General features: G+C 64.4%; 114 protein-coding genes and 1 pseudogene (1 of these 115 only partly in view). 67 read left to right on the top strand and 48 right to left on the bottom strand.

Going from position 1 to position 111510, the window contains the following annotated elements; genetic code table 11:
- Positions 1-963: the 5' portion of a N,N-dimethylformamidase beta subunit family domain-containing protein gene (locus JQ639_RS04525; RefSeq protein WP_249123542.1), read on the bottom strand. The gene continues 681 nt to the left of window position 1, outside the view; 963 of the gene's 1644 nt are visible here — the first part of the coding sequence; its start codon is at positions 961-963; its stop codon lies off the left edge, out of view.
- 77 nt (positions 964-1040) lie between these two features.
- On the bottom strand, positions 1041-1757 hold the full coding sequence (locus JQ639_RS04520) for a GntR family transcriptional regulator (RefSeq protein ID WP_211969210.1): 717 nt from the start codon (positions 1755-1757) through the stop codon (positions 1041-1043).
- Between the two features lie 268 nt (positions 1758-2025).
- Here JQ639_RS04520 and JQ639_RS04515 point away from each other — a divergent pair, with 268 nt between their 5' ends.
- The 8 genes from JQ639_RS04515 (at position 2026) to JQ639_RS04480 (ending at position 10661) form a co-directional block, all read left to right on the top strand.
- Positions 2026-3570, top strand: a complete 1545-nt coding sequence (locus JQ639_RS04515; RefSeq protein WP_211969211.1) for an ABC transporter substrate-binding protein — start codon at positions 2026-2028, stop codon at positions 3568-3570.
- A 75-nt stretch (positions 3571-3645) separates the two neighbouring features.
- A complete protein-coding gene (locus tag JQ639_RS04510) occupies positions 3646-4590 on the top strand; it encodes an ABC transporter permease (protein ID WP_211969212.1) in 945 nt (314 codons plus the stop codon).
- Positions 4583-5473 carry an ABC transporter permease gene (locus JQ639_RS04505; RefSeq protein ID WP_211969213.1) on the top strand — a complete coding sequence of 297 codons (891 nt, stop codon included), beginning with the start codon at positions 4583-4585 and terminating at the stop codon, positions 5471-5473. Before JQ639_RS04510 ends, JQ639_RS04505 begins: the two co-directional genes overlap by 8 nt.
- Before the next feature lie 7 nt (positions 5474-5480).
- On the top strand, positions 5481-6464 hold the full coding sequence (locus JQ639_RS04500; RefSeq protein ID WP_371745173.1) for an ABC transporter ATP-binding protein: 984 nt from the start codon (positions 5481-5483) through the stop codon (positions 6462-6464).
- Complete coding sequence (locus tag JQ639_RS04495; RefSeq protein ID WP_211969215.1) at positions 6461-7417, top strand: ABC transporter ATP-binding protein; 957 nt, start codon at positions 6461-6463, stop codon at positions 7415-7417. The genes JQ639_RS04500 and JQ639_RS04495 overlap by 4 nt, the downstream gene beginning before the upstream one ends.
- A 45-nt stretch (positions 7418-7462) precedes the next feature.
- Complete coding sequence (locus JQ639_RS04490; protein WP_211969216.1) at positions 7463-8806, top strand: aspartate aminotransferase family protein; 1344 nt, start codon at positions 7463-7465, stop codon at positions 8804-8806.
- A gap of 10 nt (positions 8807-8816) precedes the next feature.
- Positions 8817-9656 (top strand): transketolase, encoded by an 840-nt coding sequence (locus tag JQ639_RS04485; protein ID WP_211969217.1) that lies wholly within the window; start codon positions 8817-8819, stop codon positions 9654-9656.
- 3 nt (positions 9657-9659) lie between these two features.
- Positions 9660-10661 carry a transketolase family protein gene (locus JQ639_RS04480; protein WP_349644800.1) on the top strand — a complete coding sequence of 334 codons (1002 nt, stop codon included), beginning with the start codon at positions 9660-9662 and terminating at the stop codon, positions 10659-10661.
- A 133-nt stretch (positions 10662-10794) separates the two neighbouring features.
- Here the strand turns inward: JQ639_RS04480 and JQ639_RS04475 are convergent, their stop codons facing one another.
- Positions 10795-12243, bottom strand: coding sequence for a right-handed parallel beta-helix repeat-containing protein (locus JQ639_RS04475; RefSeq protein ID WP_211969219.1), 1449 nt, complete (start codon positions 12241-12243; stop codon positions 10795-10797).
- A gap of 257 nt (positions 12244-12500) precedes the next feature.
- Between JQ639_RS04475 and JQ639_RS04470 the strand changes: the two genes are divergently transcribed.
- Positions 12501-13283, top strand: coding sequence for a helix-turn-helix transcriptional regulator (locus tag JQ639_RS04470; protein ID WP_249123506.1), 783 nt, complete (start codon positions 12501-12503; stop codon positions 13281-13283).
- 243 nt (positions 13284-13526) lie between these two features.
- The gene (locus JQ639_RS04465) at positions 13527-14267 is read left to right on the top strand and encodes a sterol desaturase family protein (RefSeq protein ID WP_211969220.1); all 741 of its coding nucleotides are present in this window, start codon (positions 13527-13529) and stop codon (positions 14265-14267) included.
- Positions 14268-14345: 78 nt separating this feature from the next.
- On the opposite strand, the gene JQ639_RS04460 is transcribed toward JQ639_RS04465, so the two are convergent.
- Entirely contained in the window at positions 14346-15416 is a 1071-nt protein-coding gene (locus JQ639_RS04460; protein ID WP_211969508.1) for an LLM class flavin-dependent oxidoreductase, read from the bottom strand.
- Positions 15417-15558: 142 nt separating this feature from the next.
- Between JQ639_RS04460 and JQ639_RS04455 the strand changes: the two genes are divergently transcribed.
- Complete coding sequence (locus JQ639_RS04455; protein WP_211969539.1) at positions 15559-15696, top strand: hypothetical protein; 138 nt, start codon at positions 15559-15561, stop codon at positions 15694-15696.
- Here JQ639_RS04455 and JQ639_RS04450 read toward each other — a convergent pair.
- Complete coding sequence (locus JQ639_RS04450) at positions 15672-15839, bottom strand: hypothetical protein (RefSeq protein WP_211969221.1); 168 nt, start codon at positions 15837-15839, stop codon at positions 15672-15674. The genes JQ639_RS04455 and JQ639_RS04450 overlap by 25 nt on opposite strands.
- Positions 15840-15878: 39 nt before the next feature.
- On the opposite strand from JQ639_RS04450, the gene JQ639_RS04445 reads away from it, so the two are divergent.
- A complete protein-coding gene (locus tag JQ639_RS04445; protein ID WP_211969222.1) occupies positions 15879-16685 on the top strand; it encodes an NAD-dependent protein deacetylase in 807 nt (268 codons plus the stop codon).
- 144 nt (positions 16686-16829) lie between these two features.
- Here the strand turns inward: JQ639_RS04445 and greA are convergent, their stop codons facing one another.
- Positions 16830-17309: a transcription elongation factor GreA gene (greA, locus tag JQ639_RS04440; protein WP_211969223.1), complete on the bottom strand. Its 480-nt coding sequence runs from the start codon at positions 17307-17309 to the stop codon at positions 16830-16832.
- 314 nt (positions 17310-17623) lie between these two features.
- Here greA and JQ639_RS04435 point away from each other — a divergent pair, with 314 nt between their 5' ends.
- The gene (locus JQ639_RS04435) at positions 17624-18568 is read left to right on the top strand and encodes a sensor domain-containing diguanylate cyclase (RefSeq protein ID WP_211969224.1); all 945 of its coding nucleotides are present in this window, start codon (positions 17624-17626) and stop codon (positions 18566-18568) included.
- Positions 18569-18689: 121 nt separating this feature from the next.
- Here the strand turns inward: JQ639_RS04435 and JQ639_RS04430 are convergent, their stop codons facing one another.
- Positions 18690-18842: a hypothetical protein gene (locus tag JQ639_RS04430; RefSeq protein WP_211969225.1), complete on the bottom strand. Its 153-nt coding sequence runs from the start codon at positions 18840-18842 to the stop codon at positions 18690-18692.
- Between the two features lie 252 nt (positions 18843-19094).
- Here JQ639_RS04430 and JQ639_RS04425 point away from each other — a divergent pair, with 252 nt between their 5' ends.
- The 9 genes from JQ639_RS04425 to JQ639_RS04385 all read left to right on the top strand — a co-directional run bounded on the left by JQ639_RS04425 (position 19095) and on the right by JQ639_RS04385 (position 28182).
- Positions 19095-19562 (top strand): MarR family winged helix-turn-helix transcriptional regulator, encoded by a 468-nt coding sequence (locus JQ639_RS04425; protein WP_249123507.1) that lies wholly within the window; start codon positions 19095-19097, stop codon positions 19560-19562.
- Between the two features lie 227 nt (positions 19563-19789).
- A complete protein-coding gene (locus JQ639_RS04420) occupies positions 19790-20683 on the top strand; it encodes a helix-turn-helix domain-containing protein (protein WP_211969226.1) in 894 nt (297 codons plus the stop codon).
- A gap of 141 nt (positions 20684-20824) precedes the next feature.
- The gene (locus JQ639_RS04415; RefSeq protein WP_249123508.1) at positions 20825-22078 is read left to right on the top strand and encodes an ABC transporter substrate-binding protein; all 1254 of its coding nucleotides are present in this window, start codon (positions 20825-20827) and stop codon (positions 22076-22078) included.
- On the top strand, positions 22053-22841 hold the full coding sequence (locus JQ639_RS04410; protein WP_211969228.1) for an ABC transporter ATP-binding protein: 789 nt from the start codon (positions 22053-22055) through the stop codon (positions 22839-22841). The genes JQ639_RS04415 and JQ639_RS04410 overlap by 26 nt, the downstream gene beginning before the upstream one ends.
- Entirely contained in the window at positions 22838-23581 is a 744-nt protein-coding gene (locus tag JQ639_RS04405) for an ABC transporter ATP-binding protein (protein ID WP_249123509.1), read from the top strand. The genes JQ639_RS04410 and JQ639_RS04405 overlap by 4 nt, the downstream gene beginning before the upstream one ends.
- Entirely contained in the window at positions 23568-24434 is an 867-nt protein-coding gene (locus JQ639_RS04400) for a branched-chain amino acid ABC transporter permease (protein WP_211969229.1), read from the top strand. Before JQ639_RS04405 ends, JQ639_RS04400 begins: the two co-directional genes overlap by 14 nt.
- Positions 24431-25447 carry a branched-chain amino acid ABC transporter permease gene (locus tag JQ639_RS04395; protein WP_211969230.1) on the top strand — a complete coding sequence of 339 codons (1017 nt, stop codon included), beginning with the start codon at positions 24431-24433 and terminating at the stop codon, positions 25445-25447. The genes JQ639_RS04400 and JQ639_RS04395 overlap by 4 nt, the downstream gene beginning before the upstream one ends.
- A gap of 67 nt (positions 25448-25514) precedes the next feature.
- Complete coding sequence (locus JQ639_RS04390) at positions 25515-26975, top strand: aldehyde dehydrogenase family protein (protein ID WP_249123510.1); 1461 nt, start codon at positions 25515-25517, stop codon at positions 26973-26975.
- A gap of 64 nt (positions 26976-27039) precedes the next feature.
- Positions 27040-28182, top strand: a complete 1143-nt coding sequence (locus JQ639_RS04385) for an NAD(P)-dependent alcohol dehydrogenase (RefSeq protein ID WP_211969231.1) — start codon at positions 27040-27042, stop codon at positions 28180-28182.
- 214 nt (positions 28183-28396) lie between these two features.
- On the opposite strand, the gene JQ639_RS04380 is transcribed toward JQ639_RS04385, so the two are convergent.
- From JQ639_RS04380 to groES, 3 genes are all read right to left on the bottom strand, one after another.
- A complete protein-coding gene (locus JQ639_RS04380) occupies positions 28397-29203 on the bottom strand; it encodes a MetQ/NlpA family ABC transporter substrate-binding protein (protein WP_249123511.1) in 807 nt (268 codons plus the stop codon).
- A 119-nt stretch (positions 29204-29322) separates the two neighbouring features.
- Positions 29323-30948: a chaperonin GroEL gene (gene groL, locus JQ639_RS04375; RefSeq protein ID WP_211969233.1), complete on the bottom strand. Its 1626-nt coding sequence runs from the start codon at positions 30946-30948 to the stop codon at positions 29323-29325.
- Positions 30949-31041: 93 nt separating this feature from the next.
- Positions 31042-31329: a co-chaperone GroES gene (gene groES, locus JQ639_RS04370; protein WP_211969512.1), complete on the bottom strand. Its 288-nt coding sequence runs from the start codon at positions 31327-31329 to the stop codon at positions 31042-31044.
- 674 nt (positions 31330-32003) lie between these two features.
- On the opposite strand from groES, the gene JQ639_RS04365 reads away from it, so the two are divergent.
- The 3 genes from JQ639_RS04365 to JQ639_RS04355 all read left to right on the top strand — a co-directional run bounded on the left by JQ639_RS04365 (position 32004) and on the right by JQ639_RS04355 (position 34081).
- Positions 32004-32606 (top strand): helix-turn-helix domain-containing protein, encoded by a 603-nt coding sequence (locus tag JQ639_RS04365; RefSeq protein WP_211969513.1) that lies wholly within the window; start codon positions 32004-32006, stop codon positions 32604-32606.
- Positions 32606-33037: a hypothetical protein gene (locus tag JQ639_RS04360; protein ID WP_249123512.1), complete on the top strand. Its 432-nt coding sequence runs from the start codon at positions 32606-32608 to the stop codon at positions 33035-33037. The genes JQ639_RS04365 and JQ639_RS04360 overlap by 1 nt, the downstream gene beginning before the upstream one ends.
- 183 nt (positions 33038-33220) lie before the next feature.
- A complete protein-coding gene (locus tag JQ639_RS04355; protein ID WP_211969515.1) occupies positions 33221-34081 on the top strand; it encodes an NADPH-dependent oxidoreductase in 861 nt (286 codons plus the stop codon).
- Between the two features lie 45 nt (positions 34082-34126).
- Here JQ639_RS04355 and JQ639_RS04350 read toward each other — a convergent pair whose 3' ends face one another.
- Positions 34127-35329: a LysR family transcriptional regulator gene (locus JQ639_RS04350; RefSeq protein WP_211969234.1), complete on the bottom strand. Its 1203-nt coding sequence runs from the start codon at positions 35327-35329 to the stop codon at positions 34127-34129.
- Positions 35330-35481: 152 nt separating this feature from the next.
- On the opposite strand from JQ639_RS04350, the gene JQ639_RS04345 reads away from it, so the two are divergent.
- The 4 genes from JQ639_RS04345 to JQ639_RS04330 are packed head-to-tail and all read left to right on the top strand — an operon-like array spanning position 35482 to position 38449.
- The gene (locus JQ639_RS04345) at positions 35482-36324 is read left to right on the top strand and encodes a transporter substrate-binding domain-containing protein (RefSeq protein WP_211969235.1); all 843 of its coding nucleotides are present in this window, start codon (positions 35482-35484) and stop codon (positions 36322-36324) included.
- A complete protein-coding gene (locus JQ639_RS04340) occupies positions 36321-37088 on the top strand; it encodes an amino acid ABC transporter ATP-binding protein (RefSeq protein WP_283811643.1) in 768 nt (255 codons plus the stop codon). The genes JQ639_RS04345 and JQ639_RS04340 overlap by 4 nt, the downstream gene beginning before the upstream one ends.
- An 18-nt stretch (positions 37089-37106) precedes the next feature.
- Complete coding sequence (locus JQ639_RS04335; RefSeq protein ID WP_211969236.1) at positions 37107-37790, top strand: amino acid ABC transporter permease; 684 nt, start codon at positions 37107-37109, stop codon at positions 37788-37790.
- Positions 37790-38449 carry an amino acid ABC transporter permease gene (locus tag JQ639_RS04330; RefSeq protein ID WP_211969237.1) on the top strand — a complete coding sequence of 220 codons (660 nt, stop codon included), beginning with the start codon at positions 37790-37792 and terminating at the stop codon, positions 38447-38449. The genes JQ639_RS04335 and JQ639_RS04330 overlap by 1 nt, the downstream gene beginning before the upstream one ends.
- On the opposite strand, the gene JQ639_RS04325 is transcribed toward JQ639_RS04330, so the two are convergent.
- Positions 38446-38841: a hypothetical protein gene (locus JQ639_RS04325; RefSeq protein WP_211969238.1), complete on the bottom strand. Its 396-nt coding sequence runs from the start codon at positions 38839-38841 to the stop codon at positions 38446-38448. The two genes, JQ639_RS04330 and JQ639_RS04325, sit on opposite strands and share 4 nt — an antisense overlap.
- Before the next feature lie 322 nt (positions 38842-39163).
- Here JQ639_RS04325 and JQ639_RS04320 point away from each other — a divergent pair, with 322 nt between their 5' ends.
- Entirely contained in the window at positions 39164-40639 is a 1476-nt protein-coding gene (locus JQ639_RS04320; protein WP_211969239.1) for an MFS transporter, read from the top strand.
- 101 nt (positions 40640-40740) lie between these two features.
- On the opposite strand, the gene JQ639_RS04315 is transcribed toward JQ639_RS04320, so the two are convergent.
- From JQ639_RS04315 to JQ639_RS04305, 3 genes are all read right to left on the bottom strand, one after another.
- Positions 40741-41634 (bottom strand): alpha/beta fold hydrolase, encoded by an 894-nt coding sequence (locus tag JQ639_RS04315; RefSeq protein ID WP_211969240.1) that lies wholly within the window; start codon positions 41632-41634, stop codon positions 40741-40743.
- Between the two features lie 30 nt (positions 41635-41664).
- Positions 41665-42777: an alanine racemase gene (locus JQ639_RS04310; RefSeq protein ID WP_211969241.1), complete on the bottom strand. Its 1113-nt coding sequence runs from the start codon at positions 42775-42777 to the stop codon at positions 41665-41667.
- An 84-nt stretch (positions 42778-42861) separates the two neighbouring features.
- Positions 42862-43659: a GntR family transcriptional regulator gene (locus JQ639_RS04305; RefSeq protein WP_211969242.1), complete on the bottom strand. Its 798-nt coding sequence runs from the start codon at positions 43657-43659 to the stop codon at positions 42862-42864.
- A 199-nt stretch (positions 43660-43858) separates the two neighbouring features.
- Here JQ639_RS04305 and JQ639_RS04300 point away from each other — a divergent pair, with 199 nt between their 5' ends.
- Genes JQ639_RS04300 through JQ639_RS04255 form a run of 10 tightly spaced genes read left to right on the top strand, consistent with a single transcriptional unit; the run spans position 43859 to position 52643 of the window.
- Positions 43859-45109: an ABC transporter substrate-binding protein gene (locus JQ639_RS04300; RefSeq protein WP_211969243.1), complete on the top strand. Its 1251-nt coding sequence runs from the start codon at positions 43859-43861 to the stop codon at positions 45107-45109.
- 10 nt (positions 45110-45119) lie between these two features.
- On the top strand, positions 45120-45998 hold the full coding sequence (locus JQ639_RS04295) for a branched-chain amino acid ABC transporter permease (RefSeq protein WP_211969244.1): 879 nt from the start codon (positions 45120-45122) through the stop codon (positions 45996-45998).
- Complete coding sequence (locus JQ639_RS04290; RefSeq protein ID WP_211969245.1) at positions 45998-47020, top strand: branched-chain amino acid ABC transporter permease; 1023 nt, start codon at positions 45998-46000, stop codon at positions 47018-47020. Before JQ639_RS04295 ends, JQ639_RS04290 begins: the two co-directional genes overlap by 1 nt.
- Positions 47017-47763, top strand: a complete 747-nt coding sequence (locus JQ639_RS04285; RefSeq protein WP_249123513.1) for an ABC transporter ATP-binding protein — start codon at positions 47017-47019, stop codon at positions 47761-47763. Before JQ639_RS04290 ends, JQ639_RS04285 begins: the two co-directional genes overlap by 4 nt.
- Entirely contained in the window at positions 47753-48520 is a 768-nt protein-coding gene (locus JQ639_RS04280) for an ABC transporter ATP-binding protein (protein ID WP_211969246.1), read from the top strand. The genes JQ639_RS04285 and JQ639_RS04280 overlap by 11 nt, the downstream gene beginning before the upstream one ends.
- A 34-nt stretch (positions 48521-48554) precedes the next feature.
- Complete coding sequence (locus JQ639_RS04275) at positions 48555-49364, top strand: putative hydro-lyase (protein WP_211969247.1); 810 nt, start codon at positions 48555-48557, stop codon at positions 49362-49364.
- A gap of 10 nt (positions 49365-49374) precedes the next feature.
- Entirely contained in the window at positions 49375-49875 is a 501-nt protein-coding gene (locus JQ639_RS04270) for a RidA family protein (protein WP_211969248.1), read from the top strand.
- 44 nt (positions 49876-49919) lie between these two features.
- Entirely contained in the window at positions 49920-50888 is a 969-nt protein-coding gene (locus JQ639_RS04265) for a glutamate cyclase domain-containing protein (protein ID WP_211969249.1), read from the top strand.
- Positions 50888-51829: a dihydrodipicolinate synthase family protein gene (locus tag JQ639_RS04260; protein WP_211969250.1), complete on the top strand. Its 942-nt coding sequence runs from the start codon at positions 50888-50890 to the stop codon at positions 51827-51829. Before JQ639_RS04265 ends, JQ639_RS04260 begins: the two co-directional genes overlap by 1 nt.
- 28 nt (positions 51830-51857) lie before the next feature.
- Positions 51858-52643, top strand: a complete 786-nt coding sequence (locus JQ639_RS04255; protein WP_211969251.1) for an SDR family oxidoreductase — start codon at positions 51858-51860, stop codon at positions 52641-52643.
- 61 nt (positions 52644-52704) lie between these two features.
- Here the strand turns inward: JQ639_RS04255 and JQ639_RS04250 are convergent, their stop codons facing one another.
- The 10 genes from JQ639_RS04250 to JQ639_RS04205 form a co-directional block, all read right to left on the bottom strand.
- Positions 52705-53796 carry an LLM class flavin-dependent oxidoreductase gene (locus JQ639_RS04250; RefSeq protein ID WP_211969252.1) on the bottom strand — a complete coding sequence of 364 codons (1092 nt, stop codon included), beginning with the start codon at positions 53794-53796 and terminating at the stop codon, positions 52705-52707.
- A complete protein-coding gene (locus JQ639_RS04245; protein WP_211969253.1) occupies positions 53793-55520 on the bottom strand; it encodes a dipeptide ABC transporter ATP-binding protein in 1728 nt (575 codons plus the stop codon). The genes JQ639_RS04250 and JQ639_RS04245 overlap by 4 nt, the downstream gene beginning before the upstream one ends.
- Complete coding sequence (locus JQ639_RS04240; protein WP_211969254.1) at positions 55499-56347, bottom strand: ABC transporter permease; 849 nt, start codon at positions 56345-56347, stop codon at positions 55499-55501. The genes JQ639_RS04245 and JQ639_RS04240 overlap by 22 nt, the downstream gene beginning before the upstream one ends.
- On the bottom strand, positions 56344-57357 hold the full coding sequence (locus tag JQ639_RS04235) for an ABC transporter permease (RefSeq protein WP_211969255.1): 1014 nt from the start codon (positions 57355-57357) through the stop codon (positions 56344-56346). Before JQ639_RS04235 ends, JQ639_RS04240 begins: the two co-directional genes overlap by 4 nt.
- A 41-nt stretch (positions 57358-57398) precedes the next feature.
- Positions 57399-59045, bottom strand: coding sequence for an ABC transporter substrate-binding protein (locus JQ639_RS04230; protein WP_211969256.1), 1647 nt, complete (start codon positions 59043-59045; stop codon positions 57399-57401).
- On the bottom strand, positions 59042-60325 hold the full coding sequence (locus tag JQ639_RS04225) for an acyl-CoA dehydrogenase family protein (protein WP_211969257.1): 1284 nt from the start codon (positions 60323-60325) through the stop codon (positions 59042-59044). The genes JQ639_RS04230 and JQ639_RS04225 overlap by 4 nt, the downstream gene beginning before the upstream one ends.
- Positions 60318-61418 carry an LLM class flavin-dependent oxidoreductase gene (locus JQ639_RS04220; RefSeq protein WP_211969258.1) on the bottom strand — a complete coding sequence of 367 codons (1101 nt, stop codon included), beginning with the start codon at positions 61416-61418 and terminating at the stop codon, positions 60318-60320. Before JQ639_RS04220 ends, JQ639_RS04225 begins: the two co-directional genes overlap by 8 nt.
- Before the next feature lie 162 nt (positions 61419-61580).
- On the bottom strand, positions 61581-63176 hold the full coding sequence (gene pdxR / locus JQ639_RS04215) for a MocR-like pyridoxine biosynthesis transcription factor PdxR (RefSeq protein WP_211969259.1): 1596 nt from the start codon (positions 63174-63176) through the stop codon (positions 61581-61583).
- Between the two features lie 154 nt (positions 63177-63330).
- Positions 63331-64590 (bottom strand): MFS transporter, encoded by a 1260-nt coding sequence (locus JQ639_RS04210; RefSeq protein WP_211969260.1) that lies wholly within the window; start codon positions 64588-64590, stop codon positions 63331-63333.
- A 15-nt stretch (positions 64591-64605) separates the two neighbouring features.
- Positions 64606-65331 carry a hypothetical protein gene (locus JQ639_RS04205; protein ID WP_211969261.1) on the bottom strand — a complete coding sequence of 242 codons (726 nt, stop codon included), beginning with the start codon at positions 65329-65331 and terminating at the stop codon, positions 64606-64608.
- A 569-nt stretch (positions 65332-65900) separates the two neighbouring features.
- Between JQ639_RS04205 and JQ639_RS04200 the strand changes: the two genes are divergently transcribed.
- From JQ639_RS04200 to JQ639_RS04165, 8 genes are all read left to right on the top strand, one after another.
- Positions 65901-66701, top strand: coding sequence for an MOSC domain-containing protein (locus JQ639_RS04200; RefSeq protein ID WP_211969262.1), 801 nt, complete (start codon positions 65901-65903; stop codon positions 66699-66701).
- A 262-nt stretch (positions 66702-66963) separates the two neighbouring features.
- A complete protein-coding gene (locus JQ639_RS04195; protein ID WP_211969263.1) occupies positions 66964-67707 on the top strand; it encodes a YqcI/YcgG family protein in 744 nt (247 codons plus the stop codon).
- A 352-nt stretch (positions 67708-68059) separates the two neighbouring features.
- Complete coding sequence (locus JQ639_RS04190; protein ID WP_211969264.1) at positions 68060-69211, top strand: ABC transporter ATP-binding protein; 1152 nt, start codon at positions 68060-68062, stop codon at positions 69209-69211.
- The gene (locus JQ639_RS04185; protein WP_211969265.1) at positions 69208-70098 is read left to right on the top strand and encodes an ABC transporter permease; all 891 of its coding nucleotides are present in this window, start codon (positions 69208-69210) and stop codon (positions 70096-70098) included. Before JQ639_RS04190 ends, JQ639_RS04185 begins: the two co-directional genes overlap by 4 nt.
- The gene (locus JQ639_RS04180; protein WP_211969266.1) at positions 70095-70925 is read left to right on the top strand and encodes an ABC transporter permease; all 831 of its coding nucleotides are present in this window, start codon (positions 70095-70097) and stop codon (positions 70923-70925) included. Before JQ639_RS04185 ends, JQ639_RS04180 begins: the two co-directional genes overlap by 4 nt.
- A gap of 15 nt (positions 70926-70940) precedes the next feature.
- Complete coding sequence (locus JQ639_RS04175; protein WP_211969267.1) at positions 70941-72068, top strand: ABC transporter substrate-binding protein; 1128 nt, start codon at positions 70941-70943, stop codon at positions 72066-72068.
- Positions 72065-73006: an arginase family protein gene (locus JQ639_RS04170; protein WP_211969268.1), complete on the top strand. Its 942-nt coding sequence runs from the start codon at positions 72065-72067 to the stop codon at positions 73004-73006. The genes JQ639_RS04175 and JQ639_RS04170 overlap by 4 nt, the downstream gene beginning before the upstream one ends.
- Before the next feature lie 5 nt (positions 73007-73011).
- Complete coding sequence (locus JQ639_RS04165) at positions 73012-74241, top strand: SfnB family sulfur acquisition oxidoreductase (protein ID WP_211969269.1); 1230 nt, start codon at positions 73012-73014, stop codon at positions 74239-74241.
- 306 nt (positions 74242-74547) lie between these two features.
- Here the strand turns inward: JQ639_RS04165 and rpsU are convergent, their stop codons facing one another.
- Together rpsU and JQ639_RS04155 are read right to left on the bottom strand one after the other, a co-directional pair.
- Complete coding sequence (rpsU, locus tag JQ639_RS04160) at positions 74548-74829, bottom strand: 30S ribosomal protein S21 (protein WP_211969518.1); 282 nt, start codon at positions 74827-74829, stop codon at positions 74548-74550.
- Positions 74830-75030: 201 nt separating this feature from the next.
- Positions 75031-75306, bottom strand: a complete 276-nt coding sequence (locus tag JQ639_RS04155; protein ID WP_211969270.1) for a hypothetical protein — start codon at positions 75304-75306, stop codon at positions 75031-75033.
- Between JQ639_RS04155 and JQ639_RS04150 the strand changes: the two genes are divergently transcribed.
- The 3 genes from JQ639_RS04150 to JQ639_RS35785 all read left to right on the top strand — a co-directional run bounded on the left by JQ639_RS04150 (position 75293) and on the right by JQ639_RS35785 (position 76723).
- On the top strand, positions 75293-75502 hold the full coding sequence (locus JQ639_RS04150) for a cold-shock protein (RefSeq protein WP_211969271.1): 210 nt from the start codon (positions 75293-75295) through the stop codon (positions 75500-75502). The two genes, JQ639_RS04155 and JQ639_RS04150, sit on opposite strands and share 14 nt — an antisense overlap.
- A 281-nt stretch (positions 75503-75783) precedes the next feature.
- A complete protein-coding gene (locus JQ639_RS35205; protein ID WP_249123514.1) occupies positions 75784-76155 on the top strand; it encodes a hypothetical protein in 372 nt (123 codons plus the stop codon).
- Positions 76156-76540: 385 nt separating this feature from the next.
- Positions 76541-76723: a hypothetical protein gene (locus JQ639_RS35785; RefSeq protein WP_249123515.1), complete on the top strand. Its 183-nt coding sequence runs from the start codon at positions 76541-76543 to the stop codon at positions 76721-76723.
- 86 nt (positions 76724-76809) lie between these two features.
- On the opposite strand, the gene JQ639_RS04140 is transcribed toward JQ639_RS35785, so the two are convergent.
- Positions 76810-77601 carry a Crp/Fnr family transcriptional regulator gene (locus JQ639_RS04140; protein ID WP_211969272.1) on the bottom strand — a complete coding sequence of 264 codons (792 nt, stop codon included), beginning with the start codon at positions 77599-77601 and terminating at the stop codon, positions 76810-76812.
- A gap of 206 nt (positions 77602-77807) precedes the next feature.
- On the opposite strand from JQ639_RS04140, the gene JQ639_RS04135 reads away from it, so the two are divergent.
- The 5 genes from JQ639_RS04135 to JQ639_RS04115 all read left to right on the top strand — a co-directional run bounded on the left by JQ639_RS04135 (position 77808) and on the right by JQ639_RS04115 (position 81413).
- Complete coding sequence (locus tag JQ639_RS04135) at positions 77808-78161, top strand: response regulator (RefSeq protein ID WP_349644736.1); 354 nt, start codon at positions 77808-77810, stop codon at positions 78159-78161.
- Positions 78162-78722: 561 nt separating this feature from the next.
- Positions 78723-79112 (top strand): PRC-barrel domain-containing protein, encoded by a 390-nt coding sequence (locus JQ639_RS04130; protein WP_211969274.1) that lies wholly within the window; start codon positions 78723-78725, stop codon positions 79110-79112.
- A 740-nt stretch (positions 79113-79852) separates the two neighbouring features.
- On the top strand, positions 79853-80302 hold the full coding sequence (locus JQ639_RS04125; protein WP_211969275.1) for an Hsp20 family protein: 450 nt from the start codon (positions 79853-79855) through the stop codon (positions 80300-80302).
- A 172-nt stretch (positions 80303-80474) separates the two neighbouring features.
- Positions 80475-81056, top strand: coding sequence for a hypothetical protein (locus JQ639_RS04120; protein WP_211969276.1), 582 nt, complete (start codon positions 80475-80477; stop codon positions 81054-81056).
- Positions 81057-81185: 129 nt separating this feature from the next.
- Entirely contained in the window at positions 81186-81413 is a 228-nt protein-coding gene (locus tag JQ639_RS04115; protein ID WP_211969277.1) for a hypothetical protein, read from the top strand.
- 627 nt (positions 81414-82040) lie between these two features.
- On the opposite strand, the gene JQ639_RS04110 is transcribed toward JQ639_RS04115, so the two are convergent.
- From JQ639_RS04110 to JQ639_RS35775, 9 genes are all read right to left on the bottom strand, one after another.
- Positions 82041-82466 carry a hypothetical protein gene (locus tag JQ639_RS04110; RefSeq protein WP_211969278.1) on the bottom strand — a complete coding sequence of 142 codons (426 nt, stop codon included), beginning with the start codon at positions 82464-82466 and terminating at the stop codon, positions 82041-82043.
- A 231-nt stretch (positions 82467-82697) separates the two neighbouring features.
- A complete protein-coding gene (locus JQ639_RS04105; RefSeq protein ID WP_349644744.1) occupies positions 82698-83699 on the bottom strand; it encodes an ABC transporter ATP-binding protein in 1002 nt (333 codons plus the stop codon).
- Positions 83696-84700 carry an ABC transporter ATP-binding protein gene (locus JQ639_RS35195; RefSeq protein WP_249123516.1) on the bottom strand — a complete coding sequence of 335 codons (1005 nt, stop codon included), beginning with the start codon at positions 84698-84700 and terminating at the stop codon, positions 83696-83698. Before JQ639_RS35195 ends, JQ639_RS04105 begins: the two co-directional genes overlap by 4 nt.
- A complete protein-coding gene (locus JQ639_RS04100) occupies positions 84697-85584 on the bottom strand; it encodes an ABC transporter permease (protein WP_211969280.1) in 888 nt (295 codons plus the stop codon). Before JQ639_RS04100 ends, JQ639_RS35195 begins: the two co-directional genes overlap by 4 nt.
- Positions 85581-86522, bottom strand: coding sequence for an ABC transporter permease (locus JQ639_RS04095; RefSeq protein ID WP_211969281.1), 942 nt, complete (start codon positions 86520-86522; stop codon positions 85581-85583). Before JQ639_RS04095 ends, JQ639_RS04100 begins: the two co-directional genes overlap by 4 nt.
- A gap of 34 nt (positions 86523-86556) precedes the next feature.
- A complete protein-coding gene (locus JQ639_RS04090) occupies positions 86557-87987 on the bottom strand; it encodes an ABC transporter substrate-binding protein (RefSeq protein ID WP_211969282.1) in 1431 nt (476 codons plus the stop codon).
- 467 nt (positions 87988-88454) lie between these two features.
- Positions 88455-88910: a hypothetical protein gene (locus tag JQ639_RS04085; RefSeq protein WP_211969540.1), complete on the bottom strand. Its 456-nt coding sequence runs from the start codon at positions 88908-88910 to the stop codon at positions 88455-88457.
- Positions 88819-89736, bottom strand: a complete 918-nt coding sequence (locus tag JQ639_RS35780; RefSeq protein ID WP_211969283.1) for an acyltransferase domain-containing protein — start codon at positions 89734-89736, stop codon at positions 88819-88821. Before JQ639_RS35780 ends, JQ639_RS04085 begins: the two co-directional genes overlap by 92 nt.
- A gap of 165 nt (positions 89737-89901) precedes the next feature.
- Entirely contained in the window at positions 89902-90270 is a 369-nt protein-coding gene (locus JQ639_RS35775) for a helix-turn-helix domain-containing protein (protein ID WP_211969284.1), read from the bottom strand.
- A 588-nt stretch (positions 90271-90858) separates the two neighbouring features.
- On the opposite strand from JQ639_RS35775, the gene JQ639_RS04070 reads away from it, so the two are divergent.
- Genes JQ639_RS04070 through JQ639_RS35605 form a run of 4 tightly spaced genes read left to right on the top strand, consistent with a single transcriptional unit; the run spans position 90859 to position 93575 of the window.
- Entirely contained in the window at positions 90859-91839 is a 981-nt protein-coding gene (locus JQ639_RS04070; protein WP_211969285.1) for an oxidoreductase, read from the top strand.
- 52 nt (positions 91840-91891) lie between these two features.
- A complete protein-coding gene (locus tag JQ639_RS04065) occupies positions 91892-92458 on the top strand; it encodes a TetR/AcrR family transcriptional regulator (RefSeq protein WP_211969286.1) in 567 nt (188 codons plus the stop codon).
- A 45-nt stretch (positions 92459-92503) separates the two neighbouring features.
- Positions 92504-93472 (top strand): quinone oxidoreductase family protein, encoded by a 969-nt coding sequence (locus JQ639_RS04060; RefSeq protein ID WP_211969287.1) that lies wholly within the window; start codon positions 92504-92506, stop codon positions 93470-93472.
- Positions 93405-93575 carry a WGR domain-containing protein gene (locus JQ639_RS35605; protein WP_349644798.1) on the top strand — a complete coding sequence of 57 codons (171 nt, stop codon included), beginning with the start codon at positions 93405-93407 and terminating at the stop codon, positions 93573-93575. The genes JQ639_RS04060 and JQ639_RS35605 overlap by 68 nt, the downstream gene beginning before the upstream one ends.
- Before the next feature lie 309 nt (positions 93576-93884).
- On the opposite strand, the gene JQ639_RS04045 is transcribed toward JQ639_RS35605, so the two are convergent.
- The 4 genes from JQ639_RS04045 to JQ639_RS04030 are packed head-to-tail and all read right to left on the bottom strand — an operon-like array spanning position 93885 to position 98577.
- Positions 93885-94997, bottom strand: a complete 1113-nt coding sequence (locus tag JQ639_RS04045; protein WP_211969290.1) for an alkene reductase — start codon at positions 94995-94997, stop codon at positions 93885-93887.
- A gap of 42 nt (positions 94998-95039) precedes the next feature.
- Positions 95040-96188, bottom strand: coding sequence for an FAD binding domain-containing protein (locus tag JQ639_RS04040; RefSeq protein WP_211969291.1), 1149 nt, complete (start codon positions 96186-96188; stop codon positions 95040-95042).
- 41 nt (positions 96189-96229) lie between these two features.
- On the bottom strand, positions 96230-97339 hold the full coding sequence (locus JQ639_RS04035; RefSeq protein WP_249123519.1) for an FAD binding domain-containing protein: 1110 nt from the start codon (positions 97337-97339) through the stop codon (positions 96230-96232).
- A 29-nt stretch (positions 97340-97368) separates the two neighbouring features.
- Positions 97369-98577 (bottom strand): MFS transporter, encoded by a 1209-nt coding sequence (locus JQ639_RS04030; RefSeq protein ID WP_211969292.1) that lies wholly within the window; start codon positions 98575-98577, stop codon positions 97369-97371.
- Positions 98578-98914: 337 nt separating this feature from the next.
- On the opposite strand from JQ639_RS04030, the gene JQ639_RS04025 reads away from it, so the two are divergent.
- The 3 genes from JQ639_RS04025 to JQ639_RS04015 are packed head-to-tail and all read left to right on the top strand — an operon-like array spanning position 98915 to position 102970.
- Positions 98915-100216, top strand: coding sequence for a cytochrome c (locus JQ639_RS04025; protein ID WP_211969293.1), 1302 nt, complete (start codon positions 98915-98917; stop codon positions 100214-100216).
- 40 nt (positions 100217-100256) lie between these two features.
- Complete coding sequence (locus tag JQ639_RS04020; protein ID WP_211969521.1) at positions 100257-100745, top strand: (2Fe-2S)-binding protein; 489 nt, start codon at positions 100257-100259, stop codon at positions 100743-100745.
- Positions 100742-102970 carry a xanthine dehydrogenase family protein molybdopterin-binding subunit gene (locus JQ639_RS04015; RefSeq protein WP_211969294.1) on the top strand — a complete coding sequence of 743 codons (2229 nt, stop codon included), beginning with the start codon at positions 100742-100744 and terminating at the stop codon, positions 102968-102970. Before JQ639_RS04020 ends, JQ639_RS04015 begins: the two co-directional genes overlap by 4 nt.
- Before the next feature lie 48 nt (positions 102971-103018).
- On the opposite strand, the gene JQ639_RS04010 is transcribed toward JQ639_RS04015, so the two are convergent.
- The gene (locus tag JQ639_RS04010; protein ID WP_211969295.1) at positions 103019-103660 is read right to left on the bottom strand and encodes a TetR/AcrR family transcriptional regulator; all 642 of its coding nucleotides are present in this window, start codon (positions 103658-103660) and stop codon (positions 103019-103021) included.
- A gap of 226 nt (positions 103661-103886) precedes the next feature.
- Between JQ639_RS04010 and JQ639_RS04005 the strand changes: the two genes are divergently transcribed.
- Genes JQ639_RS04005 through JQ639_RS03990 form a run of 4 tightly spaced genes read left to right on the top strand, consistent with a single transcriptional unit; the run spans position 103887 to position 107599 of the window.
- Complete coding sequence (locus tag JQ639_RS04005) at positions 103887-105137, top strand: FAD binding domain-containing protein (protein ID WP_211969296.1); 1251 nt, start codon at positions 103887-103889, stop codon at positions 105135-105137.
- A gap of 41 nt (positions 105138-105178) precedes the next feature.
- Entirely contained in the window at positions 105179-105478 is a 300-nt protein-coding gene (locus JQ639_RS04000; RefSeq protein WP_211969297.1) for a DUF485 domain-containing protein, read from the top strand.
- Positions 105475-107133 carry a cation/acetate symporter ActP gene (gene actP, locus JQ639_RS03995; protein ID WP_211969298.1) on the top strand — a complete coding sequence of 553 codons (1659 nt, stop codon included), beginning with the start codon at positions 105475-105477 and terminating at the stop codon, positions 107131-107133. The genes JQ639_RS04000 and actP overlap by 4 nt, the downstream gene beginning before the upstream one ends.
- A gap of 43 nt (positions 107134-107176) precedes the next feature.
- The gene (locus JQ639_RS03990) at positions 107177-107599 is read left to right on the top strand and encodes a cupin domain-containing protein (RefSeq protein WP_211969299.1); all 423 of its coding nucleotides are present in this window, start codon (positions 107177-107179) and stop codon (positions 107597-107599) included.
- A gap of 245 nt (positions 107600-107844) precedes the next feature.
- On the opposite strand, the gene JQ639_RS03985 is transcribed toward JQ639_RS03990, so the two are convergent.
- The 6 genes and pseudogenes from JQ639_RS03985 to JQ639_RS03965 all read right to left on the bottom strand — a co-directional run bounded on the left by JQ639_RS03985 (position 107845) and on the right by JQ639_RS03965 (position 111438).
- Positions 107845-108282: a winged helix-turn-helix transcriptional regulator gene (locus tag JQ639_RS03985; RefSeq protein WP_349644737.1), complete on the bottom strand. Its 438-nt coding sequence runs from the start codon at positions 108280-108282 to the stop codon at positions 107845-107847.
- Positions 108279-109553, bottom strand: coding sequence for an NAD(P)/FAD-dependent oxidoreductase (locus JQ639_RS03980; protein WP_211969300.1), 1275 nt, complete (start codon positions 109551-109553; stop codon positions 108279-108281). Before JQ639_RS03980 ends, JQ639_RS03985 begins: the two co-directional genes overlap by 4 nt.
- A 25-nt stretch (positions 109554-109578) precedes the next feature.
- The gene (locus JQ639_RS03975) at positions 109579-109881 is read right to left on the bottom strand and encodes a Rossmann-fold NAD(P)-binding domain-containing protein (protein ID WP_211969301.1); all 303 of its coding nucleotides are present in this window, start codon (positions 109879-109881) and stop codon (positions 109579-109581) included.
- Between the two features lie 3 nt (positions 109882-109884).
- Positions 109885-110022 (bottom strand): annotated as a pseudogene (locus JQ639_RS35770) (hypothetical protein); the annotation flags it as partial.
- Between the two features lie 14 nt (positions 110023-110036).
- On the bottom strand, positions 110037-110714 hold the full coding sequence (locus tag JQ639_RS03970; protein ID WP_211969302.1) for an FAD binding domain-containing protein: 678 nt from the start codon (positions 110712-110714) through the stop codon (positions 110037-110039).
- Entirely contained in the window at positions 110701-111438 is a 738-nt protein-coding gene (locus JQ639_RS03965; protein ID WP_211969303.1) for a DsbA family oxidoreductase, read from the bottom strand. Before JQ639_RS03965 ends, JQ639_RS03970 begins: the two co-directional genes overlap by 14 nt.
- Between the last annotated feature and the right edge of the window lie 72 nt (positions 111439-111510).

Genomic DNA, 111510 nt, shown 5'->3' with positions numbered 1-111510 from the left:
GTTCTCGAAGCGCACTTGCCAGAGGAAGTTGCCGGCAAAGCGCGCCATCTTGCCGCCGGCCTCGACGAAGGCGTCGACGGTGTCACGCATCTCGCGGGTCCAGTATTCGTCATGGCCGACGATGACGCCGGTACTGTAACGCTTGAGGATCTCCGGCTGGTGGTGCAGGTCGGTCTGGGTGATGATGTCGAAGGCATAACCTTCGCGCTCGGCCCAGACCACGAAGTGGCGGTCGAACTGCGCCCAGCCGGCGGACGCGTAGTATTGCGCGAAGCCGTTGGTGAACGCCCATTCCTTGGTCGGGTAGCGCGGCGCTTCCAGCGGCCGGCGCTTCGGGGTGTCGCACAGGCGCGGCGCGCCGGGCGGCAGCCAGACGAGGCCGCGTGTCCAGGGGCGCTGGACGCTGAGGATCGGGGAGAACTGCTTGCCGTTCGCGCCGTCGATGCCGTCATAGTAGTTGGCGCCGCCCCAGTCGTTGTAGGCGATCCACGTCGAGGTCGGCAGGATCAGCAGGAAACGGTCCTTGGCAGGTTGGTGGTCGGCCGGCGTCACCACGAAGAAGTGGTGCTGCACGAACTGCGAGCCATTGCCGAGATCGCAGATCGAGGCCACGCGGTAAAAGCCGGAGGCAAGGTTGGCGGGCAATGTCCAGCGATGGCTGACCGGCCAGCTGCAGCCGTCGCGGTAGGCGGCTTTCGGCGTCGGATGGAATTCGCCAGCAAGGTCTTTCGCCTCATGGACGAGCGCCGGCTTGTGGCCGTCGCGCCAGACCTGCAGCGTCCAGCGCGGTGCCGTGCTGCTGCTGTGGAAGCTCACTTCACTGCCGGGCGCGTAGGAGATCGCGTCGGTGTAGGTGTAGATCTCGGGGATTGCAGGATCTTCGCGCGGCGTCTCGTACCAGTGCGACAGATGCCAGGCGTTGTCCGGATGGATCACGCTGGTGCGCCGATCGTGGATGTTCATCGGCTGAAATTCGGGACGCGCGGCGTCGTTGTCCTTGGGCACGGCGGGGTTCCTCTAGCTTCTCTTGTTGTCGTTGATCAGGCGGGGCGTTCGGCGGCCTCGAGCAAGTCGGGCGCGGTGACGCGGCCTTCCTCGATCGCCTTGAGCAGGTCCATCAGCGCCGCACCGCCTTCTTCGAGGTCGGCGCGGATGGCGTTTCCGGCCGCGGCGGCATCGCGCTCTCTCAGGCTGCGGATCAGGCGCACATGCTGGTGCTCGCCGGCATAGTGCGGAAGCGCATGTGGGTAGAGCAGGTTTAGCGTCGGGCCGCTTTGCAGCCACAGGCTTTCCAGGATCGTGGTCAGGCTTGGCATTTCGGCGGCATGGCAGACGCCGAGATGGAAGACGTAGTTCTGGTACACCGCGTCGCGCCAGTCGCCGCGCGCTTCCGCCGCTACCAGCGCGGAATGGGCCTGCTCCAGCACGGCGACGGCGTCGGGCGCGATCAGCGCCGCGGCCTTCTCGGCCGCCAGCGGCTCCAGCCGCAGGCGGATTTCGCGGATCTCTGCATAGCGGCGGAATGACGCTTTCGGCACCTGGAAGCTCTGCGAACTCGTGAACTCCAGCGCCTGCTCACGCAGCAGCTGCATCACCGCTTCGCGGATCGGGGTGTCGCTGACGCCGAGCATCACCGCGAGCTCGTTGATCTTCAGGCGCTGGCCCGGCTTGAGCTGGCCCTGCATCAGCGCCTCGCGCAGCTGGCCGTAGGCGCGGGTCGCGAGGTTTTCGCGGGCGACTTTCTTCAAAGGCAGCATGACGGGTGTCCATGACGGGAAGGAAGGAACGGCTGGTGTGTCGTGGCGGGCAGAGGATTCGGCATGGCGGAAGGAGCGCGTTCTCGGCCGTCGTCGGCGTGCTGGCAACCGTTCGTCCGCTGCGCCGGGGCCCACGATGTCGCAGGGCGGCGCGTCGGATTTGACAAGCTTAGGGGACCCTGTTTAGCTTGTCTATAGGATATATCCTATCGGCTATCGCGAAATAGCGAAGCCAGAGAGCACAGCGCCGACGATGGGGAGGGGAAGAATGATCAAGTATTTGCAGGGAGTTGCCGCTGCCGCACTCATCCTGGGCGTGGCGCTGGCGGGATCTCCGGCTCTGGCACAGAACAAGGCGACGACGCTGGTCTACGGCAACACAGCCGGGCCGGAGACCCTCGACCCTTATGTCGGCAGCAGCACCGTCGACCTCGAGGTCGTGCACCACATCTTCGAGGGGCTGGTGGGGATGGATGGCAGCTACGCCGCCAAGCCGATGCTGGCGTCGAAGGTCGATGTCGCAGATGACGGCAAGCTCTTCACCTTCGCGCTGCGCCACGGCGTCAAATTCCACAACGGCCAGGAAATGACCTCCGCCGACGTCAAGGCGTCGTTCGAACGCTACCGCCGGATCAGTCCCAATGCGGCGGTGCTCGCCGATGTCGAGAGCTTCGATGCGCCCGATGCCACCACCTTTGTCATCCGTCTGAAGAAGACCAATGCCGTCTTCCTCGATGTGCTGAAATCGCCGGTCTATCCCTTCGTCATTCTGCCCGCCGAGCAGAAGGACAAGGCAGCGCGGGAGGTCGAGATCATCGGCACTGGTCCGTTCAAGCTCGCCGAGTGGCGCAAGGACAGCCACCTGACGCTCGAGAAGTTCGACGGCTATGTGCCGGACGATAGCGGCAAGCCCGCTGATGGCCTGGTCGGCAAGAAGACCGTCAACGTCGCCGCCGTGCGCTATCGTTTCATGCCGGAAGCCAACGCCCGGATCGCGGCGCTGCAGACCGGCGAAGCGGACATCATCTCCAACGTGCCGCGCGATCTCGTCGGCCGCATCGAGGGGCGGGGAGACCTGCAGGTCAACCGCATCCTGGCTTGCCAGCAGTATTTCATCGTCAACACCCAGCAGCCGCCGACCGACAAGGTGCAGATGCGCCAGGCGGTTCGCGCCGCCGTCGGCGTCGACGACATGATCGGGGCGATCAGCCGGCCGGCCAAACGCAGCCATGCGATGACCATTCCCGGCGGCGAATATTATGGCGGCGACATCAACAGCGAATTCTACGACCAGAAGAACCCAAAGCTCGCAGCCGAACTTGCAAAACAGGCCGGGTATCAGCCGGGTCAGAAGCTGAACTTGATGACCACGGCCACCTATCCGGAATTCCGCGATGCCATCCTGGTGCTGTCGGAGCAGCTCAAGGAAGCCGGCATCGCCTCCGAGGTGCAGATGGTGGATTGGGCGACCAACGCTGCCAACATGCAGAGCGGCAACGGCAACTGGAACATCTCTTCCACGTCATTCTGCTCGAACCCCAACCTCGGCCCGCAGCAATGGAAGTTCATGGTCTACAACTTCCCACATGTGAAGGGCGATGCCGAACTCGATGCCGCCTACGACAAGTTCTACACCTCGCTCGCGCTGGACGATCGCAAGGCGGCCTGGCGGGCGATCGAGAAACGGGTGCTGGAGCAGGCCTACATGATCAAGATCGCCGACATCGGCGTCATCCAGGCGCTCAATCGCAAGCGGCTCCCTGACTTCAGGGATTACTACATCAACCGGTTCTGGAATGTCTCGTTGAAGTAACGACGCCGTCGACTGCGGCAACGCCGCAGTCGACCAGTCCCGCGTGATCCGACCGTTTCGAGAAACATCGCACCCATGCTTCGTCTCGTCGCCATCCGCCTGACCCACGCGATCCCGATCCTCCTGATCATCGCGGTGCTGGCGTTCCTCCTGATGCAGTTGCTGCCGGGCGATCCCGCGGTGCTGATGGCCGGCGACGGCGCCAGCGCCGAAGCCATCCAGCAGATCCGCGAGCGCCTGCAGCTCGATCGCCCGCTATGGCAGCAGCTCCTGTCGTGGATGGGACATCTGCTGTCGGGCGACCTCGGCTCGTCGCTGACACTGAATCAGACAGTGGTATCGGCGGTGGCCGAGCGGTTGCCGGTCAGCCTGTCGCTGGCGGTGGTGTCGATGATCATCACGGTTCCGGTCGGCATCCTGCTCGGCGTCGTCGCGGCCGCGACCCGCGACAGCTGGATCGACGCCGCGGTGATGGCGCTGGCGTTGCTCGGCGTCTCGGTGCCGAGCTTCTGGATCGCGATCCTGTCCGTCATCCTGTTTTCGGTCACGCTGGGATGGCTGCCGTCCGCCGGCTATGTGCCGCTCAGCGACGGCGTCGTGCCCTGGCTGCTCGCGCTGCTGCAGCCGGCGATCGTGCTGGCGCTATTCCAGGTCGGCTTCCTCGCGCGCATGACGCGCTCGGCGATGCTGGACGTGCTCGACCAGGACTTCGTCCGCACCGCCCGCGCCAAGGGCGTGCCGCCGCTGCGCGTGCTGTGGAAGCACGGCTTCCGCAACACGCTGATCGCCGTGCTGACGGTGATCGGCTACATCTTCAGCCTTTTGATCGGCGGTTCGGTGATCGTCGAGCAGGTGTTCGCGTTGCCGGGCGTCGGCCGCCTGGTGGTGCAGGCGGTGCTGGCCCGCGACTATCCGCTCGTTCAGGGCACGCTGCTGCTGTTCGGCTTCATCTTCGTGCTGATCAACATCGCCACCGATATTCTCTACATCGTGGTCGATCCGCGGGTGCGCTATGACTGATGCGGTCACCCTCGATCTCGCCGCGGATGTTCCGTCGCCGCTTCAGCGCGGGGCTGCGCTGGCGCGGCGTCTGTTCCGGCACCTGTCGTTCCGCATCGGATTCGTCGTCGTGCTCCTGCTGGTGCTGGTGGCACTGGCAGGACCTCTGTTCCACACCGCCGATCCCACTGCCATGCAGATGCGCTTCCGCTTCCGTCCGCCCTCGGAGCGGTTCTGGATGGGGACGGATGCATTCGGCCGCGACATCTTCGCCCGCTTCATCCACGGGGCACGGCTGTCGCTGCTGATCGGGCTGTGGGTCGCGATCCTGTCCGGCATCGTGGGCACGATCTTCGGCGTGCTGGCGGGCTATGTCCGGGCCATCGATTCCCTGGTGATGCGCATCATGGATGCACTGCTGGCGTTTCCGCCGATCCTGCTCGCTATCGGCATCAATGCGGCGCTTGGGCCGCAAGTGCACAGCGTCATCATCGCCCTGTCGGTGTCCTACATTCCGCGCACCGCGCGCATCGTGCGGGCCTCGGCCCTGGTGGTGCGCGAGCTCGACTACGTGCAGGCGGCGCGGATCAGCGGCGCCAGCGGCCTGCGCATTGTGCTGCGGCATATCCTGCCGAACAGCGTCGGGCCGCTGCTGGTGCAACTGACCTTCGTGTTCGCCTACGCCATTCTCGCCGAGGCCGCGCTCAGCTTCCTCGGTATCGGTCCGCCGCCGCCGACGCCAAGCTGGGGCAACATCATCGCCGAAGGGCGCGATTATGCGGTGGAGGCCTGGTGGATCATGCTGTTCCCGGGGCTTGGCATCAGCCTCGCGGCGCTCGGCATGAACCTGCTGGGTGACGGCCTGCGCGACGTGCTCGATCCGCGCCTGAAGATCGAGGGCTGAGATGACGATGTGCGGCAAGCTCCTCTCGATCGAGAATCTCACGGTCCAGTTCCGCAGCGGCGGGCGCTGGATCACGGCGATCGAGGACGTCAATCTCGGCCTCGCCGAGCGTGAGTGCCTCGGGATCGTCGGCGAATCCGGCAGCGGCAAGAGCGTGACCGCGCTCACTGTGCTCGGCCTGCACGCGCCGAAGTCGACCCGGATCGCATCGGGCCGCATCGTTTATCAGGATCGCGATCTGCTGGCGGTGCCGGCGCGCGCCCTTGAGCGCATCCGCGGCGCGGAGATCGCCATGATCTTCCAGGATCCGATGTCCTCGCTCAATCCGGTGCTGACAATCGGCGACCAGATCGGCGAGACGCTTCGCATCCACCAGGGCCTCAGCGCGGCGGACGCCCTTAGGCGGTCCGTCGAGCTGCTCGATATGGTGCGCATTCCCGACGCGCGCCGCCGTGTCACCGAGTATCCGCACCGGCTGTCCGGCGGCATGCGCCAGCGCGTCATGATCGCGATGGCGATCGCTTGTCGGCCCAAGATCCTGATCGCGGACGAGCCGACCACGGCGCTCGATGTCACCGTGCAGGCGCAGATCCTCAACCTGCTGCGCGATCTGCGGGCCGAACTCGGCATGTCGGTGATCCTGATCTCCCACGACATGGGCGTGATCTCGGAATTCACCGATCGCATCGCGGTGATGTATGCGGGCCAGGTGGTGGAGCAGGCGGCGGGAAGCGGCCTGTTCGAACGGCCGATGCATCCCTACACCGACGGCCTGCTGCGGGCGATCCCGGACATCGATGCCGATGTGGCGCGGCTCGCCACCATCTCCGGCTCGATCCCAGATCCCGCCTATCCACCCGCCGGCTGCCGCTTCCATCCCCGCTGTCCGGAGGCGATCGCGGCTTGCACTCAACAGATGCCCGCCATGATCGATCTGTCGGCGCAGCATCAGACGCGCTGTCCGCCACGTGCCGCAGGGAGGATGGCATGAGTACGCCGATCGTCGAGCTGACTGATGTCTGCAAGACCTTTCCGTTGTCGCGGGGCCGGAGGGCGCAGCAGCTGCACGCCGTCAACAAGGTCAGTTTCTCCATCGCGGCGGAAGAGACGCTTGGCCTTGTCGGCGAATCCGGCTCGGGCAAGTCCACGGTGGGGCGGATGCTGGTCGGCGTCTATCCGGCCTCGAGCGGGCGCATTCGCCTGTTCGGGCGCGATATCAGCGGCGACGACGCCAAGGCCAATCTCAAGGCCGTGCGTCGCAGGCTGCAGTTCGTGTTCCAGGATCCCCAGGCTGCCCTCAATCCGCGCATGCAGGTCGGCGACGCCATCGCCGAGCCCCTGGACATCGCCGGCGGCTTTGATCGTCACCGCAGGCAGGCGCGCATCGGCGAGCTGCTCGACATGGTGGGCCTGCCGCGCAGCGCCGCCCGCCGCTACCCGCACGAATTCTCCGGTGGCCAGCGCCAGCGGATCGTGATCGCGCGGGCGCTGGCACTGCAGCCGGAGTTCATCGTCTGTGACGAGGCCGTGTCCGCTCTCGACGTCTCCATGCAGGCGCAGGTCGTCAACCTGCTGATGGATCTGCAGGCCCAGTTCGGGCTGAGCTATCTGTTCATCGCCCACGATCTCGCGGTGGTCCGGAGCGTCTCGACGCGGGTGGCGGTCATGTACGCCGGGAGCATCGTCGAGGTCGCGCCCAAGCGCGCGCTCTATGAGACGCCGCGCCATCCCTACACGCGCGCGCTGCTCGATGCGGTTCCGCGTGTCCATGGCGCCGCGAAGTCCCGGCAGATGCTGCAGGGCGAGCCACCGAGCCTGATCGATCCGCCGGCCGGTTGCCGCTTCGCCAGCCGTTGCCCGGTGGCCGAGACGCGTTGCCGTGTCGAAGCCCCGCCGGTCCGCACCGTCGGCTCGGGCCACCAGGCCAGTTGCCATCTGATCTGAATTTTTTCTCCCGACGTCTTCGTAACCAAGGACCCCGTCACGCCCATGACCCCGAGTGCAGCCGAATCCCGTGCATCTGCTTCTGCGGATCGCTCGCGCCCTTACCGTGATGCCGAAGCCGCCCATCTGTGGTCGCTCGCGCCCGGCCATGATTCCATCGTCTGGGAGAGCGCCAGCGGCGTTCGCATCCGTGATGTCGAGGGGCGCGAGTTCATCGATTTCACCTCCGGCGTGCTGGTGGCGAACACCGGCCACTGCCATCCGAAAGTGGTCAAGGCCATCCAGGAGCAGGCAGCAAAGCTGTTGAATTGTTACGACGCACCGCATCCGCTGCGCGCTGAGGTCGGCAAGCGACTGCTGGGTTATGCCGGGGGCCGTTTCGACGCGGTGGCGCTGTTCTCCACCGGCGCGGAGGCGATCGACAGCGCGGTGAAGATCGCCAAGGCCGCGACCGGGCGTTTCGAAGTCGTGTCCTTTGCCGAGGCTTTCCACGGCAAGTCGATCAGCACCTCGGCGCTATCCGGCATGCCGGGCACACGCCGCATTGTCGGCCCCACTGTGCCCGGCTCGATCGTGGTGCCGTTCCCCAACAGCTACCGCCGTCCCCCGCAGTTCGATCCGTCTGGATGGGCGGAGCTGTGCATGGACATGGCCGAGGAGGTGGTGCGCATCAACTCCATCGGCCAGGTCGCCGCGATCATCGTCGAGCCCTTTCTCGGCGCTGGCGGCGCCCATGTCGCGCCGCCGGCGTTCTGGCGGCGGCTGCGCGGCTTTGCCGACAAGCTCGGCGCGCTGCTGATCATGGACGAGGTCCAGTCGGCGTTCGGCCGGACCGGCAATTGGTTCGCCTTCCAGGAGCACGGCGTCGAGCCTGATCTGCTCGCGGTGGCCAAGGGCATCGCCAGCGGCCTGCCGATGAGTGCCGTGATCGGTCGCCACGACCTGTTCGATGCGCTGCCTGCGGGCGTGCTGAGTTCGACCTATGGCGGCAATCCGCTGGCCTGCGCGTCGTGCCTTGCGACCCTCGATGTCATCGAGAGCGAAGGGCTGGTCGCGCGCGCCCGGCATCTTTCCGGTATCTTCCATCAGCGCTTTGCCCGCTGGGTGAAGGACATTCCCGGCGTTGGCGATGGCCGTGGCATGGGCCTGTCCATGGGCATCGAGCTGGTCGACAACGCCATCGACAAGACGCCGGACCCCGATCGCGCGCTGAAGGTGGTGGCTGCCGCCGCGGCGCGTGGCGTCATCGTGCTGCCACCGTCGGGTTCGCAGTCCAACGTGGTGCGGCTGGCGCCGCCGCTGGTCATGACCGACGACGAGGCGGAGGAAGGCCTGCAGCGGCTGGAAGCCGCGTTGCGCGAGACAGTCTCCAACAATGTGCAGCAGTAGGGAGGGGCGTATGACCAACTGGACACCACCGCGCGGCCTCGCGTTGCCTGCCGCCGAGATCGAGGCCAAAGCCAGGCGCCTGCGCAGCCATGTGGTGCGGATGGTCGCGCCGCTGGGCGAAGGATATGCCGGGCAGGGGCTCGGCTCAGCCGATATTCTCGCGGCTCTGTATTTTCACGAAATGGCTTACCGGCCCGACGATCTCGCCTGGCCGGACCGCGACCAGTTCCTGCTGTCGCCGGCGCATTACGGTGTCGGGCTGTTCGCCGCACTTGCAGAGAGCGGCTGCATGGCGATGGAGCTGATGGACGACTATGGCCGTGACGGCAGCCCGATGGAGATCATCGCGTCCGAGCGACTGCCCGGCGTGGAGGCGACCTGCGGTTCGCTCGGCATGGGCCTGTCGGTCGCGCTCGGCAAGGCGCTGACACTGCGCCGGCGTGGCCAGCCGTCCCGCGTCTATGTCGTGATCGGCGATGGCGAGTTGCAGGAAGGGCAGACCTGGGAAGCGGCGATGGCTGCCGCGAGCTTCGGCCTGTCCAACGTCTGCGCGATCGTCGATGTCAACAACATGCAGGTGGATGGTCGCACCGACCGCGTCATTGACATGGGCGACATCGCGGCGAAGTGGGCGGCGTTCGGGTGGCATGTGGTCAGCATCGACGGCAACGCGGTGCCACAGGTGCTGGACGCGCTCGATACTGCCAGGCAGGTGAAGGATCGGCCGACGGCGATCATCGCAACCACCGTGCCGGGCCATGGCGTGTCCTTCCTCGCCGGCACCTACAGTCATTTCCTTAAATTGCCGCCGGAGGTCGCCGCGCGCGCCCTGGCCGAGCTGGAGGCCTGATCGATGTCCACTGCCGCTCTGCGATCCGCGCCGGGAATCACCATTGCCAAGTCGGCGCCGATCTGGCGCAAGGATACGCCGCTGAAAATGAAGGCCTATGGCCAGGCGCTGGTGGCGCTGGCGCAGCGGGATCCGAATGTGGTGTGCCTCGGCGCCGACCTCACCGGGCCGACCGAGACCGATCTGTTTCGAGACCAGATTCCGGATCGTTTCTTCAATTTCGGCGTCGCGGAGGCCAATTTGATGTGCGTCGCCTCCGGCATGGCGCGTGAAGGGGATGTGCCGTTCGTCAACACCTTCTCGGTGTTCGCCACCCGCCGTGCGCTCGATCAGGTGGTGCTGCAGATCGCCTATCCAAATGCGAACGTAAAGCTCGTTGGCTTCATGCCGGGGCTCACCTCGCCGGGTGGCCCCACCCATCAGGCCATTGACGACGTCGCCATCATGCGGGCGGTACCGAACATGATGGTGGTGGAGCCTGCCGACGGCGATCAGGTAGCCGACATGGTCGAGGCGATCGCCGCCCATCGCGGTCCGGTGTATATGCGCATCAAGCGCGGAGAGATGCCCCTGATAATCCCGGCCGACGCCCCCAAGCTCGCGCTCGGGAAGCTGCAGCCTGTCCGCTCCGGCCGTGACGGCACGATCCTGGCGTCCGGCGTCATGGTCGCGCTCGCGCTGGAAGCGGCGGACGATCTTCTCGCGCGTGGCATCGATGTCGCGGTGGTCAACGCCCATACGCTCAAGCCGTTCGATCGCGAGGGGGTCCTCGACCTGGCGCGAACCGGAAAGCCGCTGCTCACGGCCGAAAACCACAGCGTTGTCGGTGGGCTTGGTTCGGCTGTCGCGGAAATCCTCAGTGAGGCAGGCATGGCTGTGCCATTTGCCCGTGTCGGCATTCCCGATGTCTTTGCCGATGGCGGCACGGCGAGCTTCCTGTTTGAACGCTATGGTCTCTCCGCGGCCGCGATCGCACGCGCTTTCATCGCGATCGTCGACCGATAGGGGGATCTTGCGGGGGCGACGTGGCGGCCTTTCGCCGAGGCCGCAGCGGCCGGTCTGTGCCGGTGCTGCGCGCCTCGCGCCGGATTGGACGCCATGGCCGCCCGTTCCAGATGTCCGGCACGTGGTCCGCCGCTCAGCAGAGTTGAGCGGTGACGAAGTGGATCGCCGTACTGCTCGTGTTCTGGATGCGGAGTGAATAGCTCGACGCATCGGCGGCGATCCCGGTCCAGCTCAGTTGCAGCGTACCGGAGCCGAACGCGATATAGCCGGCGCTGCCGATTGTTCCGAAAGCGGCTGACGGCATGACGGTGGGCGTGCCGCTCTCGTGCTGGATCAGGTAGTTGAATTCGGTGACATACATCACGCCGGTGCTCTGATTGCGCGCGGTCACGCGCAACTTGTGCGAGACGCCGCTGTAGGCCGGCACGGGATCGTGGACGAATACCATTGTGCCGCTAGTATTTGCCGACAGGTTCAGGCTTTGAAGATCCTGGCACGGAAATCCGCTGCGCACGATCGGTCGGCCGATCGATCGCTCGTCCATCAGCAGGCCGACATTGCTCGAGAGCGTATAGTCCGTCGGCAGATTTCCAGCCCAGAAGCCGGCCAGGGTCATCGGCGCGGGCGCGGTGGTCCCCGACAGATCATTGCCGACGAAGCTGATATTGTCGCTGGTGCCGCTCTCGCGAACCCAGATCGCGGGAGAGTCGTTGCCGGTGCCGTCGTCGTCCTTGCCATGGCGGGAGGTGCAGCCGGTGACCGTGATGGCCCCCGCGGAATTGAGATGAATATGGCAGGAATTGCCGTCGAGGTTGCGGCCGTTCCGCTTGAAATAGCAGCCTGTGATCGATGCCATATAGGTGCCGTTGAGGTACAGACCTGACACGAAGTTGCGGTCGAACGTCGTACTCGAAACGATGATGTCGGAGGCGTTGTCGATCTCGATGCCATTGGCGGTGTTCCACTCGACCCGGCAGCCGACCATGGTGATCGAGCCGGACTGCCCGGTAAAGACTGCGCCGCTCGTGCAGTAGCTCATGTAGCAGTTGGTCAACCAGGCGTCGACGAGGTCGCCGACACCGGTGACGCATCCGAAAAATTGACAGTTGCTGAGATAGCAGCCGCTCCCGGTCGACCTGTTCGTGCCGCTGGAGACGGCGCCGCCAAGGCCGTAGCGCCCCATCCGCACGGTGACGTCCCGCATGTTCAGCACGCTGGAGCCGGCGGAGATGCCGTCGCAGGTTGCGTTCTGCACATTGTTGAGGGCGTAGTCGCAATCGATCTGGAAGCCGGCCAGAACGACGTTCGATGCGCCGTCGACGTTGAGTACGCGCGTGGTCGTGCTGTTGAGCGCCACCAGGGTCGTCGGGGTGCTGACGCCGAACGAGTTGCCGTACCCGAATGCGGAGTAGCCGATCAGGGAGGCTCCGCTCGGGACGACCAGATTGCCGATCTTGTACGTGCCCGGCGGAACGATGGCGACGGAGGGGCCGGCGAGTGCGGCCGCGAAGGCGGCAGTGCTGTCCGTGGTGTTGGTCGGGTCGGCCCAGAACGCGGGATCGGTCACGATGTTGATACGCATTTTTCGTGTCCCACTCCATTGGCGTCGCGTCCGTCGGGGACACGCTGCATGTCGATGCGACGAAATCTAGGCCTGCTGGCGATTGACGCCCCAGTGCCGAGAGCGTGGTTTATGGGGGAAGACCTTCAGAGAGATGGATCGATAACGGAAACGTTGCGATCGATGGGCCCTTGAGTAACCATCGCCTCCGGACGCGGCAGCCGGCGAATGGCGATGGCCTGCAATGTCGGCTGGTCGGACGAACGTGAGTAGGGGGCATGAGCGGATCGGGGCGAGGGCGGCGCAGTGTGACAAAACGCGGTCGCCGGCCGGAGCGGGAGGCGAGCCAGTCGGGGACGAATCTGGCCGCCTGGATCGACGCGCTGACCGCCGTTCCGATGGGCGAGGTCACGGAGGACCAAATCCTGCAATGGGTCGAGGGACCGTTGCGGCGTTTCCTGCCTTTCGAGCGCTTTCTCGGCGGTTACGGTCGCTTGTCCGGTGGCCGTATCCGCATGCGCAGCCTGGTGACCTCGGGTCATCATCCCGATTTTGTCGCAGGTCTCGAAGATGCGTTCGATCTGGCGTTGCGGGGCTGCTTTGCCTGGTGGGTGCAGAACCGCGCGGCTTTCATTCTCGATCCTGCCGACCCGCCGGATTTCGCCACCGCTCGCGAACTCGAGGAGATCAAGCGGTTTTCGCTCGGCGCCGTCGCCGCCCACGGCGTCGTCGATCCCTTTGCCAGCGCCGGAACCTATATCAGTTTTTCCGGCGTCGCAGTCGGGGATCCGATCCAAACGCGGGCGTCGCTCAATCTTGTCGCGCCGGTTCTCCATACGCTATTTCTGGCGACGGAGCAGGTCGCGCGGTCTCCCATCGATCTTGCGCGACTGACCAATCGTCAGAGACAACTGGTCGATCTGGCGCTGATGGGCCTTCCGGACAAGACCATTGCGTCGCGTCTTGGGATCTCCGAGCACACCGTCGGAAATCACTTCCGTGGCATTTATGAGCGGCTCGGCATCACCAGACGCAGCCAACTGATCGCGGCCCTGAAATAGCCGGGAGGTGGTCGATCGGGCTGAATGGAAGCTCCAGGCGTCCGGCGCGGTCTCTTTGGATGGAATCGCAAACGCGCTCGGGATTCTTGTCTCGACGCGTTTTGTTCACGCGGACCGGTACCCACTTCGCTCGAAAAGGCTCTAGCACGTGCGTGTCATCGACGGAGGGAGGCTGAACTGTTGTCCTCATGACGGTCCCAAGAGACCCGGCATCGCCGGGATCTTCACACAAGGTGATCCGTCATGACGACCCTCGTCCTCACCTCATTGCTCATCGTGCTGTCTGCCGTCGCTTTCATGATCCTGGAGCGGGTTCGGCCTGGCCGGGAATTGCCCAACGCGCCGGGTTGGTATGGCCGTGCCCTGCTGATCACGCTGTTTCAGGTCGGGCTTACGCTGGCGACGAGCAGGCTCTGGATGCACCTGTTCGGAGGCGCATCGCTGTTCGACTTCAGGGCATTGCGGCCCCCTCTGGTCGAGGGATTTGCCGCCTGGCTGATCGGAACGTTCTTTTGCTACTGGTGGCACCGGATTCGCCACATGAACGGATGGTGGGTGTTGTTCCATCAGGTGCATCATTCCCCGGTCCGGATCGAGACGATCACGTCGTTCTACAAGCATCCTGTCGAGATTTTGGCTGATGGTGCGCTCGCCGCGGTCATCCTCTTTCCCCTGCTGGGGTGCTCGATCGAGGGCGCGATGTGGTTCAACGTGTTCGCGGCGACGGGCGAGTTCTTCTACCACTCCAACTACAAGTCTCCTCGCTGGCTGAAGTACTTCATTCAGACGCCCGAGCTGCACTCGTTGCATCACGAGCTTGACGTCCATGCCGGCAACTACGGCGACCTGCCGATCTGGGACAGGCTGTTCGGTACTTACCGGGACGCGGATGCGTTCGCTGCGCAATGCGGCTTCCCGCACAACAACGAGCGTCATCTGGCGCGGATGCTGCTGTTCCGGGACGTCTATGATCGGCGATCGTGATTGCGGCGACATCACAAACGTCGCCTCGGCGCCGGGACGAAAAGCGGCGGCGCCGGGGCGCAACTTCGGTGGGCGCGCTCAATCCCTGAGCAGGGGCAGCAGCGATGCGCCCTGGCGCTTGATCTCCTGCAAATAAGGCGTGTCCGACAGCACGAAGTGGGTGATGCCGAGCGCCTGGTACTTGCGGAGCGAGCGGGCGACCTCGTCGGCCGAGCCGACCAGCCAGGTCGTTCCGGCGCCGCCGCCGCCGAATTTCCCGGGCGCGGTGTAGAGATTGTCGTCGATGACGTCGCCCCGGGTGTGGAGATCCAGCAGCCGTCGTTGTCCCACGGCCACGGCCTCCCTGTGGTCCTGCCAGCCCGCGCCATTCGTTTTCGCCATCTCGGCCACCCTGGCTTCGGCGTCGGCCCAGGCTTGCTGCGAGGTTTCGCGAACGACGGTGGTGATGCGCAGGCCGAATGCGAGGGGAGGGAGGTCGCGATCGAGCTGGGCGCTCAACGCTCTCAGGCGATCGATCCGCTCCCTGACCCCGTCGAGCGGCTCGCCCCAGAACAATTGGACGTCGGCCTCCGCTGCCGCGACGCGCTCGGCCGCCTCCGAGGCTCCGCCGAAATACAGCGGCGGATGGCGACGGTCATGCCGGGGCGTGATGCGCGGCGCGGCCGTCGAGCCGGTCACCTGGAAATGATCGCCTGTGAAGTTGACGTTCTCCTCGGTCCACAGCCGGCGGACCAGTCGCATGAATTCCCTGGTGCGGGCGTAGCGATGCTCCTGGCCACCGTCGCTGTCGCCGTAGGCGGCAAGGTTGTCCTTGCCGGACACGATATTGATCCGCACACGTCCGCCCGATAATTGGTCGAGCGTCGCGGCTGCGGACGCGAAATGGGCTGGCTGCCAGTAGCCCGGGCGGATCGCGATGAGCGGTTCGAAGGTGGTCGTGCGCGCGCTGAGTGCAGTCGCCACCGTGAACGTGTCCGGTCGTCCCCAACCGGTGCCGATCAAGGCGCCCTTCCAGCCATTGTCTTCGAGGGCGCGGGCCTGGCCGGTCAAAGTCTCGAGGCTGTTGTGGTCAGCGGCAACGGCATCGCCGCGGTGGCCGGCCTTGACGTCGTTGGGGATGTACCAGAGAAATTCGGAAGGATTGCTCATGACGGGCGCTACGGATCCGGAGGCGTGTCGGCGCCGGTCTGGATATCGCCCCAGCCGGATCTGCGACACTGGTCAGTCACATGGACCCGCGTGGATACGCCCTGAATCGACCCTTGAAAAGCCGATCGTTGGAGACGCGATATTGGCCGGTTCCCGCTCGGCCGATCACGAGGCGTTCGAGCAGCCCTCAATCCGTGCGGGCAAGCCGGTCCCGGAGATCAGCAAGCCGTATCGCGGGCACGGAGTGAACAATTTCTACTTCGGTGACCGCGAAAAATAGGATGACTTGCCTGTTGTCCAGATTTCACCCCAGAGCCGCCCGCCGCCGTCGACGGTGAGCGTTTTGCCGGTGACGAACCCGCCGGAAGGGGCAGCAAGATAGGCGCAGGCTCCGGCGATGGCCCGGGACGAGCCGGCGCGCATCACTGGTATTCCGGCTGGAAGCGCCTAGATATCGGGCGCATGGGAAACTCTTCACTTACGGCCTTCATCGAAGGGCACCAGCGGCTGTTTGTCCTGACCGGGGCGGGCTGCAGCACCAGTTCGGGCATCCCGGACTATCGCGACGGCAACGGGGAGTGGAAGCGCGCGCCGCCGGTCCGTTTTCAGGCGTTCGTGGCCGAGGACCTGACACGCCGCCGCTATTGGGCGCGCAGCATGATTGGCTGGCCGCGGTTCGGGCAGGCGACGCCCAACGATGCGCACCGCGCCCTGGCGCGCCTCGAGGCCGCCGGCCGTTGCCAGCTTCTGTTGACGCAAAACGTCGACCGGCTGCATCAGGCCGCCGGCAGCACGGCAGTGATCGATCTGCACGGGCGTCTCGATCTCGTCCGATGTCTGGCGTGTTCGGCCACGATCAGCCGCGCGAAGGTCCAGGACGAACTGGTGCGTCTCAACGCCGATTGGGTCGACCTCGATGCGGCCACCTTGCCGGATGGCGATGCCGATCTCGATCTCGTCGACTTCTCCGGCTTTGCCGTGCCGCCCTGCGCAGCGTGTGGCGGCATGCTCAAGCCGGATGTCGTTTTCTTTGGCGAGAACGTCCCGGCAGAGCAGGTCACTGCCGCCCGGCAGGCCATGGAGCAGGCCGATGCCATGCTCATCGTCGGTTCTTCGCTGATGGTCTATTCCGGGTTTCGGTTCGCGCAGATGGCGGCGCGCCGCGGTATTCCGATTGCCGCGATCAATCTGGGCCGGACACGCGCCGATGACCTTCTGGCATTGAAGGTCGAGGAACGGTGTGAGACCGCGCTGTCGTTTCTGCTGTAGACCGGCGAGATCCCGCCTCGGACGCTCAGCTCGAAATGAAAGCGTGTTGTCGCCTTCGGGGTGTGGCGACGGCAGGCGACCTGCCAGCAGGGCTGGCGCGACAGGCGGGATGCCTCGTTGGCGAGCGCGGAACGGCGACGCGGTTCAGGAGATCGCGAGGATCTCGATTTCCTGGCCGGCCATTTCGGCGATGTCGCCGACGGCCTTTCCGGCCAGCAGCCGCGCCATCGGCGAGACGAAGGAGATCGTCCCCTGCTTTGGATCGGCCTCGTCCTCTCCCACGATGCGATAGGTCTGCATGCGTCCGGCCCGGCTGAACGTGACCGTGCTGCCGAACGCGACGGCATCGGTCGAAGCCGCGGCGGGAACGAGTTGCGCTGTCCGAAGACGGGCTGCGAAATACCGCGCGTCGCGCAGCGGGATTGCGGCCTGGCGTCGCCGTTCGTTGATGTCGTCGATCTTCTGAGCGGCATCGTAAGCCGCCTGCGCATCCTTGAGTTGAGCTTCGAGCGCCTGCAACCCCGTCGCGGTGACGAGATTGGGGTGAGGGGAAACCGGCCGATCCGGAAGAACGGTTTCCGACGCCGTTTCAGCACTCTCCTCCTTGGTGAAGGCAACGCTCAAGTCGATCACTCCTCATGTCACCGGGCGATCATGGGGGCCCGCCCCGTGTTCATGGGTGAAACAGATAGCGCGAAGGTTGCAGTCTGGTCCAGCAATCGCGTCTCGGGGATGGACGTGCGGCAGATCGCCGTATCGGCGGGCTCTGCGACGCGGCAACGGCGTCAACGGCAGTGCGGTACGATGCGGGTTCCAGTGGTGCGGTCGAGTTCCTCGGTCGACAATCACGGCTGGCTCGTCCTCGGTCATGACAGGCCAACATAGAGGGATCATTAACGCAGCAGCAGGCAATATCCCCGGATACCGCTGGATCGCCGATGAGAGACGAAGCAGACCATCCCGCCGCGCCGCCGCTGCCCGAGGTTCGCTTGCGTCTTGATCGTGCCCTGAGCCTTGCCGGGATCGGTGCATGGGAATGCGAGCTCGCGGCGGAGCGGCTGACCTGGACGTCAGGTGTCTACGACATCTTTGGTTATCCCGCCGGCAATCCGCTGCGGCGGGCGGATATTGTCGCGCTCTATGTCGACGAATCCCGGCGCAACATGGAACTCGCCCGTGCCGAAGTCATTCGAACGGGCCGTGCGATCGCGCTCGATGCCGAGATCAGGACCTGGCGTGGCGAAACGCGCTGGATGCGTCTCACGATCAACAGTGATGGCGGGGTCGGACAGCCGGCGCGGATCTTTGGCTCCAAGCAGGACGTCACGTCCGACCGTCAAGCCATGGATAGCCTGCGCCGGCAGGCCGAGACCGATCCGCTGACCGGCCTTGCCAATCGTGCGGTTTTCCAGACGCGTTATCGCGAAATCACCGGCGACAACCTCAATCATGGCTTTGCGACGGCGCTGGCCCTGGTCGATCTCGATCGCTTCAAGGAGCTCAATGACACGTTCGGCCACCCGGCCGGAGACGCCTGCCTGTGTGAGATCGCGCAGCGCCTGCGGCAGGCGTTCTGCGGTGTGGGTCTGGTCTCTCGGCTCGGTGGCGACGAATTCGCGCTGATCCTGCGCGCGCCGGTCAATCCGGCCCGGATCGCGCGCGTGCTGCAGGAAGCCGTCGTCATGCTGAGCCGGCCGTTTTTCTGGAATGGCATGCGCCTCGAAGTCGGCGCGTCGATCGGCGTCGCGCTGGTCGGCCGTCCTCACCGTCGGCGGATCACCGAACTGTTCGCAGAAGCCGACATGGCGCTCTACGACGCCAAGGCCGCTGGATGCAACAAGGTCTATCTGTTCGGAGATGAGGGGCAGAGCCGCGCGGCCTAGCAGGACCATGCGGGCGTCCGCGAACTCACCGACCACGGCAAAAGTCTGGTGTGGCAGGCCGAGCGGATTCTCAGCGATCTCGACCAGGCAGAAGCGGACTTCATGGCGCTGTCGCGTGGCGTCACCCCAGACGCTGCACGTCGGCCTGTTGTGCAGATTTTCGCCGCAGGTGCTGGGAAGCGCTGTTGCATCGTTTCATGTTGCGATGGCGATTTCGCGCGGCATCGCGATCATGCCAGGCGGCCATGGCCGGCTGGATGAAGGCCGTCAACAAGTCGTATGTCCGGTTGAAACTGACAACGCCGCTGCCGAAATGGCCGGTCCGTGTCGCTCAGCGGCGGGGGCGGCGCAGAACCATAGCCAAGGACGAGTTCCAGCGTTGTCGCCAGGCAGCCATCGGGGCCCCGCCCATAGTCGTCGGAGGCGCCGTCCGTACCCGGTCGGTTGTCTGGTCGCAATTTGCGTAGTATACGACGTTTTACCATCGGTCCATCGAAGCGGCCGGCTATTTGCGAAGGCGTTGAGGATGCTGCCAATCTACGGGATGCCGGGCCATCTTGTTCGCCGGCTCCATCAGATTTCGACCGGGGTGTTCTCGGAGACCATGGCGCGGCATGGCGAGGATATCACGCCCGTTCAATACGGTGCGCTCTGTGCAATCCGGGAGTATCCCGAGCTCGATCAGGTGACGCTCGCGGGCCTGATTGCTTACGACAGGGTCACGATCGGCGGTGTCGTCGATCGGCTCGAGAGCAAGGGCCTCGTCAAGCGCAATGTCAATCGGCAGGACCGGCGATCGCGGTCGCTGGCCTTGACGGTGGCGGGGGCGAAGCTCCTCAAACGGCTCGATCCGATCGTCGCGGACTTGCAGGGAGATATCCTTGTCGGTCTGTCGGAAGCAGAGCGGGTGCAATTGATCCGCCTGATGACCAAAACGGTCGCAGGCGGCAACGATCTTAGCCGGGCTCCGCTCGCGGCCGGCGAAGGCGGGTAGGCAGATCGAGACATGCGACCAGCCGGCTATTGCGGCGCTCGACCCGATGCCGGCAGGCGATCTTGACGTGACGCGGACGATCGGGGGGCTCCGATTTGAATGCGGCATTCACGCAGGCGGCGGAGGAGCGGCGAAGAAACAAGACCGCGCCAGCCTGCAAGCAAGAACAGGGGGAGGATGGTTTGTTAACGCAATTCGATTCGGCGCATCTTGCGCTTCGTCATCGCATGGATTCGTGGCGTGCGGCGGTGTCCGAGCGTCTTGTCGATGTCGCATGTCGGCTGCCGGTCGCTGCGGAGTTTGACGGCTCCTTTTCTGTATTCGCGTCCGGTGGCAGCGGCCTCGCCGTTTTACGTGCCTCCCGCCATAGCGCGAGCCGGTCGCGCGCCTGCATCGACCAGACCGGAGACGATTTCGTCATGTTGTTCCTGCAGCGCGAGGGCCTGATGAGGGTCGAGGTCGAGCAGCAGCAGTTCGAGGTCCGGCCCGGCGAATTTTTCTTCTACGACGCCCGGATGCCGCATCGCCTGGATTTCGACGGGCCTTTCGATCATATCGCCCTGCGCATGCCGAGCCGGGCGGTCGAACAGCGATGGCGTTCGCTGCGCTCGCGCGGCTGCTTTCAGGTGTGCCCGCAGGAGCCGCTCAGCCGGATCGCAGCCGCGACGCTCCGCGCCGCTGCGGCCAACATCGAGGTGATGGGCCCAGACGACCTCGCCGTCGTGGTCGACAATGTCCTTGATCTGTTTTCCGCGGGCGCCTCGAAAGCCCGGCCCGACGAGGCCGTCATCGAGGGCGACCTCGTGCCGTTCGCCAGGGCGCGGGCAGTTATCCAGGCCGGCTTGACGGACGAGACGCTGTCACCCGACAAGATCGCGCGCGCGCTGCGCATCTCCAAGCGCTCCCTCGGCAAACTGTTCGAGCGCCAGGGGATCAGTGTGATGGAGTATGTCGTGCTCGAGCGGCTGGAGCAGGCGGCGCGCGATCTGTCGAGCCCGGTGCGGCGGTCCGCCAGCGTGTCCGAGATTGCCTATCGCTGGGGTTTCAAGAACAACTCGCATTTCTGCAGGCGCTTCCGCCAGCGTTTCGGAAAAGCGCCGAGCGAGATGCGCGAAGGCTGAGACCCTGGCCCCGACGAGAACATCAATTGGGCTTCTCCGGCAAAGCGTGCCGAACCGCGCCAGCTATTCTCTCCGCAACGATCACGCGGGGGGAATGCAATGGACCGGTTGGCACGGACGGGGATATCGCGTCGCACATTGATGGCATCCGGCGCATCTGCCGGTCTCGTGGCGCTGTCGGGGAGAATATCATCGCCGGCGGTCGCTCAGGCCCGCACCATTCGCATCGGCCATGTCAGTCCGCAATCCGGCGCGCTGGCGCTGTTCGGCGAATCCGATCAGTTCGTGCTCGCCGGCATTCGCGACGCGTTCAAGAACGGCATCACGGTCGCAGGGCGAACTTATCCGCTCGAGATCATCAGCAAGGATACCCAGTCCAGCCCCAATCGCGCCGCCGAGGTCGCCAACGAGCTGATCTCCGGCGATAAGGTCGACATCGTGGTCGTGGCCTCTGGTCCGGAAACGGTCAATCCAGTGTCCGATCAGTGCGAGCTCAACGGCGTGCCCTGCATTTCCTCGATCTGTCCGTGGCAGCCCTGGATGTTCGCGCGCGGGGGGGCGCCGGAGAAGGGGTTCGATTCGACCTTTCATTTCTTCTGGGGCTTCGAGGACATCATGGCGGTGTTCTCGGACATGTGGGACCTGATCCCCACCAACAGGAAGGTCGGGGGGATCTTTCCCAACGACGAGGACGGACGGGCCTGGGGCGATCCGGTGACGGGGGCTCCGGCGAGACTCAAGGCGCGTGAGTACGCGGTCACGTCGTCGGGCTTCTACAAGGGGCTCAGCGACGATTTCACCGCGATCATTTCGAATTTCAAGCGGGCCGATTGCCAGATCATTACCGGCGCGCCGATCCCGCCGGATTTCACCACCTTCTGGACCCAGGCGCGCCAGCAGGGTTTTCGACCCAAAGTCGCTTCGGTCGCGAAAGCCATTCTGTTTCCGGCCGCCGTCGAGGCGCTCGGCGACGCGGCGCATAACCTCTCCAGCGAAGTGTGGTGGTCGCCGCACCACCCGTTCCGCTCGTCCGTGAGTGGCTTCTCGGCCGACAAGCTCGCCGCCGCCTACACGTCTGCGACCGGCAAGCAGTGGACGCAGCCGATCGGGTTCATTCACGCGATGTTCGAGACCGCAACCGATGTCATCAAGCGCACCGCCGACATCGGTGATCGCAAGGCCGTGATCGCAGCCATTCGCGAGACATCGCTGGATACGGTCGTCGGCAAGGTCGACTGGAAGAATACCTCGATCAGGAATGTCGCCAAGACCCCGCTTGTCGGTGGCCAGTGGCGCCTCACCAAGGGTGGCAAATACAAGTATGATCTGGTCATTACCTCGAACGCGACGGCCCTCAACATCAAGGCCAATGGCGAGATGCAGCCGCTCGCCTGAGCGCTGCGATAGTACTGCGGCTGCGACGGTGCTGTCGCTGCGCTCGGTCTCGCGCGCTTTTGGTGCGGTGGCCGTCGCCGAGGACATTTCGTTCGATGTCGCGGTGGGGGATGCCGTCGGCATCATCGGTCCCAATGGCGCCGGCAAGACGTCGCTGTTCAATCTGATCAGCGGCGATCTCGCTCCGGGGAGTGGCTTGATTTTGATGTCAGGGTGCGATGTCACGGCGCTCGGTGCCCGCCGGCGCAGCCGTCTCGGAGTTGCGCGGACCTATCAAGTCCCGCTGCCCTTCGTCGGCCTGTCGGTGTTCGAGAACGTTCTGGTCGGCGCGGTCTTCGCAGCGCGGGATCAACAGGCGGCTCCTCCCGAGGCGCGGGCGCTCGATGTGCTCAAGCGCACGGGGTTGCTGCGGCTGGCGGATATGCAGGCGGGGGCGTTGACGCTGCTTGACCGCAAGCGGCTCGAACTCGCTCGCGCGCTGGCGACCCAGCCAGAGCTCCTGCTGCTCGATGAGATCGCGGGTGGTCTCACCGAGGCAGAATGCCTTGAGCTTGTCGAGCTGATCAAGGCCATTCATCTCGGCGGAACGACGGTGATCTGGATCGAACACATCGTGCACGCACTGCTCAGTGTGGTGCAGCGCCTCATTGTGCTCGATCGTGGCCGGATCGTCGCGCAGGGCGAACCGCATGGCGTGATGCGCTCGTCGCAGGTGCGGGAGATCTATCTCGGCATGGAACCTGATACGGACGTCCTGCAATGACCGATCCTGCAATGCGGACTGCCTTGCTCTCGGTTGCCGCGCTCGATGCCTTCTATGGCGAATTTCAGGCGCTGTTCGGCATGAGCCTGCATGTCGATGCCGGCGAATGCGTCGCGCTGGTCGGCTCGAACGGCGCCGGCAAGTCGACCCTGCTCAAGTCGATCGCGGGCCTGCTGCCGGCGCGGGCGGACACCATTCGCCTCGCGGGCGCACCGATCGGGCACTGGCTGGCGGAGGCGATTGTCAGGAATGGCATCGCCCTGGTGCCGGAGGGGCGCAGGTTATTCTCCTCCCTCAGCGTCGAGGAGAATCTGTTGATGGGGGCGCACGCGGGCCGCGCCGGCGCCTGGACGCTCGATCGCGTCTACGCCCTGTTCCCGAACATCGCCGAGCGCAGAAGCAGTGCCGGCACCGCCTTGTCCGGCGGCCAGCAGCAGATGGTGGCGATCGGCCGTGCGCTGATGGCCAATCCCCGGTTGCTGCTGTGTGACGAGGCCTCGCTCGGCCTCGCGCCGGTGGTGGTGCGCGAACTCTACGCACGGCTGGCGTCGATCCGGGCTGAAGGCATGGCGATGATCATCGTCGAGCAGGACATTTCGCAGGCGATGGTCGCTGCCGACCGTCTCTATTGCCTGCGCTCCGGCCGAGTCGCGCTGGAGGGCTCGCCGCGGGCCTTGTCGCGCCAGGCGATCACGGAAGCCTACTTCGGTCTGGAGGGCGTGGCGCATGCTGGTTCTTGAGATTTTGGTGCAGGCGCTGATGCTCGGCGGCCTCTACGCGCTGTTCGCGGCAGGGCTGGCGCTGGTCTTCGGCGTCATGCGCACCGTCAACCTGGCGCATGGCGACTTTATCGTGCTCGCCGGCTTCGCATCGCTGGTGGTGACCTGGACAGTCCCGGTCCATCCTTTTCTGTCGCTGCTGGTGGTCGTTCCCGCGATGTCGTCGTTCGGCTATCTGCTGCAGCGCGGCTTGCTCAATCGTGTGGTCGGCAGGGATCCGATGGCGGCGCTGCTCGTGACCTTCGGGATGTCGATCATTCTTCAGAACGCGCTATTGCAGGTCTTCTCCGGCGATACCCGCAAGCTGCAGGCTGGCGCAATCGAGACCGCGAGCCTTTCGGTCGGCGGCACGGCGATCGGGATCTATCCGATCATCGTGGCCGTGACGGCCCTCGCGGTGATCGGCCTGTTGCAGCTCGTCTTCTATCGCCTCGCGATTGGCCGCGTGCTGCGCGCGACCTCGGACGATCCGGAAACCGTGCGGTTGATGGGGGTCAATCACAACAATGTCTATGCGCTGGCGTCGGCGATCGCGTTCGCGGTCATCGCCATCGCCGGGGTGCTGATGGCGGTGCGGACCAACTTCGATCCGACGCTCGGCCCCGCGCGGCTGTTGACCGCCTTCGAGGTTGTCATCATCGGCGGCCTCGGAAGCTTCTGGGGGGCGCTGGCTGGCGGGCTGGTGCTGGGGCTCGCGCAGGCGCTGGGCGCCCGGATCGATCCTGGCGTGCAGATGCTCGCCGGCCATGTGGTTTTCCTGGCGGTCTTGCTGCTGCGGCCCAACGGGTTGTTTCCGAAGGTGCTGCAGGCATGACGGACGGATTGCTTCACGGCATGGTCAGGGGCGGGAGGGGGCAGGCGGCCGCCATCGTGCCGATGCTCGGTATCGCGGTCGCCGCTGCCGGCTGCCTTGTGATGTCGCAGGTCCTGGGTCCTGCTTCACTACGCCTTCTCAGCGAGATCCTGATCTATCTTACGCTGGCGCAGCTGTGGAATCTGCTGGCCGGTTACGCTGGTCTCGTTTCGGTCGGGCAGCAGGCCTATGTCGGGCTCGGCGGCTATGCCTTCTTCTCTGCGGCGACCGGCCTCGGGCTTCCGCCGCTACCGGCCTTGCTGGTCGGCGGCGTCGCCGGGCTCGTTGCCGCCGCGGTCGCGTCGGTCTTCATCTTTCGGCTGAAGGGCGCGCACTTTGCCATCGGCACCTGGGTTGTCGCCGAGATCTGCCTGCTGACGGTAGCGATCACGCCGGGCCTCGGCAGCGGATCGGGGCTGAGCCTGCCCGCCGCGGTCGTGCGCACGCTGGGGGCGAGCCCGGAGGCGCGGGCGACGGTGTTCCTGGCGTTGGCGCTGGCGCTCGCCACCGTGACGATTGTCGCGATCTATCTGTTGATGCGCTCGCGCATCGGTCTTGCGCTGGTCGCGATCCGGGATTCAGAACGCGCTGCGGAGGCACTCGGCGTCGATGCCATGCGCATCAAGCGGATGGTCTATATCGCCGTGGGGTTCGCAACCGGCGTGGCCGGAGGTCTCATCTTTCTGATGAAGCTGCGGATGACGCCGGATTCCGCCTTCAGCCTGCTCGACTGGACCGCCTATGTCCTGTTCATCGTGATCATCGGCGGCACCGGACGCATCGAAGGGCCGTTCATCGGCACCCTCATTTTCTTTGTGCTTCGGACGCTGTTTGCCGGCTACGGCCCGATTTACCTCGTCGTGCTGGGCGCGGTCGCCGTCGCGGCCATGCTGTTCGCGCCGGGCGGCGCCTGGGGACTGATCGCGCGCTGGACCAATGTCGAGCTGTTTCCGATCCGGCGCCGGCCGTCATGACACGCGCAGCGACACTCCACGACTCCAGCCATCAACAGTGAGGATACCAATGACCCATGAGCCCAGCATGATGGGAACTGTCGTCTCTCCGGCAATGTCAGGCACGATCTATCTCGGCAGGTTTGGCGAGGCGGCCGGGGCCAGCGTGCCCGTCACCGACAAGGCGTCCGGCGAGACCCTGTTTCACGGTGTCGCGGGCACCGCGGCTGATGTCGCGGCGGCCGCGCAGGCGGCCAGGGCCGCGCAGCCGGCATGGGCCGCGCGCCTTCCGACCGAGCGCGGCGATGTCCTGCGCAGGTTTGCGGCGCTGTGCGAAGCCCATGCTGAGGAGATCGGGCGCTGGATCGTGCGCGAGACAGGCTCCATCCCGCCCAAGGCGCCGTTCGAGATCATGACCTCCGCGCGCGAGGCGATCGAGATCGCGGCGCTCACCGGTCAGCCGGTGGGGCACATCCTGTCGAGCTCGCTGGCGCGCGCCAGCTATGCGCGGCGTGTGCCGCTCGGGGTTGTCGGCGTCATCACGCCCTGGAATTCGCCGTTTATCCTTGCGGCACGCGTCGTGTTGCCCGCGCTGGCCATGGGCAATGCGGTGGTGCTGAAGCCCGACATCCAGACCCCCGTCTGCGGCGGTTATGCCCTGGCCAGGCTGTTCGAGATGGCCGGGCTGCCTGCAGGTGTTTTCTGTGTCGTGCCCGGAGGCCCGGAGGCCGGAGAAGCCCTGACGCACGATCCCGATGTCGACATGATCTCCTTCACCGGATCCACTGCCGCTGGCCGCAAGGTCGCCGAGAATGCCGGCAAGACGCTGAAGAAGGTTGCGCTCGAGCTTGGCGGCAATAACGCCGCCATCGTGTTCGAGGATTCCGATCTCGACGCGGTCACCTCGGCGACGGCATTCGGCTCCTTCTTTCACCAGGGGCAGATCTGCTTCACCATCGGCCGCCATCTGGTGCAGGAATCCGTGGCCGCGGCCTATGTTGAAAAGCTCGCCGCGCGGGCGCGCAATCTTCATGCCGGCGATCCCAACACGACGCAGGTTCATCTCGGGCCGATGATCAACATGCGGCAGGCGGCGCGTGCCGTGGATCTGCTCAATGCCAGCGTCGCGGCCGGGGCACAGGTTGTCGCGGGCGGGCGATGTGATGGTCTCTATTTTCAGCCGACGGTTGTCGCCGGTGTCGTGGCGGAGATGCCCGTCTACAAGGACGAGATCTTCGCACCGATCGCTCCGATCGTAACTTTCCGGACCGAACAGGAGGCCATCGCGCTGGCCAACGGCAGCGCCTACGGCCTCGTCGCCTCGGTGTTCACGGCCGATCAGGCGCGCGCGATGCGGGTGGCAGCCCAGTTGAAAACCGGCATCGTTCACATCAACGATCAGACCGTCAATCATGAGGTCTTCGGTCCGATCGGCGGCATGGGAGCGTCGGGCAACGGCGCACGGTCGGGTGGCCCATCGGTCATGGACGAGTACAGCCAATGGCAATGGGTCACGGTGAGCGACACCGTGCCGGCCTATCCGTTCTGACCAAGTCATGGCGAGCCAGCGTGTCAGTTGGCTCGCCGCTCATCTGTGACGAGAACAACATCCCATGCAAATCAATGCTGCGGTCGTCCGCGACAAGGGCGGTCCCTTCCTGATCGAAGCGCTGGAGCTCGACGATCCGGTCAACGACGAGATCCGGGTCAGAATGGTCGCTTCCGGCATCTGCCACACCGACCTAATGATCAGCAACCAGGCTTATCCCATGCCGCTGCCGGCAGTGCTGGGCCACGAAGGGGCGGGGGTCGTCGAAGCGGTCGGCCCTGCTGTGACGACGATCCGACCCGGTGACCACGTCCTGCTGTCGTTCGCCGCATGCGGCGCCTGTCCGAGTTGTGCCGCCGGCCAGGCGTCCTATTGCTGGCATCACATGGAGATGAATTTTTCCGGGCGGCGCTACTCCGGCAGCAACTGGGACGTGCCGTCGCCCATTCGTCAGCCGTCGTCGCTCCCGGCGGGCGGGTTCGCCTGCGAGCCGATCAGCGGCGCGTTCTTTCACCAGTCCTCGTTCGCGAGCCAAGCCATCGCGACCGAGGCCAATGCGGTGGTGGTCGACCGCGATCTGCCGCTGGATATCTTGGCGCCGCTGGGCTGCGGGCTTCAGACCGGCGCAGGCGCGGTGCTGAACACCTTGCGGCCGGAGCCGGGCTCGTCGATCGCGGTGACCGGGGCCGGTGCGGTCGGCCTGGCGGCGATCATGGCGGCGGCCGTCGCCGGATGCGCGGTGATCGTCGCTGTTGATATCAATCGCGAGCGTCTGGCTCTGGCGCGGGAGGTCGGCGCCACCCACACGCTCGATCCTCGCGACGGCGATCTGGTCGCGCGGGTGCGCGGCCTTGTTGACGGCGGCGTGCGCTATACGCTGGAGACGACCGCCAATCCAGCCATCTTCCGGGCCGCGGTCGACATGCTGCAGGTCCGCGGCGTGTGCGGCCTGATCGGCGGTGCGAAGCTCGGCATCGAGGTCGCCTTCGACATGACCCACATTCTGTTCGGCCGAACCATTCGCGGCATCCTGCAGGGCGACAGCGTGCCGAAGCAGTTCATTCCCGAGCTGATCGCCCTGTATCGCGGAGGCCGTTTTCCCATCGACCGCCTGATCCGTCACTATCCTCTGAGCCGGATCAACGAGGCAGTGGCCGATATGAAGAGCGGTATGACGATCAAGCCCGTTCTGCTGATGGAGCCATAGACGGATCGAGAATGGTGCGATCCTCCAGGACGGTCCTGTCTGTGTGATCGCGCCGACGAGATCGAGATCGTCGGCTGCGTCGTCTGGCGCGGCTCGCTTCTTTGAGGCCATCGGATCTTGCGATCCAGGCCGAGGTTTGTCAGGCAAGCCGCCGACGGCCGTGACCGCTGCTTGCGAGGACAGGGCGGTCGCGGCTGCCAGCCCCTTTTCGGGGTCAGGCCGGAAACGACACCAGGGAGCCGTACAGCTCACGCAACCTGGCCTTCACGGCATCGGAGTTCCTGTAGATCGCAATGAAACGGAGCAGGCGCGGATCGGTCACGCTATCGGGGCGTGTCACGAAGCGGAAGGCGTAAATCGAATCGTTCTCGAAGATCAGTCCAGCGGCTGGATCGAGACCGGCGAGCTTGGCGAAAGTCGGGTAGGTCGCGGCGGCGTCGACATCGTCGAGCGAGCGCGCGATCTGCGGACCGTCGAGCTGCACGATGCGCACGGGCTTGCGATAAGCTGCGACGTCTTCGATCCTGGCGCGATGGTCGGCGCCGGCCTTCAACTCGATCAACCTGGCGCGCTGCAGCAGAAGCAGGCCGCGGCCGGTGTTGACGGGATCGCTCGATAGCGCGATCCGTGCGTTGTCTGGAAGGGCATCCAGAGCGGCAACCTTTTTCGAGTACAATGCAAATGGCGTGCTGAAGGCGATGGCGACCGGGACGAGGCCGAAGCCGGTCTGGGCGTTGGTGAATTCGAGAAACGGCACGTGCTGGAACAGGTTGGCGTCCGCCTCGCGATCGGCCACGGCCCGGTTCGGGGTATTCCAGTCGTTGAACTCGATCAGGTCGACCGCCAGTCCTTGCGCCTTGGCTTCCTTGGCGGCGATTTCGGCGGCCTGGTTCGAAATGCTGGTCGCCAGCGCGATGCGCAGCGGCCTGTCCTGGGCAGATGCGCGGCCTGCCGCGGCGCCGGCAATGGCGAAGCCAGCGCCGATCTTGAGAACGGCGCGCCGGGTCGATGGTGTCGTCATTGCTGTCATTCTCGTGTTCGATGGAAGGAAGGGCACTTTCCCTGGATGGCTGCGAGGCGAGCCGGACAGAATGCCATGGCAGATGTCTGTCCGGCGCGGGCTTGCGCCGACGTTGCGCGTCAGAAATCGACGCCGGGCGCTGGAGGCGCTGCTGCGGTCTTGTCCTTCGGCAACTCAGCGACGAGAGCCTCCGTCGTCACGATCAGCGACGCGACCGAAGCCGCATCCTGCAGCGCGGTGCGAACGACCTTGGCCGGGTCGACGATGCCAGCCTCGATCAGGTCGACATAGGCTTCGGCCTGGGCGTCGAAGCCGAAGGTCTGCGAGCGGTTCTCGAGGATCTTGCCGACGATGATCGAGCCCTCCACACCGGCGTTGGTCGCGATCTGGCGGATCGGGGCTTCCAGCGCCTTCAGCACGATGTGAATGCCGGCCTGCACATCCGGATTGTCATGGGTGAGCTTGCCGACCGCAGTCTTGGCGCGCAGCAGCGCGACCCCGCCGCCCGGCACGATACCTTCGGCGATCGCGGCGCGGGTGGCGTTGAGGGCGTCGTCGACCCGGTCCTTGCGCTCCTTGACCTCGATTTCCGTCGCGCCGCCGACACGGATCACGGCGACGCCGCCCGCGATCTTGGCGAGGCGCTCCTGCAGCTTTTCGCGATCGTAGTCAGAGGTCGTTTCTTCGATCTGAGCCTTGATCTGGGCCGCGCGCGACTCGATGTCCTTCTTCTTGCCGGCGCCTGCGACGATGGTGGTGTTCTCCTTGTCGATGCGGATGCGCTTCGCGCGCCCAAGCTGGTTGAGTGTCACGTTCTCGAGCTTGATGCCGAGATCCTCAGAGATCGTCTGCCCTCCGGTTAGAATGGCGATGTCCTCGAGCAGGGCCTTGCGGCGATCGCCGAAGCCCGGCGCCTTGACGGCGGCGATCTTGAGGCCGCCACGCAGCTTGTTGACCACCAGCGTCGCCAGCGCCTCACCCTCGACGTCTTCGGCGATGATCAGCAGGGGCTTGCCGGATTGCACCGCGGCTTCGAGGATCGGCAGCAGGGGCTGCAGCGTCGTCAGCTTTTTCTCGTGGATCAGGATGTAGGGATCCTCAAGTTCGACCGTGAGTTTTTCGGCATTGGTGACGAAATAGGGGGAGAGATAGCCGCGATCGAACTGGAGCCCCTCGACGACATCGAGTTCGGTATCCAGGCTCTTGGCTTCCTCGACCGTGATGACGCCATCGTTGCCGACGCGCCGGACGGCCGATGAAATGATCTTGCCGACGGACGCGTCGCCATTGGCCGAGATCGTGCCGACCTGAGCGATCTCTTCGGGCGACTGGACCTTTCTGGCGCGCTTCTCGATGTCCTTGATGGCCTCGGCGACGGCGAGGTCGATGCCGCGCTTGAGATCAAGCGGATTGAGGCTGGCTGCGACGGCCTTGGCGCCTTCGCGGACGATCGCTTGCGCCAGCACGGTCGCGGTTGTGGTGCCGTCGCCGGCGAGGTCGTTGGTCTTTGATGCAACCTCGCGAAGAAGCTGCGCGCCGAGGTTTTCGTACTTGTCCTCGAGTTCGATCTCCTTGGCGACGGTGACGCCGTCCTTGGTGATGCGCGGAGCGCCGAACGATTTTTCAATGACGACATTGCGGCCTTTCGGCCCAAGCGTAACCTTCACGGCGTTGGCGAGAGTGTCGACACCGCGCAGCAGGCGCTCGCGTGCATCGGCGGAAAACTTGACGTCCTTGGCTGGCATGAATGTCTCCTGAAGGGGCGGCGGAGGCGCCGCGATGAAGTTAGGCAGGTGAAATGGAGAGAGAACTTGTGGTCGGGCGGCGTGGAGCGCGCGTCAGCCGATGATGCCGAGGATATCGGCCTCCTTCGCGATCAGCAGATCCTCGCCGTTGATCTTCACTTCCGCGCCGGACCACTTGCCGAACAGAACGCGATCGCCCTTCTTGACGTCGAGCGGCACGAGCTTGCCGTTTTCGTCGCGCGCACCGGAGCCGACCGCGACGATTTCGCCTTCCTGGGGTTTTTCCTTCGCGGTATCGGGAATGATGATCCCGCCCTTGGTTTTTGAGCTTTCTTCAATGCGACGGATCACGACGCGGTCGTGCAGGGGACGGAAACTCATGAGCCTCTCTTCGGTCTGGTGATGCTTGGAGGCGATGTCGGCGGGACGTCGATGCTGAAGTCGACCGGACGATCCCGCGCATCGCGGTGGACCTTCAAAGTTAGGCGCGGGAGATCTTCTGTCCATTTTAAAGTTCACAGCCGATATGGACGATTGTGATCGATGGCTGAGAGTCGCGTGAGATTTTGTACTTCCATCTGTTGTCCAATGTGGCGGCGCTGGTGCGCCGTCGACGACGGAAATCCGCCGCGGATGCTGCGTGCAAAACGACGAGGTTGTGCGTGGCTTTCGACTGTTGCGGGGACGATTTCGGAAATAACATCCTGAAAAACGGCGCGAGAATGTCGCTCGCGTCGTTTTGTTGTCCGGCACATTGATCGGCGGGCGCTGTTGCGCCAGCATCTCAGGGGCGCATTCCGGTGAAATGCGCTGTCAGGTAAGAGGGCGGCTGTGACCGGTCGAACGGCGGAAGTATTCGATTTGCAGTTGTATCGGGCCCGACGGGCGGGCGAGCGTGCGCCGCAAGGCGTCACGGCCGCCGCGCCAATGTCCTTTGGATTTGTCGTCAGCTACTTCTGGGTCTGGCCCGCGTACGTGTTCGTACCGCAACTGCCGACGATCCCGTGAGTGAGACAGACGTTGGGCAAGACGTCGCGCGTGCGGCGCCGCGCGCGGTGGACGATGACCGCTCGCAGCCTTTCGATCCCGTGATCGATCTGCCGTTGATCGTCGGGCGCAACCTGCGCCGGCTGCGCGTCCGGCAGGGATATTCGCTGGAGCGTCTTGCCAAGCACTCGGGCGTGAGCCGCGCCATGCTCGGACAGATCGAGGCGGGCAAGAGCGTTCCGACCATCGGGCTTCTGTGGAAGGTGGCGACCGCGTTGGGGGTGCCGTTCGCCAGCCTGATCGCGGTGGAGGATGATCGCGGAACGCAGGTGTTTCGGCGGGCGGACGCCAAGCTGCTGTCGTCGAACCAGGGCCGGTTCACCTCCCGTGCACTGTTTCCATTCGACAGCGAGCGCAAGGTTGAATTCTACGAGCTTCGGCTGGCGCCGTTGCATCGCGAGGAAGCCGACGCCCATGCGGTGGGAACCCGCGAGAATGTCGTTGTTGCCAGGGGGGCTGTTGAAATCTCGTCGGCGGCCGGACGTCCCCAGGTCCTGAACGAAGGGGATGCTATTCTTTTCGACGCGGACGTTCCGCACACTTACCGCAATCTCGGGGCGGAAGAGGCGATCCTCTATCTGGTCATGACCTATGTCGAGACCGTCGGTTGATGCGGAAACACCGAAAGCCGGAGGTTCGCCGGCCTTCGGTCAGTTCACGCCGGGAAGGCGCTCATTTCATCGGCATCATGCACATCATCATCATGCCGCCGCAGTTCATCATCATCGGCATGCCGGTGCCCATCATGCTCATCATGTTCTGGCAGCACTGCATGAACATGTCCTTCATGGCCGGATCCATCGGCGCCATGTCGCAGGTCATGCCGTTGGCGGTCATCGTGCAGGTGACTTTGCACATCATCATCGGCATTGCCATGGCGGTCATGCCCGGCATGCCTCCCATCATCGGCATCATGCCATTCATCATCGGGGACATGCCGCCCATCATCGGCATCATGGTCTGCATTGCGGGATTCATCGGGATCTCCATGCGCGGGGACGAAATCACTCCGTCCGTCGTCGTCAGGGGTATGGTCTTCTGAATCTGATCTCAATTCGAGAATGAATGTGTTGGAGATTTTCCTCCAACAAGTCGCCAGAGCCGCCAATACAGCGGAGGTCCCGATATTATTGCGGAGGCTCCGCGAATATATTGGCGATCGGAGTGCGCTCAGACTGCGACGGACGCATGCAATGCGGTGCCGCTGCCGGATAGAGAGACAGCAATGAGGGTCCTGAACGACACGCTGGAATCGGATACGAGCAGCAGGTCTGCGGCGGACGTGGCGCTGCAGCGGCGATATGGTCCTCACGTGCCCGATACGCGGGGGCTCTGGAATGATGTCCTTGCCGGCCTCATCGGCCACAGGTCCGTGCGAAGTTATCTGCCCAAGGCGCTGCCACCGGGGACGATAGAGATCGCGATTGCGGCCGCGCAATCAGCAGCCTCGTCGTCGAACCTGCAGGCCTGGAGTGTCGTCGTGGTCGAGGATGACGAGCGCAAGTCGCGACTGGCCGATCTCGCCGGCGCTCAGGCTCACATTCGGCAGGCGCCGCTGTTTCTGGTCTGGCTCGCGGATCTGTCGCGCGCCGAACGGCTGTTTCAGCACAGCGGTCGCGCCGGCGAGGCTTTGCCGTACCTCGAGACGTTTCTGGTCGCGGTCATCGATGCCGCGCTGGCGGCACAGAACGCTGTCGTCGCGCTCGAATCGCTGGGGCTTGGAGCGGTCTATATCGGGGCGATCCGCAACAGGCCGCAGGCGGTTGCCGCCGAGCTCGGCCTGCCGGCGCATGTCGCGCCTGTGTTCGGCCTGTGCGTCGGCTATCCGGATCCCGCAACGCCTGCGCAGGTCAAGCCGCGGCTGGGGCAGGGCGTGGTGGTCCATCGCGAACGCTACAGCGCGGACGGCGAAAAAGAGGGGATTGCTGTTTACGATGCGACCTTGCGCCGATTCCAGGAGGACCAGAGCCTTCCGGCGACGGGCTGGATCCAGGCGGTCGTCAATCGTCTCGGCTCGATTGCCGCGCTCAAGGGGCGGGATAAACTGGTCGAGGTGCTGCGCGCCCTCGGCCACGAACTGCGATAGCTGTCGGCGAGTCCCTCGTATCGATATCGATGCCGCGGCACGATGTCATCGTCCGGCGCGGGGCGCCGGTTGGAAATCGCGCAGCATGTTTAGGATCTGCCGTGCCGCGCGGTGCGCCGCATCGGTTCTACTCCAGATCAATGACAGCGTGAGTTCGACGGCCGGCTCCAGGCGGCGGGTGGCGAGGGCGGTGTCGAGCGCGGACAGCGCGCTTTCCGGCAGGATCGACAGGAAGCCAAAGTCGATCATGAGATTGGCAATGACCGGAATGGAATCCATTTCGACCAGTGTCAGGGCGTCGATATCATCCGGCCCGAGCAGTTGCGCCAGCAGGCGATGAGCTGCCTGGCCGAGGCCGGTGCGACGGCTCGGCAGGGCGAGCGGGTGGTCGCGAACGAGGTCGATCGTCGCCGTCGGGCGGGCCAGCAGATCGCGGGCGCCGACCAGCGCGAGGCGGGATGTGAACAGCGGCCTCGCAGCAAAGTCTTCCGGGATCGTCTCGCTGTCGACGAGGGCGAGGTCGAAGCGCTTGTCCTTGAGGCCGGCGAACAGCTCCTCGGCGGTGCCGCTCGTCAGGAACAGCGGCTGTTTGCGGCGCTGGCTCTGCCAGTTGGCGGCGAGGAAGGCCATCAGGCGTGCGATGTTGCTGTCATGGCCGAGCGGGATTGCGGTTGCGAGCCGGACGGTGGTGCTGCTCGAGCGAAAGCGCTCGTCGGCCTTTCTGGACACACGGCGCAGCCTGTCCTCGATCTCCGGCAGCAGGGCGACAATGGTACGTCCGGCGGCGGTGAGCGTGACACCGCTCGGCGACCTGCGTAACAATGTCGCGCCGATGGCGCTCTCCATCCGCGCGATCTGCTGCGTGAGCTGAGGTTGACCGAGCTCGATCGCGCGCGCCGCACGCCGGACGCTCCCGACCTCGGCCACCGTCAGGAAACGCCGCAACGCGGTCATGCTGATCATCGCCTGCGCGCAGAAGCGTTCCGCCGCGGGGGCGGCCAACTTGGGCGAAATCATTCTCATGGCGAGGCCTGCGGCAGTTGCAACTTCCTTCTCGACACGGCGGGCTTCGAGGGTGAGGAGGCTGGAGGACCCGGCGCGCTGCAGCAGCGGCACGGCCACGATGCGTTCGAAACGCTTGACCGCGGCCGAAATCGTCGCCGGCGGCCGCTGCAGGCGCCGCGCCGCCTCGCGAATACTCGAGCAGTCCAGAACCACATGCGTCATCACCAGCGTGGCGATATCCATGGCAGTGCGCCCAATTTTTGATCCGTGCTGACGCGACCATATCGCGTGTCCAATAAATGGGATATCCTGCCTCTCGGCTTTTCCGTCTAGCCTGTCACAGGAATTCGACAGGTCCGGCAGCTGCGCCGGACAGCCATCGGGAAGGCTTGCCCATGAGACTGACACTTGCTGCGATCTGGTTCGCCGTGGCCTGCGCCGTGACGGCGCCTGCGTCGGCCCAGCAGCCCGCGCCGCTGCGTTCGGCGATCGACGCGACCTTCGCGCCCCATGCGATGCCGAAACTGTCCGGCGGGCTGGAGGGCTTCAATATCGATGTCGTGGACGAGATCTCGCGGCGGATCGGCCGCCCCATCCAGGTCGACGGAGCGCAGTTCTCGGGCCTCATTCCGGCGCTGCAGGCTGGCACCTATGATTTTCTCGCGGCGGTGGTGACCGTGACGCCGGAGCGTGCCCAGCAGTTGCTGTTTATGGAAGGCTTCGTCGACGCCGACTATCGCTTCATGACGCTCAAGACGGCCCCCGAGATCACCCGACTCGAGGACCTGTCCGGCAAGACCATCGCCGTGCAGAAGGGCTCGGTCTACGAGAAGTTCGTGGCGGACAATGCCGCCAGGTACGGTTGGAAGTTCGAATCGTTCGCGACCAGCACCGACGCCGCCCAGGCGGTGATCGCGGGCCGTGCCGATGCCAACGTGTCGGCGGTGACGGTGGTCGCCTGGGTCGTGAAGAACAACCCGCGGCTGAAGAATTCGCTGCTGTACAAGACCGGCCTGGTCTGGAGCATGCCGCTGCGCAATGACAACACCGCGTTGCGCAAGACCCTCGAGGATGCGCTGGTGTGCATGAAGAAGGACGGCACGCTGCGCAAGCTCTACGTCAAGTGGTTCGAAATCGAGCCGGAGCCGGGGTCGGCGACGACGACGGTTTATCCCGGATACGGCCAGCCGGGCTTCCCGGGGTATGATCCGACGCCGCAGTCCCCCGATTGCAAATGAGCGGTGCGGATCCGACGCCGGCGGACGGGCGCCAGTTCCTGCTTGAGGCCCGGGGCCTGCGCAAGCGTTTCGGCGCTGTCGAGGTCCTGCGGGGCGTCGATCTCCTGGTCGAGCGCGGCCGCCTGGTGTTTCTGATCGGGCCGTCGGGATCGGGCAAGAGCACGCTGTTGCGTTGCTGCAACCGGCTGGAGGAGCCGGACGCAGGCGCGATCATCTTCGATGGCGTCGACCTGCTGTCGCGGCGCACGGATATCAATGCGGCGCGCCGCCAGATCGGCATGGTGTTCCAGCATTTCAATCTCTATCCGCATCTGACGGTGCTCGGAAACGTCACGCTGGCCTTGCGCAAGGTGGTGGGCTTGCGCCGACAGGAGGCAGAGGTGCGGGCCATGGCCGCGCTCGAACTGGTCGGTCTGGCCGAGAAAGCGCCCGTTTACCCGGCGCAGCTGTCGGGCGGGCAGCAGCAGCGCATCGCCATCGCCCGCACCCTTGCGCTCGATCCCAAGATCATCCTGATGGATGAGCCGACATCGGCGCTCGATCCGGAACTCGTCGGCAGCGTTCTGGCGGTGATCAAGGATCTGCGGGCGCGAGGGATCACCATGGTGATCGCCAGCCACGAGATGAGCTTCGCGCGCAGCGCCGCCGATCGGGTGCTGTTCGTCGACGGCGGGGTCGTGGTCGAGGAGGGCGATGCCGAGGAGATCTTCGCGCGGCCGCGCCATGAGCGCACCCGTCGCTTTCTGACCCAGATCAGGCACTAGCGGATGTCGACGGCGGCGATGTCGCAATGGGACCGGTTTCTGTTCACGTTCTTCAATGCGGACGTCATCGCCCGGTATGGATGGGACATCGTCGGCGGCGTCTGGCTGACCGTTGCGGCAGGGCTCGCCGTGGTGGTCACGGGCGTCGGCTGTGGTCTCGCCCTGGCGTTCCTGCGTGCGCTGCGCATCAAGCCGCTCAACGTCCTGATCATCCTGTTCGCCGACCTGTTCCGCTCGCTGCCGCCGCTGGCCATCATCCTGGTGCTGTTTTTCGGCGCGCCGGCGGTCGGCGTGGTCATGCCGAGTTTCGTCGTGCTGTGGCTGTCGCTCGCCGCGGTGCTCGCGGCGTTCGCGGAGGAGATCTTCTGGGCCGGCATCACGTCGGTGCAGCAGGGGCAATGGCTCGCGGCGCGGTCGACCGGATTGACCGCGGCACAGACGCTGAGATGGGTGATCCTGCCGCAGGCGGTCCGCATCGCGATCCCGCCGCTCACCAGTCGGGTGATCTCGATCACCAAGAATCTCGCGCTCGGCAGCGCCATCGGCATGAACGAAATCCTCGGGCGCGCCGGTTCGGCGCTGTCGATGTCCTCCAACGCCACCCCGCTGACATTGGCGGCGCTGCTCTATGTGATCATGTTCGCACCGCTGGTGATCGCGTCGCGGCGCCTCGAACGGCGCTTTCGCTGGGGTGGCCGCTGATGAACGAATTCATCCACGAGTTCGTCAATGTCGAGGTCATGGCGAAGGTCACGCCTTTCCTGCTGCGCGGTTTGCTGCAGACCCTGCTGCTGTGTGCTGTGCTGATACCGATCGGCCTTTGCAGCGGTCTTCTGACCATGCTGTTGACGACGTCGTCCCGCCGTACCGTGCGCTGGCCGGCGCTTGCGGTCGTCGATGTCCTGCGCTCGTTCCCGCCGCTGGTGCTGCTGATCTTCGTCTATTCCGGGCTGCCGTTCATCGGCCTTCGCGTGCCGCCGCTGGTCGCGGTCGCAGTGGCCTTCCTGCTGAACTCGGCGAGCTACTACAGCGAGATCTATCGCGCGGGCGTGGCGAGCGTGCCGCAAAGCCAGTGGGAAGCCGCGCGGTCGACCGGGCTGTCGGCGCGGCAATGTTTCGTCTACGTCGTGCTGCCGCAGGCCGTTCGCAACGTGCTGCCGGACCTGCTGTCGAACACGATCGAGCTGATCAAGCTGACGACGCTGGCCAGCGTCATTTCCGTGCCGGAGTTGCTGCAGTCGGCCAATCTCGCGCGTTCGCTGACTTACAACTCGTCGCCGCTGATCCTGGCGTCGGCGATGTATCTCGTGCTGCTGCTGCCGCTCGTGCGCCTCGCGGCGCGGCTGGAACACCGCCTCTAGCGCAGCCCATCGGACACCACGTCGATGCGCTGGGCCTGCTCGATGCGGGCGTATTCCCGCTGGACCAGGGCCGAGATACGGACCCCCGGCGACAGGTCGGATACATGACCGCGGGCGAGGTGAGGAAGCAGATGGAGTGTCGCCGGATCGGGATCGGCGGTCCGCTCCGGCGTCGCCGGCAGCAGCTTGGCGATCTCGGTGCCGGGGGCAACACGCACCATGATGCTGGCGCCGTCCGGTGCGCGGATCGTGACCGTGTTGCCACGAAGCCGTTCGATGACGCCTGTGACTCGCTGGGGAGCGCTCGACCTCGCCGAGATGAGTGGTGAGGCGGCCGTCGCGATTGCGAGCAGGCCAACAACGATCAGCGGGGTGTGGGGGCTGGGAGACATCGCGCTTACCAGGGGAACAACACGCGCGATCGACATCGGATGTGAGGCGATGCCCGTTCGCGCTCATGTTGTCTAGCCCGGGCGGAGATTTGCTGGGAATTCCAAATTTCACCGGTTTTGGGGCGGATCCGTTCTCCGGCCCCCGGGCCGTGCCGGGGCGCTACCGTGGTGCGCCTCTGTCTGAACGTGATCGGCTGCTCAGCCCCTTCGGGCTGGTATCGCTGACGCGCGGAGAAGGCGCCGCCGGGCGCGACGTCTTCGCAATTCGGCTATGAGAAAATGGCGCTTTCGGGGGCCGGGGAGAGGGCCCATAAGGCCCCGGATGCCGCTTGAATCTCCGATCCCGCCCGCTCCGGATGAGACGGCGGCCCGTTCGCTGGGCCGGTCGCGCACGATCGCCCTGATCATCGCCAGCGCGATGTTCATGGAGCAACTCGACGGCACGGTGCTCGCGACGGCCCTGCCGGCGATGTCGAGTTCGTTTCAAGTCGAACCGACGTACATGAGCATCGCCCTGACGGCGTATCTGCTCAGCCTGACCATCCTGATTCCCGCCAGCGGCCGGGTCGCGGACCGGTTTGGATCGCGCACCGTGTTTCGGGCGGCGATCGCCATTTTCACGGTCGGCTCCCTGCTATGCGGCCTCGCGACATCGCTTTCGTTCCTCGTCGCCGCGCGCATCATCCAGGGCATCGGCGGCGCCCTGATGATGCCTGTCGGACGTCTTGTGCTGCTGCGCGCGGTTCCCAAAAAGGATCTGGTCGCGGCCATGGCATGGGTGCTCGTGCCGGCGACGCTCGGCCCGATTCTGGGACCGCCGATCGGCGGTCTGATCATCACGCTGTCGAGCTGGCGCTGGATCTTCTACATCAACATTCCGATCGGTCTGCTCGGGATCGTTCTCGCCAGCAAGTACATCGAGGAGTTTCGCGAGCCGGCGCGCCTTCCCTTCGATATCAAGGGCATCGTTCTGTCGGCGGTCGCGCTGGTCTGCCTCATGAGCGGCTTCGAGATGATCGGGCGCGGCATGGGATCGCTGGTCGCGGTGGGGGGCGTGATCGCCGTCGGCGTCGCCGCGGGCGTGGCCTACTGGTTTCACGCCAGGGGTTTCGATGCGCCGATTCTCGATTTCGGGTTGATGCGGATCGCGACGTTCCGGACCTCGGTGGTCAGTGGGGCGTTGTCGCGTATCTCGGTCGGGGCCATGCCCTTCCTGCTGCCAATGATGCTGCAACTCGGCTTCGGGCTGTCGGCGGCCCAGAGCGGCTTGATCACCTTCGTGAGCGCGGCCGGCTCGCTGTTCATGCGCGCCATGGCGCCGCGCTTCCTGCGAAGGATCGGTTTCAAGAACGTGCTGGTGTGGGTCGGTCTCGGCGCCACGGTGCTGCTGGGGACGTGCGCCGCGTTCCGCCCGGCGTGGCCGCTCGCCGCCATCTATGCGGTGCTGTTCGTCCAGGGCTTTTTCCAGTCGTTGCAGTTCATCTCCTACAACACCATCGCCTATGCGGACGTGGAGAGTGAGGCGATGAGTGCAGCGACCAGCTTCTACACCACCTTCCAGCAGCTCTCCCTGGCTCTTGGTGTCGCGTTCTCCGCGACCGTCCTCGCCGTGTCGAGCCGGTTCTGGGGCCACGAACAGCTGCAGCTGGCGGATTTCTCGGTCGCGTTCGTCGCGGTCGCGCTGGTGTCGTTGATGGCGCCGGTGCTCAGCGGTGCGATGGATCCAGCGGCGGGCGCCGAGGTCAGCGGTCATCGCAGGCGACCGGTCTCGCCGGTCAATGTCGCGCCTGCCGAGTAGCCACCCACGCGGCAGGACAATGCTGCAGCCGCTGCGCTCCATGGCCGCTGCCGGCACGCGCCGGCGATGTCGCCGGCGCGGTCTGCTCCGTTGCGCCGTAGTCAGCGATCGGCGTCGAAGAACGCGAGCATGCGGTTGGCGATGATCGCGGGCTGCTCCTCGGGCATGTAGTGTCCGCAGTCGGAGATCACGCCGCCCTCGAGATGCTCGGCGAGCGGTTTCATTGCCTCGAAGATATTTGGAGACATCCCGACATCGCCGCCTAGGGCCAGGATCGGTGTCTTGAGCCTGACATTGGCGAGCTGCCGGTTCTGTTCGATGTCCTCGAACACGGCACGGTAATATCCGAGGGCGCCTCGCAGATTGCCGGCCATGCGGTAGACGCGCTCATACTCGTCGAGATCCTGCGGCGAGAACGTGGCCGCCGGATTGGCCGATTTACGCTGGAAAAACCACTCGATGTAGATGCGTTCGCGCCCGGTCAGCAGAGCCTCGGGCAGATCGGGCACGGGATGGAAGAAGAAGTGCCAGCTCTTCCAGTTGTCGGGGCCGACATCCACGGTTGGGCGCAGCGTCACGCCGGGGATATTGGCATCGAGCAGAACGAGACGGCGCACTTCGTCGGGGTGGGCTGCGGCGTAGGGATAGGCGACCCAGGCGCCGATGTCGTGGGCGCCGATAAAGTAACGGCGATGGCCGAGCGCCTGCATCAGGGCGTGAATTCGCGCGCCGGTGGTGCGCGTGTCATAGCCGTCGACCGGCTTGTCGGAATCGCCCTGGCCGGGCAGGTCGATGGCGATGACCGTGTAGCGTTCGGCGAGGCGCGGCATCACGCGTCGCCACGCGTACCAGCTTTGCGGGAAACCCGCGAGCAACAGCAGTGGATCGCCGCTGCCGCCCTCGACGGTATGGAAGCGCAGGCCTGCGGCGCTCACCATGCGGTGGCGAAACGGCCGGCCGCCGAGTTCGATGTGGGTGAGGGAGAGTTCGCTCATGTCGATGTCCCGTGGAGGAAGCAAGGTAGTCTAGCGCGATGCGCCGAGCTGCGGGCGGTATTCCCAGCTGCCGTCGCGCAGGCGCACCAATGCGCGATCATAGAGATATGCCGCGGTGCAGCCATGGCGGGGAATGAGGGCGACCTGCTGGCCGACCGTGACGCGATCCGTTGCCACCACGACGTGCTCCTCCTTCATGAGGCGGATCGGACCGGGCCCGCGGAAACGGTCGGCGAGCGGAATATCCGGTGAGATCGCCTTGGAGCCGGCATCGAGGGTTGCGGTGCCTTCCCTTACGGAGAGGACGGTTGCGAGCACATATCCACCGATGCGCCAGCCGATGTCTGCGAGTTCGACGTCGTGCTGGGCGCTCGAATAGGTCCAGCTGCCGGGAGATACCCAGCGTGCGATGTCGGCCGGCCACAGGTCGAACGAATAGCTGCCGGCCGCGATCAGGTCGCCATCGAGGCCCTGGTCGCGGCCGCCAGCCACGAAGTCGCGCAGGCGCTCGGCGAGCTCGGTCACCCGCGCGCTCCGCAGCGCCCGGTCCGGATTCTGGATGTGGCCGTCATAGGCGTGCCAGCCGTCGAACAGCCTGGCATCGTTGATCCTCTTCGCCAGCTCCCATGCGCGCGGGCCGATCGCAACGCCCGTTCGGCCGAGGCCCGGATCGAGATCGAGGCGCAGGCGCAGGTTCGGTGCGGCATCCCCGGCAAGCTCGTCCTGCCAGGCGCGCAATCCCTGCTGCGAGTCCACCATGGCGGCGATCCGCACATGCGGATGGCTGCGCGCGGCGCGCGCGACGCGAGCGATCGCCAGCGAATTGACCGTCGGGTAGGCCCACACCACGTAAGGGGCACCGGCCGCTGCGGCGATCTCGACCTCAGCTGCCGTCGCCGCCTTGAAGGCGCGCACGCCTTCCGCAAGCATCGTTTCGATCAGCCATGATGCGCGGTGGGTCTTGATGTGCGGCATCAACCGCGCGATGCCGCCCGCGCCATGCGCCGTCTGCCGCAGATTGTGCAGGACGGCATCTTCCAGAATGACGAAGCAGGGCGTCTCGACCGCAAACGGCGGCAGCGTGAGCGTGCCGGGATCGGTGCCCGTGCTGGTGGAGGTTTCGGCAGGAACGGGATCGGCCAAGGTCTGGGTCTCCTCTATAAATATATCTTACGTATATTTTAAATTCGGGCGACGCAAGGCTGCTGCGTGGCGCGTGCCCGCAGTTCAGGCCGATCGTGGCAGGCCGAGCGAGCGCAGGTCGAGCGACAGCGGTTCGATGGTCTTGCCGCTGAGCAGGCGCAGCAGGCGTTGCTGGGCCTGTCGGGCGTGCGCGGGCAGCAGTTCCTTGAGGCGTTCGCGGTCGTGCGCGCGGATCGCCGTGATGATCTGATGGTGCTCGTCGAGATTCATCTCGAACTGGCTGTCGAGTACGTTCTGCTCCGCTTCCTCCATCTTGTAGATCAGCACCAGCAGCCGGCGCACATGGCGGTGCGTCGACTGCGCGAACTCGAAAAAGAACGAGTTGCCGATCGAGCGATGCATGCGGAGGTGAAACTCCTCGTTGATCGAGGTGATGCCGAGGTAGTTGCGCTGCTCGACCTCAGCGACATAGCGCTGCTGGATGGCGTCGAGGTCGTTCGCGAGTGTGGGATCCTCGAAGCGGCAAAGCTGCGACAGGATCGATTCCGCCAGTTGCTGGGCCGCCACGACGTCGCCGATCTCGCGAAAATCGAGGCTACGCACATAGGTGCCGCCGCGGTTCGGCATGATGTTGACCAGCCCCTCGGCGACCAGGCGATTGATCGCCTCGCGCGCAGGCGTGCGTCCGAGCTTGAAGCGTTTGATCAGCAGCGGTTCGTCGATGCGGCTGCCCGGTTCGAGTGTCAGGTCGATGATCCGGGAGCGGATCAGGTCGAGGGCGCCGTCGGTCTGCGACGGTTTGATGCGCCGCGGTTCGCGTGGCGCCTTCGCCGTCTTGTCGCGGGCGGCCTCGGATGCTGTGACTTTGGTCGATTTGCCCATGATGTTCTCGTCGGATGCGTACGGCGGCGGCACGGCGCCATTTTTGATGTCAAAGGGAACGGTCGCGTACTTGCTATAGCGCAAATGTTGGGCACGCGGAAGATTCTGCTTGTTATAAATATACGTGACGTATATTTAATTCTCATGAAGCGAGCCGGCGGAAAATGCTGGCCGTGAGACACGGAGGGGGACCGGAGCCATGCGCATCGATCGACGCGAGTTGTTGTGGGGTGGCGCTGCCGCGATGGCGGCGTCATGGGGGGCGAGGCCGGCCGTTGCCGGGGATGACGTGCGGATCGGGGTGATCTTTCCGCTGTCCGGCGCCAGCGCCCAGGTCGGGGTGGATGCGCGCCACGCGCTGGAGACCGCGGCGGAGGTCGTCAACAGCAGTTTCCCCCTCGATCTGCCGGCGGCGCGCACCGCCGGGATCGCGGCGCTTGGCGGCGCGCCGGTGCGCCTGATCTTCGCCGACCACCAGGGCGATCCGCAGAAGGGGCGATCCGAAGCGGAGCGGCTGATTACCCAGGACAAGGTTTGCGCCATCATCGGCGCATTCCAGTCGTCGGTTTCGGCAACGGCGAGCGTCACCGCCGAGCGCTACGGCATTCCCTATCTTGCCGCCGACTCGTCGTCGCCGAGCCTCAGCCGTCGCAACCTCAAGTACTTCTTTCGAGCGACCGCCCATGACGAGATGTTCTCGGCGGCGATGTTCGATTTCCTCGATGCGCAGCGCAAGCGCGGCCAAGCGGTGAAGTCCGTCGGGCTGTTCTACGAGGACACGATCTTCGGCACCGACTCGTCGAACACCCAGCGCAGGCTCGCGGCCGAGCGCGGCTATGTGGTCGCGGCCGACATCAAGTACCGCGCCAATTCGCCGTCGCTGACCGCCGAGGTGCAGCAGCTCAAGAGCGCCGCGCCGGATGTGTTGTTGCCGACCAGCTACACCACTGATGCCATCCTCCTGGTCAAGACCATGGATGAACTCGGCTACAGGCCCGCGAACATCGTGGCGCAAGCGGCCGGGTTCTCCGAGAAGCCGCTGTTCGATGCGGTCGGCGGGCGTCTCAACGGCCTGATCTCCCGTGCGAGTTTTTCGCTCGACATGGCAACCAAGCGACCGGCGATCGCCGTCGTCAACGACATGTATCGCAAGCGTGCCGGTCGCGACCTCAACGACAACACGTCTCGCCAGTTCATGGCGTTGCTGATCCTGGCGGACGCCATCGAGCGCGCCGGCTCCGTCGAGGGGGCGCGCATTCGCGATGCGCTCGCGGCCACCGACATTCCCGGCGAGCGCACCATCATGCCCTGGAAGCGCGTCCGCTTCGATGCCAGCGGGCAGAACAACGACGCTGACCCGGTGCTGATCCAGTATGTCGGCGGCTGGTGGAGCACCATCTTTCCGGCTTCGGTCGCGGTGGCAGAGCCGCGCTGGCCGATGAATTCCTGAGGAGCGCGCCATGACCATGCAGGCATTGGTGCAGGTGCTCGTGAGCGGCCTTCTGATGGGGTTGCTCTACGCCCTCATCGCGGTCGGGCTCTCCCTGATTTTCGGCTTGATGGACGTCGTCAACTTCGCTCACGGCGATTTCCTCATGGTGGCGATGTATGTCGTCTTCGGCGCCTGGGTGCTGACGGGGCTCGACCCGGTGTTGCTCGCGCCCGTGGCGGTTGCGATCCTTTTCGTGGTCGGAGCGGTCACTTATCTCGGCGCCGTGCGACGGGCCATCAGCGTGTCCAGCAACGCCGGGATGGTGCAGATCTTCGTCACCTTCGGTCTGGCGACGCTGCTCCAGGGGCTCGCACAGTTCCTGTTTTCGCCCGACTATCGCAGCATTACGCCGTCATGGCTTGCGAGCCGGACCATTGAGGTCGGCCATGTTTTCCTGCCGCTGCCGCAGCTGTTTGGCGGGCTGGTGTCGCTCGCGGCGTTCGGCGGGCTATTCCTGCTGATGAGCTTCACCGATTTCGGCCGGGCGCTGGAGGCGACGCGGGAGGACAAGGGAGCCGTCGCGCTCGTCGGTATCGACAGCAACCGTGTGTTCGCGCTCGGTTGGGGCCTCGGTGCGGGACTGGTCGGCCTCGCCGGCGCAATTCTCGCCATCTTCTACTACATCCATCCGCAGGTCGGCGCCTCGTTCGGGTTGATCGCCTATGTGGTCGTCGCCCTCGGCGGTTTTGGCAGCGTGTTCGGCGCGCTGGCCGCCGGCCTGATCGTTGGTCTTGCCGAGGCGGTGGCCGCCTTGCTGATGCCGCCGGCACTCAAATCCATCGGCATCTTTTCGTTGTATCTCGCGGTCGTGTTCATCCGGCCGAGCGGCTTGTTCGGGAGGTTGTGATGACGCAAGTGTCTGTTGTCGGCTCCGTGGTGCCAAAAGGGATTACGAAGATTGCCGGCGGTCGATGGCCGGACCTCGTGCGCGCCGCGATCGTCTTCGCCGTCATTGCGGTGCTGCCATTGCTGGTGCGGGACGTCTATCTGCAGAACGTGCTGATCCTGACGCTGCTGTACGCCGCGGTGTCGCAAAGCTGGAACATTCTTGGCGGCTATTGTGGCCAGATCTCGCTCGGGCATGGTCTGTACTTCGGCATCGGCGCCTATGCCACCACGGCGCTGTATGTGCTGTTCGGCATCTCGCCATGGCTGGGCCTCGTTGCCGGCGGAGGCCTTGCTGCGTTGCTGGCGGTCGGGCTCGGCTATCCCTGTTTCCGCCTCAAGGGGCACTATTATTCCATCGCGACCATCGTGATCGCGGAGATCGGCCTCGTCCTGGTGCACAACTGGGATTTCGTCGGCGGCGCCATGGGACTGCAGTGGCCGGTCGATCGCGATGGCTGGGCGACGTTGCAGTTCGGGCGGGACAAGGTGCCGTCGATCTACCTGGCGCTTGCGCTGTTCGTCATGGTCTGGGTCGTCACCTTCGCCATCGAGCGCTCGCGCTGGGGCTACTGGTGGCGCGCCGTCAAGGACAACGCGGAGGCTGCGCGCAGCCTGGGCGTAGACGTGTTCCGCTCGAAGATTGCGGCAGCGGCGGTGTCGGCGGGGTTCACGGCGGTGGGAGGCGGCTTCTATGCGGCTTTCGTCGGCTACATCGATCCCGACAGCGTCATGAGTTTCCGCTTTTCACTGCTGTTCGCTCTGCCGGCGGTGCTTGGCGGCATCGGCACGCTGTGGGGGCCGGCGCTCGGCGCGGCCATCCTCATCCCGCTGACGGAGATCCTGCGCAGCTACGCTGGCGGTTCTGGCAGCGGGCTCGACCTGATTGTCTACGGCGGCCTCGTCACGGTGGTGGCACTGGCACGGCCGGATGGACTGTTGAGCCTGATCGAGCGGGCTCCGGCGGGGAGGAGGGCGGCATGACATCCCGCATGGCTGCTGATGTGATCCTGGAAACCCGACACCTGACGCGCCGGTTCGGCGGCCTCGCGGCCAACAACGACGTATCGATTCACGTCCGCCGCGGCGAAATTCTCGGCCTGATCGGGCCGAATGGCGCCGGCAAGTCGACCTTGTTCAACCTGATCGCCGGGGCCTTTCCGCCGACATCCGGAGAGATCCTGTTCGATGGTACGGATATTACCGCGCTCGCCGACACCCATCGTTGTGCGCGCGGGATCGCCCGCACCTTCCAGGTGCCGCGCAGCTTCGAGTCGATGAGTGTGCTGGACAATGTCGTCGTCGGTGCGCTCGTGCGGCACGCCGGTCCGTCGCGAGCCCGCCTGGCGGCGCTGGAAACGCTGGACGTTGTCGGCCTCGCGGCGCGGGCGGCGGTCTCCGCGTCGGAGCTGACGCCGCCGGAGAAGCGCCGTCTCGAACTCGCTCGGGCGCTCGCTACCGAGCCGAAGTTGCTGTTGCTCGACGAGGTAATGACCGGGCTGACGCCAGCCGAGGCGCTGCAGGGTGTCGAGCTGATCCAGCAGATCCGTGCGCGCGGCGTCACCGTGGTGATGGTCGAGCATGTCATGGAGATCGTCATGCCGCTGGTCGACCGCGCGATCGTGCTGAACCTCGGCGAAGTGCTGGCCGAAGGGCCTCCGCGCGATGTGGTTCGTGATCCGCGCGTCGTCGAGGCCTATCTGGGGAGGCGCCATCATGCAGCTTGATCACGTGACGGGGGACAGCGCCGTGATCGCCGCCAGCGCCGCGCCAGCGCCGCTCCTGGCGGTCGATGCGGTGACCACCGCGTATCGCGGGCTGATCGCGTTGTCGGACGCCTCGATCGAGGTCGCCGAAGGCGAGATCGTCGCCGTGGTCGGCTCCAACGGTGCGGGCAAGTCGACCCTGCTGAAGACCATCGCGGGTCTTGAGCGTGCGCGCTCCGGCTATATCGTGCTCGATGGCGATCGCATCGACCGTGTCAGCGCGCACCACATCACGGCGCGCGGCCTGGCCTATGTGCCGGAGAATCGCCGGCTGTTTCCGCGCCTGTCGGTCGCGGACAATCTGCGGCTCGGGTCGTATCTGTACCGTGATCAGGCGGATCGCGAGAGGCCGCTGGAGCAGGTGTTCGCGCTGTTCCCACGGCTGAAGGAGCGCCTTGCCCAGCGGGCCGAGACCCTGTCGGGCGGCGAGCAGCAGATGCTCGCGATCGGCCGGGCGCTGATGACCCGGCCGCGGCTCCTGATGCTCGACGAACCGTCCCAGGGCATCATGCCCAAGCTGGTCGACGAGATCTTTCAGGCGGTGCTGGCGATCCGCGCCACCGGTGTGACCGTGCTGCTCGTCGAGCAGCGGCTGGCTGAAACGCTGGAGATCGCCGAGCGCGCCTATGTGCTGCAGACCGGTCGCGTGGTGCTGTCCGGCAGTGCGGCCGACATCCGCAGCAATCCGGATGTCCGCAAGGCCTATCTCGGCATGTAACCGTCCGATCCGTCATACCCCAGGGAAATCCACCATGACTGACCACGGCGCTTCCGGCGCATCCCGTTCCGCAGCCCGCGATATTCGCCGTCGCATCCGCACCGGCGAACACCTCGGTCCGACCGGCACGTCGGCGCGCGGCTTCGTGCAGGCCAATATCGTGATCATGCCCGAACGTTACGCGGCAGATTTCGTGACGTTCTGCCAGCGCAATCCAAAACCTTGCCCGTTGCTGGCGGTCGGCCGGCCCGGCGATCCGTCGTTGCCGAGCCTTGGCGAGGACATCGACATTCGCACCGACGTGCCGGCGTATCGGGTCGTCGAGCAGGGGCGCGACGCGGTCGTAGTGCACGATATCCGCGAGCTGTGGCGCGATGATCTCGTGACCTTCGCGCTTGGCTGTTCGTTTTCGTTCGAGGAGGCGATCGAGGAGGCCGGGCTCGGCATTCGCCACAACGAACTCGGCCTGGTCAACCCGATGTACACCACCAACATCGCCACGGTGCCGTCCGGTCCGTTCCGGGGCCCCTATGTGGTGACCATGCGCCCGTTCAAGCCGGCGCAGGCGATCCGCGCCATCCAGATCACCAGCCGCTTTCCGCAAGTGCACGGCGCACCGATCCATTTCGGTGATCCCGCGGCGATCGGCATCGCCGATCTCCAGACGGCCGAATATGGCGGCGATGCCGTGCCGATCCATCCCGGTGAGGTGCCGTTGTTCTGGGCCTGTGGCGTCACCTCGCAGTTGGCCGTCGAGCAGGCGGGGCTGCCGCTGTGCATTTTCCACAAGCCGGCCTGCATGCTGGTGACCGACCGGCGCAATGCCGAGATGTCGGTGTTTTGAGAGAGCAATGATGACATCGTCGGAATCCGTCTTCGCGCGGTTGCGCGCGCTGAACATCCCGCTGCCGCCCACGATTCGCTCTCAGGGAGCCTATGATCTCGTGGTGGTGCATGGCGGCCTCGCCAGCGTGAGCGGCCAGCTCCCGCGCCTCGACGATGACGGCCGCCTGATATCCGGGCGACTGGCCGCCGATGCGGATCTGGCGCTGGCGCGTGACGCCGCGCGGCTGTGCTTTGCCCGTGCGCTGCTCGCGCTGCATGTCACGCTCGGCGATCTGGCGCGGGTCGAGCGTCTCGTCAGCATCCGCGGCTTCATCAATGCGGTGCCGGAATTCCAGCGCCATGGCGGGGTCATGGACGCCGCCTCCGAACTGGCGCTCGACCTGTTTGGTGACGCTGGCCGTCACGTGCGGTCGGCGCTCGGGGCGGGCGGCCTGCCGGCCGGCGCGCTGGTCGAGGTCGAGGTGGTCGCGGCGCTGGCGGTGACTGAACCTCGCCCGCAGCAAGCCTAGCGAATGTCCATCTCGTTCAGCCTTTCCACGGAGTACCAACTGACATGACAACGGACCACCGCATTGAACGCATCGAAACCACGATCGGCCGCCATGTCCGCCGTGACATCTCGCGTCTGGTGAGTTTCGCGAGGGGGCAGCTCGGCCGGGCCGCGGCAGCGGTCGCGACCACCGATGCGCCCCACATCGGCATCGTGGTCGGCTTCTTCATTCGCCATGCCAATCCGCCGTCCCCGGAAACCGATGGCTTGAATGGCATGGCGCACCTTGCCGTGGGCTTTTCCGCCGCGGGCTTCCGCGTCACGGTGATCACCGACACGCCCTGCGCCAAGGCGGTGTGGGCGGTCGTCGATGCCTTGCCGTTCCGCGTGGATCTGGAGGTGGTGGACGTCTCGGAGACGGCGGTGCGCCGGCTGCGCGGCTATCTCGAGCGGGCGGAGAAGCCGCTGACCCATCTGATCGCGATCGAACGGGTGGCGCCCGGCTCGGACGGCAAGCCTCATCGCGAGCACGGCTGGGACATGTCGCGGGAGACCGCGCCGCTGCACCTGCTGTTCGACGAGCCGGGCTGGCGGCGTCCCTGGGCGACGATCGGCATTGGCGATGGCGGCAACGAGATCGGCATGGGCGTATTGCCGGTCGAGATCGTTCGCGAGGACATCCCGAACGGCCCGCTGATCGCGGCGCAGACCGCGACCGACCATCTGATCGTCGCCGGCGTATCCAATTGGGGGGCGTATGGCCTGCTGGCCTCGGTGGCGGTGCTGCGGCCGGACCTCGCGCCGAAGCTGCTGACGCATTTCGATCGCGAATCCGAGCGGGCCTATCTCGCGGCGGCGGTCGACGTCGGACAGGCGATCGACGACAGCCGCGTCGACCAGCCCGGCCGGTTGCAGATGAGCGTCGATCGTATCCCGGTCGAGGAGCATGGCGATCTCATCGAAACCATTCGCGAACTGACATCCACGACACCCGCGGCAGGTTCGGCCGCTCTCCATCCGGAAAGGATCTGATGACCATGCTCACCGCCCACACCAATGGCGTCTACCCGATCGCGCCGACCCCGTTTCGCGAGGACGGCCGGATCGACGAAGGCTCGATCGATCGCCTTGCCGAGGCCTATCACGCGGCCGGTGCCACCGGAGCGACCGTGCTCGGCGTGCTTGGCGAGGCGCCCAAGCTCGAGCCGGAGGAATCGCTGGCCGTCGCCACGCGTTTCATCAAGAGCCTTGGCAAACTGCCAGTGATCGTTGGCGTGTCGGCGCCGGGCTTTGCCGCCATGCGTGCGCTTGCCTCGGCGGTGCGCGAACGTGGCGCGGCCGGAGTGATGATCGCGCCGCCGCCGTCGCTGCGCACCGACGAACAGATCGTCGGCTACTATCGCCAGGCGATCGAGGCCATCGGTCCGGAGATCCCGTTCGTCATTCAGGACTATCCGCTGACCTTCACCGTGCAGATGACGCCGAAGGTGATCCGCCAGATCGTGCAGGAAAACCCGTCCTGCGTGATGCTCAAGCACGAGGACTGGCCGGGCCTCGAGAAGATCTCGGCGCTGCGCGGGTTCGAGGCGGATGGCTCGATGCGCCGGGTGTCGATCCTGACCGGAAATGGCGGGTTGTTCCTCGACTTCGAGATGGAGCGGGGGGCCGATGGGGCCATGACCGGTTACGCCTTCCCGGAGATGCTGGTCGACGTCGTGCGATTGCAGCAGGCGGGGCGTCGCGACGACGCCCATGCGCTGTTCGATGCCCATCTGCCGCTGCTGCGCTACGAACAGCAGCCGGGGGTGGGTCTCGCCGTCCGCAAATATGTCCTCATGAAGCGTGGGCTGCTGGCATCGGACACGCAGCGCAAGCCTGGCACGGTGCTGTCGGGCAAGGCGCGTGAAGAGGTCGACTACCTGCTGGCCCGGCTCGGGCGCACGGACCGCCGTGCGTTGCCCCACGCGGCGTGAGCCGACGCTTCAACTCGGGAGAACGGGAATGGATCTGGGAATCACGGGCCGCACGGCGCTGGTGCTTGGCGCCGGCGGCGGCCTCGGCCGTGCCATCGCGCTGGCTCTGGCCCGCGAGGGTGTACGGGTCGCCCTCGGCGACATCAACGATGCCGCGCTGGCGGAAACTGCCGCCGCCATCGCGGCGGAAGGCGGTCAGGCGAAGGCGCTGACATGGAATTTGGCCGATCTCGACGCGATCGATGGCCATGTCCGGGCCATCGAGGCCGACCTCGGGCCGGTCGATATCCTGATCAACAACACCGGTGGACCGCCGCCGACGCCGGCAGCCGGTCAGGATGCCGCACTGTGGCGCAAGCACTTCGACGCCATGGTGCTGTCGGTGATCGCGATCACCGACCGCGTGCTGCCTGGCATGCGACAGCGCGGCTTCGGACGCATTATTACCAGCACCTCGTCGGGGGTCGTGGCGCCGATCGCCAATCTCGGCCTATCCAATGCGTTGCGGCTGACGCTGGTCGGCTGGTCCAAGACGCTGGCCCGCGAGGTGGGGCGAGACGGCGTGACCACGAACATCGTTCTTCCGGGCCGGGTCGCGACCGACCGGATTCAATTTCTCGATCGTGCACGGGCGGAACGGGAAGGGCGCAGTCTCGAGGCCGTCGCGGCCGAGAGCACGGGGTCCATCCCGCTCGGCCGGTATGGACGCCCGGAAGAGTATGCCGATGTGGTCACGTTCCTGGCGAGCGTGCGGGCATCCTACATCACGGGCAGCGTCGTGCGCGTCGATGGCGGTCTCATCGCCAGCATTTGAGAACGCCGCGCCAGGTCCGCGCCGCTGTCGAAAGCCCGCCGCGCACCGGACCTGACATTGGTCACCAGGATGGCTCCCAGCCGAGGTTGGGAGCCACCCTTTCGACGAAGTCGGTCAACAGGCGGATGTTCTCGGACAGGCTGAAGGCGGGAGGCAGGAACAGAACGATCTCGTCCGCGGCGGCGAGGCCGGGATCGCCGAGGATGGCCTGGGTCACCTGGTCGGGCGTACCCTGGAAGACCGGAGAAATGCGACTGCCAGGCGGCTGGTTGGTCGGTGCGACCGGTTCAAGGGCCCCTTTGGGGCGTGACGCGGCGACGCCCTGGGTCCGGCGCTCGAGGTCGTACGCGGCGTATTTTTCCCGAAGCTCGGTCGTCGTGCCGGTCAGGATCGAGGCGGCGACAGCGACCGGTGGCAGCGCCAGACCTTGTCTCTCGTGCCAGGTGGCGCGGAAGGCATCGATGCTGCGGGCCTGATACGCCCCGAAGGTCTCGTCCTCGGCGTGATCGTGCTGCACGGTGCCGGCGATCAGCCCGATCCCGAGCTCGGCGGCCTGGACCGCGGATCCCAGACTGGATGATCCCTGCCGGATTCGCGCACGCAGGGTCGGGCTGTGCGGCGTCACGCGCAACTCGGTGCCCACCGGGGCGCCTTGCCCCGGTCCGGTGACGGTGTGCAGCACCTCGCCGCGGATTGCGGCGAGGAAGCGTGCCTGGCGGCGTCGTGCTTCCGTGCGTGCATCGGTCCCGACGGTGCCGAACACCGCGTCGAACATGGCGTTCGCCCCCGTCGCGATCGCCAGCTCCAGCCGTCCGTCGATCAGCAGGTCAGTGGTGCCGGCCGCCTCGGCGAGCAGGATCGGGTCCTGGTAGCGCATCGGGATGACGGCCGATCCCAGCGTGATGCGGGTGGTGTGCTGGCCGGCGGCGGCGAAGAACGGCAGCGGCGACGACAGATAGTGATCGAAGTGGCGCTGGTAGGCCCAGCCCGACTGGTAGCCCAGCCGCTCGGCGGCCTTGAACAGCGCGATGCCGTCGCGAAGTCCCCGCGCCGGTCCGACGTCGTCATGGAACGACACGCGGGTGTTGAAGCCGATCCGCCGCTTGACGCGGAACGGAGCCGCTGAGGTACCAGCTGGTGCGAGGATGGTCACGCGTGTTCCGCCTGTTTGACGATGGATCGGGGACGCAGGCGCGGCACGTCGCGGTTCGCGACAGCCGCGGACGGGATCGCGGCCAGCAGCGATGCGGTGTAAGGATGCTGCGGGTTGCTGAAAATTTCGGCGACTGTCCCATGCTCGACGATGCGCCCGCGGTGCATCACCGAGACGGTGTGGGCGAGCTGGCGCACGAGGGCGAGGTCGTGGGACACGAAAACATATGTCAGGCCGAGATCGACCTGCAGCGACAGCAGCACCCGGACGATATCGGCCTGGACACTGACGTCGAGCGCCGATGTCGGTTCGTCGAGCACGATGACATCCGGCTTGAGAACGAGTGACCGGGCGATGGCCACGCGCTGGCGTTGTCCGCCCGAGAGGGCTTGCGGCTTGCGCGCGAGCAGATGTTCGTCGAGCCCGACATTGGCAAGAGCCTCGCGCACGCGTGCGGTCCGCTCCGCGCGGGTCCCGATCCTGAACCGGTCGAGTGGCTCGCGCACCAGTTGCTCGACCTTCCAGGTCGGGTCGAGGGAGGTGAACGGATTCTGGTAGACGAATTGAAGATGACGTCGCGCTGCGCGCAGTGCGTCCTGCGAGCGACCGCTGATGGGCTCGCCGGCGACCGAGATGTCGCCAGAATCGGGGTCTTCGAGCCCGAGCAGCATGCGGATGGTCGTCGTCTTGCCCGAACCCGACTCGCCGACCAGCGCGTGGGTGGTGCCGGCTGGGACGGCGAACGACACATCGTCGACGGCCGTCAGTGGCTCGCCGTCGACCGTGAAGGTCTTGGTGACGGCACTGACCTCGATCTTCGGCGCTGTGCCGGGATTGCTGCGGCGAAAGCCGGCGTCGCGCAGTTCGGCGTAACGATCCGGATTGAGTGCGGGAACGTCGGCGTGCAGCTTTCTGGCGTAGGCAGAGGCCGGTGACGAGAAGACAGAAGCCGTGCGGCCGGCCTCCTGGATGACGCCATTCCTCAGCACCACGAGTTCGTCCGCGCGCTCGGCCGCAATCGCCAGATCGTGTGTGACGAGCAGCAAGCTGATGTCGAGCTCTTGCTGCAGCCGTGACAGCAGGTCGAGTATCCGCTTCTGGATCGTGACGTCGAGCGCGGAGGTCGGCTCGTCGGCGACCAGCAGCGCCGGCCGGGGCAGGACGGCGAGGCCGATCAACACCCGCTGCAACATGCCGCCGGACAACTGGTGAGGATAGGAGTCATAGACACGGCGTGGGTTGTCGAGCCCGACCTGCGCGAACATGTCGAGGACGAGTTCGGTGCGGATGGCCTTGTCGGGTTCACCGAGGAGGGCGGCCGCCTCCTCCGCCTGGACACCGATCGTCCGCACCGGGTTGAGCGCGTTGCCGGGATCCTGTGGGACGAAGCCGATGGCGCGTCCCCGCAGCGGCCGGAATTGTCGCTCGGACAGTCCCAGCACGTCCCGGCCATCGAAGGCGATGCGGCCGGTGGCGCGTCCTTCGCTGGGCAACAGTCGCAGCACCGCCCGGGCGATGGTGGATTTGCCCGAGCCGGACTCGCCGATGAGGGCGAGGCTGTCGCCGCGGCCGAGCGAGAAGCCGACGTCGGTGACGACGGTGTTCGGCCCGTAGGCCACCGACAGGCGCTCGACCTGCAGCAGGGCGGTTGCCTTCTGTGCCGTCGGCCGTGGAGCGCTGCCCGTGCGGATGAGAGAGGCGGTCAATCTGTCTTGCGGAGCCATCGGCTGATCCTGTTCACGGAAAGCACAGTCGCGATTGTCACGAAGGCGGGCGCATACACCAGCCATGGCCATTTGAGGTAATCCTTGCCGATCGAGATCAGCAGGCCCCAATCCGAGGCGGGCGGCGGGTCGCCATAGCCGAGGAAGGCAAGGCTGGCGATGACCAGGATCGACAGGCCGAATTGCAGCACCGCGAGCGAGAGCACGGAGCGCGATGCATTCGGCAGCACGTGGTGCAGCAGGATGTACCAGCGCGAGCCGCCCTGCAGGAAGGAGGCCTCGACGAAAGTGGCCTTCCGGATCTTGATGACTTCCGAACGCATCACACGGGCGAAGACGGCGATTGCGGATACGCCGGTCGCGATGGCGGTGTTGGTGGTGTCGAAACCCAGCGCCGTGACAATGATGACGGCGAGCAGGAAACTCGGAATCGCCAGCAGGATGTCGACGAGGCGCGCGAGCACGATGTCGACCCAGCCGCCAAGGAAGCCTGCCAGCAGCCCGATGAAGCCGCCGGCGACAACGCCGATGACCACGGCGATGAGCGCGCTCGTCACCGAAGAAGCCGTGCCATGCACGACGCGGGCGTAGAGATCGCGGCCGAGGTGGTCGGTGCCGAACCAGTGGGCGGTATTGGGGGCCAGCAGCTTTTCAGCGGGAATGCCGTTGATCGGATCATGGCTGGTGAACAGGCCGGGGGTGAGCGACCAGGCGATTACCAGTGCGATCATCAAAAACGATAATACGACGGTTGGCGGCATCCGCAGGGCGGCGAGCCGGCTGGTCACCGTGGCGCGCGGCGTGGAGGAGAGGGAGGTCATGGTCATGGCGTCACCGCTCCGGGCGTGCCGGCGGTGGGTGTTGTGTCGGCTGCCGCTGGCAGGCGCCGGGCATCCCCCAACAGCTTCACGCGTGGGTCGAGCAGCGGGTAGGCGAGATCGGCGAGCAGGTTGACGAGCACGAAGACCACGGCAGCGAGCGATACGACCGCCTGCAGCACGGGCAGGTCCTGCGTGGCAGCCGAGCGCTGCACCAGGCTGCCGATGCCGGTGCGTCCGAAGACGGTCTCGGTGATCAGCGAACCACCGAGCAGTTCGCCGATGGTCAGCGCAATGACGCTGACGACCGGGAGCGACGACGGCTTGAGAAGGTGTCTGATGAAGAGACGTGTCTGTCCGAGGCCGCGGCTGCGGGCGACGGCGATATATTCCTGTCGCGACTCGTGGTCGAGATTGGCGATCAGGACCTCGGCGATCTGGGCGGAGATGGGAATGCCGAGCGCGATCGCCGCGAAGAACGTCGCCCAGGCGCTGTCGGGCTCGATCACGCGGAACAGGCCGAGCTGGAATCCGAAGGCGTGGATCAGCACCAGTCCGATCACGAAATTTGGCACTGACAGGAACAGCGACGGGAAGGCCCGCAGTATGCCCTGTCCCAGCCGCCGGGGCAGGAATTGCGTGCCGTAGGCGATCGCAACAGCGAGCAGCAGCGCCACGGCGAGGCCCGCAGACGCCAGGATCAAGGTCGAGGGCAGCACCTCGGCGATCAGCGTCGATACCGGCCGGGTCGATCGCATCGACAAGCCGAGGTCGCCGGTCACGAAGTGGGAGATGGAAGTCCCCAACTGGACCAGAAGTGGCTTGTCCAGGCCCTGGGCGGCAATGATGGCCCTGATCTGGTCTTCGGTGAAGCCGTTCTGCGGATCGCGCAGGATATTGGTGATCGGGTCGCCCGGCAGAATGCTGACGACGACGAACGTAAAGACGTACGTCAGAACAATGACGGCGATGGCCTGGGCGAAACGTTTGGCGGCATCCGCCAGATAGGCATTCTTCATGCGCGGGGCCTCCTCACGCCGCCTTGGCAGGCCACGGGCTATCAGGTCTTCGTGGCCGTGTAGTAGCTGGCATAGGCGATGCCGTTGTAGGTCTCGCCCTTGAGCTTCGGCGACTGCACGTAAATGCGCTGGACGATCTGCGTTCGCGGGACGAAGTAGCCCTGCGCGAGGACGTAGGTCTGCAATTCGTCGAGAAGCGGGGTGCGGATCTCGATCGAGCCGGCACCGGCGATCCGGTCGCGCAGATCGTTGAGCGTCTTGTCGCTTTCACCGAGGGCGAACCAGTTCTCGCCATTGTTGGCGTCGGTCAGGATGCTGGCCACGGTTCCGGCGTCGATGAAGCTGCGGGTCACCTCGTAGGCCGGCACGGCCGGACCACCCACGAGAACCTTCTGGCCGAACGTGACGACGTCATAAGCACGGATGTCGACTTTCCAGCCGATCCGGCCGAGCTGCTGGGCGATGAGTTCGTCGACCGCCTTGGCGGTCGCGAGATAGGGGTTGGAGTAGAGCGTCAGCGACAGCGGCTTTCCGTCCCTGGTGCGGATGCCGCGGGGACCTTTGGTCCAGCCGGCCTCATCGAGAAGCTTTTCGGCCTTGCCGGGGTTATAGGCGAGCAGGTCGCTGTGGTCGGTTGCGCCGGGCACGTTGCTCTGAATGAAGGAGGTCGCGAGCTTCCAGTCCGGCGTATAGACGGTATCGATGATCTCCTGACGATTGATCGCGGCCTGGAGCGCCTGGCGCACCCGGACGTCGTCGTATGGCGCGAGCTTGGTGTTGATCGCCCAGCCGTTGACGAAGCCGAGGTAGCGCGGCGTCGCGACGGTGAAGCCGAGCTCCTTGAGAGACTTCAACTCCTGCGGCGACGGGCTGTAGGCGACGTCCGCCTGGCCGGATTGTACGGCCGAGACCCGCAGCGAAGGCTCGGACACCACCTTGTAGGTGATGGAATCGAGATGGGCCGGGCCGGTGTGGCCGACTGCGGCCGGACCCCAGTTGTAATCCCTGCGCTTCACCAGCTTGACGAAGTCGCCTTCCTTCCACGACGCGACGAGGTAGGGGCCGCTGCCCGAGACCTTGGCGAGGTCCGCCTGCTGCGGGGCAGGCAGGGCGATGGTTTTCGGCGAGATCAGGATCGAGCCGTGGTAGCCGAGCGTCGGGATGAAGCCCAGCGTCGGCGCCTTGAAGAACACCTTCACCGTGGCCGCGTCGGTCGCTTCGGCGCGGGCGTAGGTCTTGGGAAAGAGGCCGATCGGATTGATGCCTTCTTTCACGCGGCCGGCGTACCAGATGTCGAGGTTGGCGACGACCGCGGCCGCATCGAGCGGAGTGCCGTCGGAGAACGTCACGCCGCTCTTGAGATGCAGGGTGAACTCGGTCGCATCGGCGTTCTGCTCCCATTTTTCAGCGAGCCAGGGGCTGACCTTGCCGTCGGCGTCGACATAGACGAGCTTGTCGGTGACATGGCCCCAGATATGGCCCTGGAAACTTGAAATTGCGCTGTTGTTGGGAATCCAGGTCGGCCCGAGCGAGTCGATGAGGAAGACAACGTCACCGCCAGTCGGCCCGGAGAGCGGCTCGTTCGCCGTCAGGCCCGGTCGTGGCAGCGCGCTCGCCGCGGCCAGCGTGGCGGTCGCGGCCAGCAGGCGGCGGCGCGACAGCGATAGCGAAGAAAAGCGGTCGGTCATGAAGAGATCCTGAGGGTTCGGGGCGCGCCCTGCCGTTGCAGGGCGGATTGAGGGGGAGGGGCGAGGTCGCTTCCGTTCGGAACGGTCGCGAGGTGTGGGCTGTCGCGCCGACCGGTCGCTGCGGCAGCGTCGCCAGGGCGCGCAAGCGCCGCCCGGCCGAGAATGGCAATCACGATGTCCTCCTGCGGCGCATGCACGAGCACCGACTGGATGTCGCGGAAGTGGCGTTCGAGGCTGCCGCCGCCGCTCAGGCCGGGATTGCCGAGCGCGCCGACGGCGATCTGGACCGCCTGCCGCAACTGCCGACCGGCGAGCACCCGGGCGCGCAGCAGCTTCTCGGGCTCGCCCTCGGCATGATCGACGGCGTCGAAGATCAGCTGACGTGCGCCGCCGACCAGGAGATCGATTTCGCCGGCGAGTGTGATGAAGCGTTCGGTGCGCGCGACGGGATAGCCGAGATTGGCGGGGACGCGATCCTCCGCGAAAGCGCGGAAGGCGTCCTGCGCCGCCTCGGCGACGCCGAGATAGATCGCCGTGAGGACCAGCGTGGCGGCTGCGTGGGCGCGATTGTCCTGCTGTGCTACGTCCGCAGCCGTCAGGCCGATCACATCATCGCGGCCGACCTCCACCTCGTTGAATTCGACGTCGTGGGAGCCGGTGGCCCGCATGCCGAGGCTTTTCCAGTTCCTGACGATGCGGATGCCGGCGGCGGCGGCCGGCACCACGAAGGTGCCGACACGCGGCGGGCTCTCGTCAGTGCTGGCCCAGACAAGAAAGTACGACAGACCCTCGCATCCGGTAACGAAACGCTTGGTGCCGCTGATCGACCAGCCGCGGGTGGTGCGTCGGGCGACAGTCTGCGGCAGACCGCCACGCGCCGGCGAGCCGAGTTCCGGTTCTCCCCGCGCCGCATTGAGGAGCACGGGTCCTTGCCTTCCTTCCGCGAGCACCCGGCGATAGAGCGCCTCGGGCCATTCGCCGCGCTGCGTCTGGTGGCGATGGCTGAAAAGCGTCATCAGGCTGATGAGTGCGACGGAGGGATCGCCGCGCCCGAGTGCGGCGGTGAGCCGGGCGAGATCTCCGAGCGGGATGTTCCGTCCGCCGTATCGTTCAGCGACCGTCAACTCGAGCAGTCCGGCCTGGTGGACGGCTTCGATGCCCTCACGCGGGAAGGCCGCGGTGGCATCCGCGGCCGGCGCCGCGGCGCCAAGCCTGGCCACGACGCTGGCCAGTTCGATCCCCGCGACGACGGGTCCGTCCTGACGATGGTGGTCAGGCATGGACGGGCTCTTGGACGTTGCGGCGTTCGAGTTCGGCACGGACGAGGGGCAGGACGTAGCGTCCGTAATCGATGGCGTCGTTGAGATTGTCGTAGCCGCGAATGGAAATCAGGTCCGCGCCGAGGTCGATATAGTCGAGGATGGAATCGGCGATGGTCTGCGGTGAGCCGACCAGAGCGGTCGACGCGCCGCGCGCGTTGGTCGCCGTGACTGTCGGGTACCACAATGCCCGGTCATGCACCTCGCCGCGTGCTGCGATCTGCAGAAGTCGCTGGGATCCGACATTTTGTGGCGGGCCATTGGAGAGAGGGCGTGTCGGAGGCCCTTTTGCGGCATTCGCCTTGAGCGTCTCGAGCACCCGGTGCGCTTTCGCCCAGGCGAGCTCGTCGGTCTCGGCGACGATGGGGCGAAACGTCACCCAGATGCGCGGACGATCCTTGCGGCCGGCCTTCGCGGCCTCGTCATAGATGCGATCGATCTGCTCCCGGGTTTCCTTGAGAGGTTCGCCCCACAAGCCGAAGATATCGGCGAGCGAGCCACCCACCCGGTAAGCGTCGTCGGATGAGCCGCCTACTGACACGGGGATGGTTCCGTTCACCGGCAGGACAGCGTTACTAAAACCCTTGAACTGATAATATTTGCCGTCGAAGTCGAACGGTTTGGACGATTGCCAGGCCCGCCGCAGGATGCGGATGTATTCCTCCGTTCGCTCGTAGCGCTGCTCCTTGGTCAGAAAGTCGCCCTCGCGCGCCTGCTCGACGGCATCGCCGCCGGCGATGAAGTGGACGACGACGCGACCGCCGCTCAATTGATCCAGTGTCGCCAGCGCTCTTGCGGCGACAGTCGGATACACCGTGTTGGGGCGGAGGGCGATGATCGGCCGTACATGCCTGGTGTGGGCGATCACCGTCGCGCCGAGCACGAAGGGATCGAAGGACGATGAGTGATACGGCAGCAGCGTGTAGTTGAAGCCCGCCTCGTCCAGTGTCCGGGCGTAGCGCGCGAAATAGATGGGGTCGAGCGGGGCGCCGGGGCGAGGATCGAGATCGCTCGAGCTGTTCGCGTAGCTTGCGCTGATGAATTCCACGGTCATGGGGACGATGCTGCTTCGATGAAAGCGAAATCATATCGCCAACCGTCACCGGCCGCACCGTTGCACTGTGCTGCGTTTTTAACATTTTTTATCTATTATATAGATTATTATTCCACTGTTGCGTCCAGAGATTGCGGCTGTCAGGTCTGTGCCGGCGGAAGGTCACTGCGACGCTGCGTCGGGTTTCGGCGAGACGATTCTGAATTTTCTCTCGCTCGTCTTCGGCCGGCGGTTGTGATCGTCGAGGCATTCCGCGAGCATATCGATGGACCGCGCCAGCTGGATCTCGCTCACGAAGTTTGCGTAGCCCAGAAGCAGGCCCTGCTTGGGCTGCGCGCTGATATATCTCGAAGACAGATCGGAGACCGCGAGGCCTTTGCGGCTCGCGGCGTTGCGGATCGCGCTGTCGCTCCCTGCAGTATGCGTTGTTGCGAACAGATGCAGGCCGCAACTTTTGGGGCACACCGACAGCTGCAAGCCGAGGCGCGCGGTCAGGGCGTCGATCACCATCTTTCGCCGGGCGGTGCAAATGATGCGCGATTTCTTTAGATGAAGTGCGAAATGTCCTTCGGACATGAAGCTCGCGAGCACTTTCTGCTGCAAGATGGAAATTCCGTCGAGCATGGTGTCGGTGGCTTCCCGAAGGGGGGCGACCGCCGTATCCGGAGAGACGATGTAGGCGATCCGCAGGTTCGGATGCAGGGTCTTGCTGAAAGTACCGAGGTAGAAGGTGCGACCGTAGGCGTCGAGGTTGTGTAGTGTCGGCAGATGCTTGCCCTCGAAACAGAATTCGTTGTCGTAATCGTCTTCCACGATCCATGCGCCGGCCTCGGCAGCCCACTCGATCAGCGCGGTTCTGCGCCGCAATGACATACTGACGCCAAGCGGGCTCTGTTTGGTCGGCGTGGTAATCGCTATGCCGCCCTGCGCGCCGTATCGCCTGCCATGGTCGACGTCGATGCCCTCGGAGTCCACGGGGACAGGCAGGGCATGCACCCCCAGTCGCTTGAGAACAGCTGAAGTCGGTGGATACCCCGGATCCTCGATCCAGGCCGATCGCTCCCGTGGCAGCAGCGCGTGCAGGAGCAGGCCCAGCGACTGGCGATAGCCTCCGGTCACGAACACCTGCTCAGGGCTGCACCGAATCCCCCGGGCCACACCGAGATATCCGCATATTGCTTTCCGCAGCCCGTAATACCCCTGAACGTCATCAACCAGTTCGCTCATTTCCACACGGTCTCGCAGAATGCGCTGATTGATCTTGAGCCAGGCTGCCCGCGGAAAGATGTCGATCGCAGGAACGGACGTCTGGAACGGGCGCATCCCACCGTGTTGTGCCGACGGCCCGAGATCATGGTCGGTGGTTTGATCCGGCGATGCATCCCGGAGAGATCCGGCTGTTGCGAGCGTAGGGGCGGCAGGAAGGAGATTCTGTACGAGCGGCTTGCGGGGGGCGACATAGGACACCGTCGTGCCAGACTGCCCATGGCTGACAAGAAGCCCTTCTCCGACAAGGAGGTCGTAAGCCCGCTCGATTGTCGCGCGCGCGAGGCCGAGCTCGGAAGCGAGGGTCCTGATCGACGGAACACGGGCGCCGTAGGGATAAACGCCCTGCAGGATCGCGTCCTTCAGGCGCTGATAGACCTCGCGATAGCGGGCCTGATGAGTTGTGACCTGAAATGGAGCTTCGAGGGCCGGCCGGGACATTCTTTGCACGGGAGCTCCTTCCAACTGGTAGTGGCTGGTAATCAAAGGCATCGTGCGTGTCGGGGATGACGACGATGCCGCCGGCGTCAGTCGTGCGCAGCGCGACCGGCCCGCACGGCGTGAGGCTCAGGTCAAAGGAATGGTGGTCCGCCATGCCCCCAACCAGGCGGTGATGTCCTGCGCCTCGCTCTTCCCCGGCGTCGGACTAGATTTTCCGTCGCATCAGCAGCACACCGACAATTCCGGAAAGAGAGATGCATGCCAGAATTCCCATCAGCAAGTTGTAGCCGGCGTGGGAATAGACATGGACGCCACCGCGCGTGAGGCCGCCCCAGGTCTGGCTGAGTGCAAATCCGAGAATGGGCTGGAGCCCGGCGGTCAGCAGTCCTGCCGACGTCGTATTGATCGCCGCGCCGGTACCGAGGCGCGCGACCGAATAGATGTGCCTGACGGCCTTGAGGATCATCGGCGTCATGCCACCGGCGATGAGGCCGAGCGCGGTGAAACTGGCGACGACGGTGCCGAGGCCCATCCATCCGGTCACCGCGGGGGCCAGCAGGACGAGGCTCGCCGTGCGGACGAGGCACATCGTGACGTGCACGCGTCTCAGGGAACGAGTGCGGTCCGCAATGAAGCCAAAGCCGATGGAGCCGATCATGCAACTCGTCATGAACAGCAACAGAATCGATGTTGCGCTGTGGCGCGGAAGGTCCAGCGTGTCCATCAGCAGCGGGATGCCCCAGACGCCCGAGATCGTGGTCACAGTGATAAAGTGCGACGAAAACGTCAGCAGACATCCCCAGCTCTCCCGACGTTTCAGTTCGGCAATGGCAGACGTTAAGACGGCCGCAAGAGTTGCCGGTCGAATGACGCCGTCCTGACGCGGCAGGACGCGGGCGACGAGGGCAAGGTTGATACAAGACAACAGGCCGATGACAGCGAAACTCGTTCGCCAGCCTGCGGAGGCGACGGCGACGGCGAGCGGCGTGGCGGCGAGAGCGCCCCCCGCATATCCCGACAGCTGCGAGAGGCCCGACATAAGTCCGAACTGGCGTTCCCGGAACTGCTGCGCGACCAGCTTGATCAGGGCCGTGAAGATCAGCGCGTCGCCACAGGCGATAACAAATCGTGAGACAAACGCGAATGGCATGCTGGTCGACGCGGCGAACAGCAATGTGCCGACCGATGATGCGGCCAGGCTCCATACAACGAGCTTCTTGACGCCGAATGTGTCGACGAGAACACCCGCGGGAAACTGCATCAGCATGTAGCCGATGAAGTAGGACGATGCGATGACGCCGAGTCCGTCTGCTCCGATGCCGAAGTCGCGTGCCAGTTCGTCGCTGATCGTCTGCGGGCACACCCGCTGCAGGAAAGCGACGGCGTATGCGCAGGAGACGCAGCCCCAGCCGATGAGATTTCGTCGCGCGGGGGATGCCGCAAGCCGGGCGGAATTGATCAGCATGATGCCGGTCTGAACTTAAGTCGACGGCCGTGCGATGGTTCCAATCGTGAAGATCGCATCTCGCGTGTCCGGAATCACGCGCCTGAATGTCGCCGTGAGCTCGCCGTCGGATTCATAGGCTGGCTGGCTATGGTAGGTGATGTTCGGGTAGGAGTTGCGGATGATCATGTCCGGGAATTCGAGCTCCCGATCCGGATAAAGCGTGCGAGCGATCTGGATGGCCGCATCTTTCAATGTGTCGTCGCCGATGCCCTCCGACAATGACGGCAACAGCCGTTTGCAGACCCGTGCATGGGCGCTCCAGGCGACCGGATTGCGAGTTCTCCAGGTGTAGTAGATCTCCGATCCCGCAGGCACGGCGGACAGCTCGGCATCGAGGATGCCTTTCAGCAGCAGCCCGAACAGCCCCTTGCGCTGATGTTCCGGCCTGAGTTCGATTCCCGAACGACAGATTGCTGGCTGATTGTTGATCGTGAGCCGGCGCCATATGGAAAATCCGGCGATGTCATTGTCAAGTCGGACGAGGCCGATGCCGTACCCATCCTTGAACGGCGTCTCCGATGCGGACCACCAGGGGCTATCGAGACGCCAGTTCGTCGAAATGATCTCGTTGAGCAAGTCGATGATCCCCGACCTGCAAGGCTCGGGAATGTCGACGGCAGAACGAAAGACATCGAGTTGATAGGAGCCGAGGCGGTGAGAGTGGGGTGCCGCGCCATTGTGTTTGCTGAACTGCTGCATCAGTGGCTTCCCTCGATCGTCGCAGTCCGCGTTGAGTACAGGACCGCAATCATGATGGCGAGTGAAAATCTGGCGACAACCTGAAGAAGAAAAGTTTGTGGTGCGGGGCGCGCGGATGGGAGCTGAGGCGTTCTCTGCGAGCGCGTTGCAGCCATCGTTTCTTTCAGCTCTCGCCTGTACTCGCGCGACACGACGGGCGGAGGCGATGTGTGGCGAAGGAATTGGCGGGCCCGTTTTCGACGGACCGTCGCTGCCATGGCCCTATGCAATCGGCGAACCATGTCCCTTTGGCATCATGGTCGGGCTTCTATGGTGCCGGTGGAACGGCAGGTGGTGTCGTGCAGGAGTCGGTGTCGATGGCGGCTGTATCCGGACGTGAGGTCCGGTGTCGCGGTGGTGCCGTCGTCAGTCTCGCCGCGCAGCGATGATCGAGGGCGCCTGCGCAATGCAGGCGACCGGAGCGGCGCGGGCGAAAGGCAACAATCTTCGGAGGCGGGTGGTCTGGTGGAGCACGATTCCTGCCCGCTCGGGATGGGCAGATATCGATCCCGCCGGCGCTGTTTTATCAAATGAAAATTCGTGAAATCTGGCTCTATCCGGTGAAGGGGCTCCGTGGGCGGTCGGTCCCGGACGCACGTGTCGAGCCATGGGGATTGGCTGCCGACAGGCGATGGATGGTCGTCGATGCGAGCGGACGCTTCGTGACCCAGCGAAAGCTCGCCATCCTGTCGACCATCGGCGCATGCCTATCGCCCGATGGGCTTCTGCTGTCGGGGCCTGACGGCTCCTCGGTCAAGCTGCGCGTGCCCGAGCCTGCCGTACGCTGCGAGGTATCGGTGTGGGACGATCACTCGGCAGCGGTGCTCGCCAACCACGACGCCAATACATGGATCAGCAGGCTTCTCGATGGTGACTACCGTCTCGTCTACATGGAAAGTCCCGGCACCGCACGTCCGGTCGACCCGAGGTTTGGAATAGCCACGGACCGGGTATCATTTGCAGACGAGTTTCCGCTGCTGCTGGTCAACAAGGCATCGCTCGATGACCTGAATGCGCGCCTGGAGCATCCGGTCGACATCAGGCGCTTCAGGGCGAACGTCGTCGTGGAGGACGCTGCTGCCTGGGCCGAGGATGGCTGGCGGGCGCTTGAGTTCGGGGGCGTGAGATTTCGCGTCGCCAAACCCTGCTCGCGGTGTGCGGTCATTACGATCGACCAGGAGCAGGGCCGCAGGTCGCGCGACAACGAGCCGCTGCGAACCCTTGCAACGTTCAGGCGAAATGCGCGCGGCGAGGTGATCTTTGGTCAATACCTGATCCCCGACGGTTCTGGCCGTATCAGGACCGGCGATGCCGTCAGGTGCGTGCGCTAGCGCGCGGGCCCCAGGGGATCGGTCGACGTGCATGTCATGGCTGGCCGTCGGAAGTGTCGCGAGCGGAGCGTCGGAATCATGGCGCCGCTCTCATCGCCGCCGCGACGATGTGTGATGGAGATGACCCGATCTTTTTTCGACGTTATGGCCTGCCATGACCTGCCGTGATCGGCGACGCATGGCCCTTCAGGACCGCACGGCCTCTGCCGTATGGCTGATCTCTCCCGAAGACGGATCGATGCAAACGTGAGAGGCAGAGCACATGAGCCTAGTCGAGCAGACACAGGTCCTGAAGAGGTTTGAACGGACAAGCTGGCAGGGTAGGTGCTTCACACAACTGGCCGAGCGTTTGACACCGCCATCCGAGTTTCCCTGCATTTTCTCCCAAAATGCCTTTGGCCGCGGCCTCCTGCTGTTCTCCTTCGTGGATGACGGCTCGCCGCATGGTCTTGCCCGGGCGGCAGAAGATCTCTCGTCCTATGTCGAGCTGTCGCGGGATTGGGACGGCAAGGTCAGCACCGCGCGTCCCCTGGTGGTGGCGTTCTCGCGTGATGTTGCATCGGCGCAGGATGTTGCCGGTTACCACGACATCGGTTGGCGGATATTGCAGGGCTGGCACGAGATCGACCGAACGCCATGGCCGGACGGCGTCGCAACCGATCCGCATTCGCCATTCTGGACCATGTGCTTCAATGGCATGCAGCTGTTCGTCAACATGAGCAATCCTGCTCATGTCCGCCGGCGCAGCCGAAATCTCGGCGACAGCCTGCTGTTCATCGTCAATCCGCGCGAGCGGTTCGACATCGTGGCCGGCGATACGCCAGAGGGGCGCCGGGTCCGCCAGCGAATCCGCGACCGCATCGAGCGTTATGACGGCATCGGCCATAGTCCGCAGCTGGGCAGCTACGCCGCCGGTGAGATCGAGTGGTGGCAATACGGGGTCATCGAGGAAAACCGCGAGCGTACGGATCGATGTCCGTTCCTCCACAAGAAGGCGGTCGCTTGATGAATTCAGGCATTGGTCCAGATCATGCGCGATGATGCGGCATGGGCTCCCCTAGCATCGGGGTGGCGGCGTCATTCGCGGTTTTCGACGCCGTCGAGATACCGTTGGATGCGGCGCCTGCGGCAGGACGACGCGTGATGAAATTGTCGGGATCGCCTTCGAGGGAAAACAGAGATCGCGTCGGCGGCGCCGGCGTGGTGGGTTTATCGCTTTTTCGCGACGGCGCTCGACACCGGGCGCGGATGGAAACATCATCGCGCATCTTGTGATCGGCATATCAATCGGGGTGGGGCACTGGAATGGCGCCTGAGGCATTGTTTTGGCCGGACGCCGTCGCGAAGGCGAGCGGGTCGTGACGCCGCCACCGTTCTTGACCATCGATGGTGTCAGCAAGCGCTTCGGTGAGGTCCGCGTCCTGGAGCGTGTTTCGCTGGACATCGCCCGCGGCGAGTTCTTGACGTTGCTGGGGCCGTCCGGCTCGGGCAAGTCGACGTTGCTGGGCGTTCTCGCCGGCTTCTCTGCGCCGGATCAGGGGTGTGTCTGCCTCGATGGCGCGGACATCACCCACCTGCCGCCGGAGGCACGTCGCTTCGGCGTCGTTCCACAAGGCTACGGCCTGTTTCCTCATCTCACGGTCTACGAGAACGTGGCGTTTCCGTTGCGGGTTCGTGGCGTCTCCAACGCCGGCATCGTCCGCCGGGTCGGGGATGTGCTGGAGCTTCTGCAGATCGGCGGTCTCGGTGGCCGGCGGCCCAAGCAGCTGTCCGGCGGACAACAGCAGCGCGCCGCGCTGGCGCGGGCCCTGGCATTCGAGCCGAAGCTGTTGTTGCTCGACGAGCCCATGAGCGCGCTCGACGCGTCGCTGCGGCGTGATCTGCAGGGCGAACTGGTTCGGCTGCATCGGGAGGTCGGAACGACGTTCGTCTACGTCACCCACGACCAGGAGGAGGCGCTCGCTCTGTCCGATCGCATTGCCGTGCTGAATCGGGGGCGAGTGGAGCAGCTCGGCCCGCCTCGGGCGATCTACGATCATCCGGCGAGCCGCTTCGTCGCGAGCTTTCTCGGCAAGAACAATCTGCTGAAAGCGGTGGCTGCCGGCGCGATCGACGGCCGGCCCCAATTCCACTGGAACGGCTATCGGATTGCGGCGGGGGCGGGGGCCTCGGTGTCAGCAGAGGTCGCTGGGGCGGCGTTCGTCGGGCCTTGCGTGCTCACGATCCGGCCGGAAAACATTGCCGTCGTCCCGGCGGGGCAGGCGCGGCCGGGCCTCGAAGAGCAGATCCAGGGTACGGTCGTCAGTCAGACCTATCACGGCGCTTCGGTGGATATCGTGGTCGCCGTCGGGCAGGAAACGCTGACGGTCACGCGGCCGGCGGCGGACTGGTCGGGCGCGCCGGGGGAGGACATCTCACTCGCTTTCGACGCCGAGCGGCTGTGGCGCCTGCCGGGGGATGGCATGGTCGCAGTCGGCGCCCCGGCCGTGGTACGGGAGCTTGTGGCATGACGTCGACGCTGGCGCTGCAGGGCGAAGCGGCGCGGGGCGATATCCAGGATGTGCTGGTGCGGAGGCGATCGGCCCAGGACGTTCTGTTGACTGCTGCCGTCCTGGCACTGGTGCTGTGCTATCTCCTGCCGCTGTCCGGGGTCGTTGCGTTGAGCTTCCTGAAGCCGGTCCCTGGTATCGGCAACTATGGAGCGCTTCTCCAGAACCAGACGGTTCGTTCGGTCGTCGGCAATACGCTGTGGATCAGTGCACTGACAGTCAGCATCACCTTGATCCTGGCGTATGTGACGGCCTATGGCCTGGTGCAGGCCGGTCCGTTCGCCCGCAAGCTGATGCTGGCCTGTGTGCTGCTGCCTTTGTGGATTTCCGTCCTGGTTCGCAACTACGCCTGGATTGCATTGCTGTCGCCGGGCGGCATCGCCAACAGCATCTTGCTGGGGTGGGGATGGCTTGATCATCCGCTGTCGCTGGTGCGCAATACGTTCGGGGTCGTATTGGGCATGGTCCACTACATGCTGCCGTACGCGATCCTGCCGATCTATGCGCAGATGACCCGTATCGATGCGACGCTGCCACGGATGGCGCGTTCGCTTGGCGCAAGCCGGCTGCAGGCATTCGTGCGCGTGTTCTTGCCGCTGTCGCGCCCGGGCGTGGCCGCCGCGGCATTTCTGGTGTCGATCATGTCGCTCGGCTTCTATGTCACCCCGGCGATCCTGGGGGGCGGAAAAACCGTCATGGTCGCCGAGTTCATCTCCGTCCAGGTGACGGAGACGTTGCGGTGGGACATCGCCACGACCTTGAGCACGCTGTTGCTTGTGGTCACGGGCGGGCTCGTGTGGCGGTTCAGCCACCTGCTCGACATGGCGACGGCGAAGCCTGTCACATGAGTGCGCATGCGCTGCGTGGCTCACTGGCGCCGGGGCCGATTGCGGCCGCCGCCGTCGCTGTCTCGGCCTTTCTCGTTCTGCCGCTGGTCGCCATCGTGCCGATGTCGTTCAGCGATACCCGGTTTCTTTCGCTGCCGCGCGATGGCTGGTCCATTCTGCATTATCGGCGGCTGTTCGGCGATCCGGCCTGGCACGACAGCCTGCTGCACAGCGTCGGCGTCGCGGTGCCTGCCGCGTGTCTCGCGCTGGTATTTGGGCTCGCGTTCTGTCTGGGGGCCTGGCAGCGTCAGGGCGCCGCGGTTCGTGTGCTGCGGGTTCTGATGCTGGGACCGCTGATCGTGCCCGCGATCATTCATGCGGTCGCCTACCATCGCATGCTGTCGCTGCTGGGATTGTTCGACAGCTTTGCCGGCACGGTGCTCGTTCATGCGGTCAAGGGCCTGCCTTTCGTCGTGCTGTCGATCTCGGCTGCCCTCTCGGCAGTGAATCCGATGACTCTGCAACTGGCGCGCAGCCTCGGCGCGTCACAGGCCCGGGCGATCTGGTCGACGCTGGTGCCGCAGATCCACCAGGGGATGGCGGTCGGCTTCATCCTGGCGTTTGTCACCTCGTGGGACGAGGTCGTCGTGACGCTGTTCATTACCAGCCGGCATGTGAACACGCTGCCCAAGCAGATCTGGCAGAGCCTGTTCCTCAATCTCGATCCCGCAGTCGCCGCGCTCGGCACTCTCACGCTGCTGGCGACGCTGCTCGTGGTCTTGGCGATGTCGTTGCGCGGCCAACGCGATCGTGCGCGGGCCGGCTCTCCGGAAGACGGTTTGAACTGAAAGGAAATGATGACCATGTCCGAGATTTTCCAGGATCCTGACTATCTGCGTCACCTCGAGCAATCGGTGCGGCGCGAGACGCACGGCAAGACCGTTCATCGCCGCCACTTTCTCCAGCTGCTGTCGGCGCTCGGCATCGGCACGGGGACGCTCGGCTTCGTCGCATCCGCGAGCGCGCAGCAGAAGGAGCTTGTCGTCGCCAATTGGGGAGGCGATGCGCTGGCGGTGCACCGTGACGTCCTTGCCGCGGAATTCGCCAAGCGCTACCCGGGCAGCCGCGTGGCCTTCGATACCACCGGCCCGACGCCGGGAAAAATCAAGGCCATGGTCGAATCCGGCAACATCGCTTGGGACGTGGCTGACCGAAACTTGCTCTCGGCACTGGAACTTGGTCGTCAGGGGCTGCTCGAGAAAGTCGATGAAAGCATCGTCGACATCAATGCGGTGCCCAGCCAGTTCCGCACCGAATGGGGTGTCGGCTCGTACCTGTTCTCCTATGTCATTGCCTACGATACCGCTCGCTTTGGCGCGGCGCCGCCACGGACCTGGAAGGATTTCTGGGACACGCAGAATTTCAAGGGCAAACGTGCACTCCGCAACAATGTCGAGGGGATTCTCGAATCGGCGCTGCTGGCTGATGGGGTCGCGCGCGACAAGCTCTATCCGCTGGATGTCGCGCGCGGGCTGGAAAAGGTGCGGGCCATCAAGAAGGACACGATCTTCTACAACAACGCTTCGGACGCCCAGCAGTTGTTGCGGTCGGGGGAGGTGTCGGCGGGCAGTCTCTGGAGTACGCGTGCGCAGGGCGTGAAGGAAGACACCAAAGGGCGGGTCGACTATCATTTCAATGAAGGCATTCTGCTGATCGCTGCCTGGAACGTCTTGAAGGGCGCGAAGAACAGCAAGGATGCCTGGCGCTGGGTTGCGCTGTCGCAGGATCCTGCATTGCAGGTGGTTCTGCTGGCCCGGCTCGGGTGGGGGCCGGTCAATCCGGCCGCCAACAAGCTGGTTCCGGCCGAGCTGCAGGGGCAAAATCCCGGATCGCCCGAAAACGTCGCGCGTCAGATCGCGGTCGATGCCGAATGGTATGCGCGCAACTATTTCGAGGTCCAGAACAAGTACCTCGACGTGCTCGCGACATGAGCGCGGTTTTGAACGGCGCTCTCGATGCCGTCGCGCCGCTGACCTTCATGGGCGCGCCCTATGCGCCCGTGCTGCCGGCGGGATCTCGGGTTGTCGTCGCCGGCGTCCCGTTCGACGGCGGCCAGCATGCGACGCGGCTTGGTTCTCGCCTGGGTCCGCGCAGCGTGCGTGAGCAATCGCTGCAGTTGCGTGCCGTCGACCCGGAAGCCGACCTCGATGTCCTGGCCGCTCTGGGGCTCGTTGACGTCGGTGATGTCCGCGTGACGCATGGCGATCTCGATGCGTCCCAGCGCAGCGTCGTCGATTTCGCGGGAGCATTGGTCAACGCCGGGGCGTTGCCGGTGATGATCGGTGGTGACGGCAGCATCACCTTGCCGTTGCTCGAGGCGGTGTGGCGGCGCCATCCCGGGCTTGCGGTGGTCCATCTCGATGCGCACACCGACGCCTATCCATTGGCCGGAAATGTCGGGCCGGCGGCGTTTCACCGGGCCGCGGAAGCCGGCCTTCTGGAGCCGGCGGCGTCGTTCCACATCGGTTTGCGCGGCCCTGTCGCGGCGACAGGGCTCTATGCCCATGCTCGCCAGCTCGGCTATCAACTGGTGACGGTGGCGGAACTGCTGGAGCGTGGCATCGCGTCGGTGCTCGACGATGTCCATCGCCGCATCGGCGATCGTCCAACGTATATCTGCTGGGACATGGACGTCTTCGATCCCACCGTTGCGCCAGGGGTCATCACGCCCAGCTGGGATGGCATTACGGCCCGCGAAGGCTTGCAGATCGCACGGTTGCTGCGCCGGCTGAACATCGTTGCGATCGACGTCAACTGTGTCAGCCCTGTCCACGATGCCGCCGGTCTTGCGGCCTTTCTCTGCGCCCGCATCATCTTTGAATTTCTCGCCGGCCTTGCGATCTCGCGCCGGCCGCCCGGGAGGCTGTGATCGTCATGAATGTCGTGTCCCACCCCACGCAGGTCGATGGAACATCTTCGCACAACGGTGCGCACCTGATCCGCACCGCGGAGGAAGCGCTGGCGATCGCGCGCCGGCTCGCTCCCGTGCTTGCGGCCGGCGCGTCCGAGCGCGACAGCCAGCGCCGCCTGCCGCACGACGAGGTCAGGCAGTTCGTCGGCAGCGGCTTGTGGGGCATCGGCATCCGTTCCGAATTCGGTGGGGCCGGTGTTTCATTCGAGACAATCATCGAAGTCGTCGCGACCATTTCGGAAGCCGATCCATCGATCGGACAGCTCCCGCAGAACAATTACCTTCTGCTTGAGAACCTTCATCGGATCGGAACGGAAGCGCAAAAGCGCTTTCTGTTTGCGGAGGTGTTGGGCGGCAAGGTCATCGGAAACGCGTTTGCCGAGGCCGGCGGGAAGGACGTGCAGGATATCCGGGGCCGGATCCGCCGCACCCCGGCGGGCCTGCGATTGAACGCGCACAAGGTCTATTGCACCAACGCATTGTTCGCGGACTGGATCCCCATCTCCGGTGTCGATGATGATGGCAATATCGTCTACGCCTACGTGCCGCGAGGCGCCGCCGGCCTCACGGTCCTCGACGACTGGAATGGATTTGGGCAGCGGACTTCGGCAAGCGGTACCATCATTGCCGAGGACGTCGAGGTCGATCCGGCCTATGTCATTGAACGCCACAAATCAGCGGCGAAGCCGGGGCTGAGCGGGCCGTTCGCCCAGCTCTTGCATGCGGCCGTCGATTTGGGGATTGGGCGGGCCTCGTTTGCCGAGGCCGTGCGGCTGGCCCGGTCGGCATCACGTCCGTGGATCGACAGCGGACTGGAGCGGGCGCAGGACGATCCCCACACCATTGCGCTGCTTGGCGATCTGCAAATTCGCGTGCATGCCGCCAATGCGATGGTGGAACGAGCCGCCCGCATCCTCGATGCGGTGCGAGACCATCATGACGAAGCCGATGTCGCGCGTGCCTCTGTCGCGGTCGCCGAAGCCAAGGTGCTGGCCAACGATATCGCGCTGTTTGCGTCGTCCAGGCTGTTCGAGTTCGGTGGCGCAAGCAGCGCGCGGACGAGCCTCAACCTCGATCGCCACTGGCGCAACGCCCGCACGCACACGCTGCATGATCCCGTGCGCTGGAAATATCATCTGATCGGCAACTATGTTCTCAACGACAGGAATCCGCCACTCCACAACTGGGCGTGAGGAGCGGGCTGTTGCGGCGGGAGTTCCCGCCGCAAGGATGCCGGGCGATAGGGGGGGCGTCGAGACGCGGCCAGGCTGAGCCGCAACAGACATGGGGCGGCCACGCGCGCCTCGAGCCTGCATCGCGATGCGTGCCGTGCGCGCAGCAGGCAAGCGGTGCCCTCAAGGCGGGACGCAAGAATCGAGAAGCGCGGAGGTTCAGCCTATCCGCCTGCCGGATCGTAGCGAGGCGCGTCCTGGAGGAAAGCAGCACGCGATGGAAGGTCGAAGGCACGTCATCGAGCATCGTGCTGCGAGGTATCGATCTCAAGTCGTCGAGACCCGTGCTTTGACTTCCGGCAACGGCGGCTTGCGCTCGAAAAGCTTCTTTTTCGGCGGCGCGGGCAGCAGTCCTTCTCTGATCGCCTGCTTGCGGGCGAGCTTGCGGGCTCGTCGGATAGCTTGAGCTTTCTCGCGGGTTTTTCTCTCCGACGGCTTTTCGTAGGAGCGCCGCTGCTTCATTTCCCGGAAGACGCCCTCGCGTTGCATCTTCTTCTTGAGAACACGGAGGGCTTGTTCAACATTGTTGTCTCTGACGACGACCTGCAATTGATTTCCCTCGCTTGTGGCCGCAGATGCGACATATCCTGCAGGCCGCCAGATGCGCAGGGCTTCATTGCGGCTGTAAGGAAATGCGTGTCTGGGGATGGTGGCGGCGACACCGGTCGCCAGAGTCGATGTGCTGATCTGCTTGTAGCGGCGATGCAGCTTGACGATATCGACGTGACCACTCTCGTTGGCGACTGTCAATCAAGAAAGCCCTTCGTGCCGATTTGCAGGCAGACTCAGCGCTCCTTGGTCGGAGTGCCGGAATTGGCTCTGGAACAGGCCGGGGCGAACAAAACGGCTTTCTCCTTGTAAAATTTGAAAAATGATGTATATTGAGCTTGTTCGATTAGCCGCTGTGCCTTGTTGAATGCGCCCGCGGGCTCCTTTTCCAAAGACATCGACGAAGTTGAAGATTGCTGCGTGATTGTCACGCAGCGCGCGCTTGCGCGCCTTGGAGAAGAAAATGACGACAGGCACTGTTAAGTGGTTCAATGGCCAAAAGGGTTTCGGTTTCATCCAGCCGAGCGACGGTGGCGCCGATGTGTTCGTTCACATCAGCGCTGTTGAGCGCGCTGGCCTCGCCGGACTCGGAGAGGGCCAGAAGGTCACTTTCGAGACGAAGACCGACAAGATGCGAGGCAAGGTCAGCGCTGAGAACCTCTCGCTGGCTTGATGTCGTAGCGCCGTTTCACGGATGTACTGAAGCGGCAGTGCGGCCCGCTCGATCGAAGGGTTGGGCGGGCCTTTTGCGTTGTCATTCTGGATGAGACGCGATTGTCGAGAGGATGGTGCGAGCCTTCCTCTGACGTTTTTACGCGCGCCAACCGGTCGCATGCGGCCCGGGAGGGGGCTGCGCACGCTTTCGGCGGATGCGATCGCATGGCCGCGATTCCTGTCTAGGCATGCAGCGGCTCCGTGTCGCGGGAACCGAGGCTGGGGTGGGGGATAAGGCCCGTGGCGGATGGTTTTGTCGCTCGCAGAGAAATTCCGAGCAAAGCGAAAATCCTGGCAAAGGGAAGGCTGGATAGCGTTGTCGAACTCAGCCGCTATTGGCATCCCGGCACGGCTTGGTCAAAAGGAAGAGAGCCTATGCTGAACGATGTTCGGATCGCTCCCGAGGTTGACTCGCGTAACGGACAATCCGTCACCTTTGTGCTGGCGGTCGGCACGGTCCGGCAGATGTGTCTGGTTCAGACCACCTTCGCGACGAAAAATCAGGCATCCAGCTATCTGCACAAGTATCGCAAGCAGTTCGAGTGTCTCGCCCGCGAGCGCTTCGCGCTTGGGCAGATCGAGGACGGCTTGATCAAGTTGTCGATGCTGTAGGCGAACCAGCAGTCAGGTCACCTTGACGTATTGGGGGCGCATGCCCCTCCGCAGCATCGATGCTGGCGCCGCATGTTGTCCCGAGGCGGAAAGTGACGCCGATTGTTTCATGCCCGCGGCAAGCCTGCGGTGGAGATGAACGCGTAGTCGACAGCCGTAACCATCGCGGGGCGCAGTGGGCTTTTGGGCCGACGTCCCCGCTACGGGGGGCGATCGTCAATGAGTGCGCGCCAGAGCGAGATGCTCACCTTGTCACCGACGGTGTGAGGCTCGCAAAAGCGTCCTTCAGGCGGGAGAAGCGGGCTTATCCGGGGACGCATGGCAGGCGATAGGCGAATGTGATTGGTGCCCCATGCGCCAGACCCCCATTTGGGAATTTTGAGAGATGATGAGAGCAAGAGAGACAGCCCATAGTCGGGCCGTTCGCGAGGCCAACAAAGCGTTTAAGACCCGCGAGCCGCAGATCCTGATGACGGACTACGCAAAAGCGCAGCAGTCCTTCCAGGAGAATCGTGAGCGCTTGAAAGCGCTGCGATTGGCACGCGAATCCAATGTCGGACGAAGCTGACCCTGGCGAGCGCTTCGTGATCGTTTGAGCCGCGAGGGGCGATCCGTCGCGCGGCGGCGGCGGCGTGAGATTTCGTGCACGTTGTATTATTGAGGCTCGGTGGACGACGTCGGATGCAATCCGCTCGGAGCCTCGGGCGGGTAGACGCCGCGCAAGACTTCATCGAAGTGATCCCGGACAGCGTCGTTGCACAAGCATGATCGCATGCGTAGACCGGCTGCGTCGCGAACAGCCATCTTGCCGCGATAGGTCTGCAGGATTCCCTCGGCCTTGAATGTCTGGATTACGCGGCTGGTATAGCTGCGGCCGACCCCCAACAGGGTCGCGAGTTGTTCGTGGGTGAGCGGCACCATGCCGTCTCCGTCCGTGCGTTCCATCGCGGCGATGATCCATTTTGCAGCGCGCTGCTCGATGGTGTGGATTGCGTTGCATGCCGTGGACTGAAAGACCTGCGCCAGCATGCAGTCGGCATAGCGCGCGAAGATGTTGCGTATGGACAGCGATGTGACCTTGGCGGCTTCGAGCTTGCTGACAGGAAGGCGAACGAACGGGCCCGCGAATTTGACGGTGATGCGGGTAAAGGCCGGCAGGAAGCCCTGGCTTACGATGCCGCCGACGGCTCCTTCGCGGCCGACGAGAATTGCTTCCACGTCCCGTCCGTCTGCGTTGGGCACCAGAAAGGAAACGAGGCTCGGTCCACAGGGGAAGTGAACGGTTTCGACGTCGTCGCCGGGATTGTAGAGCAGATCGCCAGCGGTTCGCGTCATCTGAGTAAGGTGGGACGCGAGCATGTCAAAGTCGGGGGCATTGAGCCTGCGCAACAGATTGTTGGCCGGACGGTCGTCTGCAGCGGGTGAAAGAGCGGATTTCGAATACATGGAACAGGTCACCGGGATTGTTCCCCAATCTTAACTCAAAGTTCCTGATTTTGTGTTCACTTGTGAACAGACGGGGTGCCGTTTGCATGGGATCGGTTTCATTCTGGGAACAAATGATGCGCGCGAATTGATCGTTCCCTTCACAGATCTCCGATCGAAGGAACTCGGCCATGCACCCTGTCTTGGACAGTGGAATACCCACGGACGTGCTGGTGGTCGAAGACGATCCGATCATCGCGGTCGATCTCGAGGATGCCATTCTTGGATTTGGGTCGACGCGTGTGCGGACTGCGAGGACTCTTCAGCAGGCGCTTCAACTCATCACCGACCACGCGCCGCAGTTTGCAGTGCTTGATATCGGTCTGCATGGTGGAGAAAAGACGTTCGCTGTCGCCGAGCGCCTCGACGTGCTCGGCATTCCATATTGCTTCCTTACCGGGTATGGCGCTGAGACGAACCTGCCAGGTCGTTTTGCCCGAAGACCACGCCTGATCAAGCCCTACATGCGTGATCAGCTCCTCGCGATCCTGCAGGAACAGCGCCAGCGGGCGCCGTCCTGACTGCACGCCATGGCTAATTATCGTTCTCTCTGCACATGCGGTCGCTGCGAGACCGGCGCGGGGCGCCCCGGCAGCAGGGAGAGAGGTACTCAGCCTTGGGGACGCCGTCGCGTGATGCGCGGCCGCACGCTGTCGCATACCCACGGGGCGGCTGCGCCAACGCTGCTGCTCGTCTCGGTCGCCAATCATCAGTCGCATCGCCCTGACATCGGGCCATAGCCTCGGTTCCCGCACATGTTGGCCGGCGTGGCAACAATCATGTCGACCATCGGCGACCATTTGTCTGGCACTGGTTCATGCTGGCTGTCGAAGGGCCGACGCGGAGAGGACAGGTTCGGGCGGTAGGTCAACCGCTCAACCCGCTTGATCGGGCTGGCCGATGTCGAGGGAAGACAGATCATACATCGACGTTGCGCTTCGCGTTCGCGGCCTGCCAAGCCTCGAATTGTCAGCGCGCCTGCGCCGAATGTCGCCCCGATTTTTTTTGGATGAGATTGACGCTGTCAATCGGAACTTCCAATGGCCTCTGCGATTGAAGGAGCCTCAAACAAGGAGAATTCCATGCAGAAGGTTTTGTTGAGTTGTGCCGCTGTCGCGCTGTCTGTTGCGACGGCTCATGCCGCAGAAACGTTGTCGGCCGCGCCAGCCGAGAGCTGGACGGTGACCAACTATTACAAGCAGGCTGTCTATGATCCCCAGGAAAACAAGATCGGGGATATCGACGACGTGCTCGTGGACAAATCCGGCAAGATCAACGGCCTCGTGATCGGGGTCGGCGGCTTCCTTGGGGCGGGTGAGAAGGACGTCATCGTGCCATTCTCGGCGGTAAAGCTTGCCAAGAAGAACGACAAGTGGTGGCTGACGCTTGCTGAGTCCAAGGACGATCTCAAGTCGGCGCCTGGCTTCAAGTATGACAAGGCCAGTACGACCTGGGTGCCGAACAACAAGTAGCATTCGTCGAATGAGGCCGGGGCAACCCGGCCTCATGTCTATCTTCAGCCGCGAATGTCTGGAACGTCCATCCCGAAACGAACTGAGCGCGCTTCCGCGTCGGAGATGCGGTCCGGGCAACCGGGATATGACGCCGGACCACTGTTGACGGGGCATGAGCCTGCGCGGTGCCGCGTCGAGAGGCCTGGCCGTGTTCAGATCGCGAGCGATTGCTGTTAGGGTGGCTTGTCGCCGAGTTACTGATGGCCCGGTTCGGCTTGTTGTTCAAATTGTCGGCGAGGGGACGGACGTCTCTCAGCCTGTCCGCTTGATGGCCAGCTGCGAACACGTCCCTCTGTCTTGTACCATCCGCCTGGCATGGCAGCGTCGCATGTCAATGTCCGTAACTCATCACCATCCCTGCCGCGGAGATACGCTTTCGGTCATGCAGAGCGCTGCCTGGGCACGAGCGAGCTGCGGCAATTGTGCGCTGCAAAAAAGCTCCGCCTGATCGTCCCGATCGCGTAACGGATGGTCCCGCCGCAGACGTGCATTCCAGCGAGGCGCCTGGTTCCCGTAACCGGATCCAATGCAATTTTTTTGGTGTAGGCCTCTTGAAATCGATCGCGGTTTTTCTAATTCGGTTTGTGCCGCCGGATTGCGGCGCCCGGCGCCAGCTTTGGGCCCGGCAAACACAACTGGGTGCAGGACAGATGTCTTGCGCTCCTTCGTACCCATTTTGCTCTTAGGAGGACTTGGCTATGAGGACCTACGACTTCGCCCCCCTTTGGCGTTCGACAATTGGCTTCGACCGCCTGTTCGATCTCCTCGACGAAACTCAGCGCAGGGCCGAAGATAACTATCCGCCCTACAACATCGAGCGGCTCGGTGACGATCACTACCAGATTTCTCTGGCACTTGCCGGTTTCAGCCCGGACGATATCGTCGTGACTGCGGAGCAGAACGTGCTGACAGTGGAGGGAAGCAGGAGTGACAAGGACCAGCGCGAATATCTCTATCAGGGGATTTCGGCGCGGCCCTTCAAGCGACAGTTCAGCCTGGCCGACTACGTCCAAGTGAAGGCCGCTTCGTTCGATAATGGCCTGCTCCGTATCGAGCTCGTTCGCGAAATTCCCGAGGCCATGAAGCCCCGCCGCATCACGATCGATGGTGGTGTCCCCCTCGGCAAGATCACGCAAAAGGCAGCGTAGCTCTATTTCATTGATCAGTCACGCGCGGGCAGCATGGCCTGCGCGTGATTGGCTGTACTTTAAAGAGGAGAGGGGATGCTCTTCCAGCCAAGGGGGCTGAATGAGCGCCCCACCTTGAAATGATGGCCTTATCAATCGTCTCTCGACGAAAGGAGCCGTAAGGAGACACAGCATGAATCGTAACGACCGTATCGTCAACAAGGCCGAAGCATTCAATCATCCAGCGCTTCAGTATGCGTCGCCAAACGACGTGTTGAACGATGCCACCCTGTCGATTGACGAGAAGCGAGCGCTTCTATCGTCGTGGGCGTCCGATGCGTATGCCGTCGAGTCTCAACCAGGGCTTCGCGAAGTCCCGGGTGTCGCGCATCGACTGCGCCTGGCGGATATCCTCGCCGCGCTGAAACAGTTGGGCGAAGATACCGATCCGCCGCCGCGTGGTGGTTTGGCGATGCGGTTGCCCCGCCTTCATTCCATCGAGGGCGGCATTATCGGTGCCGTGCAGCGCGCCAGCGACAGGCATGCAATCAACCGGCGTACCGGTCCAAGGCCGGTCGTGGGAGCGGACAAGCAGTTGCGCTGGACCCGCGACGCCAACATCCGGCGATATCGCCAGCTTCTCACCACGCAACTGACCGAGATCGAACGCGACTTCGTACAGCGGCGGCTTCATGAGGAGTTGCTTGGGGCCGGACGCAAGGGAGCATTGCAAAATTCGGCGGATCGCGGATATCCGCCGCCGCTCTGCGGTTGAAGAAAACGCGCTGAAACGGCCATTCAGGTTGTGGCGGTCGATCGTGTCGATGCCCGTGAGGTTGTGTCTATCCAGCACTGGAACGGGACGGAAGGCGGCCGGAGGAGGCCGGGTACTGGAGACAGAGGAATGAACGCAGTATCGTCGGCTCAGGTCAAAATGGGGACGGAAGCTCTTGCGCTTTGTATCGCCGGAGTCTTGTGCGAGCATAATCCTGCGTTCCTGACTGCTCTTCGAGAGAGAGTGCAGATCCTCTATCGCATTCTTGACGAGCGAGGAGACCGTGAAGCGGCCGCTATGATCAATGCTTTTGGAAGAGCGTTAGAAGATCCGGCATTCATGTGTCTTCCACACTGAAGAAGCTGTGCGCAGGCGTGCTCCTGAGAGTGGCCCTTCTTATCGATCGCCCAGGTCACGGCATACTGGCTGTGCCAACCGCATGTTTCGTTATACGTCCAGAATCTGCTGCTGGCTGAGGTCTGGACGAGGCGTGTCAGCGTCGACCTCGGTCGCGTAGAGGCTGAAAACACCGTGGTGGAGCGGTCGCGCAGGCGGGTCGATGTGGGCGAGGCGGTTCACTTGATCAAGGTCTCCTACTTCCCGCCCGTTCTGTCGCGAAAGCCTGCATGCAGGTCATTCGATCGGCTGTTTCGTCACTGCAAGAATCTGCTGAGTTCATTTGCTTGCGAAAACCGTGAGTTTCAAGCCGACTTTCGCCGCCACAGGATGGTTCGGTGGAGCCGCATGAAAGGTGTGGCGCCGTGAGCGAGAGCCACGTCTACGGCGAGCCGCATGATCCGCCCCGGGGGAATGAACTGCCGAGGCGGGAGCGACGTTTGCGATCGATGGACCTGCTTCGAACAGGTGGTTTGCGCGTTCGCGACGCAGCTGGAGACGGGGGGCGTCAATCCTGAGTATTGCGCAAGGCGTGAGTAGAAGCCCCGCCAATTGACCAATGCTTTATGATGTCGTCTGTCGGATCGCTCAAGACGACGCAGTTGCGAAATGGGGAATGCTTGCCACCACCACGACCAGCTGAATTGCGTTGACGAGCATGCCGCCCAGGTGCAAATGCCGCAGCCGGCGCGCGGCGTCGGCATTCTCTGTCTCCCGGCCGTTGATCCGCTCATCCACCTGCCGCAAGAACCAGCCCCGTGACAGGGCCGAAACGGCGGCAATCACGCCAATGCCAAGCGCCAGGCTGAGGTGACCGGTGACGGCGACGGCAACGGTCCCGATGACACCTGCACCGGTCAGAGCCACGAAATATCCGTTGAACATGGCGCGCAGCAGCCGCGCCACGGGAAGTATGTCCAGCCTTACCAGCAGAAAGGCTGGCGCAGCCAGAAACAGATACAGCATCGGAAGTAGCAGGATGATACTCGCGAACACGACCGGGGTATCTGGCATCATCCGAATCCTTTCTTTCTTCCCTTGGCGGGAGCGGGGGTCATCCGGCGATATCAGCCATAATATCCGTTGTGTCCGGTCGTCGCTGCAATTGGGCGTTGGTCGGATATATGGGCATCTGCCTCGCCTGGTCGGCGCCGTCGCTGCAGTGCAGCGTAGTTGACGCCTGATCGTTGCCTCCCATCATTGGCGCGCAACGTCGGCGCTTCGCTGTCGAGCGGACGGCGAAAATCACGGCTGCCGCGTCGAGGAGATCGTCGCGCCTTCCGACGCGACGAGGGGAAAATGACAGGCAACGAAATGGTCGGCTTCGGCCTCCTGCCATTGCGGTTCGCGCGCCGCACATAGGGGCGCCGCGCGCGGGCATCGTGTCCGAAAGCGGCAGCCGCTCGGTGGATTCATGGGAGAGGGCAGCTCTCCCGCGAGCAGTTGGGAAGGTGAGGGGCGCCTGTCCGGGTCCATGACGGGAATGCCGGCCATCAACGCCGCGGTATAGGGGTGCAATGGCGCCTCGTAGAGCCGCGCCGACGGCGCGAGCTCGCACAGGCGACCGAGGTACATCACCGCGACGCGATCGCTGATGTTCTTGACCACGGCAAGGTCATGACTGATGAACAGCAGCGTCAATCCGTAGCGAGCCTTCATGTCCTCGAGAAGGTTGAGAATCTGCGCGCGCACCGAGACGTCGAGAGCCGAAACCGGTTCATCGCAAATCACGAGATGCGGCTCTGTGACGAGGGCCCTTGCGATGGCGATGCGCTGGCACTGGCCTCCCGAGAATTCGTGCGGGCGGCGGTCCATGACCTGATCGGGATCGAGGCCTACGGCTTCGAGCGCGGCGCGGACGCGACGTCTGCGTTCCTCGGCGCTGCCCATGCCGGCAATCGCCATCGGCTCCGCGACGATATCGCGGACCTTGCGACGCGGATTGAGCGAGGAGATCGGATCCTGGAAAATCATATGCAGTCGCGTTCGTGTCCGACGCAGTGTTTCGGCATCGAGGCTGGCAAGATCGCGCCCCTCGAAGATCACCGAGCCACCTGTCGGCGGCGGAAGCTGCATGATGGCGCGCGAAATCGTCGATTTGCCGCAGCCGGATTCGCCGACCAGTCCGAGCGTTTCGCCCCTGTAGACGGTGAAGCTGACGTTCGCGACGGCCGTCAGTCGCCGCCCGCGCGGTAGCTTGTACGTGGCGGACAGGTCGTCGACGACGAGGAGCTCTGCAGGACTCACGGGCGGGCTCCATGGGATCCGACCGGGTGCCAGCAGGCGTAGCGGTGCGTACCGGCAGCCTCGGATGCCGACAGCGCCGGTTGGCTGTTTCGGCAGACCTCGGTTGTGTAGTCGCAGCGCGGACCGTAGCGACATCCTCTCAGTGGCTGCAGCATGTCCGGCGGACGCCCTGCGATCGCCCGCAGCCGCGTATGCGGTGGATCGGACAAGTCGGGCGCGGAGCGCATCAAGGCCTCGGTGTAGGGCATGCGGCAGTCCTGAAACAGTGATCGCGTCGAGGCATGTTCGACTATCTGGCCGGCATACATGACTGCGACAGTATCGGTGTACCCCGCGACCACGCCAAGATCGTGCGAGATCAGGATCATCGCCATGTTGTGGGCCTGCTGCCGGCGCTGCAGCAGATCGAGAATCTGCGCCTGGATCGTGACATCGAGGGCCGTGGTCGGCTCATCGGCGATCAGCAGCTTCGGTTCGCAGGCAAGCGCGATCGCGATGGCGACCCGCTGGCGCATGCCGCCGGACAGCTGGTGCGGATACTGGTGCAGGCGCTCCTCGGGGAGGGGAATGCCCACGGAGGCGAGAAGCTCGGTCGCGCGGGACCGGGCAGCACGGCCGCGCAAGCCGAGATGCCGGGCGAGGACCTCCTCAATCTGCACGCCGATCCGCTTGACCGGATTGAGCGACGACGTCGGGTCCTGGAAGACCATCGCGATGTCCTTGCCACGGATGTCGCGCATGTCCGGTTCGGGCAGCGTCAGCAGGTCGCGTCCCTCGAACGTGATGCGGCCCGTGGTGGTGGTGCGCCGCTTCGACAGAATGCCGATGATGGTTCGGGCGAGAGCGCTCTTGCCGGAACCCGACTCGCCGACGATCCCCAGGGTCTGCCCCCGCCGGACCGAGAACGACACCCCGTCGACCGCGCGCAAGGAGCCCCGGGGGGTGTGGAATTGCGTTGCGAGGTCGTCCACTTCGAGGAGAGCGGTGGCTGCGTCCGTCATAGCACGCTGCCTCGGAAATCTGTCCGTGCGCGCAGGTGCTCGCCGATCAGATTGATCGACAGTACCGTGAGAAACATCAGCGCGGCAGGAATAAAGGGGATGTAGGGCAATGTCGCCAGGTCAACCTGACCGTCCGCGATCATGTTGCCCCAGGTTGGCTGCGGCGCCGGCAGGCTCAGGCCGAGAAAGGACAGCACACCCTCGACCACGATGATGCGGGAGACGACGAGGAGCGCGTAGATCAGCATCGGGATGGCGACGTTCGGCAGGATTTCAAGCCAGAGAACGCGCCAGTGGGACGCGCCCATCGCGCGAGCCGCCAGCACGAAGTCGTGAGCGGCGAACACGAGCGTGTTAGCGCGCGCGACCCGCATGAATGCGGGGACCGTCAGCACGCCGAGCAGAATGACCAGAAGGCTGATGCTGGCCCCGACATACGCCGTGACGGCGAGGACGACGAGGATACCGGGAAACGCCATGACGGCATCCATGGCCGCGACGATGACGGCTTCGACGCGCCCGCGAAAGTAGCCGGCGGCCATGCCCAGAAGCATTCCGATGCCAAGTCCGAGAGCGGGCGCCAACAGGCCGACGGTCAGGGATATGCGTGCGCCGAAGATCGCGCGCGAAAGGATATCCCGGCCGAGCTGGTCGGTGCCGAACCAGTAGGTTCTGTCTGGCCAGCTGGAGATCGCCGTGAAGTCCGTCTCGATCGGGCTCCGCAGCGGCAGAAGGTTGGCCGTCATGGCGAGTACGACCACCACGACGATCCAGGTTGTCGGGATCCAGAAGCGAGGCCCCAGCCGATCGCGTACGAGGAACGGGCCTGGCGCTCCTGTCGTCGATGCGGTCTCATGTCCGCGATCGTCGGCCACAGCAGTCATTGCCGCACTCTCGGGTCGAGCAGCGCGTAGATGAGATCGACGCCGAAGTTGATCAGGACATATCCGACGGATATTGCCGCGACACACCCCTGAACCAGCATCATGTCGCGGTTGTAGACCGCGCCTGTCAGCATGCGGCCGATTCCCGGCAGTCCGAAGATCGTCTCCACCACCAGCGCTCCGGCGATTGTTGCCGCGATCTGCAGGCCGGAAATCGTCACCAGCGTGAACGACGATGGCCGCAAGGCGTGGCGGAGCAGGATGAAGGTCGGACCGAGGCCCTTGGCCTTGGCGAGGGCGATATAGTCCTGCTGCAGCGTCTTGATCATGTCGGCGCGCAGCACCGCGAAGAGCGGCGGCCATTCCGCCAGCGCGATCGCGAGCGCAGGCAACGCAAGATGTGCGAGGTTTCTGACGGGATCGGTCATGAATGGCACGTAGCCGGTCGACGGCAGCCAGCGCAGCTTGAGGGCGAACAGGAACATCAGAAGGATCGCGATGATGAACACGGGCGCCGCGAGCAGGAGCAGCGCGACCGCGTTCGTGAACTGGTCGATCCTGCTGCCGGCGCGGTAGGCGCACAGCACACCGCTCGGGATCGCGATGAGCAATGCAAGTCCCTGGCTCAGCAGCATCAGCTCGATCGTTACGGGAAGGCGATCGAGGATCGATTCCATCACCGGCACTTGCGTGATGTAGGAGCGGCCGAGGTCGCCGTGCATGAAGCCGGCCAGCCAGTGCAGGTAGCGCAGCAGGAGCGGTTGGTCGAGGCCGAGGTCGGCGTGGACCTGCGCGACCGCTTCCGGGGTCGCCTCGTTGCCGAGCAGGGCAAGGGCAACGTCACCCGGGAGCAGGTTCAGGAGCAGGAAGCTTGCTGCCGCGACCACCAGCAGGACGATGGCCAGACGCAGCAGCTTGAGCAGGAAATAGGACGTCATGGCCTGCACCCAGCGGTGTGGTCTGGCGCGAATGCTATTTGGGATCGACCCACGCTTCGTTGAGCCGCACGAGACCACGCCGCATCAGCGGGATGTTGTGGACCCGCGGCAGTGTGATGGCGAAATAGTTCGACTGCAGCCGCAGCAGGATCGGCATCTGCCTGGCCATCTCCTTGCTGAAATCGCAGTACGCCTTCTTGCGGACGTCGACGTCGAGGCTGCGACGGCCGGTCTCGATGGCCTGGTCGAGAACCGGATCCTTGATCTTGGTGATGTTGCCCCCGCTCTTCGAAAAGAAGGCCTGGTAGACCTGAAAGTCGGGATCCGGCACATCGGCCACTTCCCACATCGCGAGCTGATAATCGCCGCGCAGCACCGGGTTGATGTAGGAGGGGCCGCCCTGAATGCTCTTGATCTCGGTCTCGATGCCGACCTTCTGCCAGAAGCTCTGGTAGAGTTGTGCAGGGATGGTCATGACCGCCGTCGGCTGCACCTGGAGCACGATCTTCACTGGCTTGCCGTACTCCTGGAGAAGCGCCTTGGCCTTCTCCGGATTGTATTCGGGATAGCCGACGTCCGTACAGTTCCACTCGGAGTTCGCGCCCCAGAAGCTGGTGGCCAGACTGCCGACGCCGTCGAAGCCGACCTTGAGCTCGATGTTGCGATCCAGGGCATGCGCCAACGCCTGGCGCACCCTGACATCGTCGAGTGGCGGCACCGACGTGTTGATATTGACGGTCGATGCGCCGGTGCCGACATATTCCACGACTCGCAGATTCTTGTCGCCGCGCGCCGCCACGACCTGCTTGCCGAGAGGCTCATAGAAGATGTCGATGTCGCCGGTCTTGAGGGCCGTGAAACGCGCGGTGGGATCGGGCAGGAAGCGAATGATGATCTTGTCGAGATGCTGTGCCTTCGGATTCCAGTAGTTGGGATTCTTCTCGAAGGTGATGCTGTCGTCCTGCTTCCACTCCGTCATCATGTAGGGGCCCGCACCGATCGGCCGTCGATTGAGGTCGGGGCCCGCCGTCTTCTCGTGCTCGGTCGGCATCACCCAGATCAGGAAGTTGTCGATCAGAAAGATGCTCGGGAATGCGGCCCACGGATAGGCCAGATGGAATTCAACGGTGGTGTCGTCGATGGCGACTGCGTCCTTCAGCGAACCGGTCGCAGCCGCAAACATCTGGTTTCTCGACGGATCGAGGATGCGCTGAAAATGGTTCGCCACATCCTGCGCGGTATAGGGCGCCCCATTGGAGAATTTGAGGCCTGGCCTCAGCTTCAGCCGCCAGGTCAGACCGTCCGGCGAGCTGTCGAGCGAGGTCCCGAGGTCCGGAATTCGCTCGCCCTTGTCGTTTCGCGTGAAGAAGTTGGAGAACACCAGCCCGCCGGCCATCGTGGTCTCGCGATTGGCCGAGCGCGTCGTCAGGGCATCGAAGCCCTGGACCTGAGCGGTCGTCGCCATGATGATCGTGCCACCGTCTCTCGGCGCCGGCTCAGACGCGCCGCATGGCTGCAATCCGATGAGTGCAAATGCGAATGCTCCGACGATCGGACCGGCGAGGCTCTTCATGTGGCGCATACCCCCTCTATCTCATTTTTGAGCAATCGTTGGTGGTTCGCGATGGTGTGACGGCGTCCGATCCAGCCTCGCGCGACCCTAACGGCCTGGGGCCACTGACATGGCCCTATTCTTCACTCCCTGGCACTCGCACTTTGCAGAGTGCTCCGCGCGACATGACGCGATGCCGCCGCGATCTTTCTTGTCATTGCAACCTACTGTAGTGACAGCTCCTATGTTTGACAACTCGCTGCCCCCAGGATCGGGCGCCAGAACAGCGCGATGGTCGTCAGCACTTAGTAGGGTGGGTTGTCGTTGTTCGTCGGACGGAAACGTTCCCTCCCTCTCGATCATGTCCGCCGCAATTTCGATTACGAATACAGATGCTCATGGAGATGAGGCAACAGCTCCATTGCCGTCGTTTCCTGCAGGTTGTTCTCGTCCAGATACGTGACGGCGACGTCATAGACGGCGCCCCCTTTTTTCATCATTTCACGCTTGGTCTTTCCGCCCGAGGACAGCCGCCGCCGGTTGATGACCGAGCGGGAGCTGACCTTTCGGAAGGAAACTGCGACCCGGTTGGAGGTCGAATCCTGCGTCCTGTGGATGATGTCGCCGCGGAGCAGAAGCAGATCTCCGGCATTGAGCTGCGGAACGACGGCGATGCGATCGAGATTCACCGGCATCGCGTATGTTGTGTCGTACTCGTCATCAAAGATCGTGGTTCCGCCATTTTCAGCGCGAAATCGCTTTGCGCCACCGCCGACGATTCGTCCGACATGATCCGGCGCGGCCGCTGTCAGGCTGTCGAATGGAATGAGGCACATGTTGGATGCGTCGACCTTCTCCTTGATGAAGGGGATGTAGAAATTGAGATAGTGGTAATGTTCCTGAAACAGAAAGTAGCTTTCGTGGTCCTGATGCCACGGAAAATTGACGCCTTTTTTCGTGGAGAAGAACAGCGAGCCGGCCGTGACATCGGCATGAATCCCGGCATCGGCGTGGACGCGCTCGCTGATGGCGTTGAGGCGGGGCTCGAAGTATCGGTTCAGCCGAGGCGATCCCGTCGGGACATTGTAATTTCCGTTGGCCTGCTCGGCCCGCGTATTTCAGGAATGTTGCCAGCGTGCCGGAGGGGCCACAGTCGATGAAGATCTCGTCCGTCACGTGCTGCATCATGGCATCCAGAGCGTCGCTGAAGCGGACCATACCGCGCATGGCATGCCAAAAATGAGATGTCGTGATGGTCGAGACTTGCTCCGCGGTCACGCTGGAGAGCATGGGTATGGACGGCTGCCGCAGCATGAGCTGGGTCGCGCAGTAGGCCTGGAATGGCGCTGCGGCTGCGTCGATCGCCGGCGAATGGAAGCCGAAGCGGACCGGCAGTCTCTGGTAAACGACATGCCTGTTCTTGAGCGCTGTTTCCATCCTGCGCATGCCGTCCTCTTCGCCGGCAACAACGAAATGATTGGCATAGTTTACGGCTGCGAGACGGTTCTGGTGAGCCATACGACGCCGTTTGATAGCGCCTACCGACAGATGCTGGAGCAGCTCACCGGTATTTTCCAGCGGCACGGTGATGCTCTCGCCGTTGCAAACCAAAATGCCCACGGAGTGATCTACGAACTGATCGGAAAGCAGGCGGCGATGCAAGGGTACATCGACAACTATCGTATGCTGGCTACAATCTGCCTGCTGCTTGTGCCCGTGCCCCGTCGCCAGAGAGTGAAGCGCCTCGCCAGTCGTCGGATTAGGGCCGTGTCGTCGTCGGCCGTTGCCTGGATCTGGCTTAGACGACCGCTGTCTGTTCGCGCCAGCTCACGTTGGCCCATCATGGATGAGAGTGAAAATTATATTTTCTCGAAGTTGGAGGGTGGAGTGTGCATGACGCACGGACCGGGATCGACTGCCGGCAACATTTCCGGTGCATCTCCGCCGCGTGTCATTTTGGTCGCCCCAATCGTTATCGACCGCAGCTCGCTTTCGGTAGTCGCATGGCGACATCCCAACAACCTTCTTGAAAGCGCTGTCAGAAAGATAACCCAGCGATGCGCCTATGGCAGATGAAGTTTCAGGAGTGCTTCGCATCCGCTTCATAGCCAGACGCATGCGCCAACAGATCGCATAGTCGCCCGGCGCAAATCCGGTCGTATCCTTGAAATGCCCGGTAAACGCGGAACGCGACATGGCCGCCGCGCTTGCCAGTTCCGATAGCGGCCAGGACCGGGCAGGATCCTCGTGGATGCAGCGCAGCGCAGCCCGAGTCGACGATCCGCCATGCCGGGCAACGACCGGGGCCCCGATGGCGTGCGTTTCTTGATAACCGATCCGCTTGCTGCGGAAAAGCTCTGGTCTGTCAGTGAAGAATTGCTACGGCGGGCAGGCGAGACCGCCTCGAATAGCCAGCCAGGTCTCTCCAGGGCGTCTCGCGGCTGCAACGCGACCGCTCCGATGTGGATTGAGGACGCGGGCGTGCGGGCGTTCCGGTGCTGTCTCGCGCATTCAATGATCGTCTGCCAGCCGTCACGCAAGGCCCCCGTCCAGCAGAGCAGCCGCGGGCTTGATTGCGGAAGCGGACAGTTCGCGCGGCGCAACGATGCGGCGAGAAAGATCAACGACAGGTCAGAATGTGACTGACGCATACTTGAACGATCGTTCAGTAATTGCTATGTCGGGTCATGGCAAGGATCCGAACCTTCGATGTCGATGCCGCGCTCAATGACGCGACAGATGTCTTCAGCGAGGTTTGACGACAACTGATGGAAAGGATTGCGAATGGCCCGAATGCAAACACAACTCCCCTCGGATTTTGGTCCCATGACGACGGCCGACGAGATCATCGCGGGCCGCGATCTTTCGGGCAAGGTCGCGATCGTGACCGGCGGATATTCGGGGATCGGGCTCGAGACATCGCGTGTACTGGCGGCTGCAGGCGCGACCGTTGTCGTCCCCGCCCGCACGCCCGACAAAGCGAAGACAGCGCTTGCGCCCTTCGCTGGTATCGAACAGGCGGCGATGGACCTGGCAGATCCTGTTTCGATCGATCGGTTCGCCGCCGAGTTTCTCGCAAGCAAGCGGCCACTTCACATGCTCATTAACAGCGCTGCGATCATGGCGCCTCCCGAGCTTGAAAGGGACGCGCGCGGCTACGAGAGCCAGTTCGCGATCAATCACCTCGGCCATTTTCAACTCGCAGCACGGCTGTGGCCGGCGCTCGCCGATGCGGGCGGCGCGCGCGTGGTCTCGGTTTCCTCGCGCGGCCACCGCCGCGGAAAGGTTGATTTCGAAGATCCCCATTATGAGCGCCGTCCCTATGACAAATGGGATTCCTATGGCCAGTCGAAGACGGCGAACGCGCTTTTCGCGCTAGGGCTCGACGAACGCGGCGGGTCGTACGGCATCCGCGCCTTTTCGTTGCACCCCGGCAGCGTCCTGACCGATATCGCTCGCTACCTGTCCCACGAAGAACTGATGGCGATGGGCATCGTCGACGCCGAGGGCAGGGTTCGTCGCGAGGGTGTGGCAGGCAGCAAGACGGTTACGCAGGGGGCCGCGACCAGCGTCTGGTGCGCAACCAGTCCCGAGATCGAAGGCCTCGGTGGCCTGTATTGTGAAGATTGCAACATCGCCGAAGCGGTATCGGACGACGTCACATACCTAGGACCCGGCGTTCGCCCATGGGCGATGGATCAGGATCTGGCCGATCGCCTCTGGGAGCTTAGCGAGCGGATGACAGGAGCCGCATGTTTCGCGTGAACGTAGTCGGCACATACTTGAATGATCGTTCTGAAATCTCTATATTCGGGTTATGGCAAGGAACCGAAGCTTCGATGTTGATACCGCGCTCGATGGCGCGGCACGTGTCTTCCGCGAGCACGGATATGAAGGCACGTCTGCGCAGATGCTCGTTGATGCGATGGGGATCGGTCGCCAGAGCCTCTACGACGCCTTTGGCGATAAATGGCAGCTCTACCTGAGCGTGGTGCGGCGCTATGTGATTGCGGAGGGCAGCGAGCATCGCGCCGCATTGCTTACAGGGGAGCGCGCGATCGACGGCATTCGGGCAATGCTCGACCGCGTCGTGCGCGGGGCCAAGACGCCTTGCCTGGGGGTCAGCTCAATTGCCGAGTTCGGCTGCGCGCGTCCCGAGCTCACGGAAATCAATGCCGCGGCGGATCGGGGGCTTCGCGCTGCGATGCTTAGAAGCATCCGCAAGGCGCAGGCCGAGGGCGACATATCCGTTGCACTCGATCCCGATCAACTGGCGACGTTCCTGATGACAAGCTTCGCAGGCATTCGGATCGCGGCTCGCGGTGGAGCTCGGCCGAAGGATCTCGCCAGTCTCGGAGAAATGGCGCTTCGGGCAATGCGCTAGTTTGTTTGCCCAATAATGGAACGATTGTTCAAGTAAGGGGATGTGATGAAAGCAATTGTAATGAATGGTGTCGGCGAAGCTGGCCAGCTTGAGCGTGTCGAGCGCCCAGATCCCGTCCCCGGCGCCGGAGAGGTTCTGATCGACGTCGCTGCAGCCGGTGTCAATTTTATGGATATCGGCGTGCGCCGCGGGACCGTGTGGGCGGAAATGTCAAACCCGAAGGTTCTCGGTGTCGAGGGCTCCGGGCGTATCTCGGCCTTGGGAGAGGGCGTCACGGACTTTGCTGTCGGGGACCGTGTGGCGTGGATCTATGTGCCGGGAAGCTATGCCGGAAAGCTGGTTGCATCGACTGCCGCACTCGTTCGTGTCCCTGACGCCATCGATGATCGCACTGCCGCCGCCACAATGATGCAGGGCTTGACCGCCAGCCACTTCGCCACCGACTTCTACCCCGTGCAGGCGGGCGACGTCGCGCTCGTCCACGCAGCGGCTGGTGGCCTCGGCCAGTTGCTGACCCAGATCGTGAAACTGCGCGGAGGCACGGTGATCGGTCGTGTCTCCAGCGGAGCGAAGGTCGAAGCGGCGCGCAAGGCCGGGGCGGATCACGTCATCGTCGACAGCGAGGGGGCGTTCGCCGAACAGGTTCTCGATCTAACAAACGGTGGGGGCGTTCATGTCGTCTATGACGGTTCCGGTCCCACGACGTTCTCAGGATCGCTGGCGGCGCTGCGCCGTTCGGGAACGTTCTGCTGGTACGGGCCGGTTCTCGGTGGTCCGGGTCCGATCGATATCATGAGCCTGCCCAAGAGCATCAAGCTTGGCTATGCCACCGTCTTCGACCACATTCCCACGACCGAGCTGTTGCGTGCTCATACCACGCGCCTCTTCAACTGGATCGCCGAGCGCAAGGTGAAGATCGAGATCGGCGGCGCCTATCCGTTGGCGCATGCAGCGAAGGCCCACAGCGACATGGAAAGTCGCCGAACCACAGGCAAGCTCCTCCTGCTTCCCTGACATGAACCGGCACATCGACGTTCAGCTGACGTTGTTTGGCGAGTGGTCAGTCGTCAGGGAATGGGGCCGCATCGGCCAGCCGGGTTCGGGGGCGCGTGCCTAGGTGGATGTTGCGCTCCATCTCACGCGGGTATTGTTGATGGGCCTGTCGTTAGTCAGCGCAATCAGGAGCATCTCCGCCCCTGCGCCCGACTGCGGTGGGAGCGTGGATGGTGGTCAGGACCGGTGCAATGGCGTCCATGAACTGCATGTTGTTCATACCGACGATCGAGATGTCTTCCGGGCAGCGGATGCAGCGCATCTCCAGTATGCCGATTGATAAGAAAATTCGCTTTCTTATCGATCGAAGAGCTCAAGGGACTAAGTCGAGCGCCGATTCGACGACGCATGAAACGATACGGCAATATCCGCGCTAACCTACGGAGACGGTCGGTTCGAGGCTTGGGTAGTCAAGATATCCAGAATTCGAGCCGCCATAGACGCCGATGCGTTGCGGCGCGTTGTAGGGGCCGCCGGTCCGAATCCGGGCCGGGAGATCGGGGTTTGCGAGGAAGAGGCGCCCGAAGGCGACCGCGTCCGCCTCGCCGGAGCCGACGATGTCCGCGGCGCGTTCCGGAGTGATGCCCGCATTGACGATGAGCGGCCCGCGATAGCGGCCGCGGATGATCGACAGCATGCGTTCGTAGTCGGGCGCCCCTGTCCAGGCATTGGTGTCGGCAAGGTGCAGATAGGCGAGGCCGGCTGTTTGCAGCCAGTGCGCCAGCGGCCCGTAGGTGTCTTCGGGGTTCGGGTCTCGCGTGCTGTTGTAGTCCGCGAACGGTGACAGCCGCAGTCCGATCCGCGAGCGCGGCATGACCTCGGAAATCGCCGCGACGATGTCCTGGAGCAGCCTCGCGCGGCGGTCGGAGTCACCGCCATAGCCGTCGGTGCGCAGGTTGATGGTCGGCGACAGAAACTGATGGATCAGATAGCCGTTGGCGCCGTGGATCTCGACGCCATCGAACCCGGCGCGAACGGCATTGGCCGCCGCAATCCTGAATTCGTTCACGACCTCCCGGATCTCGTCTGGGGTCATGGCACGCGACGACGTCGCAGCGATCCGTACGTACGCGCCGTTGGCGAGGAGCGCCCACACCTGCAGCGCGTCCAGATCGTCGTTGACCCCCGAGGGGGACAGCGGCTGCTCCTCGGATAGCAGGCCGCGTGCGCTCGCGCGCCCGGCATGCCAGAGCTGTGCGACGATGCGTCCGCCATTTTGGTGGATCCGATCGACGATCGCTGTCCATCCCTCGGTCTGTTCGTCCGTCCACAGGCCAGGCGTCCGGTCGAAGGCCCGCGACCGCGGTCCTACATTGATGCCTTCGCTCACAATGAGACCGGCGCTCGCGCGCGTCGCGTAGTATTCAGACGCGGTCGGGTTGATGATGCCGCTCTCGTCGGCGCGCGACCGCGTCATCGGCGCCATGACGATCCTGTTCGGGAGGCCAAGGGCGCCGAGGTTCGTCGGCTGGAAAAGATCAGTCATGTGTTCTGCTCCTGCGGGATTCTGGCGTCGAGGTCCATCAAGCTAGTCGGTGCTTTTCTCGCGCGACCAGCGTTGTCCCAGCGCGAGGCCGTACTGATAGAGTGCGCTGCCGTACTCGAGCTGCAGCCGTTCCGTCGATTGGAGCGCAACGTCGACGTTCGATCGTGCGGACTTCAAGGTGCGTGCGAGGACAGAAGCCTCATAGGCCGCCTTGGCGGTCCCTCCCGCGGTGTGGGGCCGCACGACGAACGCCGCGTCGCCGGTCAGCAGGATCCGGCCGAACAGGGTTTTCGGCACGGTCACGTCGCGTATGGTCTGAAGGAACGGGTCGGGGGTTTCCGCGACCAGCGCGGCCATTTTGGGATGGATCTCGCGTGAGGCACGTGCTCTCAGCGCGGCGACTGTTGCCTCCTCTGTTACGCCTCGCGGAAGCGAGGAGCGATGCTGGACGCCGTTCTTGTCGGTGAGCACGTGGGCGAGATCAGCCGCACCGACGTGCACATACCGGACCCAGTTCAGGCGGCGTAACCCTGTCGAGACGGCGCCGTCGCGTCCGGGAATGAAATACGCCAGCATATGTCCGCCGCTGCGGGCCTCGGAGAAGGTGAAGCGATCGTCGAAAAACGGCAGGAGATCGCGCGGCACGTCGCGCTCGTCGAGCGTTCCCCGCCAGGCGACATAGCCGGCATATCGCGCCTCGACATCGGGGAGCAGTCGTTGCCGCGTGACCGACCCCGACCCGTCCGCGGCCACGAACAGATCGCTGTCGATTTCGGTGCCGTCGCTGAGCGCCGCCAGCACCCTGGAGCCATTCTGGGTGACCGTCGTTACTTCGGAGCCCGCGCGATAGCATTCGTCCGGAACGGCTGCCCGCAGCGCCGCGTGGACGGCTTCCCAGGACGTGAACTCCTGCGGCATGTCCTGGAGGGTGCCGTCTCCACCGTCGTGGTCGAGATACCGCCGCCCGCGGCAGGAGGTGAAGGGAAGGGGCCCCGCGCCGTTGTCTTCGAGCAGTCGCAGCAGTTCGGTCTGAACAACGATGCCCGCCCCTCGGGCCATCATCGGGCCGGGTTTGCGTTCGTGCACGCTGACGGTTGCGCCAAGCTTTCGCAGGACGATCGCATTGCAAAGTCCGGCGATCGACCCGCCGCTGATCGTCACCGTGAAGCCGTGCTCGGTATGCCAACTCATTCGTTTCTCCCAGTCGCGCTGTCGAAGACCCTGCCCGGAGCTCACATCAGATCGTTGCCAAGCTCGCGGCCGGACGCAGCGATCGCCTTGCCCGCTTGCGTTCGTTCGTGGCCGTAGGCGCGGAGCGCATCCTCGACCGGTGCCGACGCCAGATGCCGTTGCAGCGCCATGGCGTCCGCCGCAGCCTTTGCAATTCCCATCCCGGTATGCGGCCGCACGACAAACGCGGCGTCTCCCACCAGCGCGATCCGGCGCGACACCATCCGTTCGGATTCGTAGTCGAAGATGCCCTGCACGAACGGGTGGGCCGTCGCTGCGATCGCGGCCGCGAAAGCGCGCGGGAGCAGCCGCCTGGCATCGTCGACAAGGTTTTCGCGGGCGTGGTCGGACAGGGCGCCGGGCGGCAGCGAGTAGGGGTGAACGAGGCCCGCGCGGTCCGTGAGAACTTCGTCCCGTGCGCCTGGTCCGGCCGCGTGCCGGTACCAGACCCAGTTGTATCTCCTGTGTCCAGCCTCGGTTTCGCCGTTGGGCCCGGGCACCAGAAAGCCGATGACATGGGAATGGGGCAGTCGAAAATATGCGAAGCGGTCGAGCAGTTCGCCTGCCGCATGGCCCGGCAACGCAAGTTCCGAAAGCAGGCCGCGCCAGCCGACATAGCCTGCATAGGCATTCGTGGTGGAAGGGCCGTCCACCGCGCGCCGTGTGATGGACGCAATGCCGTCCGCGCCGACGACCAGGTCCGCGGTCGCTTCGCTTCCGTTAGCGAAACGAATGACGACCCGATCGGCCTCTTCGTGCAGATGTTCGACCTTCCTGTCGAGCAGATATGCGCCGTCCGCCATGTGCTCCCGGAAGACGTGGTGGATGGAATCCCACGAGAGCTGCATCTGGAGCGGCATGGGCGTGACGACCGAAGAGTCCGCGCCCTCGAACACGACGCGCTCGCGGGCGACGACGCCGACCCGCGCTACGTGCTCGCATCCGGAGGCCCGCAGGATCGCGAAGGTCTCGCGCTTGCCCAGGAGGCCCGCGCCGCGTCCGCCGAGGCCATGGACCGAGCGTTCATAGACCATGACGTCGTGTCCGTGCTGTCGAAGCAGCGTTGCGGTGAACAGTCCTGCGAGAGACCCTCCGACGACCGCGATGCGCATGACCGTAATCTCCGAAATCACCGCTACTGTCAGTGATGCGCCGCGGTGCCGGCCCGGGCAGACAGCGTCGGCAGCTGCAGGAGCAGGCCCGCTGCCGCAAGCACGGCTCCATAGCCGCAGACGCCAAGCCAGGACAGATGCGCATAGGCCCAGCTCGCGCCAAGGGATCCGAGCGAACCGCCAAGGAACATCGCCGTCATGAACACGGTGTTCAGCCTGCTGCGCGCCTCCGGGCGGAGTGCGAAGATCAGATGCTGGTTGGCCACCAGCGCGGCATTCACGCCGACGTCCAGCAACACCACGCCGACGACCAGGCCGGCGACGGCGTTCCATCCGGCGAACACCACCCATGAGACAAGCGCGATGGCGGCGGCGATCACGACCACGAGGTGAGGGCCTCGCCTGTCGGCAACGCGACCGGCGAGTGGCGCAGCGAGAATGCCCGATGCTCCGATGACGCCGAACAGGCCGGCGATGTCCGGTCCAAACCCGTATGCGGGTTCCTGAAGGTGCAGGGACAGCACGGTCCAGAACGCGATGAACGAGGCGAACAGCATGGCTTGTGTCGCGGCGGCAAGGCGCAGGGCAGGCTCCTCGACAAGGAGATGCACGAGCGACCGCAACGCGGCGAAGTACTTGATCCGTTGCGTCGCAGGATGGCGCGGCAGGATCGAACGGACCAATGCGGCGGCCCCGAGCGCCAGCGGTGCACCGAGCCAGAACATCTCGCGCCATCCTAAGTGCGATCCGACGAAGCCGGCGATGGTGCGGCTGAGCAGAATGCCGCCAAGGATTCCACTGACGACCGTTCCAACGGCGGCCCCCCTGGTGCGATCGTCCGCGAGCGTCGCGGCGAATGGGACGATCTGCTGGGCCACCGTGGCCGCCACGCCCAACACCAGCGAAGCCGCGATCAATGTGGCGGCAGAAGGAGCGGCCGCCGCGAGCGCGAGCGCCGCGGCGAGAACGACAAATTGCGCCGCAATGAGGCGTCGTCTCTCCACGAGGTCGCCCAGGGGCACCAGCAAGAGCAGGCCGACGGCGTAGCCGAACTGCGTGGCCGTCGGGATCAGGCCGATCGCCGACGAGGTCGGGTAGTCCGCCTCGATCAGGCCCAGCAAAGGCTGGTTGTAATAGATGTTTGCGACCGCGATCCCCGCGCACACCGCCATCGCGAATGTCCGCGCCCGGGTGAGCTGGGCCGCCCCCTGGTCTGTCGCAATCGTTGACGTCTGCATCGCTGCAATCCTCGTTGGTCGGTGCGCCGCTCAGGTTAGGGGCGCTGGCCCTTGACCTCTGGCTGGCTCCAAGTTAATTATCGTTCGATAAATTGCAAGGTGTCGTCGAAACCTGACTGCTCCCTGCGTCTGTCTGTGCCCGGGCGCCGCGCGCCCGCCCTTCGCACGCCAAGCCGTTGCCTGCTGGCGCATCAAGCCTGCGGGTGCCGTGGCTTCCGGCGCGCCTTGGATGGGCTCGCCACGCTGTGATCGGGAGATCGTGCAGGCCATGCGTCGCATTGCAAAGAAGCAGATCGGGCCTTCCTGACATGGCGGTCGCATCCGGGAGGGCAGGGCGATGAAGTTCAGGCTCGTTGCGCTCGTGCTGCTTGCTGTCGGCGTGGTCGGCGGTGCCGCCGCGCTTCTTTACGCCTGGAAAGCGCCCATTCCTCCCATCGATCCGCGGTCGCGCGGCGTGCCGGATCGTGCGCTGGTGCGTCGCGGGGCCAGCCTCGCTCTCCTCGGGGATTGCGCCACATGCCATACCGCACCCGGCGGAATGCCCTATGCGGGAGGGCTCGCGATGCCGACGCCCTTCGGCACGATCTACTCCACCAACATCACCCCGGACGTGGAAACGGGCATCGGGCGCTGGTCGGAGGAGGCGTTCGTTCGCGCCTTGCGGGCCGGCGTGGATCGGGAAGGCCGCCATCTGTACCCGGCTTTCCCGTACGATCATTTCACGCGCGTGTCGGACGATGACGCGAAGGCGCTCTACGCGTTCCTGATGTCGATCGATCCGGTCAGCGCGTCCGCGCCGCCCAACGCGCTACCGTTTCCGCTCAACGTCCGTCTGACATTGGCCGGCTGGAAGCTGCTCTTCCTGCGCGAGGCGCGTTTCGTCGCCGACCCGTCGCAGGACGAGCGGTGGAACAGGGGCAAGTATCTGGTCGACGGGCTGGGCCACTGCGGGGCCTGCCATTCTCCGCGAAATCTGCTAGGCGCCGAAAAAACATCGGCCGGGTTTGAAGGCGGCGAGGCCGAAGGCTGGCGCGCCTATGCGCTCGGGCGACATTCGCGATCGCCGGTCGCGTGGGACGAAGCCGCTCTCGCCGACTATCTCGCGCACGGCTCGCATCCCCTGCATGGCACCGCGCAGGGGCCGATGGCGAACGTGGCCGACAATCTGGCCAGGGTCGATCCTGCCGATGTCGGCGCGATGGCCTACTATCTCGCCTCACTCGGCAGCGGCGAGGCGCGGACCGGATCGCAGAGTACTCCGCCCGGTCCGGGACGCTTGCCGCAGGCCGCCGGCGCGCAGGCCGCGACGCCGCCTGTTCCGTCCGAACCGGGCGGCGCGATCTACGCCACCGTCTGCGCGTCCTGCCACGAAGGCGATCGGCCGCTGCCGCTCGGCGGCGCAAGACTGGGTCTGTCCAGCGCGGTCACGGACGACGTGCCCGCCAACCTGATCAACCTGGTGATGAGGGGCATACCGGCGACGGGGGCATCCGCGCGTCCGATCATGCCGGGTTTTGGCGATGTCCTCGGCGATCGGCAGATGTCGGATCTCGTCAACTACCTGCGTGCCCGGTTTGCCGGAAGGCCCCCCTGGGACGGGGTGGCCAAGGCGGTGGCTGAAATACGGAGTGGCCGATGACGTCGCGTCCCGCAAGCACTCTGGAGGCTCGGCAAACATCATGACGACCTTGATCATCAATGGCGAGAGCCGAACCGTCGAGGCGAGCCCGGACACGCCGCTGCTCTACGTTCTCAGGGACACGCTCGGCTTGAACGCTGCGAAATACGGCTGCGGGCTCGGCCAGTGCGGCGCTTGTACCGTCATCGTCGACGGCAAGGCCGTCTTCTCCTGCGTTACGCCGGTGATGGTGCTGGAGGGACGTGCCGTCACCACGCTGGAAGGGCTTGGAAGCCAGGATGCGCCTGGGCCGATGCAGCGCGCGTTCATCGCGGAGCAGGCCGCGCAATGCGGCTATTGCATTCCCGGCATGATGATGCGGGCGCAAGCTTTGCTGTCTCGCGATCCGCACGCCTCCGACGAGATGATCAGGGCAGAGCTGCAGCCTCACCTGTGCCGGTGCGGCACGCATATGCGGATCCTGCGCGCGATCCGGCGCGCGGCGAACGAGATGCGGCCGAAGGCCGTAGAGGCGGGGACAGGCCGATGACGCAAGCCCTTTCCCGGCGCAGCGTCCTGGCCGGCGCTGGCGCGCTCATCGTCGCCTTCCGCCTGTCGGGCGCGCGCGCACAAACCGAAACCGGCACCGGCGGTGGTCCGTCGAAACACGGCCTGCCGGGCAGCCTCGACGGCACGCCGCGGATCGACGCCTGGATTCGCATCGATGCGTCAGGCGCAGCCTCGATCCTCACGGGAAAGGCCGAGCTTGGGCAGGGCCTCAAGACAGCGCTGCTTCAGGTCGCCGCGGAGGAGCTCAAATTGCCGCTCGGCCGGGTGTCGTTGATCACGGCCGACACGGCGCGGACGCCCAATGAGGGCTATACGGCCGCCAGCCACTCGATGCAGGATTCCGGCACCGCGATCAGGCATGCCGCAGCGCAGGCGCGCGAGCTGCTCCGCGACGAAGCGGCGCGCAGGCTCGGCGTGCCCGTCACCACGCTGCACGTGCGCGACGGCGAGGTGTTCGGCGCCGGCGGCACGCGCCTGTCTTACGGTGACCTCGTCCGCGATCAGCTGCTGTCGGTCGACGCCACGCAGGACTCGCATCTGACCTCGCCTGCGGACTTCACCGTGATGAGCCGGCCCGTGCCGCGGGTCGACATTCCGGCCAAGGTGACGGGCGGGGTAGCTTACGTCCAGGATATGCGCCCTGACGGGATGCTGCACGGCCGCGTCGTTCGCGCGCCGAGTTACGGTGCCACCTTGCTGGACTGCGACATGTCGCGTGTCGAGCAGATGAGCGGGGTCGTCAAGGTTGTCCGGGACGGCAGTTTCCTTGGCGTCATTGCAGAGCGCGAGTGGACCGCGGTGCAGGCCATGCGAATGCTTGCGGCCTCGACGACGTGGATCGAACGGCAGGACCTGCCGGACCAGGCGGACTTGCCGGCCGTGCTGATGAAACTGCCATCGCGCGATACGACCATTCACGACAGCGGACATTCCGGCGGCCCTGGGCTGGTGGTCGAGGGTACTTTCAGCAGGCCTTATCTCTCGCACGGGTCGATCGGGCCGGCATGCGCGCTCGCGCAACTGGAGGATGGACAGCTCACGGTCTGGACCCACACGCAAGGTGTGTTCTTCCTGCGCGATGCGATCGCCGGCATGCTGCGGATGCCCGCCGGGAACGTACGCTGCATCCACGCCGAGGGGGCCGGCTGCTATGGCCACAACGGCGCCGATGATGCCGCTGCCGACGCGGCGATGCTCGCCCTCGCAGTGCCCGGGCGGCCGGTCAGGGTCCAGCTGATGCGCGAGCAGGAGCATGCATGGGATCCGTTCGGCCCCGGCATGGTGGTCAAGCTGAAAGCGACGGTCGGAAGCGATGGGGCCATCGCCGATTGGCACCATGAGGTCTGGAGCCCGTCGCACATGATGCGGGCCGGTCCGCCGGGGACCCTGATCGCCGCCAGGCTGAAGTCGGATGCCTCTCCGCCCGCGCCGCCTGTCGCCCTTGCACAGCCTGAGGGAGGGGGCGATCGGAACGCGATCCCGCTCTACGCGATCGCGAACTGCAAGGTGATCAGTCACTTTTTGCCGGACATGCCCTTGCGCGGCTCGTCCATGCGCTCCCTGGGCGGCTATCTCAACGTCCTCTCGATCGAGAGCGTCCTCGACGAACTGGCGGTCCGTTCGGGACAGGATCCGGTGGCGTTCCGGCTGCGGCACATCGAAGATCCGCGCGCCCGCGACGTCATCGAGACGGCGGCGTCGCGGTTCGGCTGGGGCGCACGGGTCAAGTCCTCGGAGAGCACCGGTTTCGGGTTCGGCTTCGCGCGCTACAAGAATCTCGAAGCCTGGTGCGCGGTGGCGGTCGAGATCGAAGTCCCCCGGTTGAGCGGCGTGGTTCGCATCCGTCGCGTCGTGGCGGCGGTGGACACAGGGCAGGTCGTGAACCCGGACGGGGTCCGCAACCAGATCGAAGGCGGCGTCCTGCAGGCCGCGAGCTGGACGCTGTTCGAGCGGGTGACGTTCGATCGCACGCGCGTGACGTCGGTGGACTGGTCGGCCTATCCGATCATGCGCTTCGACAGCGTTCCCGGGGCGGTCGAGGTTCACCTGGTCGATCGGCCGGGCGACGCCTTCTATGGCGTCGCCGAAGCGGCGCAAGGACCAACCGGAGCCGCACTTGCCAACGCCATCAGGGATGCGACGGGCATTCGCCTGCACCAGCTTCCGTTGACGCCGGAGCGCATCAGGACGGCGATGGCGCGGTGATCGGCCCGCGACGGGCGGCAGGCACGCTGTCGTGTGAAGGCTGCGCGCTTACACCGTTTCCTTGGCCGGCAGAACCGTGTGGATGCCGCTGAGGAACGTCGCGACCTTCGCGTCGATGATCGAGTTGACGTCCGTTTCGAGCGGCATCGAATAGATGAACTTGCGCACCCCGAGATAGAATATCGCGGCATGGAGGCCCCAGACCATCTCGATTTCGAGAACGGTGATCGGGAGGTCGCGGATCGACGGGCGCCCGTACTCCAGCCTGATCTCCTCGACCAGCTTCTCGAACGCGCGTTCGCGCAGCATCTTGAGATAGCGCGCGTTCAATCCGAGGTTCTTCAGGCCCGCGAACATGAAAAGCCGGATCCATTCGTAGGTGAGAATGACCTCGGCATACTCGCGGTAGAACTGGATCAGCCGCGCCTCGAGGGGAACCGAGCGATCGGTGATGATCTTCTCCCATGACGGGCGCCACCGCCCGACGAAGACCTCCTGGTAGACCCGCTCGATGAGCGCGTCCTTGCTCGGGAAGTAGCGATAGAGCAGGGGTTGGGTGATCTGCAGCCGTTTGGCGAGCTCGCGGGTTTGTCCCTCGAAGCCGTGCTCGGCGAAGAATGAAACCGCCTCGCGCGCGATGATGCCTTCCCGTTCGACCGGGTCCAGCCTCTGCTGCTCTCGGATCGGCATTTTGGGACGCGGGCTGTTGGGCTTCTTCACACTGGATACGTGAGTTCGAGGGCTGGTCTACCGCTTCATACACTGATTTGCCGCCTTGGCCGACCCCGCGGCGGCTCGTCACTCTTTGTTGATCAATCGATAAATAATAATTGACGACGGTTGGCGCTGCATGCATAAATAATCAATCGATAAATAATAGACAACCGATCCAACCGCGCCGAAGGGAGGCTGCTCGATGACCAAGGATCGCTGGATGCAGGGAACACAGCCGAAAGCCGTCGTGATCGGCGGGTCCATGGCCGGACTGTTCGCGGCATTGCTGCTGCGCCGCGAGGGCTGGAGGGTCGATGTCTACGAGCGCATCGGCGCCGAACTGGCGGGCCGGGGTGCGGGCATCGTCACGCATCGCGAACTGTTCGAGGTTTTGGCGCGGGCCGGCATCGACACCGAGGCCGCCGCTGTCGGGGTCGCCGTGCCGGGGCGGCGGGTGATCGATCGCGCCGGCCGCATCGCGGGCGAGCGCACGTTGCATCAGGTCCTCACGTCCTGGGGGCATCTCTACGGTCTGCTGAAAGCAGCCTTTCCGACGGAAAACTACCACCACGGCAAGACCCTCGTGGAAGTCACGGAGGCCGCCGACCGCGTGACGGCGCGCTTCTCCGACGGCTCCGCAGCCTCGGGAGATCTTCTGATCGGCGCGGACGGTCTTTTCTCGTCTGTCCGGTCCCAACTCGCGGCGAACGTCCGGCCTGGATATGCCGGCTACGTCGCGTGGCGCGGCCTCGTCGACGAACGGGACCTGTCGCCACGGACACGCGCGGAATTGTGCGACTGGTTCGCCTTCAGCCTTCCCCCCGGGGAGCAGATGCTCGGCTATCCCGTCGCGGGGGCCAACGAGGAGATGCGCGTCGGAGCGCGGCGCTTCAATTTCGTCTGGTACCGTCCGGCGGATGCCGATCATGGGCTGGCCGATCTGCTGACGGACATCGATGGCGTCCGGCAAGAACTGTCCATTCCGCCGACCCGGATTCGTCCGGACGTCATCGCCGCGATGCGGCGAGACGCCGAGCGATTGCTGGCGCCGCAGTTCGCCGAAGTGGTCCGCGTGACTGCGCAGCCTTTCATCCAGTCCATCCTGGACCTTGAGACGCCGCGCATGGTCCTGGGGCGGCGAACGGTGATCCTGGGCGATGCCGCCTTCGTGGCAAGGCCCCATGTCGGCATGGGCGTGACGAAAGCAGCCGGCGACGCGGCCGCGCTGATCGATGCGCTGCGGGCTCGTCCTGCCGATCTCTCCGCTGCGCTCGGAAAATTCGAAGCGACCAGACTTGCGTTCGGCGCGGCGGTCGTACGACGGGCGCGCGATCTCGGCGCCTACATGCAGGCGCAGATCGCGACCGCCGAGCAACGCGCGATGGCGGAGCTTCACCGCAGCCCCGAAGCCGTGATGGCGGAAACCGCCGTTGCAACCGGGATCGCTGCGTGAGCGGAGTTCAAGGACATTCAAGAAGGGAGGACGACCAGCCAATGGACCTGCAAGCCATTCAAGACAACTCTGCATTCAGGCAGCTTGCGAGCGAACGCGCCCGTCTCGGTGTCGGCATGTCGATCGTCATGGCGACGGCATACTTCGCCTACATCCTGACCATCGCATTCTCGCCTCACGTGCTCGGGTATCCGCTGTGGAGCGGCACCGTGATCACCTGGGGCATCGTGGTCGGCGTCGGCCTCATCGCGCTCGGGTTCCTGCTGACGGCGCTCTATGTCCGCCGGTCCAATTCTCGGTTTGATCGGCTCAATCAACTCTTGCTGGAGGACTATCGATGATTCCGCGTTCGGCCTGTATTGTCGCCCTCGCAACCGCGCTGATCTCCGTTGCCTGGCCGGCGGCCGCCGATGCGCTCACCGGCGCGATCGGCACGCGGCAATCGCTCAATGCGACGGCGATCGCCATGTTCCTCGGGTTCGTCGCCGTCAGCCTCGCCATCACCTGGTGGGCGGCGGGACGCGGCACCAAGACGGCGAAGGATTTCTATGCCGCCGGCGGCGGCCTCAAGGGCGTCCAGAATGGACTTGCGATCGCGGGCGACTACACCTCGGCTGCGACGTTCCTGGGCGTCACGGCGCTTGTCTATACGTCCGGCTATGACGGCATGATCTATGCGATCGGATTTCTCGTCGGCTTCCCGATGATCCTGTTCCTGATCGCGGAGCCGCTCCGTAACCTCGGCCGTTACACGTTCGCCGATGTCGCGGCGTATCGCCTTTCCGAACTGCCGGTGAGGGCGGTTGCTGGCGTCAACACTCTCGTCATCGTGGTGTTCTACCTGATCGCGCAATTGGTCGGTGCCGGAAAGCTCATCCAGCTTCTGTTCGGGCTTCCCTATCTCTATGCGGTCGGCATCGTCGGTGGCCTGATGATGGTCTATGTCACGGTCGGAGGCATGCTCGCGACCACCTGGGTGCAGATCATCAAGGCGGTCCTGCTGATGTCGGGCTCGGTGCTGATGTCGCTTCTGATTCTCGGCCACTTCGGCTTCAGTCTCGAGGCGCTCTTTCGCGAAGCCATTGCCCTGCATCCCAAGGGCGATGCGATCATGGCGCCCGGTGGTCTCGTCAAGGATCCGGTATCGGCGATCTCCCTCGGGCTCGCCCTGATCTTCGGCACGGCGGGCCTGCCGCACATCCTGATGCGCTTCTTCACCGTGAGCGACGCGCGCGAGGCGCGCACGTCCGTGCTGGTCGCGACCGGGTTCATCTCGGTGTTCTACAGCCTGCTGTTCGTCCTCGGCTTCGGCGCCATCGCGATCGTGTCGGCCAATCCGCAGTTTCGTGATGCGTCGGGCGGACTGCTCGGGGGCGTGAACATGGTTGCCCTGCACCTGGCGGACGCGGTCGGCGGCTCGCTGCTGCTCGGCTTCATCTCCGCGGTTGCGTTCGCGACCATCCTTGCCGTGGTGTCCGGGCTGACGCTCGCGGGCGCTTCGGCGGCGAGCCACGATCTCTACGCGCGCGTCATCCGCAAGGGCCGGGCAGGTGAACGGGAAGAGGTGCTGGTCTCCAAGGCGGCCGCCGTCGCGATCAGCCTGCTGTCGATGGGGCTGGCTGTGCTGTTCGAGAACCAGAACATCGCATTCATGGTCGGGCTGGTGTTCGCGATCGCCGCGAGCGCGAATTTCCCGGTCATCCTTCTCTCGATCACGTGGCCCGATCTCACGACGCGAGGGGCGGTGAGTGGATCGCTGGTCGGCCTGCTGGCTTCGGTCGGACTGGTGGCCCTCAGCCCAGGCGTGTGGACCGCGGTGTTCAAGTTCGGCCCAGCGCCGTTCCCCTACGACAATCCTGCGCTGGTCTCGGTGCCGCTGGCCTTCGCCGTGTCATGGGCGGTGTCGGTGCTGGACCGCAGCGCGGCGGCGGCTTCGGTCCGGGCATCCTTTGGCGCGCAGCACGTTCGCGCCCAGACCGGCCTGGCCGCTGAATGACGGCTTTCGGAAGAACCCGATCGATCGACAGGGAGAAGCGACGATGAACGCCGACACGATGAACAACGGCAGGGCTGTCTGGCCCGACGCCATTCGCGAGGACTTCGATGCCAATCAGTGCAGCGGCCGGGTTGGCACCCGGCTGTTGTCCGAAACGGATCGCGTCCGGGTCTGGGAGATCCGGCTGGCTCCCGGCGAGCGCATCGGATTCCATCGCCATGTGCTGGACTATTTTTGGACCGCAATCACACCAGGGCGGGCGCAGTCGCATGCGGAGGACGGGACGATCGTCGAGGCCATCTATTCGGCTGGCGAGACCCGGCACTTCGTCTACGGCAAGGGCGCGTACAAGATTCACGATCTCAAGAACGTCGGCGATGCCGATTTGTGGTTCACTACGGTGGAGTTTATCGAGAGCGCCAATGCTCCTCTGGAGCTCAGCCATGAGGACGCTCAAGCGGTCTGAGGCGACTAAAGAAAAGCAGCGCGAGGGCAATGACCACGGTTCAGTATATGCGACTGGGGAGGGCGGATTGATCGTCGTCATGCCAGTCCGCAAGCTGCGATCATTGCCCCGCAGGCCTGCTTTCAGCATCGAAGGCTTGCGGGATATCGTCGGTTTTAGCGAGCTGGACCCGCCGCGCCAGCGCATGGCCTGCGGCCTTGGCGAACCCATCGCAGGGGGGGAGGACGGGTATCAACTAGGCTCACTCACTCGACTGGTCGCGAGTCTCGACGATTATCAATCGCTTGCAAAAGATCGCTGTTTTGGCTCGCCCATTCGCATAGCCATGCTATTGGTTCACGTAGGCGGCGACCATCGCTCGTCAGCCGATACTCGGTCTTCGGGGGGACCTGATGATAGACTGTGCGTTCGAGCAGCCCATCACGTTCCATGCCGCGAAGCGTTTGTATCAGCATCTTCTTCGAAATGTCCGGTATCTGTCGTTGGAGCTCGTTGAACCGACGAACTTCACTCGTGGATAGATAATAAAGTACGATGGTGAACCATTTGTCGCCTACAAGTGACAAAATTCGTCGCGCTGGGAATTGAGTGTCCAGGGCCTCGGGCAGTGCGCCGTTGGCTATGGTGCTGTCTTCCAAGCCTTGGGGAGACTTGATTTCGGGCGAAGGCGTTTTCCGGCTCACGCCGTCTCCTCCAGATACCGATGCACAAAGGCGACGGCCATTGCCCCCTCACCAGCGGCTGTCGCGACACGCTTAATCGAACGATGTCGGACGTCTCCTGCGGCGAAAGAGCCTGGAACCGATGTTTCCAGGTAGTATGGCGCGCGCTTAAGCGGCCAACACTGAGGCGCGCGACCGTCTTTCAGCAGATCTGGCCCGGTGATTAAGTATCCTCCAGGGTCTCTAATGATGGCGGTATCAATGGCCCAATCCGTATTGGGAGCTCCACCAATCGCCACAAAAAGGCGCGGCGTGGCGGACCATTCGGAAACCTTGGCGCTACGAGAGGTCACCTCAATTCGCTCGAGAGCATCTTTCCCTTCAAGACCAGTAACCTCGACATCGTAGCGCACTTGAACATTGGGTTGCGCCAGAATTCGCTCCGACAAATATTGAGACATCGACGCAGAAAGCGCCTTGTCGCGCACAAGCATTGTAACACTTCGGGCATGAGCGGCCAGATGCATCACAGCTTGTCCCGCTGAGTTGCCGCCACCAATAACAAATACGTCTTCGCCGGCGCAGAACGGCGCCTCACTTGCTCCCGCTCCGTAGTAGATGCCGCGGCCGAGAAGGCGGTCTTCATTTGGGAGGTTCAACAGGCGCCATTCGACGCCAGTGGCACAGATGTTTGCGCGCGCAACCATCTTCCCGCCATCTGCCAGGTCGGTCCAGATACGGTTGTCATGAAACTCCGACTTTACCCCCTCCTGCATCATCAGTAGTTCAACGCCGAACTTGACGGCTTGCTGACGTGCCCGTTCAGCTAGGCTCGCGCCATTGATGCCTTGCGGAAATCCCAAGTAGTTCTCGATCATCGACGTGGTGCCAGCCTGTCCGCCAACGGCACTGCGCTCGATCAGGACGGTGCGCAGACCCTCCGACGCGGCGTACACCGCGGCAGACAGGCCGGCTGGTCCTGCCCCGTAAATCGACAGGTCGTACTCCCGCAGCTTTGGCTTCGTGACGAAACCAAGCCGCGCCGCGATCTCGCGTAAAGAGGGACCGAACAATCGCTCGCCGCGTGGCAGTTCGACCACAGGCAAGCGCACGTTCGCGAGGGTCGGGAGTCCGAGTGCGGCTTGGCAGTCTTCGTCGCTGGCAAGTTCGATCCACTGAAACTCGACGACACTCCGTTTGAGAAAATCGCGAATCTTCCACGCTTCGGCAGAGTCTCGATGCCCCAAGAGCCGTACGATCTGCACTTGAGGACCGTTGGATTCGCCTGTCATGTCGTCCCCCTTCAGGGTTAGCGTTCTATGCCGCCCATCGATTGCCGAGAGCTATACCGTATTCAACCATTTCACGACCGTATTCGAGCTGCATCTCCTCGAAGCTGCCGAGTCCGGCATCGACGTTCTGGCGAGCACGCTTCAAGGCCATTGCGAGTACTGACGCATCCCGAGCTGCTTTTGCTGCCGCCCCAGCCGTATGAGGGCGTGCGACGAACGCCGCATCACCAAGGAGACAAGTGCGCCCTAAGACCATGCGCGGGACTGCCATGTCAACGATCGTTTGTAAGAACGGCTCAGGTGTGGCGGCCACCAGCTTTGCCAGCATTGGGTGCACTTCTCGATGTGCGAGCTCCACGAGCAAACGGATCGCGGACGGCGACGCTTCCCCTGGGCCGAGGGACGAATGATGCGATCGGCCCTCCCGATCAATCAAAAGCCTGTCCCGTTCCGTTGTGGCAGCCTTCACGTACCAGACCCAGTTCAGCCGACGTTTGCCGGGGAGGGAACCGCGCCTTCGCCGGGAATGAGGTAGACAAGGATATGTCCGCCGGAGCGTGCCTCGGAATAGGTGAAGGCATCATCGAAATAAGCGACGAGGTCAGCCGGAGCGTCAACCTCGTCCAGGGTGCCGCGCCAGGCGACGTCGCCTGCATAATTGGACGCTACGTCGGGGAGCAATCGACGACGATTCTCCGATTGTGCACCGTCCGCGCACACCAGCACGTCAGCCGCCACACGCCCTTGACCCTCGATGGTGGCCGAAATCGACGCGCCGTCCGGGGATTGCTCAAACCCGGAGAGGACCGAGCCCATATGATAGCGGTCCACGGGCAAGGCCGCGCGAAGTGTCGTATAGATCGCCTCCCACGACGTGAATGCCCGCGGAGCACGTTGAACCCGTCCGTCTCCGCCTGCCGGATCGAGGTAGCGTCGAACGCGGCAACTCGTCGTGGGGAGCGGCGGCGCGCCGGCATTACGAAGGAGCTGCAGCAACTCACCTTGAACGACGATTCCCGCGCCGCGTGTTTCCATCGGGCCGGGATTTCGCTCGTGAACATGCACGTCGAACCCCGCCCGATGGAGCGCGACACCCGCGCTCAGGCCACCGATCGATCCACCGGCAACACGGATACGCAACGTCGCGTCACTGTCCGACATATCCCGCTGCCTCCCGAAGACGGACTTCCATCAACTCGCATCGTATGGCGCCGGAGAAAAGGGGGCGGTCATTCACCAGCACAGTCGGAACCCCCGAAACCTGGAGACGGTTCGCGCGATCCAATTCTGCCGCGACCTCGTTAAGGCCCTCATCCGAATTCAGCATCGCCGATACACCGGCCCGGTCAAGCCCGTTGGCCGCTCCAACATCGGCGAGCACATCAGCAATTCCTATGTCTCTCCCTTCGTGAAAATAGGCTGAGAACACACCCTCAACCACGGCGTTTTGATCGCCTTCCTGCCCGGCGAGCCAGATCAGGCGATGTGCGTCGAGCGTGTTGGGCGTTCGCTGGATGAGCTGGTGGCGGAATTCCAGTCCATCCTCCTTCGCCACGGACGCGACTTGGGCATCCAGCGCCTGCGAGTGCTCCCACGAACCGAACTTGCGCGAGCGATAGGCCCGCCTGTCGAGGCCCGCCTTGGGCATCTCTGGATTGAGCTCGAATGGCCGCCAGGCAATCGTGGCCGTTACGGCCGGCTTTAGCGCTGCTAGTGCCCGCTCTATCCGGCGCTTGGCCACCCAACACCACGGGCAGATCGCGTCTGATATAATTTGGATCTTCAACTCGGTGATCGCTGCACTCGTGCTGACAGGCTTTATGCGGCTTTCGGCAATTTCGCATCCTTCCGCACCGCACGCCGTACCTTCGACGAATTTGGACACCGCACGTTCCTTTCCTAAGCCTCGCGTTAGAACACAAGATCGGGTGCGGTCTCCCGAGAACAAGTAGGCACC

The sequence above is a fragment of the Bradyrhizobium sp. U87765 SZCCT0048 genome (assembly GCF_018131225.1).
In the GTDB taxonomy this organism is placed as follows: Bacteria; Pseudomonadota; Alphaproteobacteria; order Rhizobiales; family Xanthobacteraceae; genus Bradyrhizobium_A.
The sequence above is the reverse complement of the archived record's forward strand: the minus strand, read 5'-3'. Positions and strand labels throughout refer to the sequence as shown.

Bases quoted from the DNA above. Each gene is read 5' to 3' on its own strand.
- JQ639_RS04450 (WP_211969221.1), bottom strand. From the start codon at position 15,839: ATGCGCGCCGGCTCGTCCCGGGCCATCGCCGGAGCCTGCGCCTATCTT.
- JQ639_RS04395 (WP_211969230.1), top strand. From the start codon at position 24,431: ATGACGGACGGATTGCTTCACGGCATGGTCAGGGGCGGGAGGGGGCAG.
- JQ639_RS04340 (WP_283811643.1), top strand. From the start codon at position 36,321: ATGAGCGGTGCGGATCCGACGCCGGCGGACGGGCGCCAGTTCCTGCTT.
- JQ639_RS04285 (WP_249123513.1), top strand. From the start codon at position 47,017: ATGACATCCCGCATGGCTGCTGATGTGATCCTGGAAACCCGACACCTG.
- JQ639_RS04065 (WP_211969286.1), top strand. From the start codon at position 91,892: ATGGCAAGGAACCGAAGCTTCGATGTTGATACCGCGCTCGATGGCGCG.
- JQ639_RS04405 (WP_249123509.1), top strand. From the start codon at position 22,838: ATGACCGATCCTGCAATGCGGACTGCCTTGCTCTCGGTTGCCGCGCTC.
- JQ639_RS04125 (WP_211969275.1), top strand. From the start codon at position 79,853: ATGAGGACCTACGACTTCGCCCCCCTTTGGCGTTCGACAATTGGCTTC.
- JQ639_RS04300 (WP_211969243.1), top strand. From the start codon at position 43,859: ATGCGCATCGATCGACGCGAGTTGTTGTGGGGTGGCGCTGCCGCGATG.
- JQ639_RS04490 (WP_211969216.1), top strand. From the start codon at position 7,463: ATGACCCCGAGTGCAGCCGAATCCCGTGCATCTGCTTCTGCGGATCGC.
- JQ639_RS04325 (WP_211969238.1), bottom strand. From the start codon at position 38,841: ATGTCTCCCAGCCCCCACACCCCGCTGATCGTTGTTGGCCTGCTCGCA.
- JQ639_RS04270 (WP_211969248.1), top strand. From the start codon at position 49,375: ATGACATCGTCGGAATCCGTCTTCGCGCGGTTGCGCGCGCTGAACATC.
- JQ639_RS04130 (WP_211969274.1), top strand. From the start codon at position 78,723: ATGCAGAAGGTTTTGTTGAGTTGTGCCGCTGTCGCGCTGTCTGTTGCG.
- JQ639_RS04470 (WP_249123506.1), top strand. From the start codon at position 12,501: ATGAGCGGATCGGGGCGAGGGCGGCGCAGTGTGACAAAACGCGGTCGC.
- JQ639_RS04120 (WP_211969276.1), top strand. From the start codon at position 80,475: ATGAATCGTAACGACCGTATCGTCAACAAGGCCGAAGCATTCAATCAT.
- JQ639_RS04185 (WP_211969265.1), top strand. From the start codon at position 69,208: ATGACGTCGACGCTGGCGCTGCAGGGCGAAGCGGCGCGGGGCGATATC.
- JQ639_RS04465 (WP_211969220.1), top strand. From the start codon at position 13,527: ATGACGACCCTCGTCCTCACCTCATTGCTCATCGTGCTGTCTGCCGTC.
- JQ639_RS04445 (WP_211969222.1), top strand. From the start codon at position 15,879: ATGGGAAACTCTTCACTTACGGCCTTCATCGAAGGGCACCAGCGGCTG.
- JQ639_RS35605 (WP_349644798.1), top strand. From the start codon at position 93,405: ATGCAGCGAAGGCCCACAGCGACATGGAAAGTCGCCGAACCACAGGCA.
- JQ639_RS04195 (WP_211969263.1), top strand. From the start codon at position 66,964: ATGAGCCTAGTCGAGCAGACACAGGTCCTGAAGAGGTTTGAACGGACA.
- JQ639_RS04515 (WP_211969211.1), top strand. From the start codon at position 2,026: ATGATCAAGTATTTGCAGGGAGTTGCCGCTGCCGCACTCATCCTGGGC.
- JQ639_RS04245 (WP_211969253.1), bottom strand. From the start codon at position 55,520: ATGGCTCCGCAAGACAGATTGACCGCCTCTCTCATCCGCACGGGCAGC.
- JQ639_RS04205 (WP_211969261.1), bottom strand. From the start codon at position 65,331: ATGCAGCAGTTCAGCAAACACAATGGCGCGGCACCCCACTCTCACCGC.
- JQ639_RS04165 (WP_211969269.1), top strand. From the start codon at position 73,012: ATGAATGTCGTGTCCCACCCCACGCAGGTCGATGGAACATCTTCGCAC.
- groES (WP_211969512.1), bottom strand. From the start codon at position 31,329: ATGAGTTTCCGTCCCCTGCACGACCGCGTCGTGATCCGTCGCATTGAA.
- JQ639_RS03975 (WP_211969301.1), bottom strand. From the start codon at position 109,881: ATGCTGGCAAAGCTGGTGGCCGCCACACCTGAGCCGTTCTTACAAACG.
- JQ639_RS04000 (WP_211969297.1), top strand. From the start codon at position 105,179: ATGGACCTGCAAGCCATTCAAGACAACTCTGCATTCAGGCAGCTTGCG.
- JQ639_RS04235 (WP_211969255.1), bottom strand. From the start codon at position 57,357: ATGAAGAATGCCTATCTGGCGGATGCCGCCAAACGTTTCGCCCAGGCC.
- groL (WP_211969233.1), bottom strand. From the start codon at position 30,948: ATGCCAGCCAAGGACGTCAAGTTTTCCGCCGATGCACGCGAGCGCCTG.
- JQ639_RS04330 (WP_211969237.1), top strand. From the start codon at position 37,790: ATGAACGAATTCATCCACGAGTTCGTCAATGTCGAGGTCATGGCGAAG.
- JQ639_RS04030 (WP_211969292.1), bottom strand. From the start codon at position 98,577: ATGCAGACGTCAACGATTGCGACAGACCAGGGGGCGGCCCAGCTCACC.
- JQ639_RS04040 (WP_211969291.1), bottom strand. From the start codon at position 96,188: ATGAGTTGGCATACCGAGCACGGCTTCACGGTGACGATCAGCGGCGGG.
- pdxR (WP_211969259.1), bottom strand. From the start codon at position 63,176: ATGCCTTTGATTACCAGCCACTACCAGTTGGAAGGAGCTCCCGTGCAA.
- JQ639_RS35195 (WP_249123516.1), bottom strand. From the start codon at position 84,700: ATGACGGACGCAGCCACCGCTCTCCTCGAAGTGGACGACCTCGCAACG.
- JQ639_RS04495 (WP_211969215.1), top strand. From the start codon at position 6,461: ATGAGTACGCCGATCGTCGAGCTGACTGATGTCTGCAAGACCTTTCCG.
- JQ639_RS04150 (WP_211969271.1), top strand. From the start codon at position 75,293: ATGACGACAGGCACTGTTAAGTGGTTCAATGGCCAAAAGGGTTTCGGT.
- JQ639_RS04320 (WP_211969239.1), top strand. From the start codon at position 39,164: ATGCCGCTTGAATCTCCGATCCCGCCCGCTCCGGATGAGACGGCGGCC.
- JQ639_RS04230 (WP_211969256.1), bottom strand. From the start codon at position 59,045: ATGACCGACCGCTTTTCTTCGCTATCGCTGTCGCGCCGCCGCCTGCTG.
- JQ639_RS04475 (WP_211969219.1), bottom strand. From the start codon at position 12,243: ATGCGTATCAACATCGTGACCGATCCCGCGTTCTGGGCCGACCCGACC.
- actP (WP_211969298.1), top strand. From the start codon at position 105,475: ATGATTCCGCGTTCGGCCTGTATTGTCGCCCTCGCAACCGCGCTGATC.
- JQ639_RS04005 (WP_211969296.1), top strand. From the start codon at position 103,887: ATGACCAAGGATCGCTGGATGCAGGGAACACAGCCGAAAGCCGTCGTG.
- JQ639_RS04060 (WP_211969287.1), top strand. From the start codon at position 92,504: ATGAAAGCAATTGTAATGAATGGTGTCGGCGAAGCTGGCCAGCTTGAG.
- JQ639_RS04020 (WP_211969521.1), top strand. From the start codon at position 100,257: ATGACGACCTTGATCATCAATGGCGAGAGCCGAACCGTCGAGGCGAGC.
- JQ639_RS04460 (WP_211969508.1), bottom strand. From the start codon at position 15,416: ATGAGCAATCCTTCCGAATTTCTCTGGTACATCCCCAACGACGTCAAG.
- JQ639_RS04085 (WP_211969540.1), bottom strand. From the start codon at position 88,910: ATGTGCCTCATTCCATTCGACAGCCTGACAGCGGCCGCGCCGGATCAT.
- JQ639_RS04015 (WP_211969294.1), top strand. From the start codon at position 100,742: ATGACGCAAGCCCTTTCCCGGCGCAGCGTCCTGGCCGGCGCTGGCGCG.
- JQ639_RS04485 (WP_211969217.1), top strand. From the start codon at position 8,817: ATGACCAACTGGACACCACCGCGCGGCCTCGCGTTGCCTGCCGCCGAG.
- JQ639_RS04510 (WP_211969212.1), top strand. From the start codon at position 3,646: ATGCTTCGTCTCGTCGCCATCCGCCTGACCCACGCGATCCCGATCCTC.
- JQ639_RS04180 (WP_211969266.1), top strand. From the start codon at position 70,095: ATGAGTGCGCATGCGCTGCGTGGCTCACTGGCGCCGGGGCCGATTGCG.
- JQ639_RS04090 (WP_211969282.1), bottom strand. From the start codon at position 87,987: ATGGCGACGACCGCTCAGGTCCAGGGCTTCGATGCCCTGACGACGCGC.
- JQ639_RS04520 (WP_211969210.1), bottom strand. From the start codon at position 1,757: ATGCTGCCTTTGAAGAAAGTCGCCCGCGAAAACCTCGCGACCCGCGCC.
- JQ639_RS04210 (WP_211969260.1), bottom strand. From the start codon at position 64,590: ATGCTGATCAATTCCGCCCGGCTTGCGGCATCCCCCGCGCGACGAAAT.
- JQ639_RS04290 (WP_211969245.1), top strand. From the start codon at position 45,998: ATGACGCAAGTGTCTGTTGTCGGCTCCGTGGTGCCAAAAGGGATTACG.
- JQ639_RS04220 (WP_211969258.1), bottom strand. From the start codon at position 61,418: ATGACCGTGGAATTCATCAGCGCAAGCTACGCGAACAGCTCGAGCGAT.
- JQ639_RS04035 (WP_249123519.1), bottom strand. From the start codon at position 97,339: ATGCGCATCGCGGTCGTCGGAGGGTCTCTCGCAGGACTGTTCACCGCA.
- JQ639_RS04410 (WP_211969228.1), top strand. From the start codon at position 22,053: ATGGCGAGATGCAGCCGCTCGCCTGAGCGCTGCGATAGTACTGCGGCT.
- JQ639_RS04240 (WP_211969254.1), bottom strand. From the start codon at position 56,347: ATGACCATGACCTCCCTCTCCTCCACGCCGCGCGCCACGGTGACCAGC.
- JQ639_RS04200 (WP_211969262.1), top strand. From the start codon at position 65,901: ATGAAAATTCGTGAAATCTGGCTCTATCCGGTGAAGGGGCTCCGTGGG.
- JQ639_RS04345 (WP_211969235.1), top strand. From the start codon at position 35,482: ATGAGACTGACACTTGCTGCGATCTGGTTCGCCGTGGCCTGCGCCGTG.
- JQ639_RS04315 (WP_211969240.1), bottom strand. From the start codon at position 41,634: ATGAGCGAACTCTCCCTCACCCACATCGAACTCGGCGGCCGGCCGTTT.
- JQ639_RS04225 (WP_211969257.1), bottom strand. From the start codon at position 60,325: ATGCCTGACCACCATCGTCAGGACGGACCCGTCGTCGCGGGGATCGAA.
- JQ639_RS04350 (WP_211969234.1), bottom strand. From the start codon at position 35,329: ATGGATATCGCCACGCTGGTGATGACGCATGTGGTTCTGGACTGCTCG.
- JQ639_RS04390 (WP_249123510.1), top strand. From the start codon at position 25,515: ATGATGGGAACTGTCGTCTCTCCGGCAATGTCAGGCACGATCTATCTC.
- JQ639_RS04505 (WP_211969213.1), top strand. From the start codon at position 4,583: ATGACTGATGCGGTCACCCTCGATCTCGCCGCGGATGTTCCGTCGCCG.
- JQ639_RS04265 (WP_211969249.1), top strand. From the start codon at position 49,920: ATGACAACGGACCACCGCATTGAACGCATCGAAACCACGATCGGCCGC.
- JQ639_RS04255 (WP_211969251.1), top strand. From the start codon at position 51,858: ATGGATCTGGGAATCACGGGCCGCACGGCGCTGGTGCTTGGCGCCGGC.
- JQ639_RS04175 (WP_211969267.1), top strand. From the start codon at position 70,941: ATGTCCGAGATTTTCCAGGATCCTGACTATCTGCGTCACCTCGAGCAA.
- JQ639_RS04360 (WP_249123512.1), top strand. From the start codon at position 32,606: ATGCGGAAACACCGAAAGCCGGAGGTTCGCCGGCCTTCGGTCAGTTCA.
- JQ639_RS03970 (WP_211969302.1), bottom strand. From the start codon at position 110,714: ATGTCGGACAGTGACGCGACGTTGCGTATCCGTGTTGCCGGTGGATCG.
- JQ639_RS04070 (WP_211969285.1), top strand. From the start codon at position 90,859: ATGGCCCGAATGCAAACACAACTCCCCTCGGATTTTGGTCCCATGACG.
- JQ639_RS04400 (WP_211969229.1), top strand. From the start codon at position 23,568: ATGCTGGTTCTTGAGATTTTGGTGCAGGCGCTGATGCTCGGCGGCCTC.
- JQ639_RS03980 (WP_211969300.1), bottom strand. From the start codon at position 109,553: ATGACAGGCGAATCCAACGGTCCTCAAGTGCAGATCGTACGGCTCTTG.
- JQ639_RS04170 (WP_211969268.1), top strand. From the start codon at position 72,065: ATGAGCGCGGTTTTGAACGGCGCTCTCGATGCCGTCGCGCCGCTGACC.
- JQ639_RS04115 (WP_211969277.1), top strand. From the start codon at position 81,186: ATGAACGCAGTATCGTCGGCTCAGGTCAAAATGGGGACGGAAGCTCTT.
- JQ639_RS04425 (WP_249123507.1), top strand. From the start codon at position 19,095: ATGCTGCCAATCTACGGGATGCCGGGCCATCTTGTTCGCCGGCTCCAT.
- JQ639_RS04335 (WP_211969236.1), top strand. From the start codon at position 37,107: ATGTCGCAATGGGACCGGTTTCTGTTCACGTTCTTCAATGCGGACGTC.
- JQ639_RS04140 (WP_211969272.1), bottom strand. From the start codon at position 77,601: ATGTATTCGAAATCCGCTCTTTCACCCGCTGCAGACGACCGTCCGGCC.
- JQ639_RS04010 (WP_211969295.1), bottom strand. From the start codon at position 103,660: ATGCCGATCCGAGAGCAGCAGAGGCTGGACCCGGTCGAACGGGAAGGC.
- JQ639_RS04280 (WP_211969246.1), top strand. From the start codon at position 47,753: ATGCAGCTTGATCACGTGACGGGGGACAGCGCCGTGATCGCCGCCAGC.
- JQ639_RS04095 (WP_211969281.1), bottom strand. From the start codon at position 86,522: ATGACGTCCTATTTCCTGCTCAAGCTGCTGCGTCTGGCCATCGTCCTG.
- JQ639_RS04355 (WP_211969515.1), top strand. From the start codon at position 33,221: ATGAGGGTCCTGAACGACACGCTGGAATCGGATACGAGCAGCAGGTCT.
- JQ639_RS04260 (WP_211969250.1), top strand. From the start codon at position 50,888: ATGACCATGCTCACCGCCCACACCAATGGCGTCTACCCGATCGCGCCG.
- JQ639_RS04100 (WP_211969280.1), bottom strand. From the start codon at position 85,584: ATGACTGCTGTGGCCGACGATCGCGGACATGAGACCGCATCGACGACA.
- JQ639_RS04380 (WP_249123511.1), bottom strand. From the start codon at position 29,203: ATGACGACACCATCGACCCGGCGCGCCGTTCTCAAGATCGGCGCTGGC.
- JQ639_RS35785 (WP_249123515.1), top strand. From the start codon at position 76,541: ATGATGAGAGCAAGAGAGACAGCCCATAGTCGGGCCGTTCGCGAGGCC.
- JQ639_RS04025 (WP_211969293.1), top strand. From the start codon at position 98,915: ATGAAGTTCAGGCTCGTTGCGCTCGTGCTGCTTGCTGTCGGCGTGGTC.
- JQ639_RS04045 (WP_211969290.1), bottom strand. From the start codon at position 94,997: ATGACTGATCTTTTCCAGCCGACGAACCTCGGCGCCCTTGGCCTCCCG.
- JQ639_RS04385 (WP_211969231.1), top strand. From the start codon at position 27,040: ATGCAAATCAATGCTGCGGTCGTCCGCGACAAGGGCGGTCCCTTCCTG.
- JQ639_RS03990 (WP_211969299.1), top strand. From the start codon at position 107,177: ATGAACGCCGACACGATGAACAACGGCAGGGCTGTCTGGCCCGACGCC.
- JQ639_RS04275 (WP_211969247.1), top strand. From the start codon at position 48,555: ATGACTGACCACGGCGCTTCCGGCGCATCCCGTTCCGCAGCCCGCGAT.
- JQ639_RS04435 (WP_211969224.1), top strand. From the start codon at position 17,624: ATGAGAGACGAAGCAGACCATCCCGCCGCGCCGCCGCTGCCCGAGGTT.
- JQ639_RS04110 (WP_211969278.1), bottom strand. From the start codon at position 82,466: ATGCCAGATACCCCGGTCGTGTTCGCGAGTATCATCCTGCTACTTCCG.
- JQ639_RS35775 (WP_211969284.1), bottom strand. From the start codon at position 90,270: ATGTCGCGTTCCGCGTTTACCGGGCATTTCAAGGATACGACCGGATTT.
- JQ639_RS04420 (WP_211969226.1), top strand. From the start codon at position 19,790: ATGGATTCGTGGCGTGCGGCGGTGTCCGAGCGTCTTGTCGATGTCGCA.
- JQ639_RS04480 (WP_349644800.1), top strand. From the start codon at position 9,660: ATGTCCACTGCCGCTCTGCGATCCGCGCCGGGAATCACCATTGCCAAG.
- JQ639_RS04305 (WP_211969242.1), bottom strand. From the start codon at position 43,659: ATGGGCAAATCGACCAAAGTCACAGCATCCGAGGCCGCCCGCGACAAG.
- JQ639_RS04500 (WP_371745173.1), top strand. From the start codon at position 5,481: ATGTGCGGCAAGCTCCTCTCGATCGAGAATCTCACGGTCCAGTTCCGC.
- JQ639_RS04415 (WP_249123508.1), top strand. From the start codon at position 20,825: ATGGCATCCGGCGCATCTGCCGGTCTCGTGGCGCTGTCGGGGAGAATA.
- JQ639_RS04295 (WP_211969244.1), top strand. From the start codon at position 45,120: ATGACCATGCAGGCATTGGTGCAGGTGCTCGTGAGCGGCCTTCTGATG.